The organism is Pseudomonas sp. GD04019 (genome assembly GCF_029837695.1).
In the GTDB taxonomy this organism is placed as follows: Bacteria; Pseudomonadota; Gammaproteobacteria; order Pseudomonadales; family Pseudomonadaceae; genus Aquipseudomonas.
Map to the genome: position 1 here is coordinate 1 of NZ_JAOEEA010000001.1, position 109571 is coordinate 109571.

115 protein-coding genes and 1 pseudogene (1 of these 116 running past the window's edge) are annotated in these 109571 nt (G+C 65.1%); 51 read left to right on the forward strand and 65 right to left on the reverse strand.

Annotation, left to right across the window (positions count from 1 at the left end; all coding sequences use genetic code 11):
* Nucleotides 1-18: 18 nt before the first annotated feature.
* Nucleotides 19-846, reverse strand: coding sequence for a tRNA 2-thiocytidine(32) synthetase TtcA (gene ttcA / locus N7607_RS00005; RefSeq protein ID WP_279865035.1), 828 nt, complete (start codon nucleotides 844-846; stop codon nucleotides 19-21).
* 85 nt (nucleotides 847-931) lie between these two features.
* On the opposite strand from ttcA, the gene N7607_RS00010 reads away from it, so the two are divergent.
* The 4 genes from N7607_RS00010 (at nucleotide 932) to N7607_RS00025 (ending at nucleotide 3629) form a co-directional block, all read left to right on the forward strand.
* A complete protein-coding gene (locus N7607_RS00010; RefSeq protein ID WP_279865034.1) occupies nucleotides 932-1522 on the forward strand; it encodes a DNA-J related domain-containing protein in 591 nt (196 codons plus the stop codon).
* 167 nt (nucleotides 1523-1689) lie between these two features.
* Nucleotides 1690-2289 carry a Yip1 family protein gene (locus tag N7607_RS00015; protein ID WP_279865033.1) on the forward strand — a complete coding sequence of 200 codons (600 nt, stop codon included), beginning with the start codon at nucleotides 1690-1692 and terminating at the stop codon, nucleotides 2287-2289.
* 122 nt (nucleotides 2290-2411) lie between these two features.
* Complete coding sequence (locus N7607_RS00020) at nucleotides 2412-3083, forward strand: Yip1 family protein (RefSeq protein WP_279865032.1); 672 nt, start codon at nucleotides 2412-2414, stop codon at nucleotides 3081-3083.
* 33 nt (nucleotides 3084-3116) lie between these two features.
* Nucleotides 3117-3629: a SprT family zinc-dependent metalloprotease gene (locus N7607_RS00025; RefSeq protein WP_279865031.1), complete on the forward strand. Its 513-nt coding sequence runs from the start codon at nucleotides 3117-3119 to the stop codon at nucleotides 3627-3629.
* A gap of 118 nt (nucleotides 3630-3747) precedes the next feature.
* On the opposite strand, the gene N7607_RS00030 is transcribed toward N7607_RS00025, so the two are convergent.
* From N7607_RS00030 to N7607_RS00045, 4 genes are all read right to left on the reverse strand, one after another.
* Nucleotides 3748-4923 carry a CaiB/BaiF CoA-transferase family protein gene (locus N7607_RS00030; protein WP_279865030.1) on the reverse strand — a complete coding sequence of 392 codons (1176 nt, stop codon included), beginning with the start codon at nucleotides 4921-4923 and terminating at the stop codon, nucleotides 3748-3750.
* Between the two features lie 2 nt (nucleotides 4924-4925).
* Nucleotides 4926-6563 carry an AMP-binding protein gene (locus tag N7607_RS00035; RefSeq protein WP_279865029.1) on the reverse strand — a complete coding sequence of 546 codons (1638 nt, stop codon included), beginning with the start codon at nucleotides 6561-6563 and terminating at the stop codon, nucleotides 4926-4928.
* Between the two features lie 45 nt (nucleotides 6564-6608).
* Nucleotides 6609-7427, reverse strand: a complete 819-nt coding sequence (locus N7607_RS00040; protein ID WP_279865028.1) for an amidohydrolase family protein — start codon at nucleotides 7425-7427, stop codon at nucleotides 6609-6611.
* A 107-nt stretch (nucleotides 7428-7534) separates the two neighbouring features.
* Complete coding sequence (locus tag N7607_RS00045) at nucleotides 7535-8452, reverse strand: LysR family transcriptional regulator (RefSeq protein ID WP_279865027.1); 918 nt, start codon at nucleotides 8450-8452, stop codon at nucleotides 7535-7537.
* A 104-nt stretch (nucleotides 8453-8556) separates the two neighbouring features.
* On the opposite strand from N7607_RS00045, the gene N7607_RS00050 reads away from it, so the two are divergent.
* The 3 genes from N7607_RS00050 (at nucleotide 8557) to N7607_RS00060 (ending at nucleotide 12291) form a co-directional block, all read left to right on the forward strand.
* The gene (locus tag N7607_RS00050) at nucleotides 8557-10311 is read left to right on the forward strand and encodes an amidohydrolase (protein WP_279865026.1); all 1755 of its coding nucleotides are present in this window, start codon (nucleotides 8557-8559) and stop codon (nucleotides 10309-10311) included.
* Nucleotides 10312-10407: 96 nt separating this feature from the next.
* Nucleotides 10408-11151: a TorF family putative porin gene (locus tag N7607_RS00055; protein ID WP_279865025.1), complete on the forward strand. Its 744-nt coding sequence runs from the start codon at nucleotides 10408-10410 to the stop codon at nucleotides 11149-11151.
* A 234-nt stretch (nucleotides 11152-11385) separates the two neighbouring features.
* The gene (locus N7607_RS00060; RefSeq protein WP_279865024.1) at nucleotides 11386-12291 is read left to right on the forward strand and encodes a DMT family transporter; all 906 of its coding nucleotides are present in this window, start codon (nucleotides 11386-11388) and stop codon (nucleotides 12289-12291) included.
* Between the two features lie 178 nt (nucleotides 12292-12469).
* Here the strand turns inward: N7607_RS00060 and cysK are convergent, their stop codons facing one another.
* A complete protein-coding gene (gene cysK / locus N7607_RS00065; protein ID WP_279865022.1) occupies nucleotides 12470-13444 on the reverse strand; it encodes a cysteine synthase A in 975 nt (324 codons plus the stop codon).
* A gap of 135 nt (nucleotides 13445-13579) precedes the next feature.
* Between cysK and N7607_RS00070 the strand changes: the two genes are divergently transcribed.
* On the forward strand, nucleotides 13580-14653 hold the full coding sequence (locus N7607_RS00070; protein ID WP_279865021.1) for a DUF748 domain-containing protein: 1074 nt from the start codon (nucleotides 13580-13582) through the stop codon (nucleotides 14651-14653).
* Nucleotides 14654-14740: 87 nt separating this feature from the next.
* Here N7607_RS00070 and N7607_RS00075 read toward each other — a convergent pair whose 3' ends face one another.
* On the reverse strand, nucleotides 14741-14941 hold the full coding sequence (locus N7607_RS00075; protein WP_279865020.1) for a helix-turn-helix transcriptional regulator: 201 nt from the start codon (nucleotides 14939-14941) through the stop codon (nucleotides 14741-14743).
* 9 nt (nucleotides 14942-14950) lie between these two features.
* Entirely contained in the window at nucleotides 14951-15340 is a 390-nt protein-coding gene (locus N7607_RS00080; RefSeq protein ID WP_279865019.1) for a hypothetical protein, read from the reverse strand.
* 233 nt (nucleotides 15341-15573) lie between these two features.
* Between N7607_RS00080 and N7607_RS00085 the strand changes: the two genes are divergently transcribed.
* From N7607_RS00085 to N7607_RS00100, 4 genes are all read left to right on the forward strand, one after another.
* Entirely contained in the window at nucleotides 15574-16419 is an 846-nt protein-coding gene (locus tag N7607_RS00085; protein WP_279865018.1) for a MoxR family ATPase, read from the forward strand.
* A 73-nt stretch (nucleotides 16420-16492) separates the two neighbouring features.
* Nucleotides 16493-16888: a GFA family protein gene (locus N7607_RS00090; RefSeq protein WP_279865017.1), complete on the forward strand. Its 396-nt coding sequence runs from the start codon at nucleotides 16493-16495 to the stop codon at nucleotides 16886-16888.
* Nucleotides 16889-16920: 32 nt separating this feature from the next.
* On the forward strand, nucleotides 16921-18099 hold the full coding sequence (locus N7607_RS00095) for a VWA domain-containing protein (RefSeq protein ID WP_279865016.1): 1179 nt from the start codon (nucleotides 16921-16923) through the stop codon (nucleotides 18097-18099).
* An 84-nt stretch (nucleotides 18100-18183) separates the two neighbouring features.
* The gene (locus N7607_RS00100) at nucleotides 18184-18678 is read left to right on the forward strand and encodes a PaaI family thioesterase (protein WP_279865015.1); all 495 of its coding nucleotides are present in this window, start codon (nucleotides 18184-18186) and stop codon (nucleotides 18676-18678) included.
* 41 nt (nucleotides 18679-18719) lie between these two features.
* Here the strand turns inward: N7607_RS00100 and N7607_RS00105 are convergent, their stop codons facing one another.
* From N7607_RS00105 to N7607_RS00120, 4 genes are read right to left on the reverse strand one after another with little or no spacing between them, the layout of a single operon-like run.
* Nucleotides 18720-19253: a DUF2937 family protein gene (locus tag N7607_RS00105; protein ID WP_279865014.1), complete on the reverse strand. Its 534-nt coding sequence runs from the start codon at nucleotides 19251-19253 to the stop codon at nucleotides 18720-18722.
* Between the two features lie 2 nt (nucleotides 19254-19255).
* On the reverse strand, nucleotides 19256-20035 hold the full coding sequence (locus N7607_RS00110) for a class II glutamine amidotransferase (RefSeq protein WP_279865013.1): 780 nt from the start codon (nucleotides 20033-20035) through the stop codon (nucleotides 19256-19258).
* Between the two features lie 3 nt (nucleotides 20036-20038).
* The gene (locus N7607_RS00115) at nucleotides 20039-20482 is read right to left on the reverse strand and encodes an HIT family protein (RefSeq protein ID WP_279865012.1); all 444 of its coding nucleotides are present in this window, start codon (nucleotides 20480-20482) and stop codon (nucleotides 20039-20041) included.
* 52 nt (nucleotides 20483-20534) lie between these two features.
* Complete coding sequence (locus tag N7607_RS00120; RefSeq protein ID WP_279865011.1) at nucleotides 20535-21014, reverse strand: MFS transporter; 480 nt, start codon at nucleotides 21012-21014, stop codon at nucleotides 20535-20537.
* Nucleotides 21015-21105: 91 nt separating this feature from the next.
* On the opposite strand from N7607_RS00120, the gene N7607_RS00125 reads away from it, so the two are divergent.
* The 3 genes from N7607_RS00125 to N7607_RS00135 are packed head-to-tail and all read left to right on the forward strand — an operon-like array spanning nucleotide 21106 to nucleotide 25149.
* Nucleotides 21106-23148, forward strand: coding sequence for a S9 family peptidase (locus tag N7607_RS00125; protein WP_279865010.1), 2043 nt, complete (start codon nucleotides 21106-21108; stop codon nucleotides 23146-23148).
* Nucleotides 23135-23767 (forward strand): DUF4124 domain-containing protein, encoded by a 633-nt coding sequence (locus N7607_RS00130; protein WP_279924007.1) that lies wholly within the window; start codon nucleotides 23135-23137, stop codon nucleotides 23765-23767. Before N7607_RS00125 ends, N7607_RS00130 begins: the two co-directional genes overlap by 14 nt.
* 14 nt (nucleotides 23768-23781) lie before the next feature.
* Nucleotides 23782-25149: a TIGR01777 family oxidoreductase gene (locus N7607_RS00135; RefSeq protein WP_279865008.1), complete on the forward strand. Its 1368-nt coding sequence runs from the start codon at nucleotides 23782-23784 to the stop codon at nucleotides 25147-25149.
* Between the two features lie 6 nt (nucleotides 25150-25155).
* Here the strand turns inward: N7607_RS00135 and N7607_RS00140 are convergent, their stop codons facing one another.
* Nucleotides 25156-25440, reverse strand: coding sequence for a hypothetical protein (locus N7607_RS00140; RefSeq protein WP_279865007.1), 285 nt, complete (start codon nucleotides 25438-25440; stop codon nucleotides 25156-25158).
* Between the two features lie 83 nt (nucleotides 25441-25523).
* Between N7607_RS00140 and N7607_RS00145 the strand changes: the two genes are divergently transcribed.
* Nucleotides 25524-25877, forward strand: coding sequence for a YajD family HNH nuclease (locus N7607_RS00145; RefSeq protein WP_279865006.1), 354 nt, complete (start codon nucleotides 25524-25526; stop codon nucleotides 25875-25877).
* Between the two features lie 48 nt (nucleotides 25878-25925).
* Here the strand turns inward: N7607_RS00145 and N7607_RS00150 are convergent, their stop codons facing one another.
* The 6 genes from N7607_RS00150 to rnd all read right to left on the reverse strand — a co-directional run bounded on the left by N7607_RS00150 (nucleotide 25926) and on the right by rnd (nucleotide 30700).
* A complete protein-coding gene (locus N7607_RS00150; RefSeq protein WP_279865005.1) occupies nucleotides 25926-26465 on the reverse strand; it encodes a hypothetical protein in 540 nt (179 codons plus the stop codon).
* A 106-nt stretch (nucleotides 26466-26571) separates the two neighbouring features.
* On the reverse strand, nucleotides 26572-27792 hold the full coding sequence (locus tag N7607_RS00155; protein ID WP_279865004.1) for a hypothetical protein: 1221 nt from the start codon (nucleotides 27790-27792) through the stop codon (nucleotides 26572-26574).
* Nucleotides 27793-27850: 58 nt separating this feature from the next.
* Complete coding sequence (locus N7607_RS00160; protein ID WP_279865003.1) at nucleotides 27851-28300, reverse strand: YcgN family cysteine cluster protein; 450 nt, start codon at nucleotides 28298-28300, stop codon at nucleotides 27851-27853.
* Nucleotides 28301-28368: 68 nt separating this feature from the next.
* The gene (locus tag N7607_RS00165) at nucleotides 28369-29295 is read right to left on the reverse strand and encodes a D-2-hydroxyacid dehydrogenase (protein ID WP_279865002.1); all 927 of its coding nucleotides are present in this window, start codon (nucleotides 29293-29295) and stop codon (nucleotides 28369-28371) included.
* Complete coding sequence (locus tag N7607_RS00170; protein ID WP_279865001.1) at nucleotides 29295-29588, reverse strand: YcgL domain-containing protein; 294 nt, start codon at nucleotides 29586-29588, stop codon at nucleotides 29295-29297. Before N7607_RS00170 ends, N7607_RS00165 begins: the two co-directional genes overlap by 1 nt.
* Entirely contained in the window at nucleotides 29585-30700 is a 1116-nt protein-coding gene (gene rnd / locus N7607_RS00175) for a ribonuclease D (RefSeq protein ID WP_279864999.1), read from the reverse strand. Before rnd ends, N7607_RS00170 begins: the two co-directional genes overlap by 4 nt.
* 135 nt (nucleotides 30701-30835) lie before the next feature.
* Here rnd and N7607_RS00180 point away from each other — a divergent pair, with 135 nt between their 5' ends.
* Nucleotides 30836-31897, forward strand: a complete 1062-nt coding sequence (locus N7607_RS00180; RefSeq protein WP_279864998.1) for an SMP-30/gluconolactonase/LRE family protein — start codon at nucleotides 30836-30838, stop codon at nucleotides 31895-31897.
* 128 nt (nucleotides 31898-32025) lie between these two features.
* Here the strand turns inward: N7607_RS00180 and N7607_RS00185 are convergent, their stop codons facing one another.
* Nucleotides 32026-32817 (reverse strand): lysophospholipid acyltransferase family protein, encoded by a 792-nt coding sequence (locus tag N7607_RS00185; RefSeq protein WP_279864997.1) that lies wholly within the window; start codon nucleotides 32815-32817, stop codon nucleotides 32026-32028.
* Nucleotides 32818-32935: 118 nt separating this feature from the next.
* Between N7607_RS00185 and N7607_RS00190 the strand changes: the two genes are divergently transcribed.
* The gene (locus tag N7607_RS00190) at nucleotides 32936-33790 is read left to right on the forward strand and encodes a sulfurtransferase (protein ID WP_279864996.1); all 855 of its coding nucleotides are present in this window, start codon (nucleotides 32936-32938) and stop codon (nucleotides 33788-33790) included.
* A gap of 84 nt (nucleotides 33791-33874) precedes the next feature.
* Here N7607_RS00190 and N7607_RS00195 read toward each other — a convergent pair whose 3' ends face one another.
* Nucleotides 33875-34627, reverse strand: coding sequence for an AraC family transcriptional regulator (locus N7607_RS00195; protein ID WP_279864994.1), 753 nt, complete (start codon nucleotides 34625-34627; stop codon nucleotides 33875-33877).
* Nucleotides 34628-34810: 183 nt separating this feature from the next.
* Between N7607_RS00195 and lon the strand changes: the two genes are divergently transcribed.
* From lon to N7607_RS00220, 5 genes are all read left to right on the forward strand, one after another.
* Nucleotides 34811-37222 (forward strand): endopeptidase La, encoded by a 2412-nt coding sequence (gene lon / locus N7607_RS00200; RefSeq protein ID WP_279864992.1) that lies wholly within the window; start codon nucleotides 34811-34813, stop codon nucleotides 37220-37222.
* A 55-nt stretch (nucleotides 37223-37277) separates the two neighbouring features.
* Nucleotides 37278-37772, forward strand: coding sequence for a GNAT family N-acetyltransferase (locus tag N7607_RS00205; RefSeq protein WP_279864991.1), 495 nt, complete (start codon nucleotides 37278-37280; stop codon nucleotides 37770-37772).
* A gap of 94 nt (nucleotides 37773-37866) precedes the next feature.
* Nucleotides 37867-38268 carry a protease inhibitor I42 family protein gene (locus N7607_RS00210; RefSeq protein ID WP_137972325.1) on the forward strand — a complete coding sequence of 134 codons (402 nt, stop codon included), beginning with the start codon at nucleotides 37867-37869 and terminating at the stop codon, nucleotides 38266-38268.
* Between the two features lie 5 nt (nucleotides 38269-38273).
* A complete protein-coding gene (locus tag N7607_RS00215) occupies nucleotides 38274-38558 on the forward strand; it encodes a hypothetical protein (RefSeq protein ID WP_279864990.1) in 285 nt (94 codons plus the stop codon).
* 88 nt (nucleotides 38559-38646) lie between these two features.
* Nucleotides 38647-39333 (forward strand): lysoplasmalogenase, encoded by a 687-nt coding sequence (locus N7607_RS00220; protein WP_279864988.1) that lies wholly within the window; start codon nucleotides 38647-38649, stop codon nucleotides 39331-39333.
* Here N7607_RS00220 and N7607_RS00225 read toward each other — a convergent pair.
* Nucleotides 39288-40988 (reverse strand): diguanylate cyclase, encoded by a 1701-nt coding sequence (locus N7607_RS00225; RefSeq protein WP_279864987.1) that lies wholly within the window; start codon nucleotides 40986-40988, stop codon nucleotides 39288-39290. The genes N7607_RS00220 and N7607_RS00225 overlap by 46 nt on opposite strands.
* 167 nt (nucleotides 40989-41155) lie before the next feature.
* Here N7607_RS00225 and N7607_RS00230 point away from each other — a divergent pair, with 167 nt between their 5' ends.
* The 3 genes from N7607_RS00230 to cmoB all read left to right on the forward strand — a co-directional run bounded on the left by N7607_RS00230 (nucleotide 41156) and on the right by cmoB (nucleotide 43501).
* The gene (locus tag N7607_RS00230) at nucleotides 41156-41725 is read left to right on the forward strand and encodes a hypothetical protein (protein ID WP_279864986.1); all 570 of its coding nucleotides are present in this window, start codon (nucleotides 41156-41158) and stop codon (nucleotides 41723-41725) included.
* A gap of 64 nt (nucleotides 41726-41789) precedes the next feature.
* Nucleotides 41790-42533 (forward strand): carboxy-S-adenosyl-L-methionine synthase CmoA, encoded by a 744-nt coding sequence (gene cmoA, locus N7607_RS00235; RefSeq protein ID WP_279864984.1) that lies wholly within the window; start codon nucleotides 41790-41792, stop codon nucleotides 42531-42533.
* Entirely contained in the window at nucleotides 42533-43501 is a 969-nt protein-coding gene (gene cmoB / locus N7607_RS00240; protein WP_279865206.1) for a tRNA 5-methoxyuridine(34)/uridine 5-oxyacetic acid(34) synthase CmoB, read from the forward strand. The genes cmoA and cmoB overlap by 1 nt, the downstream gene beginning before the upstream one ends.
* Nucleotide 43502: 1 nt before the next feature.
* Here the strand turns inward: cmoB and N7607_RS00245 are convergent, their stop codons facing one another.
* Both N7607_RS00245 and N7607_RS00250 read right to left on the reverse strand, forming a co-directional pair.
* Complete coding sequence (locus tag N7607_RS00245) at nucleotides 43503-43940, reverse strand: PaaI family thioesterase (protein WP_279864982.1); 438 nt, start codon at nucleotides 43938-43940, stop codon at nucleotides 43503-43505.
* Nucleotides 43941-44068: 128 nt separating this feature from the next.
* Entirely contained in the window at nucleotides 44069-44902 is an 834-nt protein-coding gene (locus N7607_RS00250) for a S1-like domain-containing RNA-binding protein (RefSeq protein ID WP_279864980.1), read from the reverse strand.
* A gap of 352 nt (nucleotides 44903-45254) precedes the next feature.
* On the opposite strand from N7607_RS00250, the gene N7607_RS00255 reads away from it, so the two are divergent.
* Nucleotides 45255-47456 carry an LTA synthase family protein gene (locus N7607_RS00255; RefSeq protein WP_279864978.1) on the forward strand — a complete coding sequence of 734 codons (2202 nt, stop codon included), beginning with the start codon at nucleotides 45255-45257 and terminating at the stop codon, nucleotides 47454-47456.
* A gap of 120 nt (nucleotides 47457-47576) precedes the next feature.
* Here the strand turns inward: N7607_RS00255 and N7607_RS00260 are convergent, their stop codons facing one another.
* Nucleotides 47577-48650, reverse strand: a complete 1074-nt coding sequence (locus N7607_RS00260) for a PQQ-dependent sugar dehydrogenase (protein ID WP_279865205.1) — start codon at nucleotides 48648-48650, stop codon at nucleotides 47577-47579.
* Between the two features lie 155 nt (nucleotides 48651-48805).
* Here N7607_RS00260 and N7607_RS00265 point away from each other — a divergent pair, with 155 nt between their 5' ends.
* Nucleotides 48806-49528: an rRNA pseudouridine synthase gene (locus N7607_RS00265; protein ID WP_279864977.1), complete on the forward strand. Its 723-nt coding sequence runs from the start codon at nucleotides 48806-48808 to the stop codon at nucleotides 49526-49528.
* Here N7607_RS00265 and N7607_RS00270 read toward each other — a convergent pair whose 3' ends face one another.
* Nucleotides 49529-50254, reverse strand: coding sequence for an ABC transporter substrate-binding protein (locus N7607_RS00270; RefSeq protein ID WP_279864976.1), 726 nt, complete (start codon nucleotides 50252-50254; stop codon nucleotides 49529-49531).
* A 137-nt stretch (nucleotides 50255-50391) separates the two neighbouring features.
* On the opposite strand from N7607_RS00270, the gene N7607_RS00275 reads away from it, so the two are divergent.
* Entirely contained in the window at nucleotides 50392-51369 is a 978-nt protein-coding gene (locus N7607_RS00275) for a zinc-dependent alcohol dehydrogenase family protein (protein ID WP_279864975.1), read from the forward strand.
* A 210-nt stretch (nucleotides 51370-51579) separates the two neighbouring features.
* On the opposite strand, the gene N7607_RS00280 is transcribed toward N7607_RS00275, so the two are convergent.
* Entirely contained in the window at nucleotides 51580-52926 is a 1347-nt protein-coding gene (locus N7607_RS00280; protein ID WP_279864974.1) for a DEAD/DEAH box helicase, read from the reverse strand.
* Between the two features lie 175 nt (nucleotides 52927-53101).
* Between N7607_RS00280 and N7607_RS00285 the strand changes: the two genes are divergently transcribed.
* The gene (locus N7607_RS00285; RefSeq protein ID WP_279864973.1) at nucleotides 53102-53755 is read left to right on the forward strand and encodes a 7-cyano-7-deazaguanine/7-aminomethyl-7-deazaguanine transporter; all 654 of its coding nucleotides are present in this window, start codon (nucleotides 53102-53104) and stop codon (nucleotides 53753-53755) included.
* Nucleotides 53756-53861: 106 nt separating this feature from the next.
* Nucleotides 53862-54398, forward strand: a complete 537-nt coding sequence (locus N7607_RS00290; protein WP_279864972.1) for a dihydrofolate reductase family protein — start codon at nucleotides 53862-53864, stop codon at nucleotides 54396-54398.
* Here the strand turns inward: N7607_RS00290 and rarD are convergent, their stop codons facing one another.
* The 3 genes from rarD to N7607_RS00305 all read right to left on the reverse strand — a co-directional run bounded on the left by rarD (nucleotide 54399) and on the right by N7607_RS00305 (nucleotide 56597).
* Nucleotides 54399-55295, reverse strand: a complete 897-nt coding sequence (rarD, locus tag N7607_RS00295; RefSeq protein WP_279864971.1) for an EamA family transporter RarD — start codon at nucleotides 55293-55295, stop codon at nucleotides 54399-54401.
* Nucleotides 55296-55552: 257 nt separating this feature from the next.
* Complete coding sequence (locus N7607_RS00300; protein WP_279864970.1) at nucleotides 55553-56152, reverse strand: FMN-dependent NADH-azoreductase; 600 nt, start codon at nucleotides 56150-56152, stop codon at nucleotides 55553-55555.
* A gap of 130 nt (nucleotides 56153-56282) precedes the next feature.
* The gene (locus tag N7607_RS00305) at nucleotides 56283-56597 is read right to left on the reverse strand and encodes a 3-phosphoglycerate kinase (protein WP_279864969.1); all 315 of its coding nucleotides are present in this window, start codon (nucleotides 56595-56597) and stop codon (nucleotides 56283-56285) included.
* A gap of 210 nt (nucleotides 56598-56807) precedes the next feature.
* Between N7607_RS00305 and N7607_RS00310 the strand changes: the two genes are divergently transcribed.
* Genes N7607_RS00310 through N7607_RS00320 form a run of 3 tightly spaced genes read left to right on the forward strand, consistent with a single transcriptional unit; the run spans nucleotide 56808 to nucleotide 59120 of the window.
* Nucleotides 56808-57734, forward strand: coding sequence for a LysR family transcriptional regulator (locus N7607_RS00310; protein WP_279864968.1), 927 nt, complete (start codon nucleotides 56808-56810; stop codon nucleotides 57732-57734).
* A gap of 10 nt (nucleotides 57735-57744) precedes the next feature.
* On the forward strand, nucleotides 57745-58572 hold the full coding sequence (locus tag N7607_RS00315; RefSeq protein WP_279864967.1) for an alpha/beta hydrolase: 828 nt from the start codon (nucleotides 57745-57747) through the stop codon (nucleotides 58570-58572).
* Nucleotides 58566-59120, forward strand: a complete 555-nt coding sequence (locus N7607_RS00320; RefSeq protein WP_279864966.1) for a peptidylprolyl isomerase — start codon at nucleotides 58566-58568, stop codon at nucleotides 59118-59120. Before N7607_RS00315 ends, N7607_RS00320 begins: the two co-directional genes overlap by 7 nt.
* Nucleotides 59121-59233: 113 nt before the next feature.
* Here N7607_RS00320 and N7607_RS00325 read toward each other — a convergent pair whose 3' ends face one another.
* The 12 genes from N7607_RS00325 to N7607_RS00380 form a co-directional block, all read right to left on the reverse strand.
* On the reverse strand, nucleotides 59234-59581 hold the full coding sequence (locus N7607_RS00325) for a hypothetical protein (RefSeq protein WP_279864965.1): 348 nt from the start codon (nucleotides 59579-59581) through the stop codon (nucleotides 59234-59236).
* A gap of 13 nt (nucleotides 59582-59594) precedes the next feature.
* Nucleotides 59595-59918, reverse strand: a complete 324-nt coding sequence (locus tag N7607_RS00330; RefSeq protein ID WP_279864964.1) for a low molecular weight protein tyrosine phosphatase family protein — start codon at nucleotides 59916-59918, stop codon at nucleotides 59595-59597.
* A complete protein-coding gene (locus N7607_RS00335) occupies nucleotides 59915-60127 on the reverse strand; it encodes a hypothetical protein (protein WP_279864963.1) in 213 nt (70 codons plus the stop codon). The genes N7607_RS00330 and N7607_RS00335 overlap by 4 nt, the downstream gene beginning before the upstream one ends.
* A 1-nt stretch (nucleotide 60128) precedes the next feature.
* Nucleotides 60129-61259, reverse strand: a complete 1131-nt coding sequence (locus N7607_RS00340) for a GNAT family N-acetyltransferase (protein ID WP_279864962.1) — start codon at nucleotides 61257-61259, stop codon at nucleotides 60129-60131.
* An 85-nt stretch (nucleotides 61260-61344) separates the two neighbouring features.
* Nucleotides 61345-62682, reverse strand: coding sequence for a porin (locus tag N7607_RS00345; RefSeq protein WP_279864961.1), 1338 nt, complete (start codon nucleotides 62680-62682; stop codon nucleotides 61345-61347).
* A gap of 182 nt (nucleotides 62683-62864) precedes the next feature.
* Nucleotides 62865-63461: a DoxX family protein gene (locus N7607_RS00350; RefSeq protein WP_279864959.1), complete on the reverse strand. Its 597-nt coding sequence runs from the start codon at nucleotides 63459-63461 to the stop codon at nucleotides 62865-62867.
* Nucleotides 63462-63499: 38 nt separating this feature from the next.
* A complete protein-coding gene (locus tag N7607_RS00355) occupies nucleotides 63500-64204 on the reverse strand; it encodes a putative DNA-binding domain-containing protein (RefSeq protein WP_279864957.1) in 705 nt (234 codons plus the stop codon).
* Nucleotides 64201-65028 carry a DUF692 domain-containing protein gene (locus N7607_RS00360; protein WP_279864955.1) on the reverse strand — a complete coding sequence of 276 codons (828 nt, stop codon included), beginning with the start codon at nucleotides 65026-65028 and terminating at the stop codon, nucleotides 64201-64203. The genes N7607_RS00355 and N7607_RS00360 overlap by 4 nt, the downstream gene beginning before the upstream one ends.
* Before the next feature lie 12 nt (nucleotides 65029-65040).
* A complete protein-coding gene (locus tag N7607_RS00365; protein ID WP_279864953.1) occupies nucleotides 65041-65367 on the reverse strand; it encodes a hypothetical protein in 327 nt (108 codons plus the stop codon).
* A 107-nt stretch (nucleotides 65368-65474) separates the two neighbouring features.
* On the reverse strand, nucleotides 65475-65705 hold the full coding sequence (locus tag N7607_RS00370) for a zf-HC2 domain-containing protein (RefSeq protein ID WP_279864951.1): 231 nt from the start codon (nucleotides 65703-65705) through the stop codon (nucleotides 65475-65477).
* Nucleotides 65699-66301, reverse strand: a complete 603-nt coding sequence (locus tag N7607_RS00375; RefSeq protein WP_279864950.1) for an RNA polymerase sigma factor — start codon at nucleotides 66299-66301, stop codon at nucleotides 65699-65701. The genes N7607_RS00370 and N7607_RS00375 overlap by 7 nt, the downstream gene beginning before the upstream one ends.
* Nucleotides 66302-66439: 138 nt before the next feature.
* Complete coding sequence (locus tag N7607_RS00380) at nucleotides 66440-67564, reverse strand: beta-ketoacyl-ACP synthase III (RefSeq protein ID WP_279864949.1); 1125 nt, start codon at nucleotides 67562-67564, stop codon at nucleotides 66440-66442.
* 392 nt (nucleotides 67565-67956) lie between these two features.
* Between N7607_RS00380 and N7607_RS00385 the strand changes: the two genes are divergently transcribed.
* A complete protein-coding gene (locus tag N7607_RS00385) occupies nucleotides 67957-68595 on the forward strand; it encodes a LysE family translocator (RefSeq protein ID WP_279864947.1) in 639 nt (212 codons plus the stop codon).
* 47 nt (nucleotides 68596-68642) lie between these two features.
* On the opposite strand, the gene N7607_RS00390 is transcribed toward N7607_RS00385, so the two are convergent.
* Nucleotides 68643-69608: a hypothetical protein gene (locus tag N7607_RS00390; RefSeq protein WP_279864945.1), complete on the reverse strand. Its 966-nt coding sequence runs from the start codon at nucleotides 69606-69608 to the stop codon at nucleotides 68643-68645.
* A gap of 244 nt (nucleotides 69609-69852) precedes the next feature.
* Here N7607_RS00390 and N7607_RS00395 point away from each other — a divergent pair, with 244 nt between their 5' ends.
* Nucleotides 69853-70464, forward strand: a complete 612-nt coding sequence (locus N7607_RS00395; protein ID WP_279864944.1) for a LysE family translocator — start codon at nucleotides 69853-69855, stop codon at nucleotides 70462-70464.
* On the opposite strand, the gene N7607_RS00400 is transcribed toward N7607_RS00395, so the two are convergent.
* The 3 genes from N7607_RS00400 to N7607_RS00410 are packed head-to-tail and all read right to left on the reverse strand — an operon-like array spanning nucleotide 70461 to nucleotide 71561.
* Nucleotides 70461-70670, reverse strand: coding sequence for a hypothetical protein (locus N7607_RS00400; protein ID WP_279864943.1), 210 nt, complete (start codon nucleotides 70668-70670; stop codon nucleotides 70461-70463). The two genes, N7607_RS00395 and N7607_RS00400, sit on opposite strands and share 4 nt — an antisense overlap.
* A gap of 37 nt (nucleotides 70671-70707) precedes the next feature.
* Complete coding sequence (locus N7607_RS00405) at nucleotides 70708-71112, reverse strand: cupin domain-containing protein (RefSeq protein ID WP_279864942.1); 405 nt, start codon at nucleotides 71110-71112, stop codon at nucleotides 70708-70710.
* Between the two features lie 5 nt (nucleotides 71113-71117).
* Complete coding sequence (locus N7607_RS00410; protein ID WP_279865204.1) at nucleotides 71118-71561, reverse strand: carboxymuconolactone decarboxylase family protein; 444 nt, start codon at nucleotides 71559-71561, stop codon at nucleotides 71118-71120.
* Between the two features lie 117 nt (nucleotides 71562-71678).
* On the opposite strand from N7607_RS00410, the gene N7607_RS00415 reads away from it, so the two are divergent.
* Nucleotides 71679-72593, forward strand: a complete 915-nt coding sequence (locus N7607_RS00415) for a LysR family transcriptional regulator (protein WP_279864941.1) — start codon at nucleotides 71679-71681, stop codon at nucleotides 72591-72593.
* 205 nt (nucleotides 72594-72798) lie between these two features.
* Here N7607_RS00415 and N7607_RS00420 read toward each other — a convergent pair whose 3' ends face one another.
* Together N7607_RS00420 and N7607_RS00425 are read right to left on the reverse strand one after the other, a co-directional pair.
* Entirely contained in the window at nucleotides 72799-73101 is a 303-nt protein-coding gene (locus N7607_RS00420) for a hypothetical protein (RefSeq protein WP_279864940.1), read from the reverse strand.
* Between the two features lie 59 nt (nucleotides 73102-73160).
* Nucleotides 73161-73601: a 3-isopropylmalate dehydratase gene (locus N7607_RS00425; RefSeq protein ID WP_279864939.1), complete on the reverse strand. Its 441-nt coding sequence runs from the start codon at nucleotides 73599-73601 to the stop codon at nucleotides 73161-73163.
* Between the two features lie 147 nt (nucleotides 73602-73748).
* Here N7607_RS00425 and N7607_RS00430 point away from each other — a divergent pair, with 147 nt between their 5' ends.
* Nucleotides 73749-74108, forward strand: a complete 360-nt coding sequence (locus N7607_RS00430) for a hypothetical protein (RefSeq protein ID WP_279864938.1) — start codon at nucleotides 73749-73751, stop codon at nucleotides 74106-74108.
* Between the two features lie 58 nt (nucleotides 74109-74166).
* Here the strand turns inward: N7607_RS00430 and N7607_RS00435 are convergent, their stop codons facing one another.
* Nucleotides 74167-75114 carry a helix-turn-helix domain-containing protein gene (locus N7607_RS00435; protein WP_279864937.1) on the reverse strand — a complete coding sequence of 316 codons (948 nt, stop codon included), beginning with the start codon at nucleotides 75112-75114 and terminating at the stop codon, nucleotides 74167-74169.
* 131 nt (nucleotides 75115-75245) lie between these two features.
* Here N7607_RS00435 and N7607_RS00440 point away from each other — a divergent pair, with 131 nt between their 5' ends.
* Nucleotides 75246-75872, forward strand: coding sequence for a cysteine hydrolase family protein (locus N7607_RS00440; protein ID WP_279864936.1), 627 nt, complete (start codon nucleotides 75246-75248; stop codon nucleotides 75870-75872).
* 115 nt (nucleotides 75873-75987) lie between these two features.
* The gene (locus tag N7607_RS00445) at nucleotides 75988-77010 is read left to right on the forward strand and encodes a hypothetical protein (RefSeq protein WP_279864935.1); all 1023 of its coding nucleotides are present in this window, start codon (nucleotides 75988-75990) and stop codon (nucleotides 77008-77010) included.
* Between the two features lie 191 nt (nucleotides 77011-77201).
* On the opposite strand, the gene N7607_RS00450 is transcribed toward N7607_RS00445, so the two are convergent.
* Complete coding sequence (locus N7607_RS00450; RefSeq protein ID WP_279864934.1) at nucleotides 77202-77639, reverse strand: HIT family protein; 438 nt, start codon at nucleotides 77637-77639, stop codon at nucleotides 77202-77204.
* 124 nt (nucleotides 77640-77763) lie between these two features.
* Here N7607_RS00450 and N7607_RS00455 point away from each other — a divergent pair, with 124 nt between their 5' ends.
* The 3 genes from N7607_RS00455 (at nucleotide 77764) to N7607_RS00465 (ending at nucleotide 80905) form a co-directional block, all read left to right on the forward strand.
* Nucleotides 77764-78468, forward strand: coding sequence for a glutathione S-transferase N-terminal domain-containing protein (locus N7607_RS00455; RefSeq protein ID WP_279864933.1), 705 nt, complete (start codon nucleotides 77764-77766; stop codon nucleotides 78466-78468).
* Nucleotides 78469-78808: 340 nt separating this feature from the next.
* Nucleotides 78809-79363, forward strand: coding sequence for a hypothetical protein (locus N7607_RS00460; protein WP_279864932.1), 555 nt, complete (start codon nucleotides 78809-78811; stop codon nucleotides 79361-79363).
* Between the two features lie 99 nt (nucleotides 79364-79462).
* Nucleotides 79463-80905, forward strand: coding sequence for a SulP family inorganic anion transporter (locus N7607_RS00465; RefSeq protein ID WP_279864931.1), 1443 nt, complete (start codon nucleotides 79463-79465; stop codon nucleotides 80903-80905).
* 601 nt (nucleotides 80906-81506) lie between these two features.
* Here the strand turns inward: N7607_RS00465 and N7607_RS00470 are convergent.
* The 3 genes from N7607_RS00470 to N7607_RS00480 form a co-directional block, all read right to left on the reverse strand.
* Entirely contained in the window at nucleotides 81507-82169 is a 663-nt protein-coding gene (locus N7607_RS00470) for a TIGR04211 family SH3 domain-containing protein (RefSeq protein ID WP_279864930.1), read from the reverse strand.
* A 225-nt stretch (nucleotides 82170-82394) separates the two neighbouring features.
* Entirely contained in the window at nucleotides 82395-83138 is a 744-nt protein-coding gene (locus N7607_RS00475; RefSeq protein ID WP_279864929.1) for an SDR family NAD(P)-dependent oxidoreductase, read from the reverse strand.
* 64 nt (nucleotides 83139-83202) lie between these two features.
* Complete coding sequence (locus N7607_RS00480) at nucleotides 83203-83550, reverse strand: hypothetical protein (RefSeq protein ID WP_279864928.1); 348 nt, start codon at nucleotides 83548-83550, stop codon at nucleotides 83203-83205.
* Nucleotides 83551-84093: 543 nt separating this feature from the next.
* Between N7607_RS00480 and N7607_RS00485 the strand changes: the two genes are divergently transcribed.
* From N7607_RS00485 to N7607_RS00495, 3 genes are all read left to right on the forward strand, one after another.
* Nucleotides 84094-87222, forward strand: a complete 3129-nt coding sequence (locus N7607_RS00485) for a metallophosphoesterase (protein ID WP_279864927.1) — start codon at nucleotides 84094-84096, stop codon at nucleotides 87220-87222.
* Nucleotides 87223-87411: 189 nt separating this feature from the next.
* A complete protein-coding gene (locus tag N7607_RS00490) occupies nucleotides 87412-87627 on the forward strand; it encodes a VF530 family protein (RefSeq protein ID WP_279864926.1) in 216 nt (71 codons plus the stop codon).
* Between the two features lie 89 nt (nucleotides 87628-87716).
* Nucleotides 87717-88604, forward strand: coding sequence for an alpha/beta hydrolase (locus N7607_RS00495; protein ID WP_279864925.1), 888 nt, complete (start codon nucleotides 87717-87719; stop codon nucleotides 88602-88604).
* An 82-nt stretch (nucleotides 88605-88686) separates the two neighbouring features.
* Here the strand turns inward: N7607_RS00495 and N7607_RS00500 are convergent, their stop codons facing one another.
* Nucleotides 88687-89475, reverse strand: a complete 789-nt coding sequence (locus N7607_RS00500) for a transporter substrate-binding domain-containing protein (protein ID WP_279864924.1) — start codon at nucleotides 89473-89475, stop codon at nucleotides 88687-88689.
* Between the two features lie 196 nt (nucleotides 89476-89671).
* Between N7607_RS00500 and N7607_RS00505 the strand changes: the two genes are divergently transcribed.
* Both N7607_RS00505 and N7607_RS00510 read left to right on the forward strand, forming a co-directional pair.
* Nucleotides 89672-90508, forward strand: a complete 837-nt coding sequence (locus N7607_RS00505) for an AraC family transcriptional regulator (protein WP_279864923.1) — start codon at nucleotides 89672-89674, stop codon at nucleotides 90506-90508.
* 92 nt (nucleotides 90509-90600) lie between these two features.
* A complete protein-coding gene (locus N7607_RS00510) occupies nucleotides 90601-91194 on the forward strand; it encodes a LysE family translocator (protein WP_279864922.1) in 594 nt (197 codons plus the stop codon).
* Here the strand turns inward: N7607_RS00510 and N7607_RS00515 are convergent.
* From N7607_RS00515 to N7607_RS00525, 3 genes are all read right to left on the reverse strand, one after another.
* Nucleotides 91191-91718 (reverse strand): DUF3087 domain-containing protein, encoded by a 528-nt coding sequence (locus tag N7607_RS00515; RefSeq protein ID WP_279864921.1) that lies wholly within the window; start codon nucleotides 91716-91718, stop codon nucleotides 91191-91193. The two genes, N7607_RS00510 and N7607_RS00515, sit on opposite strands and share 4 nt — an antisense overlap.
* A gap of 92 nt (nucleotides 91719-91810) precedes the next feature.
* Complete coding sequence (locus N7607_RS00520; RefSeq protein WP_279864920.1) at nucleotides 91811-92908, reverse strand: GGDEF domain-containing protein; 1098 nt, start codon at nucleotides 92906-92908, stop codon at nucleotides 91811-91813.
* Nucleotides 92909-93040: 132 nt separating this feature from the next.
* Nucleotides 93041-95095, reverse strand: coding sequence for an HD domain-containing phosphohydrolase (locus N7607_RS00525; protein WP_279924008.1), 2055 nt, complete (start codon nucleotides 95093-95095; stop codon nucleotides 93041-93043).
* Between the two features lie 152 nt (nucleotides 95096-95247).
* Here N7607_RS00525 and N7607_RS00530 point away from each other — a divergent pair, with 152 nt between their 5' ends.
* Together N7607_RS00530 and N7607_RS00535 are read left to right on the forward strand one after the other, a co-directional pair.
* Nucleotides 95248-95700 (forward strand): FecR domain-containing protein, encoded by a 453-nt coding sequence (locus tag N7607_RS00530; RefSeq protein WP_279864918.1) that lies wholly within the window; start codon nucleotides 95248-95250, stop codon nucleotides 95698-95700.
* Nucleotides 95700-96299 (forward strand): OmpA family protein, encoded by a 600-nt coding sequence (locus tag N7607_RS00535; RefSeq protein WP_279864917.1) that lies wholly within the window; start codon nucleotides 95700-95702, stop codon nucleotides 96297-96299. The genes N7607_RS00530 and N7607_RS00535 overlap by 1 nt, the downstream gene beginning before the upstream one ends.
* 13 nt (nucleotides 96300-96312) lie before the next feature.
* Here N7607_RS00535 and N7607_RS00540 read toward each other — a convergent pair whose 3' ends face one another.
* Nucleotides 96313-98433 carry an adenylate/guanylate cyclase domain-containing protein gene (locus N7607_RS00540; RefSeq protein WP_279864916.1) on the reverse strand — a complete coding sequence of 707 codons (2121 nt, stop codon included), beginning with the start codon at nucleotides 98431-98433 and terminating at the stop codon, nucleotides 96313-96315.
* Nucleotides 98434-98560: 127 nt separating this feature from the next.
* Nucleotides 98561-102628 carry an ATP-dependent RNA helicase HrpA gene (hrpA, locus tag N7607_RS00545; RefSeq protein ID WP_279924009.1) on the reverse strand — a complete coding sequence of 1356 codons (4068 nt, stop codon included), beginning with the start codon at nucleotides 102626-102628 and terminating at the stop codon, nucleotides 98561-98563.
* Between the two features lie 183 nt (nucleotides 102629-102811).
* Here hrpA and N7607_RS00550 point away from each other — a divergent pair, with 183 nt between their 5' ends.
* Nucleotides 102812-104278 carry a methyl-accepting chemotaxis protein gene (locus N7607_RS00550; protein ID WP_279865203.1) on the forward strand — a complete coding sequence of 489 codons (1467 nt, stop codon included), beginning with the start codon at nucleotides 102812-102814 and terminating at the stop codon, nucleotides 104276-104278.
* A gap of 157 nt (nucleotides 104279-104435) precedes the next feature.
* On the opposite strand, the gene N7607_RS00555 is transcribed toward N7607_RS00550, so the two are convergent.
* The 6 genes and pseudogenes from N7607_RS00555 to N7607_RS00575 all read right to left on the reverse strand — a co-directional run.
* Nucleotides 104436-105494, reverse strand: a complete 1059-nt coding sequence (locus tag N7607_RS00555; protein ID WP_347881164.1) for an agmatine deiminase family protein — start codon at nucleotides 105492-105494, stop codon at nucleotides 104436-104438.
* Nucleotides 105469-105543, reverse strand: a pseudogene (locus N7607_RS23080) (hypothetical protein); the annotation flags it as partial. The pseudogene N7607_RS23080 and the gene N7607_RS00555, both read right to left, overlap by 26 nt.
* A 237-nt stretch (nucleotides 105544-105780) precedes the next feature.
* Complete coding sequence (locus tag N7607_RS00560) at nucleotides 105781-106509, reverse strand: TorF family putative porin (protein WP_279864913.1); 729 nt, start codon at nucleotides 106507-106509, stop codon at nucleotides 105781-105783.
* Nucleotides 106510-106591: 82 nt separating this feature from the next.
* Nucleotides 106592-107683: an extracellular solute-binding protein gene (locus N7607_RS00565; protein WP_279864911.1), complete on the reverse strand. Its 1092-nt coding sequence runs from the start codon at nucleotides 107681-107683 to the stop codon at nucleotides 106592-106594.
* Between the two features lie 2 nt (nucleotides 107684-107685).
* Nucleotides 107686-108594 (reverse strand): N-carbamoylputrescine amidase, encoded by a 909-nt coding sequence (gene aguB, locus N7607_RS00570; protein WP_279864910.1) that lies wholly within the window; start codon nucleotides 108592-108594, stop codon nucleotides 107686-107688.
* 4 nt (nucleotides 108595-108598) lie between these two features.
* Nucleotides 108599-109571, reverse strand: the 3' portion of a protein-coding gene (locus N7607_RS00575; RefSeq protein ID WP_279864909.1) for an agmatine deiminase family protein. The gene runs 80 nt beyond the window's last position; the window shows 973 of its 1053 coding nt (coding positions 81-1053); its start codon lies off the right edge, out of view — the gene reads right to left on this strand; its stop codon occupies nucleotides 108599-108601.

A 109571-nucleotide genomic window follows, 5' to 3' on the forward strand; every position in this document is an offset into this window, starting at 1 on the left:
TGGGCGGCCGGTCGGGAATCACAGGTTCATCACATCGAGGAAGCGCGGCGTGGCGCTGTCGTCGATCTTCAGGCTCTGGAAGTCGAACAGGTTGCGGTCGGCCAGCTGCGACGGCACCACGTTCTGCAGGGCGCGGAACATGATCTCGGTGCGGCCCGGGCTCTTGCGCTCCCAGTCCACCAGCATCTCCTTGACCACCTGGCGCTGCAGGTTCTCCTGCGAGCCGCACAGGTTGCACGGGATGATCGGAAATTCCTTCATCACCGAGTAGGCCTCGATGTCCTTCTCGTTGCAGTAGGCCAGCGGGCGGATCACCACGTTGCGGCCGTCGTCGGACAGCAGCTTGGGCGGCATGGCCTTCAGCGTGCCGCCGTAGAACATGTTGAGGAAGAAGGTTTCCAGGATGTCGTCGCGGTGGTGACCGAGGGCCATCTTGGTCGCACCGATCTCGTCGGCGTAGGTGTACAGGGTGCCGCGGCGCAGGCGCGAGCAGAGCGAGCAGGTGGTCTTGCCCTCCGGGATCTTCTCCTTCACCACCGAGTAGGTGTCCTTCTCGATGATGTGGTACTGCACGCCGATGGATTCCAGGTAGGCCGGCAGCACGTGCTCGGGGAAGCCGGGCTGCTTCTGGTCCATGTTCACCGCGACGATCTCGAACTTGATCGGCGCCACCTTCTGCAGGTAGATCAGGATGTCGAGCATGGTGTAGCTGTCCTTGCCGCCGGACAGGCAGACCATCACCTTGTCGCCATCCTCGATCATGTTGAAGTCGGCGATGGCTTCGCCGGCCAGGCGGCGCAGGCGTTTCTGCAGTTTGTTCTGGTTGACCGAAAGGCTGCTGGACATGGTGCTCGGGAATCCGGGTGAAGGCGAAAAGCTGGCCATTTTACGCACAAAGCCGGCGCTAGGCAGCCCGTGTTAGGCTGATCGGATGAACGACCTCGATCCCGCCCTCGACCTGCCCGACCAGTTGCACGCCCTGCTCCGCGAAGCGCCGGCTGGCATCAGCGAGTTCCACCTGATCCAGCAGCTCAAGGCTCGGCACTCCACGCATATCCCCAATCTCGGCCTGGCCGACAAGCTGGTGCTGTACCGCACCCACTTCCTGCTGTTCAACGCCCTCTACCTGCTGCGGGATCGCCTGTGGCAGACGCAGAGCGCGCACCTGGAGATCAGCCCGCTGTGCGTGCAGCTGCAACCCTGGCGAGCGGGCCCCGACGCACTGGCCGAACACGACCCGCTACGTGACTACTATCTCAATCTGCAACATTTGCGCGACACCACCGAGGACGACGTGGAGAAGCTGCTCTCCAGCTTCTGGACGCGCATGCAGGGCGGCGACGAGAAGCGCGCGGCCCTGGAACTGTTCGAGCTGAACGGCGACCGGCCGCTCAATCTCGCCACTATCAAGCAGCGTTACCGGCAACTGGTGAGCATCCACCACCCCGATCGCGGCGGTAGTACCAGCCGTTTGCAGTCGATCAACCTGGCGATGGAAATACTGCAGCGCTATTACGGCTGACTCTCAGAGAGCGATTCGCTCTAAAGCCACGGTTCATGCGGGCTGCGGCCTTCTCCTATACTGCGGCATACGGTCGCAGTGATTCGGCCGGCACCCGGCAGCGCTGAGCATGCGCGCCGGGCGCTACGCTCCGGGGCGATCGCACAATAACAAGAGGAGGTGTCTGCATGATCCACCATGTTTGGGGGCTCTTCACCCATCCCGACCAAGAGTGGCAGGAAATCCGTGGCGAGGAGGAATCCATCAGCCACATGTACCTGACCCACGTCCTGATTCTCGCGGCCATACCCGCGCTCTGCGCCTATTTCGGTACCACCGAGGTGGGCTGGCGCATCGGCGATGGCGAGGCGGTCAAACTCACGGCGAGCAGCGCGTTGCAGATGACCATCATGTCCTACCTGGCGATGATCGCCGGCGTTGCCGTGATGGGCGCCTTCATCCACTGGATGGCGCGCACCTACGACTCCAATCCGACCCTCACCCAGTGCATCGTCTTCGCCGCCTACACCGCCACCCCGCTGTTCATCGGGGGCGTCGCCGCGCTGTACCCGAGCCTGTGGCTGGGCATGCTGATCGGCACGGTGGCGGTCTGCTACACGGTGTACCTGCTGTATGCCGGCATCCCCACCTTCATGGGCATCCCCCAGGACGAAGGCTTCATGTTCTCCAGTTCGGTGCTGGCCGTGGGCCTGGTGGTGCTGGTAGCGATGATCGCCTGCTCGGTGATCCTCTGGGGCTTCGGTGTGGGGCCCGTCTACACCAACTGATAGGACGTCAAACCACAAGGCCGCCCACGGGCGGCCTTGTGGTTTGCTTGAAGAAAGTTGAACCCCGACGGCACCAGGTGGGCTCTAAGGCTGTAAGCCGGCCCGCAGAGGAGCGTCGCCCCATGACTCCGCATTTCCTGAACCTGTTCACCCATCCGGACGCCGCCTGGCACGAGATCCGGCAGGAAGAGGAACAGCACCCCGCCCATTATCTCGGTCATCTGCTGCTGCTCGCCCTGATTCCCGCCGTGAGCCTGTACGTCGGCACCACCGCGATTGGCTGGAGCCTGGCCGAAGACGAGCGGGTATTCCTGGACGAGCGCAGCGCCCTGCTGCTATCCCTCAGCGTCTATTTCACCGCGCTGATCGGCACCCTGATCATGGGCGGCTTCATCCGCTGGATGTCGCGCACTTTCGATACTCGGCCCTCGCTGAACCAGTGCATTGGCTTCGCCGCCTACACCGCTACGCCCTTGTTCCTCGCCGGTCTGGCGGCGGTCTTCCCTAGCCGCTGGCTGGCGATCATCGCCCTGGGACTGGCTTGTGCCTACTCGACCTTCCTACTGTTCGTCGGCCTGCCCACCTTCATGCGTATCCGCCAGCAGCAGGGCATGCTCTACGCCGGCTCGGTATGGGCGGTGGCGGTGCTGTCGGTGGTCACCCTGCTGGTGTCGGCCATCCTGCATTGGCACTTCTATACGCACCCGGTGTACGAGCGCACCACGCCGGAACAGGGCTACCCGACCCGTGAGGAAAGGCCGACCGTGCAAGAGCAGCAGCACAGCAACGACTGACGCGACCAGCGGTCGGTTTGGCCGCGCCGGGCATTGCGGCATAATTGCCGCATGCCCGAATCGCTCTACCACCGCGTCGAATCCTGTTACCAGCAGGCCGAAGATTTCTTCAAGCGCCCGTTCGCCCGCCCCGAGATCAGCTTCAAGCTGCGCGGGCAGAAGGCCGGCGTGGCGCACCTGCACGAGAACCTGCTGCGCTTCAATCCGAAGCTGTACGCGGAGAACCGCGAGCACTTCCTCAAACAGACGGTGGCCCATGAAGTGGCGCACCTGGTGGCGCACCAACTGTTCGGCCCGCGCATCCAGCCCCACGGCGAGGAATGGCAGCTGATCATGCGCGGCGTCTACGAGCTGCCGCCGGAGCGCTGCCACAACTATGACGTGGGCCGGCGCAAGGTTACCCGCTACCTCTACCTGTGCCAGTGCCCGGACGGCGAGTTCCCCTTCTCCAGCCAGCGCCACGGCCTGGTCAGCAAGGGGCGGCGCTATTTCTGCCGCCGTTGCCGGGCGACCCTGATATTCAGCGGTGAACAGCGGGTGGAGTAGGCGCGCTGACGATCCCTCACCCCCGGCCCCTCTCCCATGGGGAGAGGGGTGAACAGCCCAGGCCGTAGCCCGGATGCAATCCGGGAAGCCAGCAGCCCGTCCCCGGATTGCATCCGGGCTACCCGAGGGCCTTGCTGGTCTTGAACGCAGCGATTTCTACCTCGTCATAACCCAGCTCGCGCAGCACCTCGTCGTTGTGCGCACCGACCGCTGCTCCGATATGCCGAGGCGACTCCAGCCCTTGCGAGAAACGGATCGGGCAGGCGATCTGCGCCTGCGCCGGCTTGCCCTCGCGCGGCACCTGGGTGACCACGCCACGGGCCTTGAGCTGGGGATGCTCGACCGCCTCGGAGAGCTTCAGCACCGGCTCCACGCAGGCGTCCACTTCGGCGAAGCGCTGTTGCCACTCGGCCAGGTCGTGCTTTTCCACCTCGGCGGCGATTTCGCCCTTGAGTTTCTCCTGATCCTTGGGCGACAGGCCCATTGCCGCCAGTTCCGGACGGCCGAGGGCGGCGCAGAACTGCTGCATGAACTGCGGCTCCAGGCTGCCCACCGACAGCCAGCGGCCGTCGCGGGTACGGTAGTAGTCGTAGAAGCTGCCGCCGTTGAGCACTTGGTTCTGCATGTCCGGCTCGACGTTGCCGGCGAGGAAACCGGCGCCCGCCATGGCATGCAGACTGAAGGCGCAGTCGGTCATGCTGATGTCCACGTGCTGGCCCTGCCCCGTGCTCTGCCGGGCGATCACCGCCGCGAGCAGGCCGATCACCCCGTGCAGCGAGCCACCAGCAATGTCCGCCACCTGCACGCCGAGCGGCAGAGGACCGCTATCACGGCGACCGGTGTAACTGGAGAGCCCGCTGATGGCCAGGTAGTTGAGGTCATGGCCGGCACGATCCTTGTACGGTCCGGTCTGGCCGTAGCCGGTGATGGACACGTAGATCAGCCGCGGATTGATCGCCTTCAGGGCCTCATAGCCGAGGCCGAGCTTGTCCATCACCCCGGGGCGGAACTGCTCCAGCACGATGTCGTACTCCGCCACCAGACGCTTCACCACCTCCAGCGCCTCGGGCTTCTTCAGGTCCAGGGCAAGGCAGCGCTTGTTGCGGTTCAGGTAGGCGTGGCTGGTGGAGACGCCGTCCGCGTGCGGCGGCAGCATGCGCACCAGGTCGACCCGGGTGGGCGACTCGATGCGCAGCACCTCGGCGCCCATGTCCGCCAGCAGCAGAGAGGCGAACGGCCCCGGCAGCAGGGTGGAGAAATCCAGGACTTTCAGCGAAGACAGCGGGCCTTTCATGTTCAGTTTTCCCAATGCACAGAGGATTCGGCCGGCAGGCGGGCGACACACTCGGCGTAGCGCGCCTCCAGCACATTGCGGCGGATTTTCATGGTCGGTGTCATGCAGCCGTTGTCCACGGTCCAGCTGTCCTGCACCAGCAGCAGGTGGCTCAGGCGTTCGTGAGGCTGCAAGTTAGCGTTGAGACTGTGCAGGGTGGCCTGCAGATCGGCGGCCACCTTCTCGCGCGGCTGGGCGCGGGCGGCCGGCGACAGCTCGATCAGCGCCAGCGGCTGATCCAGGTTGCTGCCCATCAGACAGACCTGCTCTACCCAGGTGTTCTTGGCGATCTCGCCCTCGATGGGCGCCGGCGCCACGTACTTGCCCTTGCTGGTCTTGAAGATGTCCTTGACCCGCCCGGTGATGCGCAGATAACCGTCGGCATCCACCTCGCCCTTATCGCCGGTGTGCAGCCAGCCGCCGCGAATGGTTTCCGCGGTTTTCTCCGGGTCGCGGTAGTAGCCCTGCATCAGGGTCACGCTGCGGAAGAGGATTTCCCCGGAGTCGCCGAGGCGCATCTCCAGCCCCGGCATTGGCCGCCCTACCGAACCCAGGCGCACCTGGCCGGGGCGGTTGAAGCAGCCATAGGCGAAGTGCTCGGTCATGCCGTAGCCCTCGCAGATAGCCAGGCCGATGCGTTGGTACCACTCCAGCAGCCCCGTGGAGATGGCCGCCGCCCCGGACACCAGGATGCGCGCACGATCCAGCCCCAGGCCGGCGCGCAGCTTGCTCGCCACCAGCCGCCCCAGCAGCGGGATGCGCAGCAGCAGCGCCAGCCTCGCCGCCGGAATGCGCTCCAGCACGCCTTGCTGGAAGCGCGTCCACAGACGTGGCACGGAGAAGAACACGGTCGGGCGGATGTAACGCAGGTCGCTGGCGAAAGTCTCCAACGACTCGACGAAGGCCACGCCAGCGCCGCTGTACAGGCTGTTGAACTGCACCAGGAAGCGCTCGGCCGCGTGTGACAGCGGCAGGTAGGAGAAGAACTGGTCCTGCGGGCCGATGTCCATCTCGGCCGAGGCATTGGCCCCGGAAAAGCCCATGGCCCGCGCCGAGAGCATCACGCCCTTGGGCTGGCCGGTGGTGCCGGAGGTATAGAGGATGCTCAGCAACTCGTCGCCATGCTGTTCATGACCACCCACCAGCGGCGGATAGGCCTGCAGCTCGTGCCACTGATAGTCGGCACGCAGGGTCGGGTATGGCATGGCAATGCGCTTGACCTGCGGGCCGATGCCGGCCTCCAACTTCTCCGGCTCGTCGAGCTTGCCGAGGATGATCGCCTTGCATCCGGCATGCTCCAGCACATACGCCACACTTTCGGCCGACTGCAGCGGATACAGCGGTACGCTGACCAGCCCGGCCAACTGGATGGCCAGGTCGCTGATAAACCATTCGGCGCAGTTCTTCGCCAGAATCGCCACCCGGTCGCCCGGAGCGCAGCCCATGGCGAGCAGGCCTGCGGCCATGCGCCGGGCCTGGTCGTCGACCTGGCGCCAGGTGAAGTCATGCCAGACGCCGGCCACCGGCTGGCGCAGCCAGACGCGGTCGGGGCTGGCGTCCAGCCAGTGCTGGAAACGTTGTAACGGCAGTTGTTCGGTCATGCGGGCTCTCTTGTTGTTGTTCTTGTCAAAGGCGGGCGGGGCCGTTCAGAGCTTGAAGATACGCCGGGCATTCTCGTGGAGGAATCGCGCCTGCACTTCGGCGCTCAGACCCAGCTCCTTGACCTGCTGCATGCAGCGGGTCAGCGGCAGCTGGGGGAAGTTGCTGCCGAACAGCACCTTGTGGCTGCCGTAGCTGCGCATGAACTGCAGCAGCTGCGGCGGGTAGTAGCGCGGCAGGTAGCCGGAAGTGTCGATGAACACGTTGTCGTGCTTCCAGGCCAGGCCGATCATCTCGTCGGTCCAGGGGTGGCCGATGTGCCCGCCGACGATGCGCAGCTCGGGGAAGTCCAGCGCCACCTCGTCCAGGTAGGGCACCGGGCGGCCGGTCTCCGAGGGCATCAGCGGGCCGGTGTGGCCGACTTGGGTGCAGAACGGGATATCCAGTTCGATGCACTTCACGTACAGCGGGTAATAGAGACGATGGTTGGGCGGCAGCTTCCACAGCCAGGGCACGATGCGCAGGGCCTTGCAGCCCAGCTCCAGCACCGCCCGCTCCAGCTCGCGCACGGCGGCCACCGGCTTGCTCAGGTCCACCGTGGCCACGCCGACGAAACGGTCCGGATAGGCGCGAGTGTACTCGGCGATCTCATCATTGCTGAACACCCAGCCCTCGGGCCGGCACCAGGCGGCCAGCATCAGCTTGTCGACCCCGGCGGCGTCCATGTGCGCCACGGTCTCGTCGATACTCATGGCCTGGTCGAGCAGCTCGGCGGTGCCGGACTTCTCCAGCAGGCGCACCACCTCGGGCATCTTCTCGCGCAGGCGGCCATTGGCAGGCTGGGCCCAGGCATCGATGGCGTTCATCCGCAGCTCCTCGTTCCATTGGCGATCGAAGCAGGTTAGGCCGGCCCTCCCCGCCCCTCAATGACTCAAGTGCTCGGTGCGATTGACCCCACCGCTCAGCGCCTGGCTCAGGCGAAGCCGCGCTCGCCGAGGAAGCGCTGCAGGTAATCGATGAACGCCTGCACCTTGCCGGTGGCGCGGCGGTGGCTGGGGTAGACGGCGAGGATGTCGGCACCGAAGGCGTCCGGGTCGATCCGGTACTCCCCCATCACCCGCACCAGCCGCCCCTGCGCCAGCAACGGGGCGACACTCCACTGCGGCGTGTGCAGCACGCCGAGGCCGGCCACGGCGTTGGCCAGCAGCAGATCGTAGTTGTCGCTCTCCAGGCGCACCCGCCGCGGGTGCGGCAGGCAGATGCGCTTGCCATCCTGCTCCACCCACCAGCCTTCACGCCCCAGCGCCGGGTGCGCGTACATCAGCCAGTCGTGCTGCTCCATGGTCTGCGGGGTGAGTGGCTGCGGGTGGCGCGCCAGGTAGTCGGGGCTGGCACAGAGGTAGATGCGATTCTTGCCGACCACCCGGGCGATCAGCCCCGGCAGGTCGCTCGGTCCCTCGCGCAGGGCCAGGTCGTAACCCATCTCGACCAGGTCGACGAAGGCGTCGCACAGGTCCACGCGCAGACGCAGCTGCGGGTACTCGGCGAGGAAGCCGGCGCACACTTCGTCGAGAAAGGCGCGGCCGAAGGCCAGCGGCGCGGTCAGCCGCAAGGTGCCGTGCAGGCCGTGCTGCAGCTGGTCGATCTCCTCGCCGGCCTCGTGCAGGCGCTGCAACACCTGGCGTGCGGTGTCCAGGTACAGGCGGCCGACCTCGGTCAGCACGATGCGCCGGGTGCTGCGCTCGAACAGCAGCGCGCCGAGCTCGCGCTCCAGGTGGCCGACCGCCTTGGTCAGGGCCGAGGGAGTCTTGCCCAGCAGCTCCGCGGCGCGGCTGAAACTGCCCTGTTCGGCCGCGGCAACGAACATCGCCAAGGCCCCGAGCTTGTCCATGATTTTTTCCTTTTCGGCAAAAAGCTTGTGCGCGTCGGCAGCGTTCTGCCACCGGCAGGCTTTCGCTAGTCTCGCCGCCAGATCAATAAAAACAAGAGGGCATCATGAAAAGAGCACTACTGGCGAGCTCGTTGGCTTTTTCCTCAATGGAAGCCATGGCCGCCGCTGACCTGATCCTGTTCAACGGCCAGGTCTTCACCGCCGAGTCCGGCCAACCACGTGCCCAGGCCGTGGCGGTGGAAGACGGCAAGATCCTCGAAGTCGGCAGCGATGCGCAGATCCTCGCCCTGGCCGATGCCGATACCCGCCGCGTCGACCTGGCCGGCAAGGTGCTGATGCCCGGCATGATCGACACCCACAGCCACCCGGTGATGGGCGCCCTGGCCAGCCTGCGCGCCAACCTGTACGACGAGGTCAAGCCGCTGGCCGAGCTGGAACAGTGGATCATCGAACAGGACCAGGCCGGCACCGCGCGCCTGGGCGACATCGTGGTGATCTCCGGGGCCAGCTCGGCGTACTGGAAGGACAGCCGCGCGCTGGCCAAGCGCTTCAACCAGGGCCGCTGGGCCGAGCAGCCGCTGGTGCTCGACGGCATCGACGGCCACACCGGCTGGGCCAACCAGGCCATGCTGCGCCGCGTCGGCATCGACGCCGCGCTGATCAAGACCCTCGACGAGAAAGAGGCCAGCTACATCGAACACGAGGCGGACCTGACACCCACCGGCTACCTCAGCGAAACCGGCTGGGACCGGGTGCGCAGCCAGCTGCCCAAGCCCTCGGACGCGATGATGCTGAAGGCCGCCCGCGAGGCCGTGCGGATCAATCTGGAAGTCGGCGTCACCGCCTGGATGGACGCGGCGGCCAATGGCGGCGGCGAGCAATCGCTGTTCGAGATGCGGCCCACCACCCAGGACCTCGGCGTGCTGCCGCTGTACCGCACGCTGGCTGAAAAGGGTGAGCTGAATGTGCACGTGGCCGCCCTGCTGCTGACCCATCCGCAGAGCAAACCCGACGACCTCGCGGTGCAGGCCGACGTGATGCGCCAGTTCGCCGGCGTGCCCAACCTGACCTTCCCCGGCCTCAAGGTGTTTGTCGACGGCATCCTCGAATACCCGGGGCAGACCGCCGCGGTGATCGACCCGTACAGCAACAGCCACAAGCAGGGCCAGCTGCTGATCGACCCGCAAGGCTTCGGCCCGTTGCTGGCCGCCGCCGAGAAACGCGGCTGGATCGTGCATATGCATGCGGTCGGCGACAGGGCGGTGCGTGAATCGCTGAATGCCGTGCAGTACGCCCGCCAGCAGAGCCCGGCGCAGATACCGCACAGCATCAGCCACCTGCAGCTGGTCAATCCCAAGGAGTTCCCGCGCTTCAAGGAGCTCGGCGTGATCGCCTCCATGCAACTGCTGTGGGCCACCGCCGAGAGCTACACCGAGGAGCTGGTCAAACCCTACGTCAGCGCCTACGCCTACCGCTTCCAGTACCCGGCGCGCTCGCTGCACAAGGCCGGCGCCACCATCGCCGGGGCCAGCGACTGGCCGGTGTCCAGCCCCAACCCGTGGAACGCCATCGCCCAGGCCAGCACCCGCCAGGGCCCGCTCGGCGTGCTCAACGCGGCCGAGAGCATCGACCGCGAGACCATGCTGCGCGCCTACACCATCAACGCCGCCAAGACCCTGCGCCTGGACGCCAGCATCGGCTCGCTGGCACCCGGCAAGCAGGCCGACCTGATCGTCCTCGACCGCGACGTGTTCAAGGTCAGTGACGCCGAACTGTTCGACACCAAGGTGCTGCAAACCTGGTTCGCCGGCAAACCGGTGTACCAGGCCCCGAGCGAAGCAACCGCCCAACGCCAATAAGCCCCACCCCACCGCCTCCACCGTGCGCCTCTGGCCGTGCGGCGGAGCGGCTCGCCCTGAACTGCCGACCTAATAACCACAACACAAGGCTATTCCATGCGCATCCATCGCCACCTCACCCTGGCCCTCCTGGCCGGCTGTGCCCTGCAAGCCCAGGCCATCGAGCTCAACGAGCAGTTCTCCCTGGCCATCACCCCTACCCTCGCCAGCGACTACCGCAACAGCGGCATCTCGCAGACCCTGGGCGACCCCGCCGCCCAGCTCGACCTGATGCTCAGCCATGCCAGCGGCCTGTATGCCGGGGTGTGGACCAGCAACGTCGACTTCGGCCACGACTGGGAGAATGACGACCACTTCGGCACCCGCCAGGAGATCGACTACTACCTCGGCTACTACTGGCAGATCGGCGACGCCATCAGCCTGGACGGCTACTACAACCGCTCCACCTTCCCCGGCGAAAGCCAGTTCAACGGCAGCGACATCTACCTGACCTTGGAGGCCTACGGCCTGTTCGTCGGCGGCAAGCATTCCCACGACACCGAGCAGACCGCCTTCACCCGCTACGCCGGCTACCGCACCCAACTGCCGCTGGAGATCGGCCTGGAGCTGCGCTGGGAAAACGTCGACTACAAGGACGGAGTGTTCTTCAACGCCGACTACAGCGACTCGCGCGAGGACTACGACAACTGGCAGCTCTCGCTCAACCGCGAACTGGCCGGCGTGACCTGGGGCGTCAGCTACGTCGACACCGACCTGTCGGACGCCGAATGCCTGAGCTTCATGGGCTACGAGGACCTGTGCGGTGCCGACCTGGTGGTGAGCGCCAGCAAGACCTTCTGATCGGCGCCATGCGTAGGGCGAACGCAGACCGCGCAACCCCGAGACTACCCTCGCGGGTTACACCCGTCCTACGCATGCAGTCAAGGTGTAGGGCGGGTGCAACCCGCGCATCTGACCATCGCGAATCTCACCGGCTCCAGGCTGAGATAACTGTATGGTCGATTTGAAAGTCAGCTGCGGATTGCGCTGCCATCGCGGCGGCGTAAGCTGGCGGCTCCTGCCTGGAGCCGCTCCATGAAACCCGCCGACCTGTTCCGTCTGCTGCTGCTCGCCGCCATCTGGGGCGCCAGCTTCCTGTTCATGCGCATCACCGTGCCGGTGCTGGGCAGCCTGCCCACCGCCTTCTTCCGCGCCAGCCTCGGCGCCCTCGGCCTGTTCGCCTTCCTCCTGGTACTGCGCCCGGCCTGGAACTTCCACGGCAAATTCCGCGCCTGCCTGGTGCTGGGCGTAATCAACGCCGGCCTGCCCTCGGTGATGTACTGCCTGGCCGCATTGGTGCTGCCGGCCGGCTACTCGTCGATCTTCAACGCCACCACGCCGCTGATGGGTGTGCTGATCGGCGCACTGTTCTTCAGCGAGGCGATGACCCCGAGCAAGGCCGCCGGCGTGGCGCTGGGCCTGTTCGGCGTGGCCGTGCTGACCCGCACCGGCCCGGTGGCCTTCGACCTGCCGCTGCTGCTGGGCGCCGCCGCCTGCCTGGTAGCGACCATCTGCTACGGCTTCGCCGGCTTCCTCACCCGCCGCTGGATCGGCCAGCAGGGCGGCCTGGACAACCGCCTCACCGCCTTCGCCAGCCTGGTCGGTGCCAGCCTGTTCCAGCTGCCACTGCTGGCCGGCAGCCTAGCCTGGCAGATGCCCACCAGCTGGGGCGGGCCCGAAGTGTGGTTGTCGCTGGCCGCCCTCGGCCTGGTCTGCACCGCGTTCGCCTACGTCCTGTACTTCCGCTTGCTGGCCGATATCGGCCCGATCAAGGCCTCCACCACCACCTTCCTGATACCGCCATTCGGCGTGCTATGGGGCGCCCTGCTGCTGGGCGAGCCACTGAGCTGGGCCTATCTGCCGGGCTGCGCGCTGATTGCGGTGGCGTTGTGGCTGGTGGTACGGCCGAGTGCGCCGGGGGTGGCGCCGGCCAAAGCGTGAACTCGGAGAGTCGGAGCCCTGCAGACCAGTCCCCTCTCCCTCCGGGAGAGGGTTAGGGTGAGGGCCCTGCAGGCAACTCGCAGTTGCCGGATATAACCCCACCCCCACCCCTCTCCCAAAGGGAGAGGGGATACAAAAAAGCCGCCCGAGGGCGGCTTTTTCATAGCGGTGCAATTGCTTACTGCTGCAGCTCCTGCTCACTGAACAGATCGCTGAACAACATGCTGGAGAGGTAGCGCTCACCCGAGTCCGGCAGGATCACGACGATGGTCTTGCCCTGCATCTCCGGCTTCTCGGCCAGGCGCACGGCGGCGGCCATGGCGGCGCCGCAGGAGATGCCGCAGAGGATGCCCTCTTCCTGCATCAGGCGCAGGGCCATGGCCTTGGACTCGTCGTCGCCAACCTGCTCGACGCGGTCGACGATGGACAGGTCGAGGTTCTTCGGCACGAAGCCGGCGCCGATGCCCTGGATCTTGTGCGGGCTCGGTTTGACCTCTTCACCGGCGATGGTCTGGCTGATCACCGGCGAGGCGATCGGCTCGACGGCCACCGAGAGGATCGGCTTGTGCCGGGTGTTCTTGATGTAGCGCGACACGCCGGTGATGGTGCCGCCGGTGCCGACGCCCGCCACCAGCACGTCGACCGCGCCGTCGGTGTCGTTCCAGATTTCCGGGCCGGTGGTCTTCTCGTGGATGGCCGGGTTGGCCGGATTGTCGAACTGCTGCGGCTGGAAGTACTTGCTCGAGTCGGCGCTGGCGATTTCGTTGGCCTTCTCGATGGCGCCCTTCATGCCCTTGGCCGGCTCGGTCAGCACCAGCTCGGCGCCGAGGGCCTTGAGCACTTTGCGCCGCTCCAGGCTCATGGAGGCCGGCATGGTCAGGATCAGCTTGTAGCCACGGGCGGCGGCGACGAAGGCCAGGCCGATGCCGGTGTTGCCGGAGGTCGGCTCGACCAGGGTCATGCCCGGCTTGAGCAGGCCGCGGGATTCGGCGTCCCAGATCATGTTGGCGCCGATCCGGCACTTCACCGAATAACCGGGGTTGCGCCCCTCGATCTTCGCCAGGATGGTGACGCCCTTGGGGCCCAGGCGGTTGATCTGCACCAACGGGGTGTTGCCGATGGACTGGGCGTTGTCGGAATAGATGCGGCTCATGATCCTTTGTCCTTGTGGAAAACCGAGGCCAAACAGCCTAAGCCCGGCCGCGCGGATCGTCCAGCGCAGACGGGTCGAACTCCGCGCCACGTTGGGCAGTCCATCAACAAACACCCGCTGCGACGGACGCCAACCATGAAACGCCGCTACAGCCTGCCGCTCTATATCGTGCTCGGCCTGCTCGCTCTACTGCTGGTCCTGCACCTGACCCTGCCCTACCTGGTCCGCGACTACCTCAATGAAAAGCTGGCGGACATGGGCGACTACCGTGGCCAGGTCGCCGACGTGGACCTGGCCTGGTGGCGCGGTGCCTACCGGATCAACGGCCTGCAGATCGTCAAGGTCGACGGTGACGTGCCGGTACCGCTGCTGGACGCCCCGGCCATCGACCTGGCGGTGAGCTGGCACGCCCTGTGGTACGACCATGGTGTGGTAGCCAAGGTAGTGTTCGAGAGCCCCGAACTGAACTTCGTCGATGGCGGCGAGCGCCCCGAGGATACCCAGACCGGTGCCGGCGTGGACTGGCGCGCCCAGCTGGAGAAGCTGCTGCCGATCACCCTTAACGAGATTCGCGTGGTCAACGGCCGCATCACCTTCCGCAACTTCACCTCGCAACCGCCGGTGGACCTGCAGGCCAGCGACGTCAACGCCAGCCTGTACAACCTAACCAACGTCGCCGACGAGCGCGGCGAGCGGGTGGCGCGCTTCGAAGGCCGCGCCCTCCTACTCGACCACGCGCCGCTGGAGGCCACCGCGGTGTTCGACCCCTTCGAGAACTTCGAGGACTTCGAATTCCGCCTGCGCGCCACCGACGTAGAACTGCGCCGGCTCAACGACTTCTCCAGTGCCTATGGAAAATTCGACTTCAACGCCGGCAGCGGCGATATCGTGATCGAGGCCACCGCCGACGAGGGGCAGCTCAGTGGTTACATCAAGCCGCTGCTGCGCGATGTCGACGTATTCAACTGGCAGCAGGACGTGGAACAGGAATCCAAGGGCTTCTTCCGCTCCATCTGGGAGGCCCTGGTCGGCGGCAGCGAAACGCTGCTGAAGAACCAGCAGAAGAATCAGTTCGCCACGCGCGTGGAGCTGTCAGGCAGCGTCAGGGACCAGGACGTCAGCCCCTTCCAGGCCTTTATCGCCATCCTGCGTAACGGCTTCGTTCAAGCGTTCAATGCACGCTACGAGAACGCCCCGCCGGAGCGTTGATGCACTGTTGGTTGGTACGCAGAGAAACACCAGTGGGTTGCTGTCCTGGCCGCTGTGGAGCCGCATCCTTCTCCTGAGCGGCAAAGATCAACTCTGCAACTCATCATTGAAGATCGACTCGATGGGCAGCCCGAACACCCTGGCGATGCGAAACGCCAGCGGCAGGCTCGGGTCGTACTTGCCGGTCTCGATGGCATTTACGCTCTGCCGCGACACCTCCAGCCGCTGGGCCAGTTCGGACTGGCTCCAGGCCCGCTCGGCACGCAGTTCCCTCAGGCGGTTGTGCATGGCGGCTCCTCAGGCGTAACGCCAACGCACCAGGATGGATGTGAGGGCATAGGCAGCCCAGAAAGTGGGGAACGCCATGATCAGAGAGAAGCGCGGCCAACCAGCGTATTGCTCGAGAAAGCCCCAGGCCGTGAGCAGGCCGACCACCGCCCCGCCAGCCAGCAGCGCGGCACGCGACATCAGGAAACGCAGGAACTCGTCCGGCTCGCTGCGGATGTAGCGGTCGAACACATACAGCGAAGCCAGCAGCGGTATTGCCGGCGAAGCTGCGGCGACCACTCGCAGGGCGTAGGGCAGTTGCTGCAAGTCCACGCCCCAGCTGATCAGGGCAACCAGCGCGGCATACACCAGCATCAGTGACGAGCAGGAAACGATATAGCGACGAGAAGCGATGTTCATGGCGGCAGCTCCAGATCCGATGTCAAGCAAACTTAACACTCGATCTTTCAAAATGTAAAGCTCGCTTGTCATTCGAGCGGCTTTTTGGCCATTTCCCAGCCTGACCCGCCATTCAGTGACTGAATGGCGCGTCTGCGTTCACAGTCCCCCGCCGCGCGCGTTATAGTCGGGGCTTCAGTCACTACCGAACCAGCCGGCAGCGCCCCGTGGCGCGGTCGTTCGAGGATTTGCAGATGAAGTTCGAAGGCACCCAGTCCTACGTCGCCACCGACGACCTCAAGCTCGCGGTCAACGCCGCCATCACCCTGCAGCGCCCGCTGCTGGTCAAGGGCGAGCCGGGTACCGGCAAGACCATGCTGGCCGAGCAACTGTCCGCCGCCTTCGGCGCCAAACTGATCACCTGGCACATCAAGTCCACCACCAAGGCCCACCAGGGCCTGTACGAGTACGACGCGGTCAGCCGCCTGCGCGACTCGCAGCTGAACTCGGAGAAGGTCCACGACGTTCGCAACTACATCAAGAAGGGCAAGCTGTGGGAGGCCTTCGAGTCCGAGGAGCGGGTGATCCTGCTGATCGACGAGATCGACAAGGCCGACATCGAGTTCCCCAACGACCTGCTGCAAGAACTCGACAAGATGGAGTTCTACGTTTACGAGACCGACGAGACGATTAAGGCCAAGCAGCGCCCGATCATCATCATCACCTCGAACAACGAGAAGGAACTGCCGGACGCCTTCCTGCGCCGCTGCTTCTTCCACTACATCGCCTTCCCGGACCGCGACACCCTCAAGCGGATCGTCGACGTGCACTACCCGAACATCAGCGGCGAACTGGTTGCCGAGGCCCTCGACGTGTTCTTCGACGTGCGCAAGGTGCCGGGCCTGAAGAAGAAGCCGTCCACCAGCGAGCTCGTCGACTGGCTGAAGCTGCTGATGGCCGACAATATCGGCGAAGCCGTGCTGCGCGAGCGCGATCCGACCAAGGCCATCCCACCGCTGGCCGGCGCCCTGGTGAAGAACGAGCAGGACGTACAGCTGCTCGAGCGCCTGGCCTTCATGAGCCGCCGCGCCAGCCGCTGAGCCATCGTTCACCCTCTCCCTCCGGGAGAGGGCCGGGGTGAGGGAAGCCCAGCCCACGCAAGAGGTATCCAGCATGCATAGCGGCAGCTGCCTGTGCGGCGCAGTGAAGTATCAGCTCGATGCGCCCATCGAATCCGCCAGCCATTGCCATTGCAGCCAGTGCCGCAAGGCCCATGGCGCGGCGTTCGGCAGCTACGGCAACGTGCCCTGGAGCAGCTTCCGCTGGACCGCCGGCGAGGAATCGGTAGCCCGCTACCACTCCTCCCCCGGCGTGACCCGGACCTTCTGCCGCCAGTGCGGCGCCACCTTGCAGTGGTACAGCGACCACGCCAACCCGGAAACGGTCGGCATCGCCCTGGGCACGCTGGACACGCCGCTGGGCCAGGTGCCGCAGAAACACATCTATTGCGAATCCAAGGCCGACTGGTACGCCATCGCCGACGGCCTGCCTCAGGAACGAAGCTCCTGAGGCCTCACAGATAAACAGACGAGGGTGCAGCCATGCTGCTCAACCTGTTCAATGAAATGCGCGCGGCCAAGGTTCCGGTCTCGGTGCGCGAGCTGCTCGACCTGATCAACGCGCTGAAGCAGCACGTGATCTTCGCCGACATGGACGAGTTCTACTTCCTCGCCCGCACGGTGATGGTCAAGGACGAGCGCCACTTCGACAAGTTCGACCGCGCCTTCGCCGCCTACTTCAAGGGCCTGGAGAAGCTCGACGACTTCCTCGAGACCATGATCCCCGACGAATGGCTGCGCAAGGAATTCGAGCGCCACCTGACCGACGAGGAACGCGCGCAGATCCAGTCCCTCGGCGGCCTGGACAAGCTGATCGAGGAGTTCAAGAAGCGCCTCGAAGAGCAGAAGGAACGCCACGCCGGCGGCAACAAGTGGATCGGCACCGGCGGCACCAGCCCGTTCGGCTCCGGCGGCTACAACCCGGAAGGCATCCGCGTCGGCGACGCCGGCAAGCGCCAGGGCAAGGCCGCCAAGGTGTGGGACCAACGCGAATACAAGAACCTCGACGACCAGGTCGAGCTGGGCACGCGCAACATCAAGGTGGCCCTGCGCCGCCTGCGCAAGTTCGCCCGCGAGGGCGCCGCGGAAGAATTCGACCTCGGCGGCACCATCGACCACACGGCCAAGGACGGCGGCCTGCTCAACATCCAGATGCGCCCGGAACGGCGCAACACGGTGAAGCTGCTGTTGCTGTTCGATATCGGCGGCTCGATGGACGCGCACATCAAGGTCTGCGAGGAGCTGTTCTCGGCCTGCAAGACCGAGTTCAAGCACCTCGAGTACTTCTACTTCCACAACTGCGTCTACGAGAGCGTGTGGAAGAACAACCTGCGCCGCACCAGCGAACGCTTCTCCACCCTCGACCTGCTGCATAAGTACGGCCCGGACTGGAAAATCATCTTCGTCGGCGACGCCGCCATGGCGCCCTACGAGATCACCCAGCCCGGCGGCAGCGTGGAGCACTGGAACGAGGAAGCCGGGTATGTGTGGATCAAGCGCTTCATGGAGAAGTACAAGAAGCTCATCTGGATCAACCCCTATCCCAAGGACGCCTGGGGCTACACCGCGTCGACCAACATCATGCGCGAGCTGATCAACGACCAGATGCACCCGCTGACGCTGCGGGGCCTCGAGGAAGGGATGCGCTTCCTCTCCAAGTGACAACGAACGGGCCCCTGAGGCCCGTTCTGCTTTGGGGCGAAAGCCGTTAGGCTTGGCGCGTTATCCCTTCGCAACGAGCCGATCATGCAAGACCATTCCCTGCAGGACGCCGCCGCACCGGACGGCGTCTGTTACGGCTGTGGCAGCCGCAATCCCCACGGCCTGCACATCAAGAGCCGCTGGCACGAAGACGGTGTGCACGTGGTGGCCGAACACCTGCCCGACCCCATGCACTGCGGCTGGCCGGAGCTGGTCTACGGCGGGCTGATCGCCATGCTGGTGGACTGCCATTCGAACTGGGCCGCCATGGCCTACCACTACCGCGCAGAAGGCCGCGAGCCCGGCAGCCTGCCGCGCATCGAGTGCGTCACCGGCAACCTCGGCATCAAGTTCATCAAGCCGACACCCATGGGCGTGCCGCTGCAGTTGCGTGCACGCATCGACGGCGAGCCAGGGCGCAAGACCCGGGTGATCTGCGAGGTGTATGCCGGTGACGTGCTGACCGCCATCGGTGACTCGGTGTTCGTGCGCGTGGACACCAGCCAACTGGCGACCCAGGCCCACGCCAAGCCGGCCTGATCGAAGCCCAACAAAAAGGCCCCTCGCGGGGCCTTTTTCATTTAGCGCCAGTGGCGCTTCTCGTAAGCGATGGTCTTGTGCTTGCGACCGATGCCGACGGTCCAGCCGATGCCCAGGGCGAGCAGCTCGGCCAACCAGGCCAGCACCAGACCCACACCCAGGCCCCAGTAGATCGCCTGGGGCGCCAGCAGCACCTGGTAGGTGTAGGCGTCGTAGGTTTCCTGCAGCAAGGCCTGGTCGGCAGCGGTACCCAGATGCCAGATCTGCGCATACCAGGGGCCCTGCATGGCCAGCCACTCGCCCTCCAGCAGCTCGGAGCGGGCCACCAGATGGCCGATGCTGTCGGCGTCGCTGCGCATCACCTCATCGGTACTGGCCCGATAGTGGGCGACCAGGGCGTTGAGGTCGCCCTTGAAGAACTTCGCGGCAGTCTCGCGGAAGCCCAGCAGGCTCTCCTCGGACTCGGCGCGGTGGGCGGCCACGCGCTTGGCGTAGTCGTCGACGAAGCCCGGCACCTGCACACCGACCAGCAGGCCGAAGGCGAACACCACGAGACGCAAGTAACCTCTGAACATCCTCACTCCCCCATCTGCCCATGGGCGACGCGTTCGCCGCGGCGCCACAGGCTCCATTCCCCCGGCTGGAACAGGTTCCAGCGCTCGTTATCGGTCAACGGCTCGGTGGCGATCACCGTCACCACATCGTTCGGCGTGGTTTCCGCCTGGAAGTCCACCGTCAGGTCCGCATCCTTCAGCCGCGCCGGGCCGAAGGGCGCACGGCGGGTGATCTGCGCCAGCTTGGTCGAGCAGAAGCAGAACAGCCAGTCGCCGTCGCTGAGCAGGCAGTTGAACACGCCCTTGCCGCGATAGTCCTGGGCCGCCTGGATCAGCACAGGCAGCAGCACCTCCACCGGCACCGGCTCGGGGAAAGCGCCGCGCACGCGGTTGAGCAGGTCGCAGAAGGCCGCCTCGCTGTCGGTATCGCCGACCGGACGGTAGAAATCGAAGGTCGGCGCGAAATCGGTCAGCTGGCCGTTGTGGGCGAAGCACCAGTTGCGCCCCCACAGCTCGCGCACAAAAGGATGGGTATTGGCCAGGCACACCCGGCCGACATTGGCCTGGCGGATATGGCCGATCACCGTCTCGCTCTTGATCGGGTAACGCTGCACCAGCTTGGCCACTTCCGAACCGACACTGGCCGCCGGGTCCTGGAACAGGCGCAAGCCACGCCCCTCGTAGAAGGCGATGCCCCAGCCATCACGGTGCGGGCCGGTCCCGCCGCCGCGCTGCATCAGGCCGGTGAAGCTGAAGACGATGTCGGTGGGCACGTTGGCGCTCATGCCGAGCAGCTCGCACATGGCTCAGGCCTCCTGCAGCGCCGCGCGCAATCGCTCGGCCTCGAGCGCCAGGCGCGCCTCGATGCGCTTGCGCCCGAGCGGCAGAAAGCGCGTGAGGATGCGCCAGCACAGCGCCGGCAGGTCGCCGTTACGGCGCGGAATCAGGTGCAGGTGCAGGTGCGGCACGTGCTGGTTGGCCACCGGGCCGTCGTTGAGCAGCAGGTTGATGCCCAGCACGTCGGGCTCGCTGCGATAGAGCGCCTTGGCCAGGCGATCCGCCAGGGCCAGCAGGGCATCGCGCGGCTGGACCGGCAAGTCGCTCAGGAAGGGCGCATGACCCTTGGCGACGATCAGCACGTGGGCCGGGCGCAGCGGGAAGATATCCAGCAGCACCAGGAAATGTTCGTCCTGATGAATGATGTGGGCCGGCAGTTGGCCGTCGGCGATGGCGCAGAACACGCAGCTCATGGGCTCTCCTTGTCGCATGCGGCCATGCTAGCGCACGCCGCTCGACATGCAACTAGAGACGCGGTTCGATGCGCAGGCGGCGGTCGCCGTAGGCATCCAGGCGGGTATCGGCGTCGGGACGCTCTTCGCGGTCCATCAGCTCGCGCAGGGTCGGCTCGTCTTCTTCCATGGCAGGCGTACGCGGCCCCTGGCGATTTTCCCACCAGCGCTCCAGCGGCCAACGCAGGAAGGCGAAAGCCAGCCACACACCGAGAGCGATCAGCCCGTAGATGGCCAGGTCGGCCACCGCGCGCCAGACGTTCTTGCCCACTTCGAACAGCAGATCGAGGGCGGTGATGGCGATGGCGGGAGCGAACAGCTCCTTGGCCGGATCGACGATGGTCGGCGTTAGCAGCAGCACTGCCACGATCACGCGCAGCGGTTCGCGCAGCCAGCGCCACATCCAGCCGGTCATGCGGAACCACACCAGCAGGCAGCCCAGCGCCGAGATGGCGTAGATGCCCCAGGCGAGCAGATAGTCTTGTTCGGTCATGGCGTTTCGTGGCTTGGCCGGCAAAGGGGCGCTTATGATAACGGCTTTTGCGCCCCCCGACCTCCCTGCGGTCGCCCGAACGAGAACGATCATGACCGACGCCCCCATCGCCCGCCGCGACAGCGGTTCCGACCCCTACCGCTGGCTGGAACAGCGTGACGCTGCCGAGGTGCTCGACCACCTCAAGGCCGAGAACGCCTACCTGGAGCAGCAGCTGGCCGACCAGGCCGAGCTGCGCGAGGCACTGTTCCAGGAGATAAAGGGCCGCATCCGCGAGACCGACCTGTCCCTGCCGGTGCCCTGGGGCCCGTGGCTGTACTACCAGCGCACCACGGCCGGCGACGAGTACCCGCGCCACTACCGCTGCCCGCGCCCGGCCGATGGCTCGCTGACGGTGGACGATAGCACCGAACAGCTGCTGCTCGACCCCAACGCCCTGGCCGGCGACGGCTACCTGTCACTCGGCGCCTTCACCGTCAGCCCGGACCACCGCCTGCTCGGTTACAGCCTGGATACCGCTGGCGACGAGATCTACCGGTTGTTCGTCAAGGAACTGGACAGCGGCGCGTTGCGCGAGCTGCCGTTCGACGACTGCGACGGCCAGATGACCTGGGCCGGCGACAGCCAGACCCTGTTCTTCGTCACCCTGGACGACACCCATCGCCCGCATCGTCTGTATCGCCACAGGCTCGGCGACGCAGGTGCCGAGCTGATATTCGAAGAGGCCGACGGCCGCTTCTTCCTCAGTTGCTACCGCAGCAGCTCCGAGCGCCAGTTGGTGCTGAGCCTGGGCAGCAAGACCACCAGCGAGGCCTGGGTGCTGGATGCCAACACTCCGCAGGGTGAGTTCCGCTGCCTGGCGCCACGCCAGGAGGATCATGAGTACGACGTCGATCACGGCCTGCTGGACAGCGAGTGGACCTGGTTCGTGCGCAGCAACCAGGCAGGCATCAACTTCGCCCTGTACGCCGCCAGCGGGGCACAACCGACCCGCGAGCACTGGCGCGAGCTGATCGGCCACGACGAACGGCGCATGCTGGAGGGCGTCACACTCAACCAGGACGCCTTCGTCCTCAGCCTGCGCGAGGGCGGCCTGCCAATCATCGAAGTCCATCCACAGTCCGCCACGCCCTACCCCGTGCAGCTGCCGGACGCTGCCTACAGCCTCTACGTGCAGGACAGCCTGGAATTCCACAGCCCGGCAATCCGCCTGCGCTACGAAGCGCTCAACCGCCCGGCCCAGGTGCGCCAGCTGGAACTGGCCAGCGGCGAGCAGAAAGTGCTCAAGCAGACCCCGGTGGAAGGCCCGTTCGATGCCGACGCCTATGAAAGTCGTCGCCTGTGGGCCACGGCTGCCGATGGCACCCAGGTACCGATCAGCCTGGTGGCGCGCAAGGAAGTGCTGGCCGCCGGCCAACCCGCGCCGCTCTATCTGTATGGCTATGGCGCCTATGGCGAGAGCCTCGACCCCTGGTTCAGCCACGCGCGCCTGAGCCTGCTGGAGCGCGGCTTCGTCTACGCCATTGCCCATGTGCGTGGCGGCGGCGAGCTGGGCGAGGCCTGGTACCGCGCCGGCAAACTGGAACACAAGCAGAACAGCTTCGGCGACTTTATCGCCTGCGCCGAGAAGCTGCTCGGCGACGGTCTCAGTACTCCTACACAGCTGGTGATCAGCGGCGGCAGCGCCGGCGGCCTGCTGATCGGTGCCGTGCTCAATCAGCGGCCCGAACTGTTCGCCGCAGCCATCGCCGAAGTGCCCTTCGTCGACGTGCTCAACACCATGCAGAACCCCGACCTGCCGCTGACCGTCACCGAGTACGACGAATGGGGCGACCCGAACCAGCCCGAAGTATTCGAGCGCATCAAAGGCTATGCACCGTACGAGAACGTGCGTGCCCAGGCCTATCCGGCGATCCTCGCCGTGGCCGGCTACAACGACAGCCGCGTGCAGTACTGGGAAGCGGCAAAGTGGGTGGCCAAGCTGCGCGCCACCCGCACCGATGCCAACCTGCTGCTGCTCAAGACCGACCTCGGCGCCGGCCACGGCGGCATGAGCGGGCGCTACCAGGCACTCAAGGACGTGGCGCTGGAATATGCGTTTTTGCTCAAGGTACTGGGGATTGCCCCAAGCTGAACTTGGCTTGGCAACACCCTCAAGCCTGTTTATCGTGCGCGCAGTGCGTATTGCCGCTCACTCTGAGAAAAGGAATTACAGAATGCCTGGCCACAAGTTTCTCCCAGCGCTGTTGCTGCTCTGCGCCCTCCCATTGCAGGCCCAGGTCTACACCTGGGTAGACGAGAACGGCCAGAAGCACTTTGGCAGTCAGCCCCCTACGCCTGTACAGCCGGTCGAGACGGTTGAGATCCGCCAAGGATACAGCAGCGATGGACAGCAGCCTGCAGTAGTCGAGAGCGAACAAGACATGGATGCAGGTCTAGGTAACAGCACTGCCGAAGCCTCCGAAGACAAAGCCCCGTCGCAGCGGGAAATGTGCAGCGAAGCGATTCGCTGGACCGGCATCGATATCCCCAACCTCAAGGGAATAGCCGGCGAGCGCAAGCAGGCCGGCAAGATCAACGCCGACCAGCATAAACAAGCGATAGAGGCGTTGGGTGAGGTGAAGAAGCACATCACCATGCAGAACTGCATGGCCAGCGAAGGCAAGGATCGCGAACGCTTCGAGTGCTTGTCCCGCGGCGCCGGCATCATGGTCTGCTCAGGCGCCCTCGAAGCAGCGCTCAAGAACCTGTAAACCGAGCAAAGCCCATGCAGAACCTGCTCTATCGCTGGCTACTACTGGTCGGCCTCGGTCATGTGGCACTCGGCATAGCCCTGGCCTTCGCCGCCCATCTGCCTGTCACCCAGCCCTACTTCGATTACCTGTACGCCAGCGTCGCTACTGCACCGCCGCCGGCCGAATTCCAGACGCTGCTGCGCACCATGGTCGGTCTGTTCGGGCCGACGGTGGCGAGTTGGGGTCTGTTGTTCAGCCTGCTGGTATTCCTCTATCGCGAACATGGCCACCGCCAGATCAAGCCGGCGATCTTCGCCGCGCTGCTGGTCTGGTGCCTGCTGGACAGTGCGATCTCACTGTATTTCGGGCTGCTATGGCATGCCTATCTCAACACGGCGGCGGTGCTGTCGATCGCCATTCCGCTGGTATTTCTGCAACCTCGCATGCTTGAAAGAGAAACCGTATTGCAACTGCGCCATCCACCGGCGCGTCGCCTGCGGATTCTGCTGACCGGCGGCAGCGGCTTTATCGGCAGCCCGCTGGCCAGCTCGCTGAGCCAGGCGGGGCACGACGTGCTTGTACTGACTCGCGATCTGGCCAACGTGCGCCATATCCGTGGCCGTATCACCTGCCTGACCAGCCTCGAACAGATTGCCAGCGACGAGCGCATCGACTGCATCATCAACCTGGCCGGCGAGCCATTGGCCGAGTCGCGCTGGAATGAAGAACGCAAGCGGCGTTTCCTACAAAGCCGGCTCACCACCACCGATGCCCTGCTGAGCCTAGTGCAACGCCTCGAACACAAACCCGATGTACTGCTCAACGGCTCCGCTGTGGGTTATTACGGCCATTGGCAGGATGAAGAGTTGGACGAAAACAGTGCGGCGCGCAGCTGTTTCTCTCACCAGCTCTGCGCTCAATGGGAGGAGCGCGCTCGGCAGATGGAAGCATTTGGGGTACGCGTCTGTCTGCTGCGTATTGGCGTGGTACTTGGGCGCGACGGCGGACCGCTACAGGAACTACGTCGCTCTTTTGATCTGGGCGTAGCTGCCCAATTGGGAAATGGACAGCAATGGATGCCTTGGATCCATCTGCACGACGTGTTGGATATCTGCGTCTTCCTACTGGCCAATCCGAACATCCAGGGGCCGATCAACCTCACTGCGCCAGAGCCGGTAACCCATGCTGGGTTCTGTACCCTTTTGAAGCGGCAGCTTCCCAGCGCCCTGATCAGCGTTCGGGTGCCAACACTTCTGGTGCGAATGTTGGTGGGCGAGATGGCCGACGAAGTGCTGCTAAGCGGACAGCGCGTCCTGCCCGCCAAGCTGCTCGAACATGGCTATGCATTCCGCTATCCGGAACTGGCAATCGCCTTGCGCCAGCTGACTGCCGCTCGCTGAGCCGGCTCACGGCTTGCCGATAGACTCGGCCGGATGCTGTTGCTGGCTGCGCCGTTGGCTCTCCAGCTGCGGCAGCGGTTTGTCTCTGGGTAGCGCTCGCGGCGCCGACAGGGGCGTACGCGGACGCTGGGGGTTGACCAGCAGTGGCGGGGTGTTGCGCGGTGCTGGGGTGATGCTGCGCACCTCGGGCTTGCCGTAGGGTTGCGGCGTGGCGGTGCCGGGCAGGCCCGGCGGCTGGGCCTGGGCGCTCAGGCTCAATGCCAGGATCAGGACGAACGATACGTGGCGCATCGGCGGCTCCAGCGATGTCGGCTTTCGTTCTATTCTGGCAGTCTCGCTATCCAGTAGTTCGCCAGCCGACCGCAGGTACTTTCATGAACAAGCTCGACCAGATCCTCGCCGAAGCCCAGCACCGGCGCGAGACCAGTTACCGCGAGAAGGCGCTGAGGATGTACCCGCATATCTGCGGGCGCTGCGGCCGCGAGTTCAGTGGCAAGCGCCTGAGCGAGCTGACCGTGCATCACCGCGACCACAACCACGACAACAACCCGGAAGACGGCTCCAACTGGGAGCTGCTGTGCCTGTACTGCCACGACAACGAACACCAGCGCCAGGTGGATCTGCACTACCAGAAGGAGGAAGCGGCCGTGGCCGGCTCCGGCAGCAAGGTCACCCACAAGGCCCTGGCCGGCCTAGAGGCGCTGCTGAAGAGCAAGCCCGGAGCCTGAAACGAAAACGCCCGCTGCAAGAGCGGGCGCTGTCCTGGCTCTGATCGATCAGAGCATGTGGTTCTTCTTGAACTGCTGAATGGTGCTTTCCGGACGCCCCTCTTCCTTCTGCAGACCGTAGGTCACGGTCTTGCCTTCCGGACCGCCGCCGATGTCGGTGTAGCGGAAGATCGGCTCGCCCAGCTTGATCATGTCCTGCATGTCGCCATAGCGCTTGAACACGTAGATGCTGCCGTCCTGACGTACCTCACCGTAGAACGGGTCGGCCGGTACCTGCGAGACCTTGAAGAAACGGTAGGCGGCAATCTTGTCCAGGGCCTTGCCCTGATCCTCGGCACGCAGAGCCAGGATGACTTCCTGGCCTGCCGGATCTTTTTCCTCCAGCGGCCGCAGGACCGGGGCCTGGCCGGTGACGAGGAAGTCCTTGAACACCTGGTAATCGTCGAAGACAAATACCTGGGTTTCGCTACGCACCTGATACCAGTCCTCGTTGTTCAACGGCTCCGGAATGGACGCCGACATGGGCGCGGCGCAGGCGGCGAGGGTCGCGGCCAGCATGGCGATGGACAACGGTTTGAGGATGGACATGGCAACTCCTGATGGCTGTTGTAATGGCCGAGCAAGTTGCCGCAATTGCATGACGGACGGATGAAGGGCCCGTGTCAGTTGCATGACGACGGGCCCGGCGTGGCGATCAGCGTAGGAGTTTGCTGTCCAGCACTTCCGAGCCACGGCCCATGACGTTCTCGCTGATCTCGATGAAGTCCTTGGTGCTGGCCTTGTCCAGGCGCATCAGACCGCGGGTGACGTCGTCCAGAGAACGCTGGTTGTCGGTGTTCTTGCGGATCTCGCGGTCCAGCTCCTGCATCAGCAGCACGGCCCGAGCGGTGACCGGACCGGTGGAGGCCTCGGTGCGCAGGCTCTCGACCTTCTTGCTCCAGCTCACCAGCTTCTTGCGGATGGCCTGGTAGCGGTCCTCGCTCATGCCACCGGCGCGGCGTACCAACTCGATGGCGTAGTACTCGGCCAGGCCCTCGCTAATCCAGTCGCTCCTGTCGGTGTCGCGGATGCGGCTGAACACGTGGACCAGCTCGTGCACCAGGGAGCTGGTGCCGTTCTCGCTGACCAGCGGGCGCTCGGCGTGGAAGAAGATCGAGTTGGGCGCCGACAGGCCGCCGCGCCACATGGGATCGCCGGCGCCGACGATGAGCAGCTTGCCCGGGTCGCGCGGGAACACCGACTGGGCCTCGGGCCAGATGAAGGTCAGCAGCGTCAGGATGTCCATGCGGCGCATGCCCTCGCCCACCGGTGCGGCCACGGTCACGTCGGTGTCGCCGAGCTGGGCGCGGCGGCTGCCGATCTTGCCGGCCAGGATCCAGCCCGTGGGGCGGTCGAACTTGCGCGCCGGGTTGTCGATGCGGAACTTGTTCTCGCCGACCTTGGGCCAGCCGGTCTCGACACCGTTCCAGCCCTTGGGTAGGACGAACTGCAGACGCGAGACCAGTTCGACCTTGTCGTCCTTGACCATGTGCGCGCTAGGCACCAGGTCATCGCCACGCACCAGTACCCAGTCCTCGGTCATGCGTGCGTCGAACTTGTCATTGCTGCGCGGGTGGTCGATGCGCACCTTGTAGCTCAGGTTGCTCTTGCCTTTGCCCGGCTGCCAGGTGCCGCGCTCGGGGCTGTCCTGGGTCCAGGAGCCTCCGGCGCTGAAGTCGCTGTAGTAGCCCTTGTCGCCCAGGTCGAAGGTCAGGCTGCGGATCAGGTCGCCCTGCTCCAGGGTCAGGCTGACTTCGGCCACGTCGCTGTCCGGCACGAAGCGCACCTGGTAATCCAGGTCAACACGCTTGGCCGCCCACAGGGGCGCGCTCAGGCCGAGCAGGAGGGTGGCGGTCAGCAGCTTGCGGGCGGGCATCGAAAGGCTCCATGCGATGGGGTTGAGCAACCTTGGACCCGCGCCGGAGGGGAAAGGCTCAACCGGCGCGGAAGATCAGATGATCCTCCCAGTCTTCCTCGGCCACGCTGCCTTCGGCAAGCATGCGCCCGGACTGGGAAATGCGTTCGTGGTGCACGGCATCGGGATCGCCGCAGACCAGATGATGCCAGAGCGGCAGGTCCTTGCCCTCGCTGACCAGGCGATAGCCGCAGGTCGGCGGCAGCCACTTGAACTCGTCGGCCTGGGCCGGGGTGAGCTGCACGCAGTCCGGCACCTGGGCGCGGCGATTGGGGTAATCGCTGCAGCGGCAGGTCTTCAGGTCCAGCAGTTTGCAGGCGATGCGCGTGTAGTAGACGCTGCCGTCGTCCTCGTCTTCCAGCTTCTGCAGGCAGCACAGGCCGCAGCCGTCGCACAGCGACTCCCACTCGTCCTGGTCGAGCTGGGCGAGGGTCTTGCGTTTCCAGAAGGGTTGAACGAGAGCGGCCATGGGATGAGTACAGCGGGTAAAGGCGCGGCAGTCTAGCCGCAGACGAATCCGCGGCCAAGCGCTGCCCGTCAGTAGCCGCGGGCGAATTCCACCTCGCCGCGCAAGGCCTGGCCATCGCGGTAGCGCTGCAGATTGTCGAGGAACAGCCTGGCCATGGCGGCCGGCTCGGTGGGCGCCGAGCTGTGGCCGGTGAGCAGCAGGCGAGGTGCATCCCAGAACGGATGGCCGGGCGGTAGCGGCTCCTCGCGGCACACGTCGATCACCGCGCCGGCCAGTTGCCCGGTGCGCAGAGCCGCCACCAGGTCGGCATCCACCACTGCCACGCCGCGACCGGCGTTGATGAACAGCGCCTCGGCGCGCATGCCGGCGAACAGCGCCGCGTCGCAGAGATCGCGGGTGGCCGGGGTATCCGGCAATACGTTGACCAGGCAATCGGCCCAGGCCGCCTGCTCGGCCAGGGCGTCCAGGCCATGCACTTCGGCGAAGGGCACGATGGCGCGCGGCTGGCGGGCGATGCCGCGCAGCTCCGCGCCGAAGGGCAAGAGGAAACGGGCGATGTCGCTGCCGATATCGCCGGCACCGACCACCAGCACCTTGCAGCCGCGCAGGCTGGGTGGTGCCTGGTTGTCCCAGCGCTGCTCGACCTGGCTGGCCAGGCGCGCCAGCACCCGGCGACGATGGGCCAGCAGGTAGGTCAGCACGTACTCGGCCATCGGCTGACCGAAGATGCCGACCGCGCGAGTCAGGCGATAGTCGCGCGGCAGGCCGATACCCAGCAACGGAGTGATGCCGGCCCAGGTGGACTGCAACCAGTCGGGGCGCAGGCCCTGGCGCAACAACGGCAGCAGCAGGTCCGGCTGGCCAAGCCATACCGAGCAGGCCTGCGCCTCGCCAGCAGTGGCCTGCTCGCCGGCCAGCAGTTGCAGGTCGGGCGCGGCGGCGCTCAGCAGCTCGGCGTAGCGGGCGTGGTCACGCTCCAGCAGGAGGACGCGCATCAGACCGGATCGTTGCGGCGCAGCAGTTCGTCCGGCAGGTGCTCGATGTATTCATCTTCCGGCGGCGGCATCTGCAGGTGGTAGCCCTGTTTGTCGAGGTTCTCCAGCACCTGGGTGATGTCCTCGCGGGCCAGCTTCTTTTCCGGGGTGAGGATCATCTCGAAGCACAGCTGCGGCGCGCCGAAGGCGGCCAGCAGGCCCTCGGGCACGCGCTTGAGGGCGTCGGCCTTGAGCACGTAGAGGTACATCTCGTTCTTGCGCGGGCTCTTGTAGATGGAGCAGATCTTCTTCATTGCAGTACATCCAGCAGGGCTTGGCCCATCAGTTCACGGCGCCATCCGCGCAGATTGTCCGGCAGCGTCCATGGGCCGTCGGGGTAGCCACTCTTGAGCAGGGCTTCGAGGGATTTTTTGCGCAGCATTAGCTCGGGGGCGATCTGCAGGCGCTCGGCCTCGGCCTGGCCCACTGCGCGCAACTTCTTCAGCAATGCGCCGGCCTCGATCGGCAGCGGGGCAGGCAGGGTCGCCGGCCACTGCTCCGGCGGCAGCGCAGCGGCCTCGCGGATCATGCGCAGGATGGTCTCGCCATCCTGGCGCACAGTGCGCGGGTGCATGTCCTCGATACGCGCCAGGGCCACGGTGTTGTCCGGCTGGAAGCGCGCCAGCGGCCACAGCGAATGTTCGCGCAGGATGCGGTTGCGCGGCTGGTTGCGCGCCCGCGCCTGGCGTTCGCGCCAGGCGCACAGGGTGCGCAGTACGGCCAGCTGCTGGGACGACAGCTTCCACGCCAGCTTGGATTCCAGGTAGGCCTCGTCCGGGTCGATCTCGCGGCGCAGGTTGCTGACCAGCTCGGCGCCGTCCTCGAGAATCCAGGCCAGCTTGTCTGCCGACAGCTTTGGCAGCAGCGCCTGGTACAGCTCGGCCAGGTGCACGGCATCCTCGGCGGCGTAGCTGACCTGGGTCTCCGACAGCGGCCGCTGCAGCCAGTCGGAGCGGGTCTCACCCTTGGGCAGCTCGATGCTCAGCACTTCCTGCACCAGGCGCGAATAGCCCATGGAGAAGCCGATATTGAGGTAGCCGGCGGCCAGCTGGGTGTCGAACAGCGGCGCAGGCAGCGCCCCGGTCAGGCGCAGTAAAACTTCCAGGTCTTCGCTGCAGGAGTGCAGCACCTTGGTCACGTTGCGGTCTTCGAGCAGCTCGGCGAAGGGCGTCCAGTCCTTCACTTCGAGCGGGTCGACCAGGTAGGCACGCCGGCCATCGCCGACCTGGAGCAGGCCGGCGATGGGATAGAAGGTGTCGACCCGCATGAATTCGGTATCGAGGGCGACGTAGGGCAACTGCCGCCACTCGGCGCAGTGACGCGCCAGGCTGGCGTCGTCGAGGATCCATTGAATATCGATGGCCACGCGGCACTCCTTGATTGATGCCGCGCAGTATATATGCACGTGGTTGATACCGGGCATTCACGACCCGCGCACTGGCAACTCCCGGCTCGCCAGCGTGTACACTCCCGCGCACTCGCAAACCAGGGAAGAAACACAATGAAAAAGCTCCTCGGCCTCCTCGTGCTGGTCGGCCTGGCCATCGGCGCCTTCCTCTACCTCACCCCCAGCCCCATCGACCCACTGGCCTGGAAACCCCAGACCGCGCCGCTGATGACCGGCGTGCTGGAACCCAACGACACCCTGATGAAGGCCAAGCTGCTGGCCCAGGGGCAGATCCATGGGCCTGAAGACACCGCAGTCGATGCCCAGGGCCAGGTCTACGCCGGCCTGCATGACGGGCGCGTCGTGCGCATCGGCGCGGACGGCAAGGCGGAAACCTTCGCCGCCACCGGCGGCCGCCCGCTGGGCATGGACTTCGACGCCCGGGGCAACCTGATCGTCGCCGACGCCTACAAGGGCCTGCTGCGCATCGACCCGGCCGGCAAGATCGAAGTGCTGGCCACCGAGGCCGAGGGCGGCCCGTTCGTTTTCACCGACGACCTGGATATCGCCAGCGACGGGCGCATCTACTTCACCGACGCCTCCAGCAAGTTCCAGCAGCCGGACTACCTGCTCGACCTGCTCGAAGGCCGCCCCTATGGCCGCCTGATGGTGTTCGACCCGGCGACCGGCAAGACCCAGGTGCTGCTCAAGGATCTGTACTTCGCCAACGGCGTGGCGCTGTCGCAGAACGAGGACTTCGTGCTGGTCAACGAGACCTACCGCTACCGCATCCAGCGCTACTGGCTGAAAGGCGACAAGGCCGGCACCCATGACCTGTTCGCCGACAACCTGCCGGGCATGCCGGACAACCTGCAGGGCGACCGCGCCGGCACCTTCTGGGTAGCCCTGCCGACCCCGCGCAAGAGCGATGCCGATTTCCTCCAGGCCCAGCCCTGGGTCAAGGCCCAGCTGGCCAAACTGCCGCGCTCGCTGTGGCCGAAGCCGGCCGCCTACGGCCTGGCCATCGCCCTCAACGAGAAGGGCGAGATCGTGCAGAGCCTGCACGACACCAGCGGCACCCACCTGCGCATGGTCACCTCGGTGAAACCGGTGGGCGATTACCTGTACCTGGGCAGCCTGGACAATGACCGGATCGGCAAGCTGAAGATCCGCTGATCCTTCCCTCTCCCCTGGGAAAGGGGCCGGAAGTGAGGGGGGCTAGCGACAATCTGGTACTCCCTCACCCCAGCCCTCTCCCAGAGGGAGAGGGAGAAAAAAGCCCGCCAATCGGCGGGCTTTTCGTTTCACACCGGTTGTTCGGTGAGTCTGGGCGGCGCCTCAGTGGGCGCGGGCTCACCCAGCAGATCCTGCATGCTCAGGCGCACCTGGGCCATCAGTTTGGGCAGTTGCTCGACGTCGTAGCGGCTGGCGTCGATCGGCGCGCCGATGTGCAACTGCACGGGCAGGCCGAGGTTGAAGCGCCAGGTGCGCGCCGGTAGCACCTCGGAGATGCCACGGAACGCGATCGGCACTATCACCGCGTTAGTATCCAGGGCCAAGTGGAAGCAGCCTTTCTTGAACGGCAGCAGCTGGCCGTCTCGAGAGCGAGTGCCCTCGGGCGCGGCCCACAGGACGATGCCGCTTTCCATCATGCTGCGGGCCTTCTCCAGGTCCTTCACCGCCTGCTGGCGATTGTGCCGGTCCACCGAGGGGAACTCGGCGGCGCGAATCGCCGAACCGAAGATCGGGATGCCGAACAGCTCCTTCTTCGCCAGCATGCGGATCGAGCCCGGCAGCGCGACGAAGCTGGCGGGGATGTCGTAATGGCTGGCGTGACTGCTGAGCAGGATATAGCGGCGGCCGTCGTTGAAGTCGGGCATCGCGCCGTGCACGCTGAGGTTCATGCGCACCAGGCGCAGCAGCAGGCCCGACCAGCGGCGGGTGTAGCGGTCCACGTCGGCCCGCCGCAGACGCCCACTGACGGCACGCAGCAGGACCTTGCTGCAGTAATAGAAGGTGACCAGCAGCGACCCCAGGACCACGCCGACGCGGCGGGCCAGGTTGGCGCTTTCGATGGCAGGATGCAGGCTGAGCATGGGGTTACCTCGTGTGGCGAACCGCAGTGAGAGTGCCGAAAGGCTCCCGGGTTCGCTTCTGGTTATTCGTGGCTGTCCTTATGATGCGCCTAGCGATGAATACGACACAGGAGGTCCCATGCCACTCGCCCAGCTGATCAGCGCCGACCATCTACACGCCCGCCTGCAGGAGTCGGGCCTGGTCATTCTCGACTGCCGCTTCGCCCTCGACGACCCGACCTATGGCGCCCGCAGCTACGGCGAGGGACATATCCCCGGCGCCCGCTTCGCCGACCTGGAACATGACCTCTCCTCGGCCAAGATCAAGGGCGTCACCGGCCGCCATCCATTGCCGGAGCCAGCCGCGCTGGTCGAGCGACTGCGTGCCTGGGGCATCGACAACGACTCGCAGATAGCGCTGTACGACGACGGCCCCGGCGCCTTCGCTGCCCGTGCCTGGTGGCTGCTGGCCTGGTTGGGCAAGCGTGACGGCGTGTACCTGCTGGATGGCGGCCTCAAGGCGTGGAAGGAAGCCGGGCTGCCGCTGAGCAACGCAGCGCCGGTGGTGACACCGGGCAGCTTCAGTGGCCAGGCCGATACCGCCCTGCTGCTGCATGCCGGGCAATTGCAGCAGCGCCTGGGTAACCCCGAACTCACTCTGCTGGACGCCCGCGCCCTGCACCGCTTCCGTGGCGAGACGGAACCGCTGGACCCGGTGGCCGGCCATATTCCTGGCGCCCAGTGCGCGGTGTTCACCGACAACCTCGGCAGCGATGGCCGCTTCCTGCCGGCCGAGCAATTGCGCGCCCGCTTCGACGCTCTGCGCGGGGCGCGCCCGGTGGGGTCGCTGGTGGCCTATTGCGGCTCGGGCGTCACCGCCTGCCACAACCTGTTCGCCATGAGCCTGGCCGGCTACCCGCTGGCGCCGCTGTACGCCGGTTCGTGGAGCGAATGGATCACCGATCCGGCGCGCCCGGTGGCGACTGGCGATTGAGCAGCGCCAGGGGCGAGGGAGGCAGCGAGTGGCCTGAACACCCTCACCCCAGCCCCTCTCCCAAAGGGAGAGGGGAAATTACCTCTACTGCAGGCCGCGCAGCCGCTTGGGCGTCAGCCCCATGTAGCGGCGCATGGCCGTGGTCAGTGCGCTCTGGCTGGAGAATCCGCATTCCTCGGCGATCCGCACCAGCGCCAGTGGGCTTTCGCGCAGCAGGCGCGCGGCGTGGTCGAGGCGGGTCTTGAGCAGGTACTGGTGGGGCGTGAGGCCCACGCTGTCCTTGAACTGGGCGTGGAAGTGGCTGGGACTGAGGCAGGCCACCTGGGCCAGCTCGATCACCGTGATCCGCCGTGCCAGGTGCTCGGCGATGTAGGCATCCAGCCGCCCCAGATCCAGATTGGCGATAGTGCCACGACCGCGCTCGCCGAACAGGCGCAGGTGCAGCGCGCGCAGCAACACGCCGCCGAGGGCGCGTGCCAGGTGCGGGTCGCTGCCATAGCGAGCCAGCTCCGCGCCGGCGTAGCTCAGCAGGTTCTGGAAATCGGCGTCCAGGGTCGGGTAGCGCGGGCTCTCGAACAGCTCGGCGAGCAGACTGAGGTCTTCCGGCGAGGTATCGCGCTCGTCCAGATCGAGAATCAGCATGCGGTTGTCGCCCATGCCGGCGAACTGGTGATCGGCATCGCCCGGCACCAGGCAGGCGCGCATGCGGCTGACTTCACCGCCGCGGCCACTGACCTCGAATTCCGCGCGCCCGGACAGCGACATCACCAACTGGTGATAGTCATGGGCGTGTTCGTGGGCCTGGCTGTCCAGGCACGCGAGGCGGGCATTGAGCATGGAGATGCACCAAAGCGAAGCGAGGGTTGCACTTTACCCAGTTAATCCGCAAAGAGGCAGTAGCACCGACAGATGGCACTGGTTGCACCCAATCAGGAAAAGGCGCAACCAAAGAACAGGATTGAAATACCTACGGCCTCGCCCCATCTAAACCGCATCATCGATCGACTGAACAGGGCCGCCATGAGCGATCAGGACAACAGCTCCGACTACAGTTCCGAGTACATCGAGGCCGAGGCGCACCGCCAGGCTACTCACCTCGCCCTGCCCGGCCAGACGCTGCCGGACAAGCTCTACGTGCTGCCCATCCACAACCGGCCGTTCTTCCCGGCCCAGGTGCTGCCGGTGATCGTCAGCGAGGAACACTGGACCGAGACCCTGGAGCTGGTGGCCAACACCGAGCACAAGTGCCTGGCGTTGTTCTATGTCGACCAGCCTGTGACCGACCCGCGCCACTTCGATACCGCCTCCCTGCCCGAACACGGCACCTTGGTGAAGATCCACCAAGCCAGCCGGGTGGATGGCAAGCTGCAGTTCGTTGCCCAGGGCCTGAGCCGGGTCAAGGTGCGTGGCTGGCTCAAGCGCCATCGCCCGCCCTACCTGGCCGAAGTCGAGTACCCATCGAACGCCAACGACCAGCGCGACGAGGTCAAGGCCTACGGCATGGCGCTGATCAATGCGATCAAGGAACTGCTGCCGCTCAATCCGCTGTACAGCGAGGAGCTGAAGAACTACCTCAACCGCTTCAGCCCCAACGATCCGTCGCCACTCACCGATTTCGCCGCCGCCCTGACCACAGCACCCGCCAGCGTGCTGCAGGAAGTGCTGGATACCGTGCCGGTCCTCAAGCGCATGGAGAAGGTGCTGCCGCTGCTGCGCAAGGAAGTGGAAGTCGCGCGTCTGCAGAACGAGCTGTCCGCCGAAGTGGACCGCAAGATCGGCCAGCACCAGCGCGAATTCTTCCTCAAGGAACAGCTCAAGGTGATCCAGCATGAACTGGGCATCACCAAGGACGACCGCAGCGCCGACGCCGACGAGTTCCGCGCGCGCCTGGCCGGCAAGACCCTGCCCGAGCAGGCCAAGAAGCGCATCGACGAGGAGCTGCACAAACTGGCGATCCTCGAAGCCGGCTCGCCGGAATACGCCGTGACCCGCAACTACCTGGACTGGGCCACCGCCCTGCCCTGGGGTGTGTTCGGCCAGGATAAGCTCGACCTCGGCCACGCCCGCAAGGTGCTGGACAAGCACCACGCCGGCATGGACGACATCAAGGCACGCATCACCGAGTTCCTCGCCGTCGGCGCCTTCAAGGGCGAGATCTCCGGCAGCATCGTGCTGCTGGTCGGCCCGCCCGGCGTGGGCAAGACCAGCATCGGCAAATCCATCGCCGAATCCCTCGGTCGGCCGTTCTATAGGTTCAGCGTCGGCGGCATGCGCGACGAGGCGGAGATCAAGGGCCACCGCCGCACCTACATCGGCGCCATGCCCGGCAAGCTGGTGCAGGCACTGAAGGAAGCCGAGGTGATGAACCCGGTGATCATGCTCGACGAGATCGACAAGATGGGCGCCAGCTACCAGGGCGACCCGGCCTCGGCGCTGCTGGAGACCCTCGACCCGGAGCAGAACGTCGAGTTCCTCGACCACTACCTGGACCTGCGCCTGGACCTGTCCAAGGTGCTGTTCGTGTGCACCGCCAACACCCTCGACTCCATTCCCGGGCCGCTGCTCGACCGCATGGAGGTGATCCGCCTGTCCGGCTATATCGCCGAGGAGAAGCTGGCCATCGCCAAGCGCCATCTGTGGCCGCGCCAGCTAGCGAAAGCCGGCGTCAGCAAGCAGCAGTTGAGCATCAACGATGCAGCGCTAAAGGGCGTGATCGAGGGCTACGCCCGCGAGGCCGGAGTGCGCCAGCTGGAGAAGCAGCTGGGCAAGCTGGTGCGCAAGGCGGTGGTGCAGCTGCTGGACAACCCGGGCAGCCAGGTGAAGATCGCCCCCCGCGACCTGGAGGCCTACCTGGGCATGCCGGTGTTCCGCGGCGAACAGGTGTTCAACGGCACCGGCGTGATCACCGGCCTGGCCTGGACCAGCATGGGCGGCGCCACCCTGCCGATCGAAGCCACGCGCATCCACACCCTCAACCGCGGCTTCAAGCTCACCGGCCAGCTCGGCGAGGTGATGAAGGAGTCGGCGGAGATTGCCTACAGCTACATCGGCGCCAACCTGAAGAAGTTCGGCGGCGATGCGACCTTCTTCGACCAGGCCTTCGTCCACCTGCACGTACCGGAAGGCGCCACCCCCAAGGACGGCCCCAGCGCCGGCATCAGCATGGCCAGCGCCCTGCTCTCCCTGGCCCGCAACCAGGCGCCGAAGAAAGGCGTGGCCATGACCGGCGAGCTGACCCTCACCGGCCAGGTGCTGGCCATCGGCGGAGTCCGCGAGAAGGTGATCGCCGCGCGGCGGCAGAAGATCTTCGAACTGATCCTGCCCGAGGCCAACCGCGGCGACTTTGCCGAGCTACCGGGCTACCTCAAGGAAGGGCTGACCGTGCACTTCGCCAAACGCTATACCGACGTGGCCAGGGTGCTGTTTGGCTGATGCTAGAGCCGGATAGACCACCCTACCGTTGAATACACCTTATTCAGGAAAGAACATGGAAGTCAGGCGTATCTGCCAGCAGGATCTCGACGCATTCTATGCACTGTTTGGCGAGGTAAATGCCGAGGGAAAATACTCCGCTCGGGCCACACCACCACCCAAGGATGCCGTACGCCACGCGCTGAAGACGGCCGAAGAAAACAACTGGCCCATTTATGTTGCCGAAGAGGGCAATAACGTCATCGCCTCAGCGGAAGCCTATCCCGAGAGCTTTTGCCGGGAGGGTGGTGATGCCCAGGTCGCCATTCTTGGCATGCAGGTCAAGCAGGACTATCGACGACGTGGTTATGGCGAGGCACTCCTGTCCGCGGTGATACGTCATTGCAAAAACCTGGATTTCACCTCCATCGATCTTTCCGTTTTGAAGTCGAACGAAGCAGCAAGAAATCTCTATAAAAAAGCAGGTTTCGCATGGGTCGAGGATCTCCCCGTTTGCACACGCCCTGACGGCAGGGAAGACCAGCCAGAGAAAATGCGCTTGGTGCTCTAGCCGCCCCACCAGACCGCTGGGCTTATCGAATCCCGCCCCGACAAGCCCCACCAACCGCTATGCTGTGCGGGTTTTCGATCGACAGGAGTCCGCCATGAACCGTGCCCATCGCCTGCTATTGCCTTGCAGCCTCGCCCTACTCGCCGCCTGCACCTCGCAACCGAAACCCAGCGTGAGCGTGGAAGAGAAGCAGCTGGGCAAATGCCCGATGGAGCTGCACAGCGGCCAGACCCTGAACATCACCCTGCCGAGCAATCCCACCACCGGCTTCCGCTGGGTAGTGGCCGACGCGGCGCCCGGCGTGCTGCGCAGCCTGGGCAAGGAGGTCTACGTGACGCCGGAAGACGCCGGACTGGTGGGCGCCGGCGGGCAGTCCACGTGGCGCTACCAGGCCTATCAGCCCGGCACGGGCCGCCTGCTGATGCAGTATCGGCGTCCCTGGGAAGTGGAAGTAAAGCCAGCCAAGATCATCGACTGCCAGATCGAAGTGCGCTGAGCGGCATGCCAAGCCAGTTCATCCAGAACCAGCGGCAGCGGTTCTCCAGTTGGTGGAACTCGCCCATCCGCAAGCGAGATCGCCTGGCCGGCGCCGTGATCGGCGCCATGGCCTGCTTCTGGATAGTGAGTCTGGGACGCTTGGCCTTTTCGGCGCCGCCCGCCTCGCTGAGCCAACTCGCACTCTGGGCGCTGGGCGGCGCAGCGCTGGGCGCCGCCTTCGGCGCCCGATATCCCAAACTGGCAACCTGCCTGCTGTTGCCCTTCAGCACGTTCGGCGTCAGCAGCTGACGCGATAAACCACCCGGCCTGGCACTTAACGCACTGGCCTGAGCCAGGGCGATGGCAATAATGGCGCAAACAACAAGAGAGCCCCGCCATGCGCCCACTGCTGCTGATCCTCGCCCTCGCCGGCGTCGCCCTGTTCCTGCTCGGCCTGCACCTCGAATTCCAGTGGCTGACGCTACTGAGCAAGCCAGTGCCGATGATCTGCCTGCTGATCTGGCTGCGCCAGGCGCCGGCCGGCACCTATCGGCGCTGGATCGCCATCGGCCTGGGGTTTTCGCTGCTGGGCGACATGCTGCTGCAGTGGTCGGCCGATCTGTTCGTATTCGGCCTGGGGGCCTTCTTGCTCGCCCACCTCGCCTACCTGGTGGCTTACCTGAGCGATACGCGCCGCCTGGCACCTCTCGACCTGCTGATCGCCGCGCTTGCGGCCGGCGGCATGTTCTTCGTGCTGGCCGGCGCCGGCCTCGGGCCACTGCTGCTGCCGGTGGCGCTGTACAGCCTGGCCATCGGCGCCATGCTGTGGCGAGCGCTGGCGCGGATCGGCGCGGTGGCGGCCACCTCCGCCTGGCTGGCGGCGGGCGGCGCGGCGCTGTTCGTGCTGTCGGACAGCCTGATCGGTATCAACCGCTTCGTCGCGCCGTTCGAGGGCGCCGGCTACGCCATCATCCTCAGCTACTGGCTGGGGCAACTCGGCATCACCGCCTCGGCGGTGGTCCTGCTCGCCCGACCGGCTCAACTGGAAGGAGCTTCCTCGGCGCCGTCCATCTCCCGGCGATAGATGCACAGGCGGTTACGCCCGCCGCGCTTGGCCTGGTACAGGGCCAGGTCGGCAGCGTGCAGCAGCGCATCCATCTGTTCGCCGTCCAGCGGGAACCAGGCCAGGCCGAGCGAGATATTGATCGGCCCCAGTGGCTGGCCACCGTAGCGTACCTGCAGACGGCTTACGGCCAGGCGCAGGGATTCGCAGCGCTCGATGGCATCCTCGCGGCTGATCTCCGGCATTACCAGGCAGAACTCCTCGCCGCCGTAGCGGCAGGCCAGGTCGCTGGTGCGCACGCTGCGCTTCATCTCCATGGCCAGGTGGCGCAGCACCAGGTCGCCGGCCTCGTGGCCGAAGGTGTCGTTGAAGCGCTTGAAGTGGTCCACATCGAGCAGCACCACGGCCACCGGCGACTGCTTGCGCGAGGCGCGCAACAACTCGCGGCGCAGGGTCTCGTCGAGGAAGCGGCGGTTGTGCAGCCCCGTCAGGGCATCCACCAGCGACTGCTGCCGCAGGCTCTCGCGCAGCGACAGGTTGGACACGCCCAGCGATACCTGCTCGGCGAAGGCCTCGGCCAGCTCCAGGTCGGCCGCCTTGTTGCCGCCCAGCGTCAGTACCCCGAGTGGCTCGCCCTGAGCCATCAGCGGCACGCAGAGGTAACCCTGCTCGGCCAGAGCAGTGCCATGCAGGTGTGGGCACAGCAGGTCCTTGCCCGGGTCCTGCACCTGGTGGCTCTGGCCGCGGCGGATGGCCCAGCACGAATGCGGCTCGAACAGATCCATGTCCTGTGGCCAGTCGCCCCAGTGGGCCACGCTCTCCAGCACGTCGCGGGAGGGGTGGTAGAGCGTCAGGCTGCCGGCATTCTGCGGAAACAGCTGGCCGGCGAAGCGGCCGATGATGCCGTAGCACTCGTCGAAGCTGTTGATCGAGTGCAACGCCCCAGCCATGCGGCTGAGCAGGGAAATTTCGCGATTGCGCAGCTCCAGGCGCTGCATGCCACTGGACAGCTGCTCGCTGAGATTGCGCAGGCTGTGACGGGCTGTGCGCCCGTCCCTAAGGGTGCGGAAAGTGAAGTAGTTCAGCAGCCCGATCAGCAGCAGGTCGAGCAGGCCGGTCGCCACCATACCGCCGATCATTACCCTGCGCTGCCATCCGCGGCGCTGCTCGAGAATCTGCAGGCGAACGTTCAGGTCAGCCTGCATCTCGCCGCTGAAGGTGCGCAACGTGTCCATCAGCTGTTTGCCCTTGCCGGTGGAGACGCGCGCCACCGCCGCCTCGATTCCCGCCTGGCGGCGTACGTCGACGGTGCCCTGCAGGTAGCTGCGCTGCTCGGCGATCACCGGTTTCAATCTGTCCAGGTGCTGCTTGAGCTCAGCGTCCTCGGTCGCGCTCTGCTCCAGCACCAGGAGCAGACGGTCCACTTCGGAAAACCCCAGGTAGAGCGGCGAGAGGAAATCATCACGGCCGGTGATGACGAAACCGCGCTGCCCGGTCTCGCCATCGGTCAGCGCCGCCAGTAGTTGCTGACTGTTGGCCAGCAGCCTCTCCTCCTGCTCGTAGCGCATATGGGTGGCGTCGATCCAACGTTCGCCGAACAGCGGCACCAGCAGGTTGAGGCTGAGCATCAGGATGGCCAGCGTGAAGCCGGCCTGGAGTCGTGTTGCCGTCCGCATTTCCCTGCGTTCCTTATCGGGCAGATAGCACAAGAGTAACCGCTGCAGTCCGGATAGCCACCCGTTTCCGGTCATAGCCACGGATAAGCCGGCTGTCTCACGGGCGAGACGGCAACGTCTCGGCAAATCGTCTATAGAGAGAATCAGGACCTTTCAAGGAGGCTGCCATGCATGGCGACCCGTGGGCGCTACTGATGCTTTCGCTGTTCCTGCTGTCCGGCTGCACCAGCCTGCTGCCCAGCCAGCGAGCGGAGGTCACCTCCCCCTTCGGGGACTATCTCGATACCGAGATCCGCTACGCCCAGGCGCAACCGGACAAGACCACCCGCGTCGAGCTGTTCGAGCTGGGCTTCGACCCGCTCAGCCAGGGTAACGGCAAGATGCTCTCGTTCATCGACCTGCGTCTGATGTTCGTACAGCCCAACGTGCCCATCGAATACCTGCCGGACGGCATGCTGCGCTGCCTGGAGGCCAAGGATCGCTGCATCGGCTACGCCTTCGAGTTCAACAAGACCGACACCCAGCGTGTGGGCAGCTTCTGGGCCGACGTGCTCAACTTCCGCAAGACGCGGGAGCTGAAGGGCTGGACCTTCCGCGCGGTATTCGTGCTGGTCGACGACACCCTGGTGCACAAGGTCAGCAACGGCGAGCCGAACATCCGCCGCTACGAGGTCAAGCGCAACCCGCTGGGCCCGCTACAGGGCGGCGGCGAGTTCATCCTGGACCAGTTGCCCTGATGGCGGTTGGGTTGCTGCAAGCTCTTGGCTAGAATGCCGGCCTTTGCGCCCGGACCAAATCACCGTGAAACAGCAGCCCGACCGACTCTTCGCCCAGCCCCTGGACCAGGTGCCGGACTTCGTCTTCAACGAGGACGTGGCCAAGGTCTTCCCGGACATGATCAAGCGTTCGGTACCGGGCTACCCGACCATCGTCGAGAACCTCGGCGTGCTGGCCGCGCAGTTCGCCCAGCCGCACAGCGCTCTATACGACCTTGGCTGCTCCCTCGGCGCGGTGACCCAGGCCCTGCGCCGCCATGTGCGCACCGACGACTGCAGGGTGATCGCGGTGGACAACTCCCACGCCATGGTCGAGCGCTGCTCCGAGTACCTGCACGCCCAGGACGCCATGTTCCAGGAGCTGCTGCCGGTCGAGGTCCTCGAGGCGGATATCCTCACCCTGGACTTCCAGCCAGCCTCGCTGGTGGCGCTCAACTTCACCCTGCAGTTCGTTGCCCCGGAACAGCGCCTGGAATTGCTGAGCCGCATCCGCCAGGCCCTGCTGCCGGGCGGCGCGCTGATCCTCTCGGAAAAGCTGCGTTTCGCCGATGATGCCGAACAGGCCCTGCTCGGCGAGCTGCACCTGGCGTTCAAGCGCGCCAATGGCTACAGCGAACTGGAAATCGCCCAGAAGCGCAGCGCCATCGAGAACGTGATGAAGCCCGACAGCCTGGAGCAGCACCGCGAGCGCCTGCTGGCGGCCGGCTTCTCCAAGGTCGTGCCCTGGTTCCAGTGCCTCAACTTTGCCTCGCTGATCGCCCTGCCATGATCTTCTCCCGCCTCGACCTCGACGCCCTGCAACAGCAACTGGCCGGCAGCCCGCTGCAGGAGTGGGCCGCCGACCTGCCCGCCCAGCTCGACGCCAAGCTCGCCGTGGGCCACGGCGACCTCGCGCGCTGGTTCGCCGCCGTCGAGGCGTTGCCGACACTGGCGCTGGAAAACACCGAGCTGCGCACTGCGCTGCGCCTGGACGGAGCCTGTGACGAGGCCACGCGCACCGCGCTGAAGAGCGCGCTGCAGGGCCTGATCCCCTGGCGCAAGGGGCCGTTCGAGCTGTTCGGCGTGCACGTCGACACCGAATGGCGTTCGGACTGGAAATGGGAACGGGTCGCCCCGCATCTGGACCTGGCCGGCAAACGCATCCTCGATGTCGGCTGCGGTAACGGCTACTACATGTGGCGCATGCTCGGCGCCGGTGCCGATGCCGTGGTGGGCGTCGATCCCAACTGGCTGTTCCTCAACCAGTTCCTCGCCGTGAAGCACTACCTGCCCGATGCACCGGCCTGGCACCTGCCGCTGGCCCTGGAGGAATTGCCGGCGAAGCTGGAAGGCTTCGACACCGTGTTCTCCATGGGCGTGCTCTACCACCGCCGCTCGCCCATCGACCATCTGCTGGAGCTCAAGGACTGCCTGCTCAAGGGCGGCGAGCTGGTGCTGGAGACCCTGGTGGTGGAAGGCGATGCCCAGCAGGTGCTGGTGCCCGAGGACCGCTACGCGATGATGCGCAACGTCTGGTTCCTGCCCTCGGTGCCGGCCCTGGAGCTGTGGCTGCGCCGCGCCGGCTTCGTCGACGTGCGCTGCGTGGATGTCTCCACCACCAGCGTCGAGGAACAACGCAGCACCGAGTGGATGCGCTACCAGTCGCTACCGGAATTCCTCGACCCGGCCGACCACAGCCGCACCCTCGAAGGTCTGCCGGCGCCGACCCGCGCCGTGCTGCTGGCGCGCAAGCCCTGACTCAGTCCAGGTAGCCCAAAGCGTCGCCCAGGCTAATCTTGCTGCGCACGAACACGCCGTTGCCGCGCCCCACTTCCTTGCCGTCCTCGCCATACAGCACGGCCTCGGCGATGAACTGCGACTTGTTGCGGTTGACCACCTTGCCCACCGCTTTCAGCTTGCCGGCCGACACCGGGCGGGTGAGGTAGGTGGTGAAGGCCGTGGTCAACACGAACACCTCGGGCTCGAGGGAGTTGGCGGCGAAGAAAGCCGCATCGTCGAGCAGCTTGAAGTAGACCGAGCCATGCACCGCACCGGCGGCGTGAAAGAACTTCTCCTCCACCTGAATCTCGATCTCCGCCTCGCCATCGCGGACACGCATGACCAGCTGGTAGAAGGCGTTGACTGGTGCGGCGCCATACATGGTCTGCAAGCGCTGGTAGTGTTCCTCGGGGCTCATGGCGACTCCGCTGGGTGAAATACGCCGCCACTCTATCGCGCCACAAAGGCAGCGAAATCACCACGGCCAGACAGCCCGCGAGCATGGCGGAATCGGCCGTTAGGCGGCCCAGCGCCGATGCATCGGTCTCAGACCAGCTCGATGCGGTCATCGAAGATGCGGATCAGGCCCTGCTTGAACAGCCCGCCGATGGCCTTCTTGAAGTTGCCCTTGCTGACGCCGAAAGCCTTGCTGATGACTTCCGGCGGACTCTTGTCGGACAGCGCCAGCTTGCCGCCGGCGTTACGCAGTGCAGTGAGGATCTGCTCGGACAGCTCATCGCGAGCCTGCTGGCCGACCGGCTGCAGGCTCAGGCTGATCTTGCCGTCGGCGCGCAGCTCCTTGATGAAGCCCTTTTCCTGGGAGCCGCCACGCAGGAACTTGAACACCTCGTTCTTGTGGATCAGGCCCCAGTGCTGGCCATTGATGATGGCCTTGAAGCCCAGGTCGGTCTGCTCCACCACCAGCAGGTCGACTTCCTGACCCACCTGATAGTTCGCCGGGGTCTTGTCCAGATAGCGGTCCAGGCGCGCGGTGGCGGTGATGCGCCGGCTGCGGTCGAGGTAGACGTGCACCACGCAGTAGTCGCCGACCTGCAGCGGACGCTTCTCCTCGGAGTGCGGCATCAGCAGGTCCTTGGACAGGCCCCAGTCGAAGAACAGACCGATGCGATTGATATCCACCACCTTGAGGCTGGCGAAGCCGCCGACCTGCACCTTGGGCTTCTCGGTGGTGGCGATCAGGCGGTCCTCGCTGTCCAGGTAGACGAAGACGTTGAGCCAGTCGCCGACCTCGCACGGCTCGCCCTTGGGGATGTAGCGCTTGGGCAAGAGGATCTCGCCATCGGCATCGCCGTCGAGATAGAGGCCGAAGTCGGCCAGCTTAGCCACCTGCAGAGAGTTGTAGCGCCCGATCAGAGCCATGTTCACCACCCAATTCGAAGAGGCGGGCATTCTACACCCTAGGGCCTGTTGACGTTTTGTCACGGCTGCAACGGGTTGCGCGCCAAATCGCGCCATGCGTTGTTGCTGGACTTGACGAGGGATCACCATTCCCTGCGTCCCGCGCCTAGCGGATCGCCGTCCGGCCTGGCGCGATTTTGGCGCAGCAACGCGGACGCGAAAAGCGTCAACAGGCCCTACTGGGAGACAGCCGGTAACATGCGCCACTGGCGTCTAGCACGGGCATGTTTCAGAATCATGGCATTCCGCAACTTCGACCCGCCCCATCTGTCTGAATTACACGGATTCTCGCCGCCCTATCCCAGGAGCTCCTGTGCGCCTTTCCAGTCGCTGGCTGCCGTACCCTGCCGCGTCGCTTTTCGCCCTCGGCCTGCTGTTCGTTGTGCTGCCCATCGCCGCCCGCTACTGGCTGGGCTGGTCGAGCTGGCCGGGCTATGTTTCCGACCTGGGCATCGGTGGGCTGCTCCTGCTGCTGTGCTATCGCCGGCCGCTGCTGGCGGCTCCGCTGGCCGCGATCTGGGCCCTCTTCCTGCTGAGCAACGCCGAGTTGGTCAACGCGGTCGGGCGCATGCCCGAGCCCAGCGATCTCAAATACCTGAGCGATCCCCAGTTCGTCAGCCAGTCCACCCAGGGTAGCGGCCTGCGCTACCCGCTGCTGGCTGGCGCCCTGGTGATCGGCGTGCTGGCTTGCCTGCTGGTCGGACGCAAAGCCGGACCAAAGATTTCCCGCTACGCCTATGTGCTGCCGGTCGCCCTGCTGTGCAGCCACGCCATCGATCAGTACCTGGAGCCCAGCGAGGACGACCAGTGGCGTCTGTTCAACCTGCCGCACAAGGTGCTGGCCGAAGGTACCAGCCGCGTACGCGTGGCGGTGGAGGACTTGCATGCCGGTGAGGACTCCGGCCTGCCGCCGGATATCGACGGCCTGAGCAAGCTGGACCTGTCCGGCGCACCGCTGCTGCCCGGCGGCGGCAAGGCGCGCAACGTGCTGATCGTGACCCTGGAAGGCATTCCTGGCGCGTATATCGCCAAGAACCGCCAACTGATCGGCAGCAGCTATGAAGAAGACCTGATGCCGCGCCTGAGCGAGTGGGCCGAGCGCAGCATGACCACCCCGGACTACGTGCTGCACAGCCACCAGACCATCCGCGGCCTGTACTCCATGCTCTGTGGCGACTACGGCAAGCTGGACTCCGGCACGCCCAAGGGCGTGGAGCTGCTCAACAGCCAGACCCGCAATCTGCAATGCCTGCCGCACCAGATGCGCACCATGGGCTTCCGCACCCACTTCCTACAGGGCGCCGGCCTACGCTTCATGGCCAAGGACCAGATCATGCCGCACATGGGCTTCCAGCAGACCCACGGCCGCGACTGGTTCAAGAACAAGCCGTACCTGGAGTTCCCCTGGGGCATGGACGACAAGGCCTACTTCGAGGGTGCGCTGAAGTATGTCAAGCAGTTGCGCGGCAACCAGCAGCCGTGGATGCTCACCCTGCTCACCGTCGGCACCCACCAACCCTATTCCGCGCCCAAGGAGTACCTGGAGCGCTACCCCACCGCCAAGCAGGCCGCCATCGGCTACCTGGACGATGCGGTCGCTGACTTCCTCGAAGGCCTGGAGAAACAGGGCGTGCTCAAGGACACCCTGGTGATCGTCACCTCCGACGAATCCCACGGCCTGGAAAACGTACGCCTGGCCTCGGCCTGGGGCTTCAACCTGGTGCTGGCGCCGGATGGCGACCAGCTGCCCAAGGTCAAGCCTGGGGTATACGGCCACGTCGACCTGACCACCTCGGTGCTCGACTACTTCGACCTGCCGGTCCCGGACAACATCGCCGGCCGCTCGCTGTTCCGCGACTACGCCACCCCGCGCGAGATCATGTCGTACACCAACGGCCTGCTGCGTCAGCACGATGGCAAGGTGTTCACCGAGTGCACCTTCCAGCAGGTGTGCCGCCGTTACGAGAGCACCGGCTTCATCACCGCCCATCCCAAGTACATGGGCCGGGTCACCGGGCGCCAGGCACGCCTGGTCAGCCAGCGCGCCGCCCTGCTCGACCAGTCCATCACTGGCGGGCAGATCGGCCAGCGCTATCAGTTCGCCAACCGCGAGCGCATCGACCTCAAGGTCGAATCGCGCGACGACTGGACGGACAACCTGATCGGCGCCCAGTACCTGGAAATGCCCAAGGGCACCCGCACCCGCGTGACCCTGAAGATCGAAGCCGTGCGCCTGGACCGCAACGGCGCGGCGCTGCGCCTGATCACCAAGGAATTCGATCGCAACAACAGCCTGACCATCCCGCCGCTGCCGGCGCTCAAGCGCGGCGAGATCGTCGAGCTGAGCTTCGATTTCGACAACCCGGAAACCCGCAAGGCGTTCTCCTTCCACCTGCTTGGCGAAGGCCGCGGCGCCATCCGCATCAGCGACTTCAGCGTGGTCACCGAGCCGTTGCCGCCGGAGCTGGTGGCTAACCAGGAAGTCGACTCGGCCATGGAGGCGGCGGCTCACTAAGGGTTGCCGCCCAGCTGGTAGCCCGGATGCAATCCGGGGACGGAGCCCCTGTTTCCCGGATGCATCCGGGCTGCTCGTCGCCCCTCTCCCGCAACGCGAGAGGGAGAGGGCTTTTTGGCTTTAGTAACCCAACCCCAACCGGACCAGCTTGCCGTCCGGTGCATCGATCAGCAGATACAGGTAGCCATCCGGCCCCTGGCGCACATCGCGGATGCGCCAACCCTTGTCCTGCAGTAGACGTTCCTCATGCCCCACCCTGTCGCCGTCCAGCTGCAGGCGGATCAGCGACTGGTCGGCCAGCGCACCGATGAACAGGCTGTGCTGCCAGGCCGGGAAGCGCTCGGCGGCATAGAAGGCCATGCCGGAGATCGCCGGCGACTTTTCCCACACGTGCTGCGGCGCCTCGGTGCCGGCCACCCGCTCGCCTTCGGCCTCGGGAATTGGCAGCAAGCTGTAGTTGACCCCGTGGGTGGCCAGCGGCCAGCCGTAGTTGCGTCCTTTGCGCGGAATATTGATCTCGTCGCCGCCGCGCGGGCCGTGCTCGTGCAGCCAGATGGCGCCGCTCCAGGGATTGACTGCCATCCCCTGGGGATTGCGGTGGCCGTAGGACCAGATCTCCGTGCGTGCGCCCGGCTTGCCGACGAAGGGATTGTCCGGCGGCACACTGCCGTCTGGCTTCAGCCGCACCAGCTTGCCCTGCAGCTTGTCCAGTTCCTGGGCGGTGGCGCGCTGGTTGTTCTCGCCCAGACTGATGTACAGGAAGCCCTGATCATCGAAGACCAGGCGCGAGCCGAAATGAATGCCCTCGGACAGCTTGGGCTGCTGGCGGAAGATCACCCGGAAATCCTCCAGCGCACTCATGTCTTCCTTCAGCCGACCACGGCCGACCGCGGTACCGGCCTTGTTGCCGGACTCGTCCGCCTCGGCATAGCTCAGGTAGACCAGGCGATCCCGGACGAAGTCCGGCGACAGTGCAACGTCCAGCAAGCCGCCCTGGCCACGGGCATACACCTGCGGTACCCCGGTCAACGGCGCCTGAAGACGCCCCTGGGCATCCAGCCAGCGCAGGCGCCCTGGGCGCTCGGTGATCAGGCTGCCCTGGCCATCCGGCAGGAAAGCCAGGCTCCAGGGATGTTCCAGACCGCCCACCACCTCGGTCAGCTGCAGCTCTCCGAGCTCGCTACGCTCGGCCATGGCCGGCGCCGCCAGCAGCGTGCCCGTGATCAGGATTGCCAATATCTGCCGCATGTTCGTCCTCGCTCTCGCCCGACCTTTCTTTTAGCCCAATCCCGGTGCAGGCCCCAGGCCGGTTACAATGCCTTTCATTTCCTGATGTGACACCCGCTGCCATGACCGAAGCCGAACGCCTGTCGAAACGCCTGATCCAGCAGATCTCCTGCTCGCGCCGCGAGGCGGAGCTGTACATCGAGGGCGGCTGGGTCACGGTGGATGGCCAGGTGATCGAGGAGCCGCAGCACCCGGTGCGCGACGAGCAGGTGGTATTGCTGCCCGGCGCCAAGGCCGAGACCCAGCCGCCGATCACACTGCTGCTGCACAAGCCGGTCGGCCTCGGCTGCGGCATGGGCGCCAACTCCACCCAGCAGTTGCTCAGCCACGCCCACCACTGGGCCGAGGATGCCAGCGGCATCCGCCCGCTGAACCGCCACCTGCGCCGCCTGGAACTGCTCACCCCGCTGGAAACCGACGCCAGCGGCCTGCTGGTGTTCAGCCAGAGCCACGCGGTGGTACGCCTGTTCAAGGAACAGGGCGCGACGCTGGAGCAGGAATACCTGGTGGAGGTGGCCGGTAGCCTGGACGAAAAAGGCCTCAAGCGCCTGAGCTTCGGCCAGACCTACAAAGGCGTGACGGTGCCGCCGTGCAAGGTCAGCTGGCAGAGCGAGACGCGCCTGCGCTTCGCCATCAAGGCCGTGCAACCGGGCCAGCTGCGTTTCATGTGCGAACACGTCGGCCTGCAGGTGCTGGGCATCCGCCGCCTGCGCTTCGGCCGCACCGGCCTGGCCAAGGTGCCGGTCGGCCAGTGGCGCTATCTGGGGTTGAACGAGAAGTTCTGATCAGTAGTTGGCGTAGCGCTGTTCTATGCGCAGGTATTCGCCATTGGCGCGGATGGCCGCCAGGCCTCGGTTGAAGCGCTCGCTCTGCTCCGGCAGGCGGAAGCCGACGCTGTAGGCGGTTGGCGGAAACAGCATGTACTGGGTCACCGCCACGCTGGTGTCGACCTGCTCGCCGACCTCGCGATTGAAATAGCGCATGATGCGCGGGTCGCCCACCACCACGTCGATACGCCCGCTGTACAACAGGCGGTTGCGATTGATCTGCTGGGCCTCCTCACGGTAGCGCGGGTTGGCCTCGGCCATGGCCTGGAACTCCGGCCCAAGCAGGTGGCGAGCGCGCTGGAAGGTGCTGATCGAGTAGCGTCCCAGATCGGCGATGCTGTTTATCCGGTAGCCACGCGACGACAGCGCCAGGGCGACATTCTGACAATGGATATAGGGCGCCGAGTAGTAGACCGGCATGCCGCTGTAGGCATTGGTGGTGGCGATGCCATCCAGCTCGCCCTTGCCCAGCGCCAGGTGCAGCCGCTCCATGGGCGCGTAGCGCACCTCCACCTCGTCGCCTGCGGCGCGCACAGCAGCCACCACGATGTCGTACTCCAGCCCGCGGCTCTGGCCCTCGAATACGTAGGGCGGCTTGTGCGTGCCGAAGCCGATGCGCAGCGACTCTGCCAGCGCGGTGGGCGCCAGCAGCAGAAACAGCCACAGCCAGACGCGTGAAAACATGCAGTTCCCCTTAGCGATGGACCTAGCATAGGTGGTCGTCCATGGCTGGCGCCATCACTCGCGCATATGCAGGGCGATTCATCCGATGGCGGCGTCTTGGGTCTAGACTCAGCGCTCTCAGACGATGGAGAACTGCCATGCTCAAAGCCGAATACCAACACCGCGGCAAGGTCCCGCAGGACGTGATCGAAGCGGTGGAGCTGCAACTGCCACCGCTGCCTGCCGGCCAGGCCCTGGTCAAGGTGCTGGCGGCACCGATCAACCCTTCCGACGTACTGACCCTGACCGGCGAATACGGCATGCTGCCGCCGCTGCCGGCCATCGGCGGTAACGAGGGCGTCGGCCGCGTCGAACAGCTGGGCGAAGGCGTGAGCAACGTCAAGGTCGGCCAGACCGTGCTGCTGCCGGTGGGCATCGGCACCTGGGTCACCCACCTGCACGCCCCCGCCGCCAAGCTGATCCCGCTGCCGGACGCCGATCCGCAACAGTTGGCGATGATGACCATCAACCCGCCGACCGCCTCCCTGCTGCTCAGCGAGTTCGTGGACCTCAAGCCGGGCGACTGGGTGATCCAGAACGCGGCCAACTCCGGCGTCGGCGGCTACCTGATCCAGCTGGCCAAGCTGCGTGGTTTCAAGACCATCAACGTGGTGCGCCGCGAAGCCGCGGTGGCCGGGGTCAAGGCCGAGGGCGGTGACGTGGTGCTGCTGGACGGCCCTGACCTGCACAAGCGCGTACGCGAGGCCACCGGTGGTGCGCCGGTGATGCTCGGCATTGACGCCGTGGGCGGCGCCGCCACCGATCACGTGGCGGCCTGCCTGAGCGAGGGCGGCAAGCTGGTGAACTACGGTCTGATGAGCGGCGAGCCGTGCCAGGTGTCGGCGGCCTCCTTCGTGTTCCGCGACGTGACCCTGCGCGGCTTCTGGCTGGCCAAGTGGTTCCAGAAGGCCAGCCAGGCCGACCAGTTCCGCGTGTTCGGCGAGCTGACCCAGCTGATCGCCAGCGGCAAGCTCAAGGCCCGTGTCGCCGCCACCTACAACATCAGCCAGATCAAGGAAGCCATTGCTGCGGCCGCCGCTGGCGAGCGCGACGGCAAGATCCTGATAGTGCCCTGAGCGGCTCACGCAAAAAGAAAAGGGGGCCTGTAGGCCCCCTTCTCGTTTCACCGCCGGCTTCGTCCCATCGAGCAGTAACTCGGACTACCCCCTCTCCCTCCGGGAGAGGGTCGGGGTGAGGGCGTCAAAGGCAGCTCGGAGCGGCCTGAACTCCCCTCACCCTACGCGGGCCGCCCCAGCCCCTCTGCCATAGGGAGAGGGGAGCCAGTTTCACTCCGCCGCCGGCTTCTTGCGTTTCAGTGGGGCCATGCCGTCCTGGCTGACCAGGCTGGAGGGCGCGGCCTTCGGCGCGTTCGAGCGGCGCTTGGCGGCTGCAGGCTTGTTGGCCGCACTCTTCTTCGAGCCATCCTTCTTGTCGGTCTTTTTCTTCTTCACGCCGACGGCCTTGCCGGATGCCTTGACGTTCTTCGGCCCCTGGTAGCTGCCCTTGAGCTCCTTGATCACCCGGCGCTCGAAACGCTGCTTGAGGTAGCGTTCGATGCTCGACATCAGATTCCAGTCGTTGTGGCAGATCAGCGATACCGCCAGGCCCTCGGCGCCGGCACGACCGGTACGGCCGATGCGGTGCACATACTCATCGCCGGAGCGCGGCATATCGAAGTTGATCACCAGATCCAGACCCTCGATATCCAGGCCGCGGGCCGCCACGTCGGTGGCCACCAGCACCTTGCTGCCACCCTGCTTGAGGCGGTCCATGGCCAGCTTGCGGTCTTTCTGGTCCTTGTCGCCGTGCAACACGAAGGCCTTGTAGTCCGCCGCCACCAGGTGACCGTACAGGCGATCGGCCTGCACCCGGGTGTTGGTGAAGACGATGGCCTTGCGGTAGGTCTCGTTGCTCAGCAGCCAGTGCACCAGACGTTCCTTGTGGCCCGGATCGTCGGCGGTGATGATCTGCTGGACGGTGGTCTCGCCGAGCTGGTCGACGCTGTTGAGCTTGAGATGCACCGGCTCGCGCAGCACCTTGGCGATCATCTCGCGCAGCACCTTGCCACCGCCGGTGGCGGAGAACAGCAGGGTCTGCTGGCGGTTGGCGCACTCGGCGGTGATGCGCTCGATGTCCTCGGCGAAGCCCATGTCGAGCATGCGGTCGGCCTCGTCCAGTACCAGCACCTCGACCCCGTTGAGCTTCAGGCTGCCGGCGTTGAGGTGTTCCATCAGACGACCGGGCGTGGCGATCAGCAGGTCCGGCTGACGGCGCAGTATGGCCGCCTGCTCCTTGAAGTCCTCGCCGCCGGTGACCAGCGCCGACTTGAGGAAGGTGAACTGGGAGAAACGCTCGACTTCCTTGACGATCTGCTGGGCCAGCTCGCGGGTCGGCAGCAGGATCAGCGAACGCACGTCAGTGCGCTGCTTGGAGTTGGCATCGCCAAGCAGCCGGTTGAGCAGCGGCAGCAGGAAGGCTGCGGTCTTGCCACTGCCGGTCTGCGCCGTCACCCGCAGGTCACGCCCCTGCAGAGCCGGCGGAATGGCCGCGAGCTGCACCGGCGTCGGCTCGGTGAAGTTCAGCTCGGCGACGGCCTTGAGCAGGCGTTCATGCAGGGCGAATTGGGAGAACACAGGACTTACCTCGGCGCAAAATCGGAAAACAGCTGCATAGGTTACCGGTTGTCGGGGCAAAAGGCCGCATCTGATCGAATTTTGTACAAAACCGTCCGAACGGATAGAATGCGCGCCGCCAGCCATTCCGGCCGGCATGGGTTCCCTAACCCCATCCACTAAAAAGGTAGCTTCCATGCTTCTGCCCCATTCGGCGCACCAGCGTCCGGCCCTGGCCGTGCTGATCGCCTTCCACATCCTCATCATCATCGCCAGCAACTACCTGGTGCAGCTGCCGATCACCCTGTTCGGCTGGCACACCACCTGGGGCGCGTTCAGCTTCCCGTTCATCTTCCTGGCCAGCGACCTGACCGTGCGCCTGCTCGGCAAGAGCCCGGCGCGTCAGGTGATCGCCCGCGTGATGATTCCCGCCCTGCTCGCCTCCTACGTGGTCTCGGTGCTGTTCCAGGAAGGCGCCTTCCGCGGCCTGGCGGCACTCGGCGAGTACAACGAGTTTGTCCTGCGCATCTCGGTGGCCAGCTTCCTCGCCTATGTGCTCGGCCAACTGCTCGACATCCAGGTGTTCGATCGCCTGCGCCAGCTGCGCCAGTGGTGGATAGCGCCGACCGCCTCGACCATCCTCGGCAACCTGCTGGACACCTTCGCCTTCTTCTCGGTGGCCTTCTGGCGCAGCGACAACCCCTTCATGGCCGAGCACTGGGTGGAGATCGCCACGGTGGACTACGGGGTCAAGCTGGCCGTCAGCCTGATGCTGTTCGTGCCGCTGTACGGCGTGCTGCTGCGCGCCATACTGCGAGTGCTGGACAACCGAGCCCAGGCGCCGGCCTGAAGGAACATTCAAGCGCAGCCGCGCTCGAACCCAGTATGACCCACTGGAGAAGAGCGGCTCGCCCCAGCGCAGCGGCCCGCATCACCAGGCAGCCCTGGGGAATTGCATGAAACCAGCCTTGATCTACCACGTAGCCGCCAGCCTGGATGGCTATATCGCCCGCCCGGATGGGCAGGTGGACTGGCTGTCGCCCGCCGTGACCGATGACAGTCATGGCTACGCGGCGTTCTATCAGGGCATCGATGGCCTGCTGATGGGCCGCGCCACCTACGACATGCTGCGCGGCCTTGATAATGCCTGGCCCTATGCCGGCAAGCCTTGCCTGGTTCTCGCGCGCAATCCGCTGGAGGCACCGCCAAGCGATGTCGACGGGCGCCACTGCACGCCCATAGAAGCGCTGGAGGAACTAGCAGCACGTGGCTGCAAGCGGGTCTGGCTGGTGGGCGGCGGCAGCCTGGCCGGCAACTGCCTGGCCGCCGGTCTGCTCGACGAGCTGCTGGTGAACATCGTTCCGTATCTGCTGGGTGCCGGCATCCCGCTGTTTGCCACCGGCCTGGAGCGCCGTCTGCGCCTGCGCGGGCAGCAGAGCTTGAGCAGCGGCGTGACGCAGCTGCACTACCAGGTGCTGGCGGAAGACGCCTGACTAGCTCGCCTGTCGCGCCTGCTTGTGCAACAGACGCGCACTGTCCCAGCCGGTGAGCAGCACCGCCAGCCAGATCGGCCCGTAGGTCCACAGCTGCTGGGGAGCGAAGGCCTCGCCTAGGAACAGCACGGCGACGCCGAACAGCAGCACCGGCTCCACATAACTGAGAATGCCGAACAGCCCCAGCGGCAACAGGCGACTGGCCGCCATCATGGCACCGAAGGCCAACGCGCTGAGCAGGCCCAAACCGGGCAATAGCCACCACAGCTGCGGCACCTGCGCGAACACCGCCGGCGGGCCGTAGGCATGGATCAGCCAGATGGCCAGTGGCGCCAGCATCAGCATCTCCAGAACGAAGCCGGACAGCGCATCCAGCTTCATCCAGCGGCGCAGCATGAAGTACGGCGGATAGCCGAGGGCGGCTACCAGGGTCACCCAGGAAAAGGCACGGGTCAGCCACAGCTCGTGGGCCACACCCAGCAGCGCGCAGCACACGGCGATGCGCTGCAACGGGCGCAGACGCTCGCCGTAGAACAACCGGCCGACCAGCACCATGGCCAGCGGCAGCAAAAAGTAGCCGAGAGACACGTCGAGCATCTTGCCGGCCAGCGGCGCCCAGACGAACAGCAGCCACTGCACACCCATCAACGCCGCCGCCAGCGGCAATGCGGCCAGCAGCAGCGGCTCGCGGCGCAGGCGCACGAAGGCCGCGCCGAGCACGTCCCATTGTCGGGCCAGGGCCACCAGCAGCAGGACCGCCGGAATCGACCAGAGGATGCGCTGGGCGAACACCTGCAGGCCGTCCAGCGGCGCCAGTTCGCGCACGTAGCCGGGAATCAGTACGAACATCACCGACGCCGCCACGGACAGCGCCACACCACGACCCGACAGCTGCACCGCCGCCTCCGACCACCAGATTCAAGGTGCGCTATGGCAACACACGCCGTTCAATATCTCAAACACAGTTATGAACGGGTGAATGAGTACAGCTCTGCGCAACCATGCCGCACCACGGAACGCCCGGAAGACTCGCCGCTCCCGGCAGTGCAATCACAGGCTTTCCCGCGCCCAATAAAAAACCGGCCCGCCGGGAGGAGCACCCGTGCGAACCGGTGGACGGACCGAGAACTCGGCCCCAGAGGAGAGTCGGTGAATCAGGCGACCTGGGCCAGTTGCTCGCGGGCCTTGGCGAGGCCTTGCTCGGAGAACTCGGCGCCCATGTTCAGGCCCTCGGCATGCACGAACTGCACGTCGTGAATGCCGATGAAGGCCATGGCCTGGCGCAGGTAGGGTTCCTGGTGATCCAGACCGCTGCCGGCGTAGATGCCGCCACGGGCGGTCAGCACAACGGCGCGCTTGCCGGTGAGCAGGCCCTGGGGGCCGGTCTCGGTGTACTTGAAGGTGACACCGGCACGCAGCACATGGTCCAGCCAGGCTTTCAGGGTGCTGGGGATGGCGAAGTTGTACATCGGCGCGGCCAGGACCAGCACGTCGGCGGCCAGTACTTCGTCGGTCAGCTGGTTGGAGCGGGCGGCCGCGGCCTTCTCGGCATCGCTCTGCTGCTCGGCAGGCTTCATCCAGCCGGCGAGCAGGGTTTCATCCAGGTGTGGTACCGGTTGCTTGGCCAGGTCACGCACAGTCACCTGATCCTGCGGGTGGGCGGCCTGCCACTGGGCGATGAAGTCGGCGGTCAGCTGGCGGGAAACGGAACCTTCTTGGCGGGCGCTGCTTTCGATAACGAGGATGCGGGACATTTGGCTAACTCCATCGGGGTTGTTTGGCTTCGATGGAGTGAAGGTTATGGTCAGCCAATAAGATTAAAAAGCGCAAATATCCGCTTCAAATAATCGATTAAGTTGATTATTTTCGAAGCGAGTTCTAGGCTCACTTCTGCTCGCAGGTAAGATCCACCCGCAGCTTGATGATGTTGCGGGCGAACTTCACCGTCTGGGTCACGCTCTCCCCGGCCTTGAGCTCGGCAGCGCGGGTGCGCGGCGCCTCGGGGCCGTTCTGGAACCGCGCGCTGCACTTGGCATTGAGGGTGCCGTAGTTGTACAGGGTGAGGCCGCCGATGTTGCTGTCGATCTCCTGGATCGTGGCGGATACCTCGGCGCCGTTCAGCTGCTTCTTCAGCTCGGTGGGATAGGCGAAGGCGGTCAGCGGCAACATAGCGAGCAGGACCAGGCAGCAGTTTTTCATCGGCACTCTCCTTTTTGGGGTGCCTAGTGTGCTGTCTCGAAATTAACTGTTCAATTCGGCTGGCGTATTTTCCCGCCATCCTGCGTTGCCACTCCTCGCCATAGCTCTGCTATGACTTGTCGCGGCGCCTTGGCTGGCAGAAAGATCCACTCACCCGTTCTTGAACGTAACTCCAAGACAGCACACCCGATCAGAGAAGAGGAAGCGGCGATGAAAGCGCCCCGTGTCACGCTGGATCAATGGCGCACCCTGCAAGCGGTGGTGGACCATGGCGGCTTCGCCCAGGCGGCCGAAGCGCTGCACCGCTCGCAGTCCTCGGTGAGCTACACGGTGGCGCGCATGCAGGAGCAGCTGGGCGCGCCGCTGCTGCGCATCGACGGACGCAAGGCGGTACTCACCGAGGCCGGCGAGGTGCTGCTGCGCCGCTCGCGGCAACTGGTCAAGCAGGCCAGCCAGCTAGAAGAGCTGGCCCACCACATGGAGCAGGGTTGGGAGGCCGAAGTGCGCCTGGTGGTGGACGCCGCCTACCCCACCGCCAACATCGTGCGCACCCTCTCCGCCTTCATGCCGCAGAGCCGTGGCTGCCGCGTGCGCCTGCGTGAGGAGGTGCTGTCCGGGGTCGAGGAAGTGCTGCGCGAAGGCTCGGCGGACCTGGCCATCAGCGCCCTCAACATCACCGGCTACCTGCCCATCGAACTGGGCGAGGTGGAGTTCCTCGCCGTGGCCCACCCGGAACATCCGCTACATCGCCTGCAGCGCCCGGTGACCTTCCAGGACCTGGAAGGCCAGATGCAAGTGGTGACCCGCGACAGCGGCCGCGTGCAGCCGCGCGACGCCGGCTGGCTCGGCGCCGAACAGCGCTGGACGGTCGGCAGCCTGCCCACCGCACGCACCTTCGTCAGCAGCGGCCTGGGCTTCGCCTGGTTGCCACACCACTTGATCGCCCGCGAGCTGGAAGAAGGCCTGCTCAAGCCGTTGCCGATGGAACAGGGCGACGTGCGCCGACCACGCTTCTTCCTCTACAGCAACAAGGACAAGGTGCTCGGCCCGGCCACGCAGATTCTCATCGAGCTGATCAAGAACTTCGACGGCGCGCCGCTGGAGGCGCCTTTCGCCGCGCCGCTCTCGGCCAGTTGAGGAGTCCAGCATGTCCTACTTCGAACATCAGGGTTGCCAGCTGCATTACGAGGACCACGGCCAGGGCGAACCGGTGCTGCTGGTGCACGGCCTCGGCTCCAGCATCCAGGACTGGGAATATCAGATACCGCACCTGCTGCAGGGTCGCCGCGTGCTGGCCATCGACCTGCGCGGCCACGGCCGCTCCGGCAAACCGCGCGGGCGTTACAGCATGGCCGGCTTCGCCGCCGACGTGGCGGCGCTGATCGAACACCTGGGCCTGCCGCAAGTGCATCTGGTGGGCATCTCCATGGGCGGCATGGTCGGCTTCCAGCTGGGCGTAGACCGCCCCGAGCTGCTGCGCAGCCTGACCATTGTCAACAGCGCCCCGGAAGTGAAGGCCAAAAGCGCCGCCGACCGCTGGCAGCTGGTCAAGCGCTGGACCCTGTCGCGCCTGCTGAGCATGCAGACTATTGGTAAAGGCCTGGGGCGTATCCTCTTCCCACACCCGGAGCAGGCAGAGCTGCGTGCCAAGATCGAGCAGCGCTGGCCGCAGAACGACAAGCGCGCCTACCTGGCCAGCCTGGACGCGATCATCGGCTGGGGCGTGCGCGAACGCCTGAGCACGATCACCTGTCCTACCCTGGTGGTCACGGCCGACCGCGACTACACCCCGGTCACCAGCAAGGAGGCCTATGTGCGCGAGCTACCCAACGCGCGCCTGGTGGTGATCGAACGCTCGCGCCACGCCACCCCGATGGACCAGCCGCAACGCTTCAATGCCGTCCTGGACGACTTCCTCGCCCAGGTCGAGCGCAATCAACCGCAAGAGAAAAACAAGGACCCGCAACCATGCTGAAGCAACTCCTCCTCTCCGCCTGTGGCCTGCTGCTGAGCACCAGCCTGCTAGCCGCCGGCAACCCCCACGTGCTGCTGACCACCAGCCTCGGCGACATCGAGATCGAGCTCAACGCCGAGAAGGCGCCGATCAGCACGCAGAACTTCCTCGGCTACGTGGACGCCGGCTTCTACAACGGCACCCAGTTCCACCGCGTGATCCCGGGCTTCATGATCCAGGGCGGCGGCTTCGATGCCGACATGGGCGAGAAGGACACCTTCAAACCGATCAAGAACGAGGCCGACAACGGCCTGCGCAATGACCGCGGCACCCTGGCCATGGCCCGCACCCAGGTGGTGGACTCGGCCACCAGCCAGTTCTTCATCAACCACAAGGACAACGACTTCCTCAACCACGGCGGCCGCGACTTCGGCTACGCGGTGTTCGGCAAGGTCGTGCGCGGCATGGACGTGGTCGACCGCATCGCCGGCGTGCGCACCGGCAACCGCGGCATGCACCAGAACGTACCGGTCGAGCCGGTGCTGATCCTCAGCGCGAAGAAGCTCTGACCTGCCACTCCTGACGCAGCCACTCGAATGGCTGCGTCAGCCCCCCGACATGCAGATCGCAACAAGCAAACAGCTTGCTCGGACGCGCCCAGATTTCTGAGCACAAATGCGCGTTACAAGCGCGGTCCCTCATCTGGCCGAGAAATAATCCTCAGCCGTTCGCTGCGCACCCATACACCCGCATCCTCTTCATCACCGGCCGGATACATGATCTGTGACCAGCCGTCGTACTCGCTGTAAATCGAAACACCATCGCCGGGCATGATGAACTTGCCGGAAATGCGACACGCCGCGCTGGGAGCCGAATGAAAATGAGCACGGCCCCGCCCGACCACTTCGCCAATCCAGGGACGGTGCCAATCGGCATCCTTGGCTCGCGCATCCAGCTCGCCGCAGCTCTCGGCAAATGCCAGCAATGGCCAGCCCAGCAGGACACACAGACCACAGACGATCCTCGTCATTCTCGCTCCTCGCTCAGCGCAGATAGGCGCCCACCTTGTACTCCAGCAGCTGAACCAGCTCCGGCTGCATATATTGATAGTCGTCCGGAATGCCCAGGCAGATCACCCGCCGATCCTTGAGCAGCGGGCCGAAGCGCTGCTGCAGGCGACGCTGATGCACCCGCTCCATGACGAAGATCAGCTCGGCCCATTGCACCTGCTCGGCGGACAGCAGCACCTCGGCATCCGGCGCCAGCCCGGCCGAATCGCTCTCCACGCCCGGCCAGGCGGCAAAGATCTGCTCGGCGGAGGGGCTGCGCAGGCGGTTGCGGCTGCAAATGAACAGGGCGCGGGTCATGGGCGGCGCCACAACATCAGCAAGCCCAGCAAGGCAAACAGACCGATGCAGATGCCATAGCACCAGGCAGCAGGCCCGGAATGGCCAATGGCTTCGACACTGCCGAAATCCTCCAGCCAGCGCCATAACGGCACCAGCAGCAAGGCCAGCAATACGCCGAGCGGCAGGCTCAGTGCCAGAACCCCCAGGCTCAGCAACAGCCTCTTCATTTCAGGCTCCCTCCTGGCGATAGGGCAACAGCTCCCGCGCCTGTTCGGCATAGGCCATTACCGCCGGCCGCTCCTCGGCGAGGAACTGATCCACAGCGGCGCGCAAACCGGGATGCAGCAGATAGTGCCAGGAGCGGGTGATCTGCGGCTCGAAGCCACGGATCAGCTTGTGCTCGCCCTGGGCACCAGCGTCGAAGCGCTGCAGGCCTTCGGCGATGGCGCGCTCGATGCCCTGATAGAAGCAGGTCTCGAAATGCAGGCGGTCGAAGTCGCCCAGGCAGCCCCAGTAACGTCCGTAGAAGCTGTCGCCGCCCACCAGGCTGAAGGCCATGGCCACCGGGCGACTATTTTGCCGCGCACTGACCACGCGAATGGCCTCGGGCATGCGCTCGGCCAGCAGGCTGAAGAACTCGCGCGTCAGGTACGGCGCGCGGCGCCGCACATGGTAGGTGCTGGCGTAGCAGGCGTAGACGAAATCCCAGTCCGCCTCGCTCAGCTCGTGGCCGAGCTGCCAGCGGAAGTCGATGCCGTGCCCGGCCACCTGTTCGCGCTCCTTGCGCAGCTGCTTGCGCTTGCGTGAGCTGAGGGCGTCGAGAAAGTCCAGGAAGTCGCGGTAACCGCGGTTGCGCCAGTGGTATTGGCAGTCCAGGCGCTGCAGCCAGCCCTCGCGCTCCTGGAACAGTGCATCGTCCTCGGCCCGCAGGAAGTTGATATGCAGCCCGGACACCCCCTCGCCCGCCAGAGTCGCCACCAGCTCATCGAGCAGCTTGCCGGCGACCTGCACATCACCCAGCAACCGCGCCCCCGTCACAGGGCTGAAGGGCACGGCGCCAAGCAGCTTGGGGTAATAGGCGACGCCGGCGCGGTGACAGGCATCGGCCCAGCCCATGTCGAACACGTACTCGCCGTAGGAATGCAGCTTCAGATAGGCCGGCAGCGCCGCCTGGGCCACACCGCTGTCGTCGCACAGCAGTCGGTGCGAGGCCTGCCAGCCGGAATTCCTGCCGACGCTGCCGCTGTCTTCCAGTGCCGAGAGAAAGGCATGGCGCAGGAACGGCTGCGGCTCGGGCAGCAGGGTGTCCCAGGCGGAGGGTTCGATATCGGCGAGGTGGTGCAGGGTACGGAGTGACATGCCGCCAGTCTGGCGGCTCGCCGAGGCAAAAAAAAGCCCCGCAAAGCGGGGCTAGAAAGTAGGAGCGGAGCAGCGTTCGTTGTGCTTAGAAGACGTACTGGGCACGCATGGTGATGGCCTGGCCGTCGTCATCGTCGTTGCCGGCAGCGAAGCGACCGGACTGTAGACGCACGGTATCTTCGTCGGTCTTGGTCATCAGGTAGTTCAGCGACACCTTGACGGCTTCGTTGGCGTACCAGTTAACACCCAGGGTGTGCACCTTGGCCTCGGTCTCGTCCACGGCCACGCCACCGACGGTAGCCATGGTCTGGTCGTCTTCGACGTTCAGGTGGTCGTAGCGATAGAAGACTTCCCAGGCGCCGGTCTGCTTGTTCATCGGCTTGATGGCGTCGAACTTGGCACCGTCCAGCTTGTAGATGCGCGATTCGCCGGTCAGGGTGTAGGCCGCCATGACGTTGTAACCGGTGGCCTCGCGGTCCCCGTTAGTCTTGTAGCCACTCAGGTCACGCTTGAGGTACTCGCTCTGTACCGAGAACGGGCCATGCATGTAGGCGAATTCCAGGCCGACAACATTGTCGTCCTCGAAACCGCCGGTAGCCCCTGTCTCGGAGGGAGCCAGGGCCAGCTGACCCGAGTTCGGACCATTGTTCTCGGTCACGCCACGTACACCCAGACGGGAGTTGATCGCGCCACCGAACTTGGTGCCATCGCTCTCGTTGCCGTAGCTGCGGGTGGCGTAGTCCAGACCGAGGTGCAGTACCTGGGTTTCGCTGACGATAGGGGCGAACACACCACGGGCGAAGAAGCTGTTCACATCCTTGCCGTCTTCGTCTTCCAGATACACGCCGGAATCCTGCTGCTGGATGCTGGTGGAGCCGTAGAACATGCCGCCGTAGGTGCCGTTGACCTGGATACCCATGCCGTTCTCGTGGTCGGTGGTCCAGGAGGCCAGGTCGAGAACCGGCGAACGCTCCTTGGCAGTCACCCACTTGGAGCTGGTGGCTTTTTCCAGGCTGTAGTCCGGGTCGAAGCGGCCGACGCGGATGTTGATCGGGGAGAAGCCGGTGTAGGTGATGGTGGCTTCGTCGAACTTGTTCTCGTTGCTGCGGTTATCGGTGAAGTCGTAGTTGATCTGGTAGCGCCAGTCTTTGTAGTTGCCACCGATTTCGATCTGCGCGCGGCGGAAGAAGGCTTCGTTGGCGGTCTCGTTGTTAGTGGTGTAGAAGCCGTCGAACGAATCGAAGTCCGCCTGGATACGGCCACCCAGCTTGAAGCTGTATTGCTTGTCGGTAGTCGAGACTTCCAGACCGCTCTTGGTCTTGATCACGAGATCGGCGCCGTCGGTGGTGACGGTGCCGGCGAAAGCCTGGGCGGAAATGGCCAGAGCCAGGGCGCTGGCAGCAAAACCGGCGAAGTGCTTCATCGAGGATTCCCCTATTGGTCTTTAGAAAAACACTGGGCTTGGCCCTGCGTGTTGGGGGGGAATCTTGGCGGCGGGTTATTTCAGCTCGGTTGTATTTATATGAAAGTTAAATTACACAGGAACTTTTTACTCCCTTTAATCATAAGCAGGAAAAGCCCGCCCAGCCTGGGTCGACGCCGTTTTCAGGCCTGACGAAAACGCGCCGCCAGCCAATGGTCGATGCTCAGCCAGCGCCCGGCACCGATGAAGAACAGCGTCAGCAGCATGACCAGGTAGGTGACGGCGAATTCGATGCCGTTGTTGAGCACCACGAATTTGCCGCTGCCGGTCAGCCAGGCGTAGTTGCCGTGCTCCTGCAGGAGCTCGCGAGCGCGCTCCAGCTTCTCCCCCGCCGCCAGCACTCGCTCGTTGGCGAAGGGCGCTGAGGCATCGGCGATGGCCTGCCAGCCGAACTCCCAGTGCACGGTGAAGATCGCCACCAACATGGTCGCCATCAGCGGCACGCTGATCCAGCGCACGGCCAGGCCGCACAGCAGGAGGATGGCGCCGCCCGCCTCGGTCAGCGCCGCCAACCAGGCCAGCAACGCGGGAAACGGCAAGCCCAGGCCCCAGTCCGGATTGCCGAACCAGGCGATGGTGCTGTCCATGTCCGCCAGCTTGTACGTGCCGGCCATCCAGAAGATCGGCACCAGGTACAGGCGCAGCAGCAGCGGAGCGAGAAAATCCAGGCGACGCGTAGCGTCCAGGCCATCCTGGAGGCGATTGAGCAGGTTCAGCATGATGCTCTCCCGGGGCTGAGCAACGTGGCCCAGCCCCTTCAGGTAACGGGTGGAAACCAGATGTCCTGGCGCTGCCAGTCGTCCAGCAGCGCACGGGCGTTGGCGAAGTAGTGCCGGTCGGCGGGCAGGCCGTTGATCTCGGCCAGGTCGAGCAAGGCTTCGGTGCTCGGCGTGCCCGCTTGCAGACGCAGGGCCAGGTGATAGGCAAAGGGCGACAGCTGCTGGAAGCGCACCCGCTCCGCCGAGTCGCGCCAGGCCAGCAAGCAGGTGGGCTCGGCGGGTGCCTCGCGGGGCTGGTAATCGGCACCGATGCGCTGCACCGGCCAGGCATACGCCAATGGCCAGGCCAGCGGTGACCAGCCATGGGACGGCAAGCGGTCGGTGGCGATATCCAGCGCCAGTTCGACGCGCTCGTAGTGAGCCAGCTCGGCGATAAAGCCGGGATCGCCCTGCTCCGCACCGCCGCCGGTCTCCAGCCAGGCGACGAACTCCTCGCCTATCGCCAGGAAATACGGCGTGCTACAGCGGTGCCTGGCGATAAATTCGCGCACCAGCCGCTGCCGTCGCGCCTCGCCCAAGATCCGGCACAGCACCGGAAAGCCGCTGGTGATAAAGCCATCGAGGTTGTTGAAGAACAGCTCCTCGTACACCGCCATGCGTTCGGCCGGGACTCCCGGCAACAGCGGCTCCGCCCGCGGCTGGCGAATGCGCGCGGCGAAGGCCATCTGGTCGCGCGTGCTCATGCCTTGGCCTCCCGCTGCAGCGTGCGGATCTGCCCCACCTCGGCATACAGCTCGGCCAGCGGCGGGAAGTTGAAGTCGCGCTCCAGCAGGGTCGGGCGCACGCCATGCACGGCGTAGCTGTGCGCCAGCAACTGCCACACCGGGTCGCACACTGGTGCGCCGTGGGTGTCGATCTTCAGGTCGGCGGCCTGGTCCAGGTGCCCGGCCACATGCAGATAGGCAATGCGCTCATTGGGCATCGCCTCGATATAGGCGCGCGGGTCGAAGCCGAAGTTGTGGGCGTTGACCTGCACGTTGTTGATGTCCAGCAGCAACTGGCAGCCGGCCTCGGCCAGCACCGCGCGGATGAATTCGACCTCGTCCAGCGCACCGGGCAGGCGCGCATAGGCCGAGACGTTCTCGATGATCAGCGGCCGCTCCAGCACCTCTTCCACCTGACGGATGCGCGCGGCTACCCGGCAGACCGCCTCATCAGTGAAGGGCAGCGGCATCAGGTCGTACAGTTGGCCATCGTCGGCGCAGGCCGACAAGTGCTCGCTGTAGCCACGGATGCCATGCTCATCGAGGAAGACCTTGATCGCCCGCAGCAGCTCAAGGTCCAGCGGAGAGAAACCACCCAGGTTGAGGGACAGGCCGTGGCAGAGAAACGGCAGGCGTTCGGTCAGCGCGCGCAGCTGGCGGCCGAAGCGACCACCGACGCCAATCCAGTTTTCCGGGGCGATCTCGAGGAAATCCACTTGATCGGCCGCACTGTCCTGCAGCTCACCGAGCAAGCCGCGACGCAAGCCCAGGCCGGCGCCGCTGACGAAGTTGCCGTTGGCCATGTCCCGCCGCCCTTACTCCGCCTGCTCGGTCTTCTCGCCGCCGCACTTGCCTTCGTGGCCGGCCTTGCCCTCCTCGCCGCAGCTGCCCTCCTTACGTGCCTTGTCGCTGCCGCATTTGCCTTCACCGCACTTACCTTCGGCGGCCTTCTCGGTGCCCATCATCTCGGCACCGCACTTGCCCTCGCCGCAGGAGCCTTCGTGGCCTTTCTCGTGGGCGGCCAGGCTGTAGCCGCTGGAGAGCTCCTGGGCGGCGAACGGATTGCTGCCGGCCTGGGCGGCGAAAGCAGTGCTCAGCAGGGCGGCACCCAGAGTGATGGCTACGGAATTGCGCTGTTTCATGGAATCTCTCCAGTCGTGGTTATTGTGCGAGAGGCGATTGGCCCCTTCGCAACACTAGACGGAGGTCGGTACGAGTCGTTACAGCGCGGCGGAAAAATTTCTGCGAATCAGGATTCGCGACGCTGGCGGGCGAGTTTCTCGGCCAGGGCATCCAGTTCGGGAATGGCTTCGTCCGGGAGCTGTCGCAGCAGCGCCTGGCTCAGCTTGAGCTGGCGGATAAAGCGCCGGCAGTGGCTGCACATGGCCAGGTGCGTGCGCAGGCTGATGCGCTCGCGCAGGCGCAGCTGGCCATCGAGGTAATCGCTGGAATGGGCCACCAGTTCCTTGCAGCTCAGCATTGGCCGGTCTCCTCGAAATGCTCCAGGGTGGCGAACACCTTGAGCCGGGCGCGGTGCAACAGCACTCTGACATTGGAGAGCGAGAGGTCGAGAAGATTACAGATCTCCTCCAGCTCCAGGCCCTGGCGCTCACGCAGCAGCAGCACGCTGGACTGGGTCTCGGACAGGCTGGCGATGGTCTTCTCCAGACACTCGCGCAGTTCCGCTTCGGCCAACAGGGCCTCGGGGGTGTCCTGTTCCCATTGGCTGGGCGGGGTCTGCCAGTGGCCGTCCTCGGCAAAGCGCTCTGCACCGACGCTGCCATGCGGCGCCGGCAGGTCGTCGAGCAACGGCTCGCGACGCTGCTGCTTGAGGCGGCTCTTGGCGGTGTTGGCGGTAATGGTCAGCAGCCAGGTCTTGAGACTGGAACGCTGCTGGAAGCCGGGCAGGTTGCGCACCACGGCCAGCCAGGCGTCCTGCACCACTTCGTCGGCGTTGCGGCTACCGACTATGGCGTAGGCCACGGCGCGCATGGCGCCCTGGTAGGTACTGACCAGCTCGCGGAAGGCATGCTGCTCGCCGGCCAGCAGGCGGGCCAAAAGCTGCTGTTCATCCATGGCGGAGTCCAAGAAGGGTTTAGGTCGTCGCGAGCGCAGGTCAGGCTAGGCGAAAACAGGTGAGGACGCGCAGTTTACGAGTTGTAAATGAGCAGTCCGAACCTGTTTTCAACAACGCATGGCCAAGCGCAGCAGACCTTAACCCTTCTTGCGCAGGATCACGCTGCCGATGGAATAGCCCGCGCCGAAGGAGCTGAGCACACCGAGGCTGCCAGCCGGCAGGTCATCCTGGTGCTTGTGGAAGGCGATCACCGAGCCGGCAGAGCTGGTGTTGGCGTAGGTATCGAGGATCACCGGCGCCTCGTGCGGCTCGGCGTCGCGGCCGAGCAGCTTGCGGGCGATCAGCAGGTTCATGTTGAGGTTGGCCTGGTGCAGCCAGAAGCGCTTCACGTCGCTGACGTTGAGCTGGTTCTCTTGCAGGTGCGCACCGATCAGCTCGGCCACCATCGGGCAGACGTCCTTGAACACCTTGCGGCCTTCCTGGACGAACAGCTTGTCCTTGGCGCCGATGCCCTCTTCCGCCGCGCGGTTGAGGAAGCCGAAGTTGTTGCGGATGTTGTTGGAGAACTGGGTCAGCAGCTTGGTGCCGACGATGTCCCACTGGTGCTTCGAGGTGGCCTGGTCAGCGCGCTCGATGATCACCGCGGTGGCACCATCGCCGAAGATGAAGTGGCTGTCGCGGTCGCGGAAGTTCAGGTGGCCGGTGCAGATCTCCGGGTTGACCATCAGCACTGCGCGCGCCTGGCCGGTGGCGATGGCGTTGTTGGCGGCCTGGATGCCGAAGGTGGCCGAGGAGCAAGCCACGTTCATGTCGTAGCCCCAACCGTCGATGCCCAGGGCAGCCTGTACTTCGATGGCCACGGCCGGGTAGGCGCGTTCCAGGTTGGAGCAGGCGACGATCACACCGTCGATATCGGCGACAGTCCTGCCGGCGCGCTCCAGCGCTTCCTTGGCGGCGGCCACGGCCATCTCGCAGAGGATGCCCCACTCTTCATTGCTGCGCTGCGGCAGGCGCGGGGTCATGCGCTGCGGATCGAGAATGCCGGCCTTGTCCATCACGTAACGGCTCTTGATGCCGGAGGCCTTCTCGATGAAGGCGCTGTTGGATTCGGTCAGTGCCTCGATCTCACCGCGCTCGATGGCGGCGGCGTTGTCGGCATTGAACTGCTGGACATAAGCGTTGAAGGAGGCCACCAGCTCGTCGTTGGAGATGCTGTTGGCGGGGGTGTACAGGCCAGTGCCACTGATTACGGCTTTGTGCACGGGACATTCCTCTTCTTCTATGGCCGCCCGGAGCGGCTGGCTTGTCGGTTGCGCCACGGCGGCGCGAATTCGGTGCGGCTGCTATCGAGGCCAGGCAGTGGCGCAGCTCTGCAAAGTGCGGAGTTTGCCATAGCCGGGGCCTGCGGCGCTGCCATCGCGATGCGACACCAGACTGGCGGTGCGGCAGTGCGCTTTCAGTGGAGATGCTCGATAAGGCCGGCAAGGCACAGGGTAATTGCGGCGATTGTCGGCAAAATCAGCAGCATTGTGTCGGGCTTGGCAAAAGCCTGGCGTGCAGCTCATCGACCGAGACGTTGCTGCCGTCATCCCGCTTTGACCGGGCGCTCAGGAACGGCGCAGAATCGTCCCTTCCCACGGCATAGGAACGCGTCATGTTCGGCACCCACGATCTGCTCCTGTTCGTCATCTCCGGCCTGTTGCTGAACATGGCCCCCGGTCCCGACTCGCTGCTGATCATGGCGCGTAGCGCCACCCAGGGCTGGCGTGCTGGATCGGCGGCAGCGCTGGGCATCGGTGCCGGCACCTGCGTGCACATAGTCGCCGCCGCGCTGGGCATGTCCGCCGTGCTGGCGACGTCGGCTACCGCCTTCATGGTGGTCAAGCTGATCGGCGCCGCTTACCTACTGTACATCGGCATCAGCATGCTGCTGGCGAAACGCAAGGAGGCCGCCGAACCGACCGCCATCGAGCTGCCCGCCCTGCCCTACGGGCGCATCTTCGCCCAGGGCTTCCTGACCAACGTGCTCAACCCCAAGGTGGCACTATTCTTCCTCGCCTTCGTACCGCAGTTCATCAGCCCGGACGCCGAGCACAAGACACTGGCGTTCATCCTGCTGGGCGTCATCTTCAACATCAACGGCATGCTCTGGTGCCACTTCCTGGCCCTGTCCACCGCCTTCGCCCAGAAGCGCCTGCAGGTCGGCCGGCGTGTCGGCCTGTGGCTGGAGCGCTGCACCGGTGGCCTGTTCACCGCACTAGGCATCAAGCTGGCGCTGGCTGATCGGGTGTAAAACCCGCCAAAGAGAAAGGGGCCGAATGGCCCCTTTCTTGTTTTCGCTCAGTTGCAGTTGGCCGGCGGCGTCGCCGCCACCACGGTGCTGTAGTGGTAGCTGTAGTCGCCGCCGACAGACTGGGTGCCGCTGCTGCCGGCATGCTGGCCGATGATCCAGGTCTCCGCCTTGGGAATGCCACCGTCGGCATAGGCGGCGATGTCGGTGGTGGCGTTGCCGTAGGCACGCACGATGTTCAGACCGACCTGCTCGCGCAGGTACTTCACGTAGTTGGTCTTGTGCGCCTGGGTGTCCGGCGGAATCGGGCCGTCGCCGTAGGGGTTGGAGCGGTAGTGCCACTGCGGGATGCCCTGGTAGTCGAACCACTGGCGCGCATCCTTGGTCACCCAGTACGGCCGGGCAGTGAGGAACACCAGTTGGTAGCCCTTGTCACGGTAGGCCTTCACCGTCTGCGGGGCGTAGTAGTAGGCCTGCGCGGTCTTCAGCCCGACATAGTCGGCGTAGGCCTCGAAGTCGTTGATGGTCAGGGTGCCGTCGATGTCGAACAGCACGGCCGGGCGATTCGGGTCGACCACGCTGAGGTAGCCGTCGACCTGGCTGAGGTCGCCCTCGACCACGAAGCGCACGCGGTACTCGCCCACCGGCCGAGTGCCGACCGCCACGTTGATCTTGCCGTCGCTGTCGGTGGTATGGCGACCCAGGTAGCTCCAGCCACTCATGCCGGTGCCGTACAGGTAGGCGTGCACGTACTCGCCTTCCAGGTCCTTGTGCAGCACGGCGTCGTAGTCGAACTTGGCGGTGACGGTGGCGGCCTGGCCGCTGCGTACCATCTGGTCATGGACCATGTGCCAGGGCTTGTACAGACCGGCCAGCACCTGGCTGCCGAAGTTGCGGAAGTTCTTCTTCGCCGGCTTGGTGAAACTCGGTGGGTTGGCCGGGCTTTGGAAGTCCGGACACTGGGCGCTGACCTGGGCACTCAGGGCCAGCAGGGTGAGGGCTGCAAGAGCTCGCATCGCTACATTTCCTTATGGTTCGTTATTGTTATGGCGCTACCCCGGAACGGGGCGCGCTTGAAGTTAAGCAGCGATTGTTAACCGCACATGAACACCCGCCACGCCGTATCGCCCGACCATCCGCGCCACACCGCGGCGACGGCTCTGGCATGCGGGTGACAGCACGAGGCGACTTGCTCGGCTTGTGACCGGCATCACTGATCGGTTAGCGTCTGGATCGTCCCCACCAGCTCCGGCGACCACCATGGCCCTGCATACCTGGCTGATCTACCTCACCGCCGTCTTCGGCCTGTCGCTGACGCCCGGCCCCAACGGCCTGCTCGCCCTGACCCACGGCGCGCTCTACGGCCACCGTCGCGCCCTGTGGACGGTCACCGGCGGCATGCTCGGTTTCGTGCTGCTGATGGCGCTGTCGATGTTCGGCCTGGCCGCCCTGCTCAAGGCCTCGGTGCATGCCCTGCTGGTGCTCAAGTGGCTGGGCGCCGCCTACCTGATCTGGCTCGGCATCCAGCTATGGCGCTCGCCGCCGCTGCACCTCACACCGCTGGAGTCGGCCGCACCGCGCCCCGGCCTGCAGCTGTTCCGCCAGGGTCTGCTGTCGGCCCTGTCCAATCCCAAGGTGATCCTGTTCTTCGGCGCCTTCCTGCCGCAGTTCCTCGACCCGTCGCGCAGCCTGTGGCTGCAGTTCGCCGTGATGGCGGCCACCTTCGCCCTGGTCGAAGGCGTGGTGGAATACCTGCTGGCGCGCACCGCGCAACGCACCCGGCCCTGGCTGGAGCGCGCCGGCCGCGGCTTCAACCGTTGCTGCGGCGGGCTGTTCGCCGCCATGGGCCTGGCCCTGCCGCTCACCCGCTAAACGACGAAATCCAGCCGCCGCAACCAACTGCAGGCCAGCAGCGCGCCACACAGGCGCGCACTGTCCCTGGAGTCGTCCAGCCACAACAGCCAGCCTTCGCCCTGCGCCTCCAGGCGCCACTCGCGCGCCCCGGCCAACGCCTCGATGCGCTGCTGCAAGGTGGTTTCGTCCAGCAACAGGGTTTCGATCAGCACGGCGCGGAACATGGCGGTCTCCTGCGGGGAACGCCCCGCTCGTGTGATGTCAGTGGACGACCGGCTTGACCAGCGCGGTCTTGCCGTCGGACAGCAGCCAGGCCACCAGCGTCGCCGGTTGTGTGCTGCTGGGATTGCGGGTGATGCGGTGCAGCTGACCCGGCGCCTCGTACCAGGCATCGCCGGCCTTGAAGCGTTGCGCCGGCTGGCCATCCAGGGCCGATTCCACCTCACCGCTGACCACCACCACGAACACCGCGCCCGGGTGGGTATGCGGCCGTGAGGTGGCGCCCGGTGCAAACTCCACCCGCAGCGCCTGGGCGTGGCTGCCGGGCGATGCCGGCAGCTCGGCCGCCGCCACCGGCGTTACCGTCTCGTCACCCGCGCCGCCATGGCCTAGCGCGGTGGCGCTGGCCAGGGCGGACAGGACGAATATCGCTAGCGACCTGCGCATGACGATCACTTCGCCGGCTGCATGGCGAAACCGACACCGAAGCGGTTCCACGCGTTGATGGTGACGATGGCCAGGGTCAGCTCGGCGATCTCGCTCTCGCCGAACTGCGCCGCCACCTGCTCGTAGACCGCGTCCGAGGGATGGCCCTCGGTCAGTTGAGTCATGGCGTCGGTCCAAAGCAGGGCGGCACGCTCGCGCTCGCTGAAGAACGGCGCGTCGTGCCAAGCACCGAGAGCCAGCAGGCGGCGGGCCGACTCACCCTGCTTCAGCGCATCGGCGCTGTGCATGTCCAGGCACAGGGCGCAGCCATTGAGCTGCGAGGCGCGCACCTTGATCAGCTCGCGCAGCGAGCCTTCCAGGGGGAAGGCCGCCTGGGTCTGTTCCAGGGCATAGAGGGCCTTGAACACGTGCGGGGCGGTCTGGTGATAGTTGTTGCGCTTGCTGGTCATCATGGCGGCTTCTCCGAAAGAGACCCGATGTCGTACCGGGAATGGTCGCCACTGTATTGATCAGCCATAACGAGATAAATTGGCCAGCAACGTAAACATTGTGCGGAGAAACGGACAATGGCCTTCGACCGCCTGGAAGCGATGCGCGCCTTCTGCCGCATAGTCGAACTGGGCAGCTTCACCCGCGCCGCCGATGCGCTGGGCCTGGCCAAGACCACGGTATCCGGCCAGGTGGTGGCATTGGAAACCCAGCTCGGCGTCAAGCTGCTACACCGCACCACTCGCCGGGTGTCACCGACCACCGACGGCAGCGCCTACTACGAGCGCGCCCGCGCCGTACTCGATGACCTCGACGAGCTGGAAACCACCGTGTCGCAGAACCGCGGCCTGGCCCGTGGCCGAGTGCGGGTGGAGATGCCCACCCCTGTCGGGCGCTTTCTGGTCATTCCTGCCCTGCCCGACTTCGTCGCGCGTTATCCGCAGATCCGCCTGGACGTCGGCTGCAGCGAGCGGGTCGTCGACCTGGTGCAGGAAGGCGTGGACTGCGCCATCCGCGGCGGCCCGGTGCACGACCCGGACCTGGTGTGCAAACCCATCGGCAGGATGCGCTTCACCGTCTGCGCCTCGGCCAGCTACATGGCCGACAAGGCGCCTCTGAGCCACCCGCGGGATCTGGCCGCGCTGCGCTACCTGGCTTTCGTCTACCCGGCCAGCGGGCGGCAGAAGGTCAACGTGCTGCAGCGTGGCGACGAGCGTTTCACCATCGAACAGGAGCCGGCCATGCGCTTCAACAGCGGCGGCGCCTACGTGGCCGCCGCCGAGGCCGGCCTGGGCTTCGTCACGGTGCCCACCGCCGAGGCCGAGCGGCCGCTGGCCGAAGGGCGGCTGGTGGAGCTGCTGCCGGAATGGCAGCTGGAGAGCATGCCCATGAGCCTGGTCTATCCCTACTCGCGGCACCTGTCGGCACGGGTGCGCGCCTTCGTCGACTGGGCCGCCGAGCAGATGGGCAATCATCCGCTCTGGCGCCCCTAGCCATGCGCCGCTGCGTTTCTCGGTGATCGGGAGCTGGGGCATGCCGACGAGCGCGACGAACAGGTCTCTACGACCTGCAGATAGGCCCTGGCGCAGAAGGTGGCCGGCGAGCTGCTGAGCAGGGCGGACCTTGCCAGCAGCTACTGCGCGCCATGGTGCGGATGAAGCAGGACGGCGAGTTCGACGCCATCCTCGCGCGCTATCGCTAGCCCTGCCCGCCCAGTTGCTCCAGGCACTGCTGGGACACCTGCTGTAGGCGCTGGATCAGCGGCTCCGGCAGTTCGGCCTTTTCCAGCGTGGCGATCTCGCTGGCGGAGAAGTCGCGGTCAATGCTCGACACCGTGCAGTCGCAATACTGCTGCGCGCGCTGCTGGCCCAGGGGTTGGCCGGCGCTGTTCACGCAGCTCTGCTGGAAGGTCTCACGCACACCGGGTGGCCAGTCCTTGGCCAGCACCGGCATGCTGGTCAGCAGCAGCGTGGCGAGAGCAACTCGCGGGAAGCGATCCATGGGTGTTCCCTCGCTAGGCGGAAAAAAAAGCGGCCGCGTCAGAGGCGGCCGTTCGCACATCACTGTAGCCCAGGCGGATTGGCGTCGGGGCGGATGTCGAAGCCGCCACGGTTCTCGCTGACCACCTGGAAGTACTGGGTGCTGCCCGGCGCGACCTTCACCGCCAGCTCCTTGTGCAGGCGGCCCATGCCGCACAGGGTGTCGTCCATCTTGTCGATGGTCAGGCCCAGCACGCGAGTGCCGGCCGGCACGTTGAAGCTGGCCACCTCGGCCATGCCGATGCGCGCGGCCACCTTGCGGTCCACCTCGATGGCTACGTAGCAGCCGCCGCCCATCAGGCCCATGTCGCGATTGACGATCAGCCGGCCACCGTTCTGGTGCTCCTCCTGGAAGGCCAGCAAGCGGTCGCTCGGCACCGGGGTGATGTGCTCGGGATCGGGGCGGAACGACGAACAACCAGCCAGCAGAACCAGGGGTAGAACGGCGAAGAACCGGCGCATGGAAGCCCTCCTTGGGCGTCGTGGGGTCGGGCCAGTATTGGCGCTTAGGCGCCGCGGCTCAAGAGGCCATGTGCCTGTCGGCGAAAATCCTGAACCTCGCGCACAGCGCCGCCCTCTACCACTCAGTAACCCCGAGAGGAGAACGACATGAACCGATTGCTGATTGGCGGCCTCGCCGCCTGCCTGCCGCTGCTGGCCATGGCCGATGGCGAGTTGACGGAACACCTCAATGGCCTGCAGGTGGAAACGTCCACCAGCCCGCTGACCGCCCAGGACAACACCGGTGCGGGCCCGGTCACCGGCAACGCCACCCTGGTGCTCAAGCTGACCAACCATGAGACCCAGGCGGTGCAATGCGAGGTCGACCCGGGACCCACTGCCGCCGATCCCCAGGTCCAGCGGGTCAGTCTGGAGCCGGGTGAAAGCGCCACCTTGCGTGTGGATGCCCGCGCCGCCGGCGCCACCAGCGACGGCAAGCTGACCTGCACCCCGGCCGGCGCCTCCTGAGGTTTCACTCACGCCAGGCCCCTCCCCTGGGCCTGGCTTCTTTTTGCCCGCGCACCGGCTAGCCGTGAAAGGTCTGGCGCCAGGCGCTGGGCGACACGCCGAAGGCGCGGCCGAAGTGGTGGCGCAGCGAGACCGGCGAGCCGAACCCGGCCAGTGTGGCGATGGCCTCCACACCCTGCTCCGTGCTCTCCAGCAGGCGTTGGGTCAGAGCCAGGCGCTCGGCCAGCAGCCAGTCGCCCACCGTCATGCCGGTGAGCTGGCGGAAGTGCCGAGTGAAGGTGCGCCGGCTCATCAGCGCGCGCTCGGCCAGGCTGTCCAGGCTGTGCGGCAGGTCGAGATGGGCGCGCACCCAGTCCAGTAATCCGGCCAGGCGGTCGTCGCGGGAGGTGGCCGGTAGCGGCTGCTCGATGAACTGCGCCTGGCCGCCCTGGCGATGCGGCGGCACCACCAGGCGCCGCGCCACCCGATTGGCCAGTTCGGCACCATGCTGCTGGCGCAGCAGATGCAGGCAGCAATCGATGCCGGCGGCGGTGCCGGCCGAAGTCAGCAGGCCTCCGTCGTCCAGATAAAGCACATTGGCATCCACCGTCACCTGCGGATAGCGCTCGGCGAAGTCGTTGGCCCAGGCCCAGTGGGTGGTGGCGCGCAGGCCGTCGAGCAGGCCTGCCTCTGCCAGCACATACGCGCCCAGGCACAGGCCGACCAGCCGCGCACCACGCGCATGGGCCGCCACCAATGCCTCCAGCAACGCCTGCGGTGGCCGCTCCTCCGGGTCATGCCAGCTCGGCACTATCACCGTCTGCGCCCACTCCAGCGCCTCCAGCCCATGCTCGACCTGCAAGGCGAAGCCGGCCGTGGTGGTCAGCGTCCCCGCCTCGGCAGCGCACACGCGCAACTCGTACAGCTCGCCACCCGGCCCCAGGTCGCCGAATACCACACAGGGCACGGACAGGTGGAACGGCGTGATGTGGTCGAAGGCGACCACGGCGATGCGATGGGCAGACATGGCGTTGTTCCGATCCAAAGGTTTGGCCCGATCTTAGCGCAAGCTGGCTTCAGGGCCACTCGCAGCGACAGGCGCGACAGGCCAACAATCTGCCCATCGACAGCCACCCCGCCAAACAAGAGGAACCCACCATGAGCCAGCAACCGAAACGCGCCCTGATCGTCATCGATGTGCAGAACGAATACGTCACCGGCAACCTGCGCATCGAGTACCCGCCCATCGAGCAGTCGATGCACAACATCGGCCGCGCCATGGATGCCGCCACCGCCGCCGGCATCCCGGTCATCGTCATCCAGCACCTGACCCCGGAAGGCGCGCCGATCTTCGCCACCGGCAGCTACAACGCCGAACTGCACCCGCTGGTCGCGGACCGCCCGCGTGACCATTTCATCCAGAAGCAGATGGCCAGCTCCTTCGCCGGCACCGACCTGGCCGCCTACCTCAAGCAGCACCAGATCGACACCCTCAGCGTGATCGGCTACATGACCCACAACTGTGACGACTCCACCGTGCGCCAGGCTCACCACGAAGGCTGGAACGTCGAACTGCTGCACGACGCCGCCGGCTCGCCGCCCTACCGCAACGCCATGGGCTCGGCCACCGCCGAGGAAATCCACCGGGTGTTCACCGTGGTCATGCACACCGGCTTCGCCGCCGTGCTCAGCACCGATGAATGGCTCAACGCCCTGGCCACCGGCGAAGTGCCGCAGCCGGACAACATCTACCTGTCCAACCAGCGCGCCATCGCCAATCGCTGAACACAACGACAGCGCCAGAGCGTGGCGTCGGTCATGTCGACGTGCCGGGGCATTGATTAGAATGCCCCGGTACTCGCCCAAGGACAGGCGAGCCCTACTTCGAGAAGGAACTCACATGCTCTTGCACCGGCTATTCCAGGCATTGCTCATCGGCACCCTCAGCATCACCTCCGCTCAGGCTGCCCCAGCTCTCCACCCCGCCAGCCAAGGGGTGGTCCTGAAGACATTCGAACCCGCCCAGCAAGGCAACGCGCCATACCGTCTGGACCGAGACCCACAGGTGCGCAGCGCCGTGGAGAAGCTGCTGGGTTATGGCCGCGCCAGCTATATCAGAGACAACACGCTGGTGCTCGAACAAGTACTCGAATCACTCAACTCCTCCATGGACATCGTCACGGCCGAACTGCCCAATGGCCGCCGGCTGATCGCCTCGGAGAACAAGATGACTGGCGGCTACGAGCGTGCCGCACTGTTGATCGAGGGTCGCAAGCTGGTGGCCATAGGCCTGGTGCACGGCCCTTGCCTGCCAGACGAAGAAACCCAGGAAGTGACCTGCTACTACAAGGAACCGGCAGCCACTCTGACCATCTTCCTGCCAGCCGGTACCTCTCGCGACAGCGCCCAGCCGCTACGCGACTGGGCCGATCAGCTGCCACCGCTGCTGGCCAATCTCGCCGAAGTCCGCGGCTCGAAGGACCAGGTACAGCAAATCGCCAAGGTCGAGTATGTCGAGCCGGATACCGATGCACCCGGCTGGGATGGCAAGGAACTGGCACTACCCGACGTCATGCTGGAGCTACTGCCCAAGCGCGCCAAGCTGAGCACAGCCATGCGCGACGGCGTATACGTGGCACCGGCGCCGATGGCCGGCGACATCTTCGACACTGGCTGGGAAGAGGCCTCCGGCCAACCGCTGCGCACCGCCGAAGTAGTGCTGTTCAGCCACGCCAGCTTCGACGACCTGCTGGAGCACTATCGCCAACTGGCCGGCGACAGCGAAATCGTCGACGACGGTCAGGTCGCCCAGTGGAGCGGCGAAAATGCCGCCGGTGTATTCACCGTCACTCTGGAGGACGAGCAGGAGCGCGGCGTTCGCATCACTCTCTCGGTCTGGCCACTGAACACTCCGGCTTCCTGACCAACCACGCCACGTAGCCCGGATGAAATCCGGGAAACAGGCAGCTTCGCCCCGGATTGCATCCGGGCTACCCCTCTGAGACTCGTCAAAACAAAAGCCCGGCCTAGGCCGGGCTTTTTCGTATCGCGGAACGTAGGGCGGGTGAAACCCGCGTGACCTGATCGCGGGTTACACCCGCCCTACCGAACCGATCAGCCGTTGATGCGCTTCACTAGCCGCGCCTGCAGCGCCTTGAGCTCTTCCGCATCGCCCTGGTTGGTGGCGTGGATGCCGAGTTTGTCGCCCTCGTAGCGCGGCACGATGTGCACGTGGATGTGGAACACCGTCTGCCCCGCCGGGGCGCCGTTGAACTGGGCGATCTGCACGCCGGCCGGTTCCAGCTCGTCCACCACCACCTGGGTCAGCTTGCGCACCACGCTCATCACCTTGGCCAGGTTGGCGTCGTCGATCTCCAGCAGGTTGCGCGCCGGCGCGTGCTTGGGGATCACCAGGCAGTGGCCGTAGGACTGCGGGAACAGATCGAGGAAGGCCAGCACGTCCTCGTCCTCGTACAGCTTGTAGCAAGGCGCCTCGCCGCGAATGATCTTGGCGAAGATGTTCTGCTCGTCATAGGTTCCGTGCAGGCTCATGGGGTTCTCCGTGGTCGACAAAAAGCAAAGGCGAACCATACCGGCTTCCGTCGAGTCAGGTAAGGATGTCGCCCACCTCGGCGGCCGGCTATCCTGACCAAGTCGCCAGTTCTCCGGAGTACCCATGCCAGACCTTTCCACCTTCCCCATCACGCGCAAATGGCCCGCCACCCGGCCCGACGTTCTGCAGCTGTATTCGCTGCCCACGCCCAACGGCGTCAAGGTCTCGATCATGCTGGAAGAGACCGGCCTGGACTACGAGCCGCACCTGGTCAGCTTCGAGACCAACGACCAGCTCAGCCCGGAGTTTCTCTCGCTCAACCCCAACAACAAGATCCCTGCCATCCTCGACCCCAACGGGCCGAACGGTGAGCCGCTGGCCCTGTTCGAGTCCGGCGCCATCCTCGTCTACCTGGCGGACAAGACCGGCCAGCTGCTGCCGCAGGACGCCGCCGCGCGCTACCAGTGCCTGCAGTGGCTGATGTTCCAGATAGGCGGCATCGGCCCGATGTTCGGCCAGCTCGGCTTCTTCCATAAATTCGCCGGCAAGGATTACGAGGACAAGCGCCCGCGCGACCGCTACGTGGCCGAGTCGGCGCGCCTGCTCGGCGTGCTCGACCAGCACCTGCAAGGCCGCGACTGGATCATGGGCGACGCCTACAGCATCGCCGACATCGCCACCTTCCCCTGGGTGCGCAACCTGATCGGCTTCTACGAGGCCGGCGACCTGGTGCAGTTCCAGCGCTTCGCCAACGTGCGCCGTGTGCTCGACGCCTTCCTCGCCCGCCCGGCGGTGGTGCGCGGCCTGGTGATTCCCGGACGCCGCTGAGCTCACCGGCCACGGCTTGTAGGGCAAGCGGCCGTTGGCCCAGTTCGCCCGCAGGCCGCATGTCCCGGCCACGATTTCCACGGACGAATCGCCACGTGCAACGCCTTCGCTCTCGCCCTCCTGCCTGCCGCTCAAGGGTCGAACTCACGTTCTCCACGAGCTGCTGGAGAAGACCGCGCCGAGAATTGGGGCAGATGCCAACCGAGCAGTGACAAAGCCCGCTGCCCGAAAGTGGCGCTGGCCATCGAGCACTGAGCCCGGCCGGCGCGCGGCAGGTGCGCGCAGGCGTCGCTCCGGGTATCTTCTGCGGCCGAGTAATTGCCGTCAGAACCGCCGATCCATGATTCGCATCGCCCTCCTCTGCGTCGCCGCCCTGTGCGCCAGCCCCGTCCTCGCCAAGGTCGAAGTCGAAGCCGCCGAACAGAAGAACATCGGCCGCATCCTGATCGCCAAGATTTCCGAAGACATCGCCCCCGGCGACTACGAGGCGCTGTTCAAGGGCCTGCAGGCCCACCCCGGCAAGTTCGCCCGCAAGATCCTGCTGCTCGACAACATCGGCGGCAGCGCCGCCGAGGCCATGCGCATGGGCCGCCTGCTGCGCGAAACCGGCTTCGACACCCTGGTGCCGGCCAAGGGCGTGTGCCAGGGCAGCTGCGTCTACCTGCTGGCCGCCGGCCGCAAGAAGACCGTGCGCGGCTATGTCGGCATCCATCGCCCGCACTTCCCCGCCGGCGAATCCGCCCAGGCGCGCCTCGGCGGCATGCCCGCCAACCCGGCCGCCTACCTGCGCGACATGGGCGTGGCGCCCAGCCTGGCCGCCGACATGCAGGCCATCGAGCCGCAGCGCATGAAGGTACTCAGCGCCCAGGACCTGGCGCGTTACCGGTTGAATTGATTGGCGGCTGGCCGCCGGCCAGCGCCACCCCGTAACATCCGCCACCCGTTTTCACCGCAGCGACCGACCCGCACCGGCCGGTCCGCCCTCAGGTACCGCATGAAAATCGCCCGCTTGCGCGCCGACATCCTGGCCGGCCTCACCTCGTCCTTCGCCCTGGTGCCCGAGTGCATCGCCTTCGCTCTGGTGGCCCAGCTCAACCCGCTGATGGGCCTGTACGGCGCCTTCATCATCTGCACCATCACCGCCCTGTTCGGCGGCCGGCCGGGAATGATCTCCGGCGCGGCCGGCTCGATGGCGGTGGTGATAGTCGCCCTGGTGGTGCAGCACGGCGTGCAATACCTGCTGGCCACGGTGCTGCTCGGCGGCCTGCTGATGATCCTGTTCGGCGTGCTGCGCATGGGCAAGCTGGTGCGCATGGTGCCGCACCCGGTGATGCTCGGCTTCGTCAACGGCCTGGCCATTGTCATCGCCCTGTCGCAGCTGGAGCACTTCCACGAAGGCGAAGGCTGGCTCAAGGGCGCGGCGCTGTACTGGATGCTCGGCCTGGTGGCGCTGACCATGGCCATCGTCTACCTGCTGCCGAAGCTGACCCGCGCGGTGCCGCCGGCGCTGGTGGCCATCCTCGGCGTCGGCCTGCTGGTCTACCTGCTCGGCCTGCCCACCCGCACCCTCGGCGACATGGCGCACATCGCCGGCGGCCTGCCGCAGTTCGCCCTGCCGGACATCCCCTGGAATCTGGAGACCCTGCGCATCATCGCGCCCTACGCGATCCTCATGGCGCTGGTCGGCCTGCTGGAAACCCTGCTCACCCTCAACCTCACCGACGAAATCACCCAGAGCCGCGGCCACACCAACCGCGAGTGCGTGGCCCTGGGCGCGGCCAACATTGTCTCCGGCGCGTTCGGCGGCATGGGCGGCTGCGCGATGATCGGCCAGACCGTGATCAACCTCAGCTCCGGTGGCCGCGGCCGCCTGTCCGGCGTGGTCAGTGGGGTGATGATCCTGCTGTTCGTGCTGTTCCTCTCGCCGCTGATCGAGCTGATCCCGCTGGCCGCGCTGGTCGGCGTGATGCTCGTGGTGTCGCAGCAGACTTTCGCCTGGGGCTCGCTGCGCGTGCTCGGCAAGGTGCCGGCCAACGATGTGCTGGTGATCGTCGCCGTCACCGTGATCACCGTGTTCACCGACTTGGCCACCGCCGTGCTGTGCGGCATCGTTATCGCCGCGCTGAACTTCGCCTGGCACCACGCCCGCGAACTGTATGTGGACAGCAACGCGCAGCCCGACGGCAGCAAGCTGTACCGCGCCCACGGCACGCTGTTCTTCGCCAGCACCACGCCCTTCCTCAACCTGTTCGACGTGGCGCAGGACCCGGACCAGGTGACGCTGGACTGCCGCCACCTGAGCTTCGTCGACTACTCCGCCATCGCCGCGCTGCACACTTTGCGCGAGCGCTATGCCAAGGCCGGCAAGCACCTGCGCGTGGTGCACCTGTCCGAGCGCTGCAAGCAACTGCTCAAGCGCGCCGGCATCCAGCACTGAACCACGAGGCGGTCGCAAGGCCGCCTCGCCACGCTCAGGGCAGCTGCGCCATCTGCTGCAACGCGTCGATCACGTACTGCTGCAGCTCCAGCGGCAACGCCGCCAGCTGGCCGGTGTAGTTGCCGACCAGCGGGTAGTAATGCACCACGAGCCGCCAGGGCGCTGGCCTTGTCGGTGTACTGCACATGGGCGGTCACATGGGTATCCGCCGCTATCGGCTGGTCGGCGTGGTCCAGGTGCAGCGTCTTGTTGTAGGTGATCTCAGCCTTGTACACGCGGTTGCTCTGGAAGCCGTAGGCCGAACCTGCGACCACGTAGTACACCCACCGGCCGCCGTGATGGTCCGGGGCTTCACCGTTGTATGTTCAGTTGGACATGTCCTGCTCCCTGGTCTCGGGGATCGCCGGCGACCCCACGTCGCCGGCAGACGCATCCTCCGCGCAAGGCGCCTCGGCATACCAAAGGGAACGGCTTCCCCGGGGCGCCCTCGGCCAGGTCTCAACGGTGCAATGATCGCTGCGTGATGCGGCCCGGAGCCTGTAGCGGCTCAAAGCGCAGGCACGCCCTGCCGCTCGGGGCATCAGCAGGTCGCGGCAGGCGCTTACACCCAGCCGTCGTTGCGCTTGCGCCGCACGCGCAGCACGGTCGGCAGCAGCAACCCGGCCAGCAGGCCGGCGCCGGCGATGCTGCCGCCATACACCATGTAGCGCATCAGCACCTGCTTGTTCTCGCCGCCCAGCTGCGCCTGAGCCTCGCGCAGTTCCGCCTGGGCCTGGTTCAACTGGCTGTCCAGGTCGCTGCGGGTGGCCTGCAGCTCATCGATCAACTTCTTGCGCGAATCCAGCGTCTCCTGCATGCCCTGCACACGGGTGTTCCAGGTGTCGTCGATGCCCTTCAGCTCGGCGCTCAGGTCGGCCACCTTCTGCTCCAGCTGCGGCAGGCGCTCGGCCTGGCCGGGCACGCTCTGCAGGTCGCGGGTGAGAATCCATACGCTGTCGCCGTTATCGCTGCGCACCTGGCTGTAGTCGCCCTGGCTGCGCAGCAGCTCGACCTTCTGCCCCGAGCCGAGCGAGCCGACGATGCGGTAGCCATCGGTGGGGCCGCTGCGCACATAGGTGCTCAGGCTGTCGCTGACCCAGCGCGAATTCTGCGCGCCCTCCTCGGCCTGCGCGCCGGCGGCGTACAAAGTGCCCAGCAAGCAGCTGCCGAGCACGCGGGGTTGGAAGAAAGAGGCAATCACGGAACGCAGACGGGACAAGAGCATGGGCAATCTTCACCAGACAGGGGAACGGAGCCCGCAAGCGGGCACGACCACGTCGACAACCCGTAAAGGCGCAAACGGACCGACGGGTGACAGACCGCGTGAGTCCATCCGAGTTCGCCAACCCCCGGTCGGTTCGGACGAGCTGCTTCCGCGCCGAACAGGCGCCCGACGCCCCTGCGCCCATGCCGGCAGGAGCGCCAACGCGCCATGCAGCCACCCCGTTCCTCAGCGCAGCGTGTAGCCCTTGTCCACCACCCAGTCCTGGCCGTACACGCCACGCGCGCCGTGGGACAGCTGGAACAACACCACCTCGGCTACCGCCTCGGAACTGAGGAACTCGTTGTCCACCAGGCGCGCGCTCACCTCGCTGGCCACACCGGCCAGCGCCTCGTCCGCCAGGCCCAGGCTGTTCCAGATCGGCGTGGCGGTCGGGCCCGGCGACACCAGGTTCAGGCGCAGGCCCTCGCCCGCATGCTCCAGCGCCATGCTGCGCACCAAACTGGACAGCGCCGCCTTGGTGGCGATGTACGCACCCAGGCCGACAAAGCCCAGGTGGCGCAGAAAGGTGCTGATGAACACCACCGACGCCGGCCGCGCCAGCTGCGCCTTCAGCGCATAAAAGGTATTCACCGCGCCGGCGCCGTTGATGCGCCATTGCTCGTCGAACGCCTGCAGATCACTGCCCGGCGCCAGCTTGGCGATGCCCGCGTTGGGCACCAGGTAATGCACCTCGCCCAGCTCGGCAGCCCGCTCGGCGAGGGCCTGCAGCGACGCCTCGCGGGTCACGTCGCCCTCGAACCAGAACAGCCGCTCGGGATACCGCGCCAACAGCGGCTCCAGCCCACCCAGGCTGCGAGACATCGCCAGCACCCGCGCACCGCGCTGCAACAGCTGCTCGCACACGGCCAGGCCAATACCGGAACTGGCGCCGGTCACCACCGCCAGGCGTTGTTCGAATTGATCGTTCATGACTACCTCGAAACAGGAAAAAAAGGGCGCACCCCGGACCAGGCCCGGAGCAGCAACACAGGGATCAATGGGGATAGAGCCGCCCCTGGCGCAGGTCCACGCGCTGGCCGCGCTCGAAGCGCTGCTGCGGCGAGCGAATCCAGCGCTCCTCGCCCGCTTCGTCACGCACGATGTAGGCGGTACCGGTCTGGCCACTGGCACGCTGCACCTGCGCCCCACCCCAGCCACCCACCGCCGCACCAACCACAGCCCCAACCGGGCCACCGGCTGCGGCCCCCACCATCAACCCGGTCAGCCCACCGAAACCGGTGCCGACCGAGTTCTCTTCCTGCTCCGCCACCACCTCGGCGGCCTGAACGGATTGCACGGCCAGCAGGCCGATACTGAAAGCAAGCAAGGCAAAGCGATTCATCTGAGTACTCCGTTATGTAGGCGTTGCGCCGGGAGCTACTCAGCTTTCATGCCAGATATTTTTCTCTTTAATTTCATACGGTTGAGAAATACAGAAGTCGTCATGACAACAGCGGAACGCTGTCGATAAGACACGAGCAAAGGTCGGAATGACAGCGAAGCGGCAGCGGCGAGAGGCTACCCGAGAGAGAAATTCACGCACTGACTGAAAGGACAACTTGCGTGACGTGGTTGGCATTAGCTAAGTTCGGATAACGCTACTGGCGATGCGCCACCCCAACCGCATCGCCGAACAGGATGTCGGCCCACTGGGCCGGTTAGCCGAGCTGGCTCGGCGCGATAAGGAATTTGAAATGCGTTTCGACTTCTGGAGGCTGCTCACCGCCTCCCCTCAGCCAATAACTCCTCCAGGAATATATCTGCTCTCAGATATATTCGCCTACTAGCTCTAATCTTTAGTAATTCGTAAGCAAGAAGTATTAAGACACAGCGAGCCTTGAGTACAACAAATATAAAACCTTCCGCCGATGATTAAAGAGAAGAAATGAATATAAACTGGCTACACATATCCGACATTCATTTCCACCCGCGCAGCCAATGGAGAGACAACCAGTCAATAGACTCTCTACTAGAATATCTTTCAGAATCATTTTCCAAGAAAGAACTGCCGCTACCTGACTTAATTTTTTGCACCGGCGACATAGCCTTTGGAGAGAGCTCTAACGCACCACTCCACGAACAATATTCCGACGCAGAAAATTTCTTCAACAAACTGTTAAATGCATGTGGAAAAGACGGGAAGCCTTTAGCAAAAGAAAGACTATTCATCGTACCGGGCAATCACGACATTAATAGAAACAAGATAAATCAAGATGCACAAGAGACCTTAATCCGCTGGGCAGGGGCCTCACATCAACACATTGATAAAATAAATCAAAGATTTCAAGACAAGAGCAAAGAGTTCCTGACAATCATCTCCAGGCTTGACGAATATGGAGATTTCGTCAAAAACTATTTACCGCATCAGCATGATCCCGAAGGCAGACATCGCTATTCCAAAACAATAAATATCAATGATGTGAAAATAGGAGTATCAGGCTTTAACTCTGCTTGGACATGCTCTGGCCCCGAAGACGATAGGAACCTATGGCTTGCTGCGAACTGGCAATTCAATAAAGCACAAGAAGAAGCAAAAGGATGCGATATTAAAATAGGGCTGATTCATCATCCGACTGACTGGCTAAATAACTCAGACAGAAACATTGCAACTGCATCGATACCAACAAAATATGACTTCTGGCTACATGGGCACAGCCACAACGCATGGGTAACGCCTAGCCAAAACAACATCATGATTGCTGCCGGAGCGGTTGGAGCGTCCAGCTCCGAGGAATTTGGGGTCAACCTCGTATCTCTGGACTTCAGTAGCAAGTCGGGCGTAGTGCATCTGCTTACGAAGAAAGCAGGGTGCGACTGGACTATCCAGCCTATTCCACAGCATGCTCCATTTGGGAAATGGGAGTTTAACTTCCCCAGCCGCATTATAAAAACCAACACGACCGTAGCAGAAAAGCAAAAACCATCGGGCAGCACTATTGACGCAGCTATTACCGAGAAACTCTTAGCCACTCGACTAAAAGAAGCATTAAAACTATTCTCCAATCACACCAACGAATGGATAGCTCCAACAATATCAACAGAAGCGGAGAACGGGGACAGACAAGAGTCCGCAACCTTTATTACACCAGAAGAGATAACAAAATCCCCACGAGACCTACTAATAAGTGCACCACCACAACATGGACTAACATGTCTATCGCACTATCTAATACATGATGCATGGACCAAACAAAATACATTCTGGTTATATTTAGATGCCAGAAACACAAAGCCACACAGAGAAGCCATTTTAAAGCAGCAGGATAAAGAACTACAGGAAGCATCCAGACAAGAAACGGATATATCGTGCGTGGTGCTAGATTCTTGGTCGCCTTCTGAAAAAGACGGAATCAAACTTCTAAATAAAATATATGAAACATACCCAAATATCCCAATAATATGCATGCAGCAAACAACAAACAGCCTGAGTATTAACCAATCCAAGCCATTAGCAAGAACGCCTGAGAACCTCTATCTCTGGTCACTACCACGAGAAAGCATCAGGAAAATAGTTTCCCTCTATAACGACAAGAAAACGATTGGCGACGAGAACAGCATTACCACAAGAATAATCTCAGACATGGAGGTTCTTAATTTACACAGAACCGCACTGAACTGCCTAACACTGCTAAAAGTCTCCGAAATAGACTTTGATGAGAACCCAGTTAACCGCACCGAGATAATAAAGCGAGTACTCTTTTTACTATTCAATATAGATGACATCCCAACCTATAAATCCAAGCCAGACCTTAAGGACTGCGAACATGCCTTGGGGTATTTCTGCGAACAGCTTATAAAGGATGGCGCTTACGGATTTACTCGCTCAAAATTCCTCACCGAAATAAATGACCACGCAAGATCACAACTCATGGACATTGAGACACAAGTTGTCTTCGACGTCCTATATGAGAATAATATAATCGCCCAAATAGGAGACCAATTTTACTTCCGATTCTCATACTGGCTATTTTACTTCGCAGCTCAACGTATGCACCATAGCAAAGAGTTCGCTGACTACATATTTGAGGACATGCGTTACTCCCAATACCCAGAGCTTATTGAATTCTACACCGGAATTGACAGACGCAGAGAAGATGCGCTTAGCACACTTACGGAAGATCTAAAACGAGTTAGACTAGCAGTTCATGACAACTGCGGCCTACCTGAAGACCTCAACCCTTATCGTCTAGGAAAATGGAATTCCTCTGAAGAAACAAAGGAGATAATGCAACAGGAAGTTGCCAACGGAGTAGCAGAGTCGAATCTTCCAGAGATAATAAAGGATCGATACGCAGACAAAAATTACGACTGCAAAAGACCATATAATCAAACCTTTGGCAGCGTTCTATCGGAACATCATTTTGTTCGACTAGTACAAGCAACCTCTGCCGGCTCTAGAGCCCTAAGGAATAGCGATTACGCCAATATTGATCTGAAAAAAGAGTTACTATCTGAACTACTAAAATGCTGGGATCAAATTTCCAGAGTGATCTTTACAATCCTTCCAATGCTCATGGAAAACAAATCCGCAACATACGATGGCGTTCATATAATATTGCTTGGCGAACAATATGGAAATACTCTCATCGAAAGATTTTCGAGCATCCTCACAACGATCCCATCTTCAGTATCTCGAACATTCTCAGACGACCTCTTCTCAATGAAGATGGGGCCATTGTTTTACGATCAGCTAAAAAACACTTCAATCACAGAGCTAAGCAAACACACATTAATACTTCTACTTATCTCCAAAAGACCTCGCGACTGGCACAAAGAAGTCAGCAAATACATATCTCAAGTTCAACATAATTCATTCTATCTTTTTGATATTTACACAAATCTTAGATCGCAATACAGATACTCCTTTGCATCCACAAAAGTTCTTGGAGAAATAGAATACTTAATCAAGATGGCTGCAGCCAAGCATAGTACAGGCAGTAAAACACCGAACTCTAAAATGATCAGCAAAATAAATCCCAAAGTAATTCCTGACAGAGAAAGTCCAAGCGACTAATAGCCATCATCACACCCCGAATTAAATCTGGGTGAGCTTTTAACCCTAAGGGAGGTAACGGATTTTTGGTGGGGCCAACCACATAGCCCCACCAAAGTATCCACTCTGAGAGAAAATCTATAGATAGGGAGAACAGCAAAAAATCTTCTCCCACGCTAAAGTGCTCGCCCTAACATAGAGTTCCTATCGATGAGCAACGACCCCCTCCACGGCCTCCCCCTGAAAGCCATCGTCCAGGCCCTGGTCGACAAACACGGCTGGGACCGCCTCGGCCAGCTCATCGCCATTCGCTGCTTCACCCACGACCCCAGCGTCGACTCCAGCCTCAAGTTCCTGCGCAAAACACCCTGGGCGCGGGAGAAGGTCGAAGCGCTGTATATCAAGGACATCGCCAACAAGCGCTGAGCCGCGCCACCGCGACCATCCGGCGGGCGACCCAATCGGCGAGCGCGAGGCGCTGTCATAACCGGACCAGCACCCTTCGGGGAGGTCCCATGCAACCGCCCGCTCACGTTCTCCACCAGCGCCTGGACCTGGACGGCATCGAGGTGTTCTACCGCGAAGCCGGCCCGCCAGATGCGCCGGTGCTGCTCCTGCCCCACGGCTACCCCTGCTCCTCCTACGAGTTCCGCAACCTGCTGCCGCTACTGGCCGATCGCTGGCGGCTGATCGCCCCGGACTTTCCCGGTTGCGGCTACTCGGGCACGCCCTTCGAGTTCAGCTACGACTTCGACGGCTATGCGGACTTCCTCGCGCGCTTCACCAACCGCCTGGGCATCGAGCGTTTCGCCCTGTACCTGCACGACTTCGGCTCGCAGATCGGCCTGCGCCTGGCCATCAGCCGGCCGCAGCGCATCAGCGCGCTGATCGTGCAGAACGGCGATATCTACGAGGACCAGCTGGGGCCGAAGTACGCCGCGCTCAAGCAGTTCTTCGCCAACCCCAGCGACGAGACGCAACGCACGCTGGCCGAGTCGGTGAGCCTGGAGGGCTTTCGCGACGAGTTCCTCAACGACGTGGAGCCACACGTGGCGGCGCGCATTCCGCCGGACCTCTGGCAGCTGCACTGGGCGCTGATGACGCCGCGCCGCCAGCAGATCGCCCTGCAGCTGATCACCGGGCTCAAGGAGAATCTGGCCTGGTTCCCGCACTACCAGATGTATCTGCGCCAGCATCAGCCGCCGACGCTGATTCTCTGGGGCCCGCGCGATGGCTTCATGCCCGAGGGCGCGGCGCGCGCCTACCTGCGCGACCTGCCGGACGCCGAGTTGCACCTGTTCGAGGATGGCGGCCACTGGCTGCTGGAAACCCACCTGCAGGAAGTGGCGGCGCTGATGCGCGACTTTCTCGAACGCACCCAGGGCGGTGCGGAACAGGATTGAGGCCGGCCCGCCCTACTCCGCCCTAGCCAGGGTTTGCCAGCGCCGCTGGCGAGGACAGAGCGCCAGACCAGGCAGCCCGCAGTCAGGGTTGCAGGTAGCGCTGCTTGATGCGCGCCTGGGTGCCGTCGGCGATCTGCTTGCGCAGTACCTCGGCATACATCTGGACGAACTCGGGCTGCACGCTTCTCTTGCTGAAGGCCACTTCCACGCCCTCGCTGGACACCACCACCGGCGTGGGCTGGATCAGCTCGCTCAGGCCCAGTTCCTCGATCTCCTGCTGGCCGGAGTGTTCGTCGGCGATCACCCCGTCGATGCGCCCCTTGGCGGCCATGCGCCAGAGGTTGAGGCGGTTGGCGTTGAACTTCATGCGGTCGTGGAAGGCCGGTGTCCGGATCAGCTCCAGGTAGCTCGGCCCGTATGAGACTTCCAGCTGCGCGCCCAGGCGGAAGGTGGTGTCGCGTAGTTGCAGCAGCTCACTCACCGGCCAGCGGGCGGCGGCATCGCGGCGCATGAACAGGATATTGCGCGAGGCCTCCTCGACCACCCCGGAGAAGTGCGCATACACCTCGCGCTCGGGTTTGCGGTAGGCGCCGGGCAGGATGTCGAGACGGCCCTGCTCCAGTTCGCGCAGGGCCCTGGCCCAGGGCAGGCGCACCAGCCGCGCCTCGCAGCCCATGGCCTGGAGCACGGAGCGCACACCGTCGACGGCGGAGCCGACTACTTCGCCATCCGCCAGCTGCATGCTGTAGGGCGGGTCGTCGTCCCAGCGCAGGGTCGCTTCGCAGGCGGCGCTCGCCAGGCTCGGCACGAACAGGACCACTGCCAGCAGGAGCCGGCGGCAGTGCAGCATGGCAAGGACGGAGAAAGGCATCAGGCGCTCGGGACAGCTCGGAACCGGTAGCTTTGACTCTAGAGAATGCCCCGGCGCCGGTAAAGGACGGCGCTGCGCTCGGCACGCGTGCTGGCAATCGGATAAGCGACCCGGCCGCCTGCACAAATCTTCTAAACCTCGGCAGGCGGACGCGCTAAGGTCACGGCAGGCCGAGCGCCGCCTTTCGGAGAACCCCGTGGACACACGCAACTGGATCGACCTCGCGCAGGATGCCGACACCGGCATCGAGTCGATCCGTGCCCATTTCGAGGGCCACGCCTACGACCCGCACTGGCACGACAGCTACCTGGTGGGCGTTACCGAGCAGGGTGTGCAGCAGTTCAACTGCCGCCGCGAGAGGCACCTGAGCACGCCGGGCAAGGTGATTCTGCTGGAGCCGGGCGAGATCCACGACGGCCACGCGCCGACCGCGGAAGGCTTCACCTACTCGATGCTGTACATCGACCCGCAGTGGCTGGAGCGCGAGCTGCACGCGCTGTTCGAGCATGCGCCGGCGGACAGCACGCCGAGCTTCGCCCATATCCTCAACAACGACGCCCCGATGGCCGGCGCCATCTTCCGCGCCTTCCACACGCTGCACGAGGGCGACCTGCGCATCGTCCGGCAGACCGCCATCGACGACCTGCTCGGCAGCATGACCAGCCGCCTGCAGTGGCGCAAACGGCAGAACCCGGACCCGCGCTTGCCGCTGGTGGCCCAGCGCGCCCGCGACTACCTGCACGCCAACTTCGACCGGGACATCGGCCTGGACGACACGGCGGCGGCCTGCGGGGTGGATCGCTTCCGCCTGACCCGCGCCTTCAAGAGCGCCTTCGGCATCGCCCCGCATGCCTACCTGATCCAGCTGCGCCTGGCCAAGGCACGCCAGCGGCTGGCCCGTGGCGACACGCCAGCCGATGTGGCCTGCGCACTGGGCTTTGCCGACCAGAGTCACCTGGGCCGCTGGTTCCGCCGCGCCTACCGGCTCACTCCTGCCGACTACCGTCGCCGCTGCACAAAGCTTCCAGACTGACCCGCCGCCACGCCGCAGCATGAGCCTCCCTGACACGGAGAAGCCATGCCATGCGTACCCATCATTCTCGTCACGGTTGGAGGGGCTGAGCCATGCAGTCCCTGCTGCCCTTCCTGCTGTTCGCCTTCGTCGCCACCATCACGCCGGGGCCGACCAATATCCTGGCGCTCAGCCACGGCGCGCGCTTCGGCGTGCGCGCCACCCTGCCACTGGTGCTCGGCGCGTGCCTGGCGGCGGCGCTGATCGTGCTGCTGGTGGGCTTGGGCCTGGGCGAGGCGCTGCTGCGCTACCCGCGCGTGCAGCTGGCGATGAGCTGGCTCGGCGCGCTGTGGCTGAGCTGGCTGGCCTGGCAGCTGTGGCGCAGCGCGGACGTGCCGCTGAACACAACGGACGCGCGCGAGCTGGGCCCGCTGAGCGCGGCGGCCCTGCAGCTGGTGAACCCCAAGGTGTGGATGATGGCGGTCGCGGTGGTCAGCGTGTTCGCCGCCGGTAGTGCGGACAAGGCCCTGCGCGTGCTGCAGCTGTCGCTGATCTTCCTGCTGCTGGCCGTGCCGAGCATGACCGCCTGGGCCCTGCTCGGCACCGGCAGCGCGCGCCTGCTGCAGTCGCCGCAGCGGATGACGCGTTTCAACCAGATGCTGGCGCTGTTGCTGTTCGCCTCTACCTGGCTGGCGTTGTTGCTTTAGGGCTTGAAGACCTTCACCGCTTCCAGCCAGGCCGGATCGAGGCGCTTCTGCTCCACGTCCAGCCCACGTTGCTCCATCAACTCGCGGTGCGCGTCGATCTCGCGGACCATGTGGCTGAGGTCGGCGCTGTTGCCGTCCAGCTGGTGCATCTGGGTCACGCCCAGGTGGTAGAAGCGCAGCAGCTGCATGGCGCTGGCATCGCCCGCGGCCACGCCAGCCTTGACGTGGTGCATGACGTTGGTGACGCGCATCAGGCTGCGCTTGAGCCCCCAGCCGTAGGCGGCCGCCGCCATGAACGGGCGGTGCCACAGCTGCAGGCGCACCACTGCGATGGTCAGGCCCATGCCGCACAGCACGCCGAGCAAGTTCCACTTAAAGTTGTCGCCGGGCGGGCCGCCGAACAGCTGGGTGCTGGCGGTGGCGCAGAGCATGGCCAGCACCAGGAAGATGGCGATCACCACGAAGGTGCTGCGGCGGGTCTGCTGGCGATAGAGCTCGGGGCTCATGGGCTGGATTTCGAACATGACGAGTCCGGGTGAAGACGAGGGAGCGCCACCTTGCCTGATCGGGCCGGAGCGGTCGAGCCCTGCCGGCGGGCGGAGCATGACAAGCCTTGTCAGAGCACTTCGATACGGTCCCGGCCATTGGCCTTGGCCCGGTACAGCGCCCGGTCGGCGCGGTCGAGCATGCTCTGCGGGTTTTCGTCGCCCAGGTAGTGGGTGATGCCGAAGCTGGCGGTCTTGCGCAGCACGGTGTCGAAGTCGAACTGGCGGATGCGTGCCTGCAGGGTGAGCGCGGCGGCCTGGGCCTGCTGGGCGTCGATCTCCGGCAGGATGACCAAGAACTCCTCGCCACCCAGGCGGCCGACCTTGTCGACGCTGCGCACGTTGTCGCGCAGCAGCGTGGCGAACTGGCGCAGCACGCTGTCACCCACCGCATGGCCGTGGTGGTCGTTGACGTGCTTGAAGTGGTCGATGTCCAGCAGGATCACCGAGAACGGCGTGCCGTAGCGCTGGGCGCGGGCGATTTCCTCGGCGAACAGCTGGTCGATGCGCGCGCGGTTCCACAGCCCGGTGAGGCCATCGACGCTGGCGCTCAGGGCCAGGCGGTCCTGGTGCAGGAACATGGTCTTGTGCGCCTTCTCCAGCACGAACGCGCACAGCACGCCGAAGGAGAAGGAGGCCAGCACCCAGATCAGGTGCAGGCGCTGCACGCCCGGCTGCAGGGCATCGCCCAGGGTGACGGCGAGCAGCAGCACGACCGAGGCGCCGGCCGTCTGCAGGGCCTGGCGCAGGGTCAGGCCGGAGACGGTGAAGGTCCACATCAGGTTGAGGTAGATCTCCGGCACGAAGTAGGCGAAGTCCGGCTTGCCGTAGTTGAACAGCAGGTTGGTGACCACCGCCCCCACCGGCGCCACGAACAGCAGCACCAGCATCCAGCGCTGCCCCGCCTCGCGGTAGCTGAGCAGGCCGACAGCCAACAGCGCCAGGGGCACCAGGATGCCGTGCGCCAGCAGGCGCAGGCCGAGATGATCGCTGGCCACGTTCTGCTCGATGGCGGCGTAGATCAGGTACAGCACCATGGTGAGGAAGGCGACGTAGCGGATCTGCGGCAGCTTGGCCTGCCGGTACCAGTGGGCGAAGTCCTGGCGCGTCGCCTCCGGCAAGCCGTGCAACGGGTTCAGCGAGCGCGTCAGCCTATCGATCACCCTCACCGGAGAACTCCTTTCCAATGGCCAGATACCCAACCGCTCAGGACGGTTCATCTATGTCGACCGTTAGCGCCCAGGCATGGGTTCAACTTGCCATCATCGCGGGCCAGGTGCAGAGACATGCAATTGCCGCGCTCAAGCCGGCACGCCGGACAGGTATTTCTCGATGTCGAGTTCGTCGATCTGCTCGGGCCGCAGATGACGCTGTGCGTAGCGCAGGGGCAGGCCGGTGCGCAGGAAAAGGGCGAACAGGTCCGCGTCGATGTGGCCTTTGTCTCGCAGGTTGGCCAGGATGGCCACCGACTCGGACAGGGTCTTGGCCTTCTTGTACGGCCGATCGGACGCCGTCAGTGCCTCGAAGATATCGGCGATGGCCATGATCCGCGCGGGGATCGACAGGCTGTCCCGGTCCAGCTTGCGCGGGTAGCCGGTGCCGAGGAGGGTCTCGTGGTGAGTACCGGCGTATTCGGGCACCCGCTTGAGATTGGCGGGCAGCGGCAGGTATTCGAGCATGACGATGGTCTGGATGATGTGCTCGTTGATCTTGAAGCGTTCTTCGGCCGTCAGCGTCCCGCGGCTGACGCTGAGGTTGTAGAGTTCGCCGAAGTTGTACAGATGCTCCGGCACCGTGATCTGGAAGCCGTATTTCGGATCGAGGGCCTTGCTCGGAGGACGCGGGAAGATGTGCTGCGGCTTGTCCGCCAGCAACCGTTCGGTCGCCGGCAGCGGCGCCTGTGGCAGGTTCTGGAGACGCATGGTCTCGTCCTGCGACAGACCCAGCCGGTCGTCGAAATGCCGCTGCCAGGTGCGCTCGCCGATGCGCTGCAACATTTCGATGCGTTCTTCCGCCATCAGCTCGCTGCCGATATTGCAGTCGGCGACGAAGGCGAATTCCTCCTGCAACCGCTGGAACTGCTGTTGATAGCCGGCGTCGGCAACGGCCTCTTCCACGCCGTCGAGGATGGCCTGCAGGCGGGCGACCTGCGCATCGCGCAGGAGCACTTCGAAGCGCATGCGCACTTCATGGATGCGGTTGTAGATGGTTTCCAGCTTGGTGGCCTTGTCGACCACGTGCTCCGGGGTGGTGATCTTGCCGCAATCGTGGAGCCAGGCACCGATGCGGAACTCGCGCCACTCGTCCGGCGTGTTGAAGCGGAAATCCGCCAGCGGCCCCTCGCTGACCTCGCAGGCCTCCTCGGCCAACATCAGCGCGAGCGCCGGCACGCGCTCGCAGTGGGCGCCGGTGTAAGGGCTCTTGGCATCGATGGCGCCGGCGAGAATTTCGATCATCGCGTCGATCAGCGCATTCTGCGCCTCGATCAGGTTCTGATTTTCCAGGGCCACCGCGGCCTGGGAAGCCAGGGCCTCGATGAACGACAGCGACTGTTCGGAGAAGGCCACCACCTCGCCGCTGTGAGGGTCCAGGGCGTTCATGAACTGCAGCACGCCGATTACCTCGTCGTGACGCGCGGCCAGCGGCACGGTGATCATCGACACGGTGCGGTAGCCGGATTGGGCGTCGAAGTGGCGCGTGCCGCTCAGGTCGAAACGGGTTTCGGCGTATACGTCGTCGATGACCACGGTCTGGTTATGCAGCGCGGCATAGGTGGAGACGTGAGCCTCGTTGGGCGCGCCGGTCAGCGGATCGTGCAACGGAATTTCGTCGGCCGGCAGCGGGTCGTCCATCGAGCGCAGGGCGAAACGCAAGGCGCCATGACTGGTTTTCAGGTACATGGTCGCGGCTTCGGCGTTGCAGATCCGCTTGCCCTCCATGAGGATGTGGCGGAAAAGCGCCTCGCGATCCCGTTCGGATGACAGCAGCAGGCCGTTTTCCACCAGGCTCGACAGCTTCGACTGCGACTCCTGCAGCGCGTGGGTCTGGCGCTGCAAGGCGTCCTTCATGCTGTTGTGGTTGCGGCTCAGACAGTCGACTTCGTGGAACACCGACCCCTCGGCCGCGGGCCCGCTGAAATCCAGCTCGCGTATGCGCCGGGTATCGTCGGCCAGGCTGTCGAGGGTCGCGTTGATGTTCTGCAAACAGGCCAGCGCCAGCGGCAAGGTGCACAGCAGAATCACGATGCTGAGACACAAGACATGCAGCGGCGCCCAGCCGAGTACCAAAGCCAGTACGGGCAACAGCTGCATCACGAAAAAAGTGGCGAGGACGATCGTCCAATTCTTCAAGCGCAACTTGAAAGGTCCCGAGGTCATACAGCGGCCTGCCTTGAATTCCTTTTTATTCGAAAGGGTGGCGAATCACGACGTTTGCAGCTTGTATTAGCATGTCGTGTAAATTTTGACGTCAATTCGCCTTCGGAATCGGTACCAGCAGGGAGAGTACTATGTTTGTTCTCAAAAGAATCGCCTTCTGCCTGTTCGCCAGCCTATTGATGCCTTCCGCCCTGCTCGCCGAAGAGCACGAGCCGATCATCGGCTATGTGATGAAAGTGCAAGGTGAAGCGTTCGTCCAGGCAAATGGCCATCTCCAGCCCGCCGTCGTCGGCACTCCGCTGCACCGCGGAAGCCTGCTGAAAACCGGACCAACGGGCTCCATGGGGGTGACCCTGGAGGACAGCACGGTGATGTCCGTCGGGCCGGAAAGCGAACTGACCATCGATGCCTACGCCTTCGAGCCCAGCCAGGATTCGTTGCAACTCAGCGCGCGGATCACCCGCGGTACGCTCAACTACATCTCCGGCATCATCGCCAAGCTCAAACCCGAGGCCGTGCAGATCAACACCCCGACCGGCACCATCGGCGTACGAGGCACGCGCTTCCTGGTCAAGGTCAGTTGATGCTGCGGTCGTTCCAGCGCGAGTTGCTCCTGCTGCTGGTCGTCCTGCTCACGTCCGGCTGTGCCTCGAGCAAGTCCTATGTGGTGCTGCTGGAAAGCCCCGACGGCAGCACCGGCGCGATCGTCGTCGAGACGGCCAAGGGCGTCACCCGCATCGACAAACGCGAGCACGGCGTGGCGCTGGACGGCGCGGACATGAACACCTTCGCCGTGAAGCGCCCACGCATCGACAAGGATTTTGCGGCGGCCATGGCGGCCCAGCCGACGCTGCCGACAACCTACCTGCTCTACTTCAAGACCGGTGGCACCGCGCTGACCCCGCAATCGAAAATCGCCGTGCAGGAGTTGCTGCGGACATTGCGCGAGCGCGGCCCTACAGCCGTATCGGTGATCGGACATACCGACACCACCAGCGGCAGCGCCTGGAACGAGAAGCTCGGGCTACGCCGCGCGCAGCATGTGGCGACGATGCTGCAGGCCGCCGGTCTGCAGGCGCTGGAGCTGATCGTCACCTCCCATGGGGAAAGCAATCTGCTGGTCCCCACGGCCGATGAAACCCCGGAACCGAAAAACCGCCGGGTGGAAGTCACCCTCCGCTAGCATCTCGCGGAGGCTACTTGCGCGTCATCACGAACGAGTCGCCCCGCTCCCCTGCCCGCAACCGCTCGGCATGGAAGGCCACCAGACCATCGTCGGGCCGCTGCACGTGCAGGCTGTCGAAAGCCTCACCGGCGCCCGGATCGCCTTTCGCCAGCAGGCCATATGCCGCCTCGTAGGCCTCGTCGGACTCACCACCGATGCCCGCGGCCTGCAGCGGCTCGAACACCCGCAGCGGTTGCCGCTTGCCCTTGAGCAGCACCTCGCCAACCGGACGCATCGGCACCTGCGGGCATTGGCGGCAAATCACCTCGGAAACGCACACGGCCGTGCCGACATGGGCGTTCAGGCCCTCGATGCGCGAGGTGGTGTTCACCGGATCGCCGAGCGCGCGGTAGTCGAAGATCGTCGAACCGCCGAAGTTGCCCACCACCACCTCGCCGCTGTGCACGCCGATGCGCGTCTGGCCGAAGTGGATGCCCTGCGTCTGTAACTCGGCCGCATAGCCCCGGGCGAAACGATGGATCTCCAGTGCGCAGGACAGCGCCCGCGCGCAGTGGTCGGGCTGGGCCAGCGGCGCCGAGAACATGATGGCCACCGCGTCGCCAACGATGCGGTCGAGCGTGCCTTCATGGCGAAAGGCGATGGCGATGACCTCGTCGAGGTAGGCGTTGAGCAGGCTGACCACCGCCTCCGGCTCCTTGCGCTCGACCATTTCGGTGAAATCGGTGAGGTCGGTGAAGACGAAGCTGCATGTCTGCCGCTGACCACCCAGGGTCAGTTGGCCGGGGTTCTCCACCAGATGCTTGACCAGATTCGGTGATACGTAGCGCGAGAACGCCTGGCGTATCCAGCGCTGCTCGCGCTCGGCCGCCATGTGGCGGATCAGGCTCGCGGCGACGAAGACCAGCGCCAGGAGCAGCGATGCAGTGAACAGGTCGATCAGCAGGCGCTGGCTGGTGAAGGCATACCAGGCCAGGGCGTTGAGGCCGACGAGGATGCCGAGGGTCAGCGATGCCGAGGCCAGCGCGGGCAAACGCAGCGCTAGCAGGCACACCAGCAGACCGCCCAGCGCGAGGCTCAGCGCCTCCACGGCGATGGCCCAGCCCGGCCGCTGCAGGTAGCTGCCGGTGAGAATTTGCTCCAGCGCCTGGGCATGCACCTCGACCCCGGGGATGATCCCGCCGAGCGGGCTGAAGCGAAGGTCCTGCAGGCCCTGGGCGGACGTACCGACAAGCGCGATGCTGCCCCTCAGCGCGGCTGGTGCCTGCCCTGCCAGCACCTGCCAGGCAGGCACTGTGCGCGCTCTGTGGGGGCGGCTGAAATGCACCCAGAGCTCGCCTTCGGCAGTGGTCGGAATGCTCAGGCGACCGATATCGATGCGCTCGACACCCGCCGCATTGCTCACGGCGCGGTAATGGCCGGCTCGCTGCTGCAGACGCAGGGCCTCGGCAATCAGGGATGGCCGAACGGCCTGGCCGAGGCCGACCAGCAGCGGCACCCGCCGCACCACACCGTCGCCATCGGGGCGGAACGTCAGCGTGCCGCTACCGCCGGCCGCCTGCTCGAGCAGCGGCAATGGCCGGATCGCTCCCTGGAAGACGGGCAGATGGCCGAGTACCGGGCCGCCCTGCTCGACCAGGCCGAAGCGGCTGAGCGGCAAGCCGGCGGATGACGCCTTGCGCTCAAGGGCGAAGCCCAGCACCACCGGGCTGCGCGCGACGGCAGCTGCCAAACGGGCATCGTGCGGGGGCAGCGCGGCGAGCCGTTGGGCGAGGGCAGCGGGCAGATCTTCGCCGCGCATCATTATTTCGGGCGAGGTGCGGTCGGGCTCGGCGAAGAGCACGTCGAAGGCGATGACCGAGGCTCCCGCCGCCTGCAGACGCTCCACCAATGCCGCGACCTGGGTACGCGGCCACGGCCACTGGCCGAGGCGCTGCAGGCTCTGCTCGTCGATGTCGATGATGCGCACCGGCACATCCTGATACGCCCGCGGCTGCCAGCGCTGGTACTGGTCGAACAGCGCGGTACGCAGGTTCTGCAGCGGCAAGGGTTGCCAGAGGAAAACCGCCAGGCAAGCCAGCACCACCGTCAGGCATATCAGTACATTCGGCGCGGAAGGTCGTGAATGGGGCACGAGGTCGAGGCTCCGGCGTGGACGGAACACGGCGACCGCTCAGCAGGCGCCATGACTGGGCCACCATACGAGAAGGCGCGCCGGCGAGGCAATCAGGATGACCGCCGGGCTCAGCCGCCGCTCGCGCTCAGTTCTCCACCGCCGCCCATTGCTTGCCCAGACGCTTGTCGGACACCGCCATCTTGGTGCCCAGCTGCTGGGCGAACAGCGACACGCGGTATTCCTCCAGCATCCATCGATACAGCACCAGTTCCGGGTCGCGCTTGCCTTCCTGGGCGTGCTTGGCGGCGCGGGCCTGGTACTGCTCCCAGTAGCCAGCCAGTTCGCCGGTCCACACGCGATCGCGCTGCAACTGCCCGCCGATTTTTTCGAAGCGCTGCTCGATGGCCTTGAGATAACGCGGGATTTCCTTCAGCCACTCGCCCGGTGTCTCGCGCACGAAGCCGGGATAGACCAGGTTGGCCAGCTGCTGCTTGATGTCGTTGAGGGCCATGGCCTGGGCCAGGTCGATCTTGCCCTTGAAGCGCTTCTGCAGGCCGTGGGTGAGCTTGAGGATGTCCAGGGTGAGCCTGGCGATGCGTTCGGCGTGGCCGGTCCAGTCGCCACGCTTCTTCTCGGCCAGGGCGGCCAGGGCCGCGCCATCGCGGGGCAGGCTGGCTTCGCCTTCAAGCACGCAGGCGTCGAGGCTGGCCAGCAGGATGTCCTCGACCAGCGCCTCGGGCCGGCCCATCTCGCGATACAGCAGACCCAGCTCGGTATGGCCCGGCAGCTTGCCGCGCAGGTATTTAGCCGGTTCGGCCAGCTGTTGCAGCAGCAGCCTCTGCAGGGCACGGCGGTGCTGGAAGTCGGCCTCGGCCTGGGTCGGGAAGCGGCCTTCCTTGACCACCCCAGCCTCTTCCACCAGCGCCGGGAACACGGTCATGGAGAGGCCGGCGATCTTCTGCTGGGTCTTCTCGGCGACCTGGGCAAAGGCCTTGGCCTCCACCGGCTTCTGCTCCTGTTTCTGCTGCGGAATCGCCAGGGCGGCCTGGCTGGCCTCGGCGAAGCGCGCGGTCAACTCGGCCAGGTCGCGGCCCTCGCCGAGGAACTTGCCACGGGCGTCGACCACTTCCAGGTTCATCTTCAGGTGGCTTTCCAGCTGCGCAGCCGCATCAAGCCAGGCCTCCTCGGAGACGCGGGCGCCGGTCATGCGGGTCAGCTCGCGGCCGAGGGATTCGGGCAGCGAGCCCTGGCCGAAGACGATCTTGGAAAGCGCGGCGCCGACGAAGTCCGGCACCGGCACGAAGTTCTTGCGGATTGCCTTGGGCAGGTTGCGCACCAGGGCGATGGCCTTGGCCTCGATCAGGCCCGGCACCAGCCATTCGAGACGGTCCGCCGGCAGTTGCGGCAACAGCGGCGCCGGCACGCGCAGGGTCACGCCGTCACGCGGGTGATTGGGCTCGAAGTGGTAGGTCAGTGGCAGTTGCAGTTCGCCGAGCTGAAGGATGTCCGGGTACTGGGCGGCGGTGACTTCGGAGGCCGAGCGGGCCAGCACATCTTCCTCGCGCATGATCAGCAGCTGCGGGTTCTTCGCGCCCTCGCTCTTGTACCAGTGCTCGAAGGTGGCGGCCTGGTGGATCTCCGCCGGAATGCGCGCCTCGTAGTAGGCGTACAGGGTCTCCTCGTCAGCCAGGATGTCGCGGCGACGGGCCTTGGCCTCCAGCTCGTCGAGGCGTTCCAGCAGCTCGCGGTTGGCGGCCAAGCACTTGGCGCGGCTGTTGATCTCGCCACGCACCAGGCCATCGCGGATGAACAGCTCGCGCGAAGCAGCCGGGTCGACCGGGCCGAAGTGCACCGGGCGGCGGCCGACCACGATCAGCCCGTACAGGGTGACCTGCTCGAAGGCCACCACCTGGCCACGGCGCTTCTCCCAGTGCGGCTCGAAGTGGTTCTTCTTGATCAGGTGACCGGCCAGCGGCTCGATCCAGTCCGGCTCGATCTTGGCCACCATGCGGGCGAACAGCTTGGTGGTTTCCACCAGCTCGGCGGTCATCACCCAGGCCGGCTTCTTGCGCCCGATCACCGACGACGGATGAATCCAGAAGCGCCGCTGGCGCGCGCCGAGGTAGTCGCCGTCTTCGCTCTTCTGGCCTATCTGGCTGAGCAAGCCGGACAGGATCGCCTTGTGCACCGCGGCGTAGCTCTTGGCGCGCTGCGCCGCCTCGCTGGCCTCGGCCTGCTCGCGGACGATGACATTGACCTTGGTATCGGTGGTGGGCTGCGGCGCGCTTTTGTGGGAGCGGCCTTGGCCGCGATGCGAACTCTCCGGCAACTGATCGCGGCCAAGGCCGCTCCCACGGTTGCCCTCTGCCTTGCTCGCAGACAGCTGCAGCTCACGGGTGATCAGCACCAGTTGGCGGTGGGCGTCGCGCCATTCGCGCAGGCGCAGGTAATTCAGGAAGTTCTTCTTGCACCAGCTACGCAGCGGATTGCTGCCCAGCTCCTGGCGCTTCTCTTCGAAGCCACGCCACAGGTTGATCAGCGCGGCGAAGTCGGAATCCACATCCTTCCACTGCGCGTGGGCCTGGTCGGCGGCCTGCTGGCGATCCATCGGCCGCTCGCGCGGGTCCTGCACGGACAGCGCCGAGGCAACGATCAGAATCTCTTCCAGGCTGCCGAGCTTGGCCGCCTCCAGCACCATGCGGCCCAGGCGCGGATCGATGGGCAGGCGCGCCAGCTGGCGGCCCAGCGGGGTGAGCTGGCTCTCGCGGTTGACCGCCGACAGCTCCTGCAACAGGTTGAAGCCGTCGCTGATGGCCTTGCCATCCGGCGGCTCGATAAAGGGGAAATCCTCGATGCTGCCCAGGCGCAGATGGAGCATCTGCAGGATCACCGCGGCCAGGTTGGTGCGCAGGATTTCCGGATCGGTGAATTCGGGGCGGCCGAGGAAATCTTCCTCGCTGTACAGGCGGATGCAGATGCCCGGCTCGACCCGGCCGCAACGGCCCTTGCGCTGGTTGGCGCTGGCCTGGGACACGGCCTCGATGGGCAGGCGCTGGACCTTGGCGCGGTAGCTGTAGCGGCTGATGCGCGCGGTGCCGGAGTCGATCACGTAGCGGATGCCCGGCACGGTCAGCGAGGTCTCGGCCACGTTGGTGGCCAGCACGATCTTGCGTCCGCTCATGGGCGCGAAGATCTTCTGCTGCTCGGCCGGGGTCAGCCGTGCGTACAGCGGCAGCACCTCGGTGAAGCGCAGGTTGGCCTTGCGCAGCACCTCGGCAGCCTCGCGAATTTCGCGCTCGCCGGGGAGGAACACCAGCACGTCGCCGGGGCGCTTGCCCTCGGCCTTCTCATGGGCGGCGATCTCGTCCAGCGCGGCGAGGATGCCCTGGTCGACGGTGAGGTCGTCGAGCAGGCTCTCGCCCTCCTCGTCCACCTCGGCGGCCAGCGGGCGGTACCAGGTTTCCACCGGGTAGGTGCGGCCGGACACCTCGATGATCGGCGCGCCATTGAAATGCTTGGAGAAGCGTTCCAGGTCGATGGTCGCCGAGGTGATGATCAGCTTGAGGTCGGGGCGGCGCGGCAGCAGGGTCTTCAGGTAGCCGAGCAGGAAGTCGATGTTCAGCGAGCGCTCGTGCGCCTCGTCGACGATGATGGTGTCGTACTTTTCCAGGTAGCGGTCATGCTGGGTCTCGGCGAGCAGGATGCCGTCGGTCATCAGCTTGATCAGCGTGCTGTCCTTGCTCTGATCCTCGAAGCGCACCTGATAGCCGACCAGCTCGCCCAGCGGCGTGGCGATCTCCTCCGCCACGCGGGTGGCCACGCTGCGCGCGGCCAGGCGGCGCGGCTGGGTGTGGCCGATCAGGCCGTGCACGCCACGGCCGATCTCCAGGCAGATCTTCGGCAGCTGGGTGGTCTTGCCCGAGCCGGTCTCGCCGGCGATCACCAGCACCTGGTGTTTCTCCAACGCGGCCTTGATCTCGTCGCGCTTGGCGGCAATCGGCAGCGCGTCGTCGTAGCGGATGCTCGGGATGCTGCGCCTGCGCGCCTCGACCTTGGCGATGGACGCCTGGAAGCGCTCCAGCCATTGGGCCAGCTTGGCTTCGTCCGGCGGCGTCTGCTTCTGCAGCTCGTGCAGCTGGCGGCGCAGGCGGTGACGGTCGGCCAGCATAGTCTGGTCGAGGTTCTTCAGCAGGGATTCGTGGGTATCGGTCATCGCAACGGGCGGCTACTTCGGCTAGGCGGCGATTGTCGCAGTACCGCCAGGGCTTGCCCAGCCTGCCAGAGGGACGAACGGCTGGCGGCAGAATCTGTCTGATTGATCGGGATCAATCCTGATCAGCCTGCCCACGGGCAGGATATGGCCAAATGCCAGATAACTTGCGTGCAGACCTACCATATGAACAGCTGGATTCTCGATCTCTCGCTCAAATACAAGTTCTGGGCCGTCAACCTGGTGGCCTTCGTCACCACCCTGATGCTGGTGCTATTCGCCATGCAGCAGGAGCAGGCCGGCCGCGCAGATGCCGCCCGCACGGCAGCCCAGGCACAGGCCACGCTGTTTGCGGCCTGGCCCGCCGACAGCGAACTGCCTCGTTCCGCCCAGGTGCTGCCCTTCCCCGCCGGCGGCAAGCCGCCGCTGGGCTTGGCCGCCTCGGCGCGCGGGTGGGTGGCACTGGAACACGATGCGCTGTGGGGTGATTCGCCGGTGATAGGCGCCTGGGTGCAGGATGCCGCCAACGGCCAGCGCCTGGCGGTGACGGCCAGCGCTCCCAGTTTGCGGCAGGTGTTCGAGGCCCGCGCCGGCGCCTACGCGGCCTGCGTACTGGTGCTGATGCTGGTGCTGCTCGGCGCCTCGCAGTTGCTGATCCGCTTTATCCTCAGCCATCTGAACCGCCTCAAGGACGTGATGCTGCATGTGGAACGCAGCGGCGACCTGTCCGCCCGGGCGGCCCTGAACAGCCGCGACGAGGTGGGCCAAATGGCCCATGCCTTCAACGCCATGCAGGCCGGCTACCAGCGCGTGGTGGGCACCGTGGCCCAGGCCGCCGCCAGCCTCGACGAAGGCGCGCGACGCCTGGCCACGAGCATGGAGCAGGTGCGCGGCGGCATGCTCGGCCAGCAGAGCGAGACCGACCAGGCCGCTACCGCGATCAACGAGATGTCCACCACCGTGCACCACATCGCCCAGCACGCCGCGGACACCCGCGACCAGTCCACCGAGGCGGACCGCCTCAGCGGCGTCGGCCAGCAGGTGGTGGGCCGCGCCAGCCTCGCCATCGCGGGCCTGTCCCAGGGAGTACAGCAGACTGCGGAGATGATCCAGCGGCTGGCCGACGACAGCCGCACCATCGGCAGCATGGTCGAGACCATCCACGGCATCGCCGAGCAGACCAACCTGCTGGCGCTCAACGCGGCCATCGAGGCGGCCCGCGCCGGCGAGATGGGTCGTGGTTTTGCCGTGGTGGCCGACGAAGTGCGCAACCTGGCCAAGCGCGTGCAGGACTCCACCGACGAAATCACCCGCATGATCGGCAACCTGCAATCCGCCAGCCGCGACGCCGTGGAGTTCATGCAGGAAAGCTCGCTCAAGGCCGACCAGTGCGTGCAGGAAGCCGGCGCCGCTGGCGAGGCCCTCGGCCATATCGCCCAGGCGGTGGCATTGATGCGCCAGAGCAACACCCAGATCGCCGTGGCCGCCGAACAACAGAGCCAGGTAGCCGAGGAAATGACCCGCTCGGTGGTGGGCATCCGCGATGTCACCGAACAGACCGTGCAACAGACCCTCGCCTCGGCCAGCACCAGCGCCGAGCTGGTGGGGCTGGCGGATGATCTGGGCAAGGCGATTCGGCGGTTGAAGTTGTAGGGGTGGGATTGGTGCAGTTCCGTACTGCCTGCGGCGAGTAAAAGGCGTACACAGTCGCAGCAGGCAGCAGAGTGCCCAGCAAAAAAGCCATGCCCGAGCGGGCATGGCACAAGCGAGGGGGAGTTGGTGGTTCCCCTCGATGGGAGCCTGTCAGCGATCACAGGCGCGGCATGTTCTTGGTCACGCAGTGGATGCCACCGCCACCGCCGGCGATCGGGTCGATATTGACCTGGACGATGGCGCGGCCCGGATAGAGCTGGGTGAGCAGGTCCTTGCAGTACTTGTCCGCCGCCGTATCACCGAACTGCGGGGCAATCACCGCGCCATTGATCGGCAGGTAGTTGATGTAACCCGGCGCGAAGTCCGGGTTGTTGCGGGTGTAGACGTTACTGCGCACCTTGAGGGGCGGCGGCAGGGTGTGCACCACCAGCTTGCGCCCGTCGGCGTCGGTGGCCGCCTTGAGGATGTTCAGGTGGGTGCGGGTCACCGCGTAGTCGTAGGACTTGGGGTCGTTGTCCAGGTTGGCGATGACCACACCTGGCTTGACGAAGCGCGCGTAGAAGTCGACGTGGGCGTCAGTGATGTCCTTGCCCTTGATGCCCGGCAGCCAGATGATCTTGCGCAGGCCGAGGTTGGCCTTGAGCTCTGCCTCGATCTGCGCCTTGCTCATGCCCGGGTTGCGGTTGCTGTTGACCCAGCAGCTCTCGGTCATGATCGCCGTGCCATGGCCGTCCACCTCGATGCCGCCGCCCTCGCCCACCAGTTGGCTGCCAATGTAGTTGGCGTCCAGCTCGTAGCTCAGGGTGTCGGCCACCTGGGTGTCGTTGGTCGAGCGCTGCTTGCCGCCCCAACCATTGAAGTTGAAGTCGACCAGACCACGGCCACCTTGGCCGTCGACCACGAAGCAGCCGCCGTAGTCACGCACCCAGACGTCGTCCAGCGGCATGGTGAGGAACTTGATGTTGCTGGTGCCGCACTTCTGCCGGGCCTGGGTCAGCTGGTTGGAACGGCACAGCACGGTCACCGGCTGGTACTTGGCGATGGTCTTGGCCAGCAGGGCGATGCAGTCGTTGACCGGCGTGGCCCAGTCTTCCCAGACCGCCGTGGAGGCGGCGAAGGCGAGGATCACCCGCTCCTGCGGGGCGTTCTCGTCGGGCATGTACCAGCTGCCGGCCAGTGCCGCGCGCACCCGCGGCGCACTGATGCCCAGGCCCAGGGTGGCAACGGCGCCGATGCCGGCGGCCATCGTCAGGTGTTTCATGAAATCGCGACGCGTAGACATGGTGTGTCCCTCAGTAGTGGTTAGTACGGTCGGGCGCACAGTCGGCCATCTGTACGTCTGCGCTGCTCACGATCTTTGCTGCAGCGCCATAGGGCCGGTGCGATGCGCTTCTGCCCCCTCTCCCGTTCACGAGAGAGGGTTGGGGAGAGGGCGGGTAGACCTGCACCCTCTCCCCCGCCCCTCTCCCACACGTGGGAGAGGGGAGAGCCACGGCAGGCTCTTAGAAAGTGCGATTGGCCCCCAGCACCAGGGTCGCCGAGCACACATCGTCGAAGCCCATGTAGTTGGCGCACTCGCTATCGCCGAGATCGGTGTCGACGTAGCTGGCCGACCAGTTGAGGCCGAACATCTCCTTGCTCAGCTTGAGTTGCCACTCGTTGTAGCTGTCGCGGGTGTCGCCGCTGCCATCGAGCAGCAGCGGGTCCTTGAGGTCGACCTTGCCGTAGCGCAGGTCCAGGGCCACGTCCATCGGTAGCGTGGTGCCGTAGCCGACGTAGCTGTACAGGTAGCTCTGGTCGCCGCCGAGGTTGTCGGAGTAGTAGGCGCCGAGCTTGGCGCCGTAGGCGGTGAGCTGGCTGAAGTACTCGCCGTAGTTGAGCGCGCTCTGCCGTGGGTATTCGTACTGGAAGTAGGCGGTGTCGAGGCTGATGTCGTCGTTGATCTGCCAGTTGTAGCCGGCGTAGTAGTCCAGCTCCTGGCGGGTCTTGCTGCCCAGGCCGAAGTCGACGTTGGAACTCCACACCCCGGCGTACAGGCCGCTGCTGTGGCTCAGGGTGGCCGAACCCTGCAGCGCCGGGTCGTTCTGCGTCTGCGAGATGCCGCGGGTGCGGTAGTCGCTGTAGACGCCGGCATCCAGATACAGGGCGAAGTCGTCGCTCAGCTCAATGGCCTGAGTCAGGCCCCAGGGGGCGAGCAGGACGATGGCCAGGGCGGCCTTGGGGTACGGCATGGTGCGGCTCCTTTCTTGTTGTTCTGTGGGCATGGCTTCGCCGTGCCGCGCTGGCGGGCGCGGAGGCGGTAGCGCTGGAGGCTTAGTGAGCGGTGGTTTTAAACGTGGTCCAGGCACGCATGCGCGCGCGCATCGAGCGCTGCGGGATGTCCTTGCCGGGGATCAGTCGCGCGTAGGTGGCCTCGTCGACGTAGATGTCCGGGTTGTTGCGCATGTCGGCGTCGACCATCGGCCGGGCCTTGGCGCTGGAGGTCGGGTAGCCGGTGAAGTTGCTGATCGCCGCCATGTTCTGCGGGCGCATGACGAAGTTGATGAAGGCATAGGCGTATTCCGGGTGCTTGGCGTCCACCGGGATGGCCATGGTGTCCATCCACACCGTGGTGCCCTCGCGCGGGATGTGGAAGCGGAAGTCCGCCGCCTTGCCGGCACCGCTGGTGGCGCGCTGGGCCTGGGTCATGTCACCGCTGTAGCCGAGCGACAGGCACAGGTTGCCGTTGACCAGGTCGGTGACCGGCTGCGACTGGAACTTGCGGATATAGGGCTTGATCGACACCAGCAGCTCGATGGCGGCCTTCAGGTCCTCGGGTTCTGCGCTGCGCGGCGAGCGGCCGAGGTAGTTGAGCACCACGGCCATGACCTCATCTGGCGAGTCGATCATGGAGATGCCGCAGTCGGCGAACTTGGCCGCGTTCTCCGGTTTGAACAGCAGGTCGAGGCTATTCACCGGCGCGTTGGCCATGCGCTTGCCGATCATCTCGGCGTTGTAGGTGATGCCGATGCTGCCCCAGGTGTAGGGCACGGTGGCGTGGCGCGAGTAAGGGTACTTGGTCTGCAGGGTGCGCAGGCCCGGCTCGATGTCGGACAGGTGCTGCAGCTTGGCTGGATCGAGTTTCTGCAGCGCGCCGGCACGCATCAGCCGCTCGGCCACGGTGTCACCGGGGAAGATCAGGTCGTAGCCGCTGTTGCCGGACATCATCTTGGCCTCCAGCGTCTCGCTGCCTTCCATGACGTCGTAGATCACCTTGATGCCGGTTTCCTTGGTGAAGTTGGCAATGGTGTCCTCGGCGAAGTAATCGGCCCAGTTGTACAGGCGCAGGGTCTTGTCCTCGGCGGCCGAGGCCTGCGCACAACCCAGCGCCAGGGCGGCGAGCAGTAGCGTGTTCTTGGTCTTCATGGTCAGGCTCCCCGGTGGTTCCAGTGGCTATGCAGGTGGCGGCCATCCAGGCCCAGCAACGCTCCGTACATCTCCGGGCGACGGTCGCGGTAGATGCCCCAGGTCATGCGGTCCTCGCGCATGGCGGCGAGGTCCAGTTCGCGCACCAGCACGCCGCTGGTGTCGCGGTCGGCCTCGGCGAGCAGCTTGCCCTTGTGGTCGGTGATGAAGGACGAGCCGTAAAAGCTCATCTGCAGGCCCGGATCGGTGGTCGCCACCTCACGGCCGACCCGATTGGCGGCGATCACCGGGACGATGTTGGCAGCGGCGTGGCCGCGCTGGGTCAGCTGCCAGTGGTCACGCGAATCCAGCGCCGCAGCCCCCGGTTCGGAGCCGATGGCGGTCGGATAGAGCAGCACCTCGGCGCCCTGCAGGGCCAGGCAACGGGCGGTCTCGGGAAACCACTGGTCCCAGCAGATGCCGACGCCGATGCGGCCGACGGCGGTGTCCCAGACACGGAAGCCAGTGTCGCCAGGGCTGAAGTATTCCTTCTCCTGGTAGCCGATGGCGTTGGGGATATGGGTCTTGCGGTACACGCCGAGCAGGCGGCCGTCGGCATCGGCCACGGCCAGGGAGTTGAAATAGGCGTTGCCGGCCTTCTCGAACCAGCTCAGCGGCAGGACCACGCCCAGCTCGCCGGCCAGGGCGGCGAAGCGCTTGAGCAGCGGGCTGTGCTCGTATTCCTCGGCCAGCGCCAGGTGTTTGTGGTCCTGCTCGATGCAGAAGTACGGGGTGGCGAACAGCTCCTGCAGCAGGATCAGCCGCGCGCCGCGGGCAGCGGCCTCGCGTACCAGCTGCTCGGCGCGGTCGAGGTTGTCCTTGAGGTCCCAGCTGCAGGCGAACTGGGTGGTGGCGACGGTCAGTCTGCTCATGGCATCACCCCTTCAGCGGCCACAGCGGCTGCTGCTGGGTGATGCAATGCACCCCGCCGCCGCCGTGGGCCAGCTGGTTGATGCGCACCGGCACCACTTCGCGGCCGGGGAAGGCCATGCGCAGGGTGTCCGCCGCCACCTGGTCGGCGGCGATGCCGTAGGCCGGCATGATGATGGCGCCGTTGCAGATGTAGAAGTTGGTGTAGGAGGCGCAGAACACTTCGGCCTCGGTATCCACTGCATCGGTGGCCTCGTACAGCTCCAGCAGCTCGAACTGGCGCCCCTTGGCGTCGGTGGCCAGCTCCAGGGCGCGGCGATTCTCGCGCACCACCTCGGCGTACACCGAGCCGTGGTCGTGGGTGGCATCCACCAGCAGCGCACCGGGCTTGGCGAAGGCGCACACGCCGTCGACGTGGCCGTCGGTCACGTCACCGGTGACGTACTGCGGATCGCCCGGCAGCCAGATGGTCTTCTTCACCCCCAGCAGGCGGGCGAAGATCTCTTCCATCTCGGCCTTGCTCATGCCCGGGTTGCGGTTGGGGTTGAGCAGCACCGACTCGGTGGTGATCAGCGTACCCTCGCCGTCCACATGGATAGCGCCGCCTTCGTTGGACAGCGGCGTGCCGAAGCACTCCAGGCCCAGGCCGTTGAGGATGCGCCGCGCCAGGCCTTCGTCGAGGCTGTGCTCGGACTTGCCGCCCCAGGCGTTGAAGCGCCAGCTGACGCCGGCCAGGCCCAGCTGCGGGTGACAGACGAAGCTCGGGCCGGAGTCGCGGCACCAGCTGTCATCCACCGCCAGTTCGATCAATTCGACACCCTTGCCACAGAGTTCGCGAGCACGGAACGCCGCCGACGGGTCGACTACCATCTTCACCGGCTCGAAGCGGGCGATGGCGTTGGCGACGCGGGCGAAGTCCACCTGCACCTCTTCCAGGGTCACGCCCCAGCCGGACTCCCACAGCGGCTGATTGTGCGGC

Coding starts and splice junctions, on each gene's coding strand:
- N7607_RS00510 (WP_279864922.1), top strand. CDS start 90,601: ATGCAGTCCCTGCTGCCCTTCCTGCTGTTCGCCTTCGTCGCCACCATC.
- N7607_RS00310 (WP_279864968.1), top strand. CDS start 56,808: ATGAAAGCGCCCCGTGTCACGCTGGATCAATGGCGCACCCTGCAAGCG.
- N7607_RS00375 (WP_279864950.1), bottom strand. CDS start 66,301: ATGGATGAACAGCAGCTTTTGGCCCGCCTGCTGGCCGGCGAGCAGCAT.
- N7607_RS00020 (WP_279865032.1), top strand. CDS start 2,412: ATGACTCCGCATTTCCTGAACCTGTTCACCCATCCGGACGCCGCCTGG.
- N7607_RS00010 (WP_279865034.1), top strand. CDS start 932: ATGAACGACCTCGATCCCGCCCTCGACCTGCCCGACCAGTTGCACGCC.
- N7607_RS00245 (WP_279864982.1), bottom strand. CDS start 43,940: ATGAGCCCCGAGGAACACTACCAGCGCTTGCAGACCATGTATGGCGCC.
- aguB (WP_279864910.1), bottom strand. CDS start 108,594: ATGAGCAGACTGACCGTCGCCACCACCCAGTTCGCCTGCAGCTGGGAC.
- N7607_RS00435 (WP_279864937.1), bottom strand. CDS start 75,114: ATGTCTGCCCATCGCATCGCCGTGGTCGCCTTCGACCACATCACGCCG.
- N7607_RS00470 (WP_279864930.1), bottom strand. CDS start 82,169: ATGCTCTTGTCCCGTCTGCGTTCCGTGATTGCCTCTTTCTTCCAACCC.
- N7607_RS00265 (WP_279864977.1), top strand. CDS start 48,806: ATGACCGAAGCCGAACGCCTGTCGAAACGCCTGATCCAGCAGATCTCC.
- N7607_RS00095 (WP_279865016.1), top strand. CDS start 16,921: ATGCTGCTCAACCTGTTCAATGAAATGCGCGCGGCCAAGGTTCCGGTC.
- N7607_RS00160 (WP_279865003.1), bottom strand. CDS start 28,300: ATGGCCGCTCTCGTTCAACCCTTCTGGAAACGCAAGACCCTCGCCCAG.
- N7607_RS00210 (WP_137972325.1), top strand. CDS start 37,867: ATGAACCGTGCCCATCGCCTGCTATTGCCTTGCAGCCTCGCCCTACTC.
- N7607_RS00170 (WP_279865001.1), bottom strand. CDS start 29,588: ATGAAGAAGATCTGCTCCATCTACAAGAGCCCGCGCAAGAACGAGATG.
- N7607_RS00455 (WP_279864933.1), top strand. CDS start 77,764: ATGCCAGACCTTTCCACCTTCCCCATCACGCGCAAATGGCCCGCCACC.
- N7607_RS00440 (WP_279864936.1), top strand. CDS start 75,246: ATGAGCCAGCAACCGAAACGCGCCCTGATCGTCATCGATGTGCAGAAC.
- N7607_RS00120 (WP_279865011.1), bottom strand. CDS start 21,014: ATGACCGAACAAGACTATCTGCTCGCCTGGGGCATCTACGCCATCTCG.
- N7607_RS00410 (WP_279865204.1), bottom strand. CDS start 71,561: ATGACCAGCAAGCGCAACAACTATCACCAGACCGCCCCGCACGTGTTC.
- N7607_RS00135 (WP_279865008.1), top strand. CDS start 23,782: ATGCAGAACCTGCTCTATCGCTGGCTACTACTGGTCGGCCTCGGTCAT.
- N7607_RS00190 (WP_279864996.1), top strand. CDS start 32,936: ATGCCACTCGCCCAGCTGATCAGCGCCGACCATCTACACGCCCGCCTG.
- N7607_RS00060 (WP_279865024.1), top strand. CDS start 11,386: ATGAAACCCGCCGACCTGTTCCGTCTGCTGCTGCTCGCCGCCATCTGG.
- ttcA (WP_279865035.1), bottom strand. CDS start 846: ATGTCCAGCAGCCTTTCGGTCAACCAGAACAAACTGCAGAAACGCCTG.
- N7607_RS00110 (WP_279865013.1), bottom strand. CDS start 20,035: ATGTGCGAGCTGCTCGGCATGAGCGCCAACGTGCCCACCGACATCGTC.
- N7607_RS00350 (WP_279864959.1), bottom strand. CDS start 63,461: ATGCTGAACCTGCTCAATCGCCTCCAGGATGGCCTGGACGCTACGCGT.
- N7607_RS00465 (WP_279864931.1), top strand. CDS start 79,463: ATGAAAATCGCCCGCTTGCGCGCCGACATCCTGGCCGGCCTCACCTCG.
- N7607_RS00305 (WP_279864969.1), bottom strand. CDS start 56,597: ATGAAAAACTGCTGCCTGGTCCTGCTCGCTATGTTGCCGCTGACCGCC.
- N7607_RS00420 (WP_279864940.1), bottom strand. CDS start 73,101: ATGGATCGCTTCCCGCGAGTTGCTCTCGCCACGCTGCTGCTGACCAGC.
- N7607_RS00335 (WP_279864963.1), bottom strand. CDS start 60,127: ATGAAGAGGCTGTTGCTGAGCCTGGGGGTTCTGGCACTGAGCCTGCCG.
- N7607_RS00325 (WP_279864965.1), bottom strand. CDS start 59,581: ATGACGAGGATCGTCTGTGGTCTGTGTGTCCTGCTGGGCTGGCCATTG.
- N7607_RS00445 (WP_279864935.1), top strand. CDS start 75,988: ATGCTCTTGCACCGGCTATTCCAGGCATTGCTCATCGGCACCCTCAGC.
- N7607_RS00330 (WP_279864964.1), bottom strand. CDS start 59,918: ATGACCCGCGCCCTGTTCATTTGCAGCCGCAACCGCCTGCGCAGCCCC.
- N7607_RS00215 (WP_279864990.1), top strand. CDS start 38,274: ATGCCAAGCCAGTTCATCCAGAACCAGCGGCAGCGGTTCTCCAGTTGG.
- N7607_RS00290 (WP_279864972.1), top strand. CDS start 53,862: ATGAAACCAGCCTTGATCTACCACGTAGCCGCCAGCCTGGATGGCTAT.
- N7607_RS00220 (WP_279864988.1), top strand. CDS start 38,647: ATGCGCCCACTGCTGCTGATCCTCGCCCTCGCCGGCGTCGCCCTGTTC.
- N7607_RS00355 (WP_279864957.1), bottom strand. CDS start 64,204: ATGAGCACGCGCGACCAGATGGCCTTCGCCGCGCGCATTCGCCAGCCG.
- N7607_RS00230 (WP_279864986.1), top strand. CDS start 41,156: ATGCATGGCGACCCGTGGGCGCTACTGATGCTTTCGCTGTTCCTGCTG.
- N7607_RS00195 (WP_279864994.1), bottom strand. CDS start 34,627: ATGCTCAATGCCCGCCTCGCGTGCCTGGACAGCCAGGCCCACGAACAC.
- N7607_RS00205 (WP_279864991.1), top strand. CDS start 37,278: ATGGAAGTCAGGCGTATCTGCCAGCAGGATCTCGACGCATTCTATGCA.
- N7607_RS00275 (WP_279864975.1), top strand. CDS start 50,392: ATGCTCAAAGCCGAATACCAACACCGCGGCAAGGTCCCGCAGGACGTG.
- N7607_RS00530 (WP_279864918.1), top strand. CDS start 95,248: ATGTTTGTTCTCAAAAGAATCGCCTTCTGCCTGTTCGCCAGCCTATTG.
- N7607_RS00460 (WP_279864932.1), top strand. CDS start 78,809: ATGATTCGCATCGCCCTCCTCTGCGTCGCCGCCCTGTGCGCCAGCCCC.
- N7607_RS00285 (WP_279864973.1), top strand. CDS start 53,102: ATGCTTCTGCCCCATTCGGCGCACCAGCGTCCGGCCCTGGCCGTGCTG.
- N7607_RS00040 (WP_279865028.1), bottom strand. CDS start 7,427: ATGAACGCCATCGATGCCTGGGCCCAGCCTGCCAATGGCCGCCTGCGC.
- N7607_RS00560 (WP_279864913.1), bottom strand. CDS start 106,509: ATGCCGTACCCCAAGGCCGCCCTGGCCATCGTCCTGCTCGCCCCCTGG.
- N7607_RS00430 (WP_279864938.1), top strand. CDS start 73,749: ATGAACCGATTGCTGATTGGCGGCCTCGCCGCCTGCCTGCCGCTGCTG.
- N7607_RS00090 (WP_279865017.1), top strand. CDS start 16,493: ATGCATAGCGGCAGCTGCCTGTGCGGCGCAGTGAAGTATCAGCTCGAT.
- N7607_RS00050 (WP_279865026.1), top strand. CDS start 8,557: ATGAAAAGAGCACTACTGGCGAGCTCGTTGGCTTTTTCCTCAATGGAA.
- N7607_RS00080 (WP_279865019.1), bottom strand. CDS start 15,340: ATGAACATCGCTTCTCGTCGCTATATCGTTTCCTGCTCGTCACTGATG.
- cysK (WP_279865022.1), bottom strand. CDS start 13,444: ATGAGCCGCATCTATTCCGACAACGCCCAGTCCATCGGCAACACCCCG.
- N7607_RS00415 (WP_279864941.1), top strand. CDS start 71,679: ATGGCCTTCGACCGCCTGGAAGCGATGCGCGCCTTCTGCCGCATAGTC.
- N7607_RS00225 (WP_279864987.1), bottom strand. CDS start 40,988: ATGCGGACGGCAACACGACTCCAGGCCGGCTTCACGCTGGCCATCCTG.
- N7607_RS00125 (WP_279865010.1), top strand. CDS start 21,106: ATGACCGACGCCCCCATCGCCCGCCGCGACAGCGGTTCCGACCCCTAC.
- N7607_RS00105 (WP_279865014.1), bottom strand. CDS start 19,253: ATGTTCAGAGGTTACTTGCGTCTCGTGGTGTTCGCCTTCGGCCTGCTG.
- N7607_RS00550 (WP_279865203.1), top strand. CDS start 102,812: ATGAACAGCTGGATTCTCGATCTCTCGCTCAAATACAAGTTCTGGGCC.
- hrpA (WP_279924009.1), bottom strand. CDS start 102,628: ATGACCGATACCCACGAATCCCTGCTGAAGAACCTCGACCAGACTATG.
- N7607_RS00155 (WP_279865004.1), bottom strand. CDS start 27,792: ATGCCCGCCCGCAAGCTGCTGACCGCCACCCTCCTGCTCGGCCTGAGC.
- N7607_RS00140 (WP_279865007.1), bottom strand. CDS start 25,440: ATGCGCCACGTATCGTTCGTCCTGATCCTGGCATTGAGCCTGAGCGCC.
- N7607_RS00075 (WP_279865020.1), bottom strand. CDS start 14,941: ATGCACAACCGCCTGAGGGAACTGCGTGCCGAGCGGGCCTGGAGCCAG.
- N7607_RS00450 (WP_279864934.1), bottom strand. CDS start 77,639: ATGAGCCTGCACGGAACCTATGACGAGCAGAACATCTTCGCCAAGATC.
- N7607_RS00490 (WP_279864926.1), top strand. CDS start 87,412: ATGAGCAACGACCCCCTCCACGGCCTCCCCCTGAAAGCCATCGTCCAG.
- N7607_RS00165 (WP_279865002.1), bottom strand. CDS start 29,295: ATGCGCGTCCTCCTGCTGGAGCGTGACCACGCCCGCTACGCCGAGCTG.
- N7607_RS00515 (WP_279864921.1), bottom strand. CDS start 91,718: ATGTTCGAAATCCAGCCCATGAGCCCCGAGCTCTATCGCCAGCAGACC.
- N7607_RS00345 (WP_279864961.1), bottom strand. CDS start 62,682: ATGAAGCACTTCGCCGGTTTTGCTGCCAGCGCCCTGGCTCTGGCCATT.
- N7607_RS00070 (WP_279865021.1), top strand. CDS start 13,580: ATGAAACGCCGCTACAGCCTGCCGCTCTATATCGTGCTCGGCCTGCTC.
- N7607_RS00270 (WP_279864976.1), bottom strand. CDS start 50,254: ATGTTTTCACGCGTCTGGCTGTGGCTGTTTCTGCTGCTGGCGCCCACC.
- lon (WP_279864992.1), top strand. CDS start 34,811: ATGAGCGATCAGGACAACAGCTCCGACTACAGTTCCGAGTACATCGAG.
- N7607_RS00035 (WP_279865029.1), bottom strand. CDS start 6,563: ATGACCGAACAACTGCCGTTACAACGTTTCCAGCACTGGCTGGACGCC.
- N7607_RS00485 (WP_279864927.1), top strand. CDS start 84,094: ATGAATATAAACTGGCTACACATATCCGACATTCATTTCCACCCGCGC.
- N7607_RS00385 (WP_279864947.1), top strand. CDS start 67,957: ATGTTCGGCACCCACGATCTGCTCCTGTTCGTCATCTCCGGCCTGTTG.
- N7607_RS00320 (WP_279864966.1), top strand. CDS start 58,566: ATGCTGAAGCAACTCCTCCTCTCCGCCTGTGGCCTGCTGCTGAGCACC.
- N7607_RS00250 (WP_279864980.1), bottom strand. CDS start 44,902: ATGGCTCTGATCGGGCGCTACAACTCTCTGCAGGTGGCTAAGCTGGCC.
- N7607_RS00045 (WP_279865027.1), bottom strand. CDS start 8,452: ATGGACAAGCTCGGGGCCTTGGCGATGTTCGTTGCCGCGGCCGAACAG.
- N7607_RS00180 (WP_279864998.1), top strand. CDS start 30,836: ATGAAAAAGCTCCTCGGCCTCCTCGTGCTGGTCGGCCTGGCCATCGGC.
- N7607_RS00085 (WP_279865018.1), top strand. CDS start 15,574: ATGAAGTTCGAAGGCACCCAGTCCTACGTCGCCACCGACGACCTCAAG.
- N7607_RS00115 (WP_279865012.1), bottom strand. CDS start 20,482: ATGAGCTGCGTGTTCTGCGCCATCGCCGACGGCCAACTGCCGGCCCAC.
- N7607_RS00055 (WP_279865025.1), top strand. CDS start 10,408: ATGCGCATCCATCGCCACCTCACCCTGGCCCTCCTGGCCGGCTGTGCC.
- N7607_RS00475 (WP_279864929.1), bottom strand. CDS start 83,138: ATGAACGATCAATTCGAACAACGCCTGGCGGTGGTGACCGGCGCCAGT.
- N7607_RS00535 (WP_279864917.1), top strand. CDS start 95,700: ATGCTGCGGTCGTTCCAGCGCGAGTTGCTCCTGCTGCTGGTCGTCCTG.
- N7607_RS00425 (WP_279864939.1), bottom strand. CDS start 73,601: ATGCGCCGGTTCTTCGCCGTTCTACCCCTGGTTCTGCTGGCTGGTTGT.
- N7607_RS00480 (WP_279864928.1), bottom strand. CDS start 83,550: ATGAATCGCTTTGCCTTGCTTGCTTTCAGTATCGGCCTGCTGGCCGTG.
- N7607_RS00300 (WP_279864970.1), bottom strand. CDS start 56,152: ATGTCCCGCATCCTCGTTATCGAAAGCAGCGCCCGCCAAGAAGGTTCC.
- N7607_RS00500 (WP_279864924.1), bottom strand. CDS start 89,475: ATGCCTTTCTCCGTCCTTGCCATGCTGCACTGCCGCCGGCTCCTGCTG.
- N7607_RS00185 (WP_279864997.1), bottom strand. CDS start 32,817: ATGCTCAGCCTGCATCCTGCCATCGAAAGCGCCAACCTGGCCCGCCGC.
- N7607_RS00495 (WP_279864925.1), top strand. CDS start 87,717: ATGCAACCGCCCGCTCACGTTCTCCACCAGCGCCTGGACCTGGACGGC.
- N7607_RS00395 (WP_279864944.1), top strand. CDS start 69,853: ATGGCCCTGCATACCTGGCTGATCTACCTCACCGCCGTCTTCGGCCTG.
- N7607_RS00100 (WP_279865015.1), top strand. CDS start 18,184: ATGCAAGACCATTCCCTGCAGGACGCCGCCGCACCGGACGGCGTCTGT.
- N7607_RS00405 (WP_279864942.1), bottom strand. CDS start 71,112: ATGCGCAGGTCGCTAGCGATATTCGTCCTGTCCGCCCTGGCCAGCGCC.
- N7607_RS00390 (WP_279864945.1), bottom strand. CDS start 69,608: ATGCGAGCTCTTGCAGCCCTCACCCTGCTGGCCCTGAGTGCCCAGGTC.
- N7607_RS00400 (WP_279864943.1), bottom strand. CDS start 70,670: ATGTTCCGCGCCGTGCTGATCGAAACCCTGTTGCTGGACGAAACCACC.
- N7607_RS00145 (WP_279865006.1), top strand. CDS start 25,524: ATGAACAAGCTCGACCAGATCCTCGCCGAAGCCCAGCACCGGCGCGAG.
- N7607_RS00565 (WP_279864911.1), bottom strand. CDS start 107,683: ATGAAGACCAAGAACACGCTACTGCTCGCCGCCCTGGCGCTGGGTTGT.
- N7607_RS00370 (WP_279864951.1), bottom strand. CDS start 65,705: ATGCTGAGCTGCAAGGAACTGGTGGCCCATTCCAGCGATTACCTCGAT.
- N7607_RS00340 (WP_279864962.1), bottom strand. CDS start 61,259: ATGTCACTCCGTACCCTGCACCACCTCGCCGATATCGAACCCTCCGCC.
- N7607_RS00015 (WP_279865033.1), top strand. CDS start 1,690: ATGATCCACCATGTTTGGGGGCTCTTCACCCATCCCGACCAAGAGTGG.
- N7607_RS00365 (WP_279864953.1), bottom strand. CDS start 65,367: ATGAAACAGCGCAATTCCGTAGCCATCACTCTGGGTGCCGCCCTGCTG.
- N7607_RS00360 (WP_279864955.1), bottom strand. CDS start 65,028: ATGGCCAACGGCAACTTCGTCAGCGGCGCCGGCCTGGGCTTGCGTCGC.
- N7607_RS00030 (WP_279865030.1), bottom strand. CDS start 4,923: ATGAAAGGCCCGCTGTCTTCGCTGAAAGTCCTGGATTTCTCCACCCTG.
- N7607_RS00150 (WP_279865005.1), bottom strand. CDS start 26,465: ATGTCCATCCTCAAACCGTTGTCCATCGCCATGCTGGCCGCGACCCTC.
- N7607_RS00260 (WP_279865205.1), bottom strand. CDS start 48,650: ATGGCCGAGCGTAGCGAGCTCGGAGAGCTGCAGCTGACCGAGGTGGTG.
- N7607_RS00315 (WP_279864967.1), top strand. CDS start 57,745: ATGTCCTACTTCGAACATCAGGGTTGCCAGCTGCATTACGAGGACCAC.